Source organism: Subdoligranulum sp. DSM 23681 (genome assembly GCF_057005535.1).
The window spans coordinates 457513-572855 of record NZ_CM168050.1; the positions used below are offsets into that span (position 1 = coordinate 457513).

Consider the following 115343-nt stretch of genomic DNA (forward strand, 5'->3'; position numbering starts at 1 on the left):
CGGTCAGTCTGGCATTGGCACCATACTGCCGGGGCGCAAAAAAGCTGAATTCCACCGGCTTGAGAGAGCCGTCCGCCTGGGGCAGACGCACGGCTGTGGGGTGTCCCCCGGCAGCGTGTTCGGCTTTGAGGGATTCCAGCGCGGCGCACAAAGCCTGCCGCTGTTCTTCGTTCAGGTCACAGGCTGCCAGGGCGGTCTCGCCATCGAAGGCACGCCAGACCGCTTCCCGCAAGACCACCGGACCTACGCCGCCCACCGCTTTGCCCAGAGCCTGGGCCACGGGCAGGTCAGTCCGGCAGGCCGCCTCCACGACAGCCGCCCCACTCACCGCCAGGAAATCCGGCTTGTTGGGTTTGGGAGGCAGGGTGTAGGGCAGCCCGGGAAGGAGCTGGCGGATCTCGCTGTCTTCAAAGTCCACACGCTTGAGGGCATCCACGATCTTGCCGTCCCGGAACAGTACCAGGTTGGAGTACCGGCCCATGAGCTCGGCGGCCAGGGTGTTCACCACCAGGTCCCCCATCTCGTTGGTGCAGCGGAAATCAAAGAACACGATCCGGTCCCCCGGTTCCCGGCGCAGCTCGATGAGACGGCCGCCGGTGAGGTGCTTGCGCAGCAGCATGCAGAACCCCGGCGGGGTGAGCGGATTTTCAAAAGTTTCCTGGGTCAGGCAGACCCGGGCGGACCCGCTGCGGGCCGACAACAGCAGGCGGTGCGTCTCGGTTCGGGTGCGCAGGGTGATGAGCACCTCATCCCGGGTGGGCTCAAAAATCTTGTCGATCTTGGCGTCCAGCAGTTTTTCCCGCAGTTCGGCGGCCACCAGGTCCAGGGTGGCGGCATCCAGTGCCATAGGTTCTCCCCTCTTTCGGATTGACCTTCCCGGCAGACCGGGGCGGATCAATTACAGGTAGGTAAACGGATCGGTATCGGACAAGGCCAGCGTAATGCGCACCTCATCCGGCAGGGCGGCGGCCAGACGTTCAGCCAGCACCCGGGTGACCGGATGTTCGGTGGCCCAGTGTCCGGCCACCACCAGCCCCACCCCCATCTGGTGGGCCAGCAGAGCGATATGGTGGGCGGCTTCCCCGGTGACGAAGCAGTCGGCCCCCAAATCAATGGCCTCCTGCAGGTAGCTGCCGCCGCCACCGCTGACTTCCGCCAGACGGGTAACGGGCCGGTCAGCCTCCACAAACTGGGGATGCGCCCCCAGGCGGTCAGCACACAGCTTGGCCAGGGCCGCGGCGGTGGTGGGGTTCACATTGCCGATGCGGCCGCAGCCTTCGGCGAAGATTTCGGTGTCGGTCATGCCCAGAATGTCGGCCAGGGTATCATTGACACCGCCCGCTGCCGCATCCAGATTGGTGTGCATGCAGATGGCGGAGATGCCGTTTTTGACCAGCAGGGCCGGCACATCCTTCGGGCCAAGATGCTTCAGGGGATTGAAGATGACCGGATGATGGGATACGATCAGGTCACAACCGCTTTCGGCGGCTTCCTGCACCACATCGGCGGTGATATCCAACGCCACCGCCACGGCCCCCACCGGGCGGCCGGTGTCCACCAGCAGACCCACATTGTCCCAGCTGCAGGCCAGTTCCGGGGGTGCGAATTCCTTGAGGATCTGCAAAACTTGCTGTACGGTCACGGCCATTTTCCTGCCTCCACTTCTGCGATCAGGGAATCCACCGCGTCGGCTTCCGGGCCGTCGGTAAGTCCCCTGCGGTATTTTTTCAGCTTGCCGCACTGTTGGGCGCGGTATTCTTCGGCACCGGACTGCCCCTGTACCAGGCCGCACAGGCACCACAGTCCTTCCGGTTCACGGGGGTCGGCGGTGTAGCGGGCATTCATCACGGCGTACCAACGCCCCGCAGCATGGGCCAGGGTCTCCCCCTGCAGAGTGAACCCCCGCTGCGCCAGCCAGCGGCGCAGCAGGCTGTGCTTGGTGGCGGGTACCAGCACCAGATTATAGGCCGGGTCAAACACCCAGGGAGCCGCGTCCAGGATCTCCATGATGGTCTGGGCCCCCATGCCGGCGATGATAATATCGGTGACCTCCCCAGGGCGGAGCACCTCCAGCCCGGGGCCCAGACGGAACTGCACCTTGTCCCCATAGGGAGCGCAGGCGCGGCGGGCCTTGGCCAGGGGGTCCGGGCGCAGATCACATGCAAAAACCAGCGGGCAGCGTCCGCTGCCCGCCAGCCATGCACTCAGTTTGCCGTGATCACACCCGATATCCGCCGCAATGCTACCGGGGCGGACAAAGTCCGCCGCCGCTGCCAGACGGGCATCCAGGTGCGGTACTGCCTTACTGCTTGGCAAAGTATTCATTGAGCTGGTCGATGAGCGCATCGGGGTTCAGGCCATGGACGGCGCAGGCCTGTTCCACAGTCTCGCCGTGGGCAGCCATGCAGCCCAGGCAGTGCATGCCCGCGTTCTGGAAAATGGGCACGCAGCCCTGGGCGGGGTCATTCTTCAGGATGTCGATGATAATGGTATCTCTCTGAACAGTCATGGTAAAGTCCTTTCCTGCAGCCGGACATACCGGCTGAATCTGTGATTTTGATTTATTCAGAACCGGCACCGCCGGAGCGGTTGCCGGGTTCCTGCTTGGTAAAGAATCAGGTCATCTGCCACTGGGCGTACAGTCCGGCGCCCTGCAAAAGCACCAGAGAGGTCAGGCAGACCGTGGCCATAACCACAGGACGGGCAATGCTGCGGCGCACGGCAAAAGTGCGGGTGCTGCCCAGCAGGATCAGCGCCAGCGGCAGCACGGGCAGCCAGTACCGCCCCTGCACCCCGAAGATGGTGGTGTAGTTGATGGGGGTCCAGCTGAGGGCCGCAAAGAAGGTCAGGCCAACCACCAGGGCCACGATGACCCACCCGCCGGCGCGCACACGCCCCGGCAAAGCGGGTTCTTCCGTCCGGGGCAGAGCCGACGCCAGCAGCACCAGCACAAGCCCTACGCCCAGCAGCCAGCTGGCCTGGATGGGGTAAACAATGGGTTCTCCCAGTGCCGTGCCCAGCAGGCCCTGCAGCCAGTCCGCGCCTTCGGCGCTCACCGAACGCAGCAGCAGCTTGATGGTGGCAGGCAGGTTACGGCAGATATACCCGGCGGAGTAGGTGTAGATGGAATCTCCGTTGGGCTGCACGCTGTTTACCAGCTGTTCGGGCGTCAGGCCGCCCCACATATGGGTCAGCCGCCAGAACATTACCGGTACCGCCACACACAGACCGGCCGCCAGTACTCCGAAAAAGATTTTTTTCAGGCGGGGGCTTCTGTGTATTTTCCAGTATACAAAGCCCAGCAGGGCCGCGGCAATGACCACGGCAACGGCAGCACGGGTCAGGCCCACGTTGTCCACATCCCGGGTGGCATAGGTCAATGCCCCCAGGTTCAGGTTCACCCAGCCCAGAACCGCCAGCACCAGGGCCAGCACCTTGACCAGGATACCGGGACGCACCTGCCATTTTGCCAAGGGCACAGTGGCAGATGCCGGATGACGGCGGGGGTCCAGGTTTGCCGCCGGCACCATCAGCACCAGCGCAGGCACCGGCAGATAGATGGCCTTGGCCGGACCGATGAGGAAGGCCAGAATTGCCAGCAGCACCAGTTCGGTGCGGCGGGCGGGGCGCTGCCGCAAGGCAAAGCACAGCGCAGTAAAGCAGAATACCAGCCCCAGCACGGTGGCGTCGGCCGAGAAGCTGGCCGCCAGCTGGAGAGTCTGGGGCAGCAGAGCCACACAGGTCAGAAGGCCCTTCCAGCGTTCCGGCATGAGCGCTGCAGCCAGCGCTGCCAGCACCAGATAGACGATCAGGTTGCCCAGGCGTCCGGCCAGCAGCATGGCGTGGAAGCCGCGGCCCAAGGCACGGGCCAGGGCCACCCCCAGGGTCTGCCCAAGATAAAGCGTCCGGTTGAAGCTGCCGCCCACGGTGAACTCGCTGGGGGTATCGGTCAGGCTGGAATCTGTGGTATCCCCCAGGTGGGAAAAATACTCCTTGTAGGCAAAAATACCGATATCACCGCTCTGGGCCGTGAAGTACGGGGCATCACAGGAGCGCACCAGCAGACGCCAGCCGTCCTCTTCCCCGTTGGTCAGAGGCTGACCCAGCAGTTCGCTGGCGGCCTGATAGCTGTTGGCCATGTGGGTGTATTCATCGGGTCCTACCAGCGGCGGTGTCACGATACTGAACGCACCGCCCAGCAGCGCACCGCAGACCAGGGTCACGGCCCAGAAGGCTTTCCGGCCTGCCAGCAGAACAAAGGCCAGTACCACCGCCGCAAAAAGCAGCAGCCCCAGGATCATGGACAGGTTCCGGGACCATTGGCCGGAGTAATCCACCACATACTGCAACGCCGCGGTGGCGTTCAGGTTGTCCTGGGCAGCATACCGCCGCAGAGCCATGGGATCAGCCGGGTAGCCTTCTTTTGCCAGAAGGACCGTACCCTCACTGGCCCACAGGCCAATGGGGCAGCCGGCGTCGGCATCAGCGGTGCCGTCGTACCAGATATGCAGGTAGAGCATCCGGGATTCAGTGGGCGTATAGGGCTTCTCAAAAATCACCGCGGCAAAGGTGTTGTCCTTCAGGGTGATGCAGTCCAGACTTCCCTGGGCCAGAACCTGACCGGCCTCGTCGGTGAGTTCGGTGTGGAGCTGACCGGTGGCAAAGGCGTGGTCATAGATGGTCATGTTCAGGCGCATCCCGTACAGGGTCTGTCCCCCGTGCACAGGCAGCGCCTGGACAAGACCGCCGTCCGCCGGAATTTCCAGCGTCTGGCTGTAGGTATCGTTGACGATCTGGTAGACCGGCTCACCGTCCACCCGCTGGGACAGATCATATCCGGCCCAGGCAAGAACCAGGGCGGTGACGGCCGCCAGAAGCACCCCTGCCAGAAGCAGGCGCCGGCGCACCAGAAAAGCTTTGAGTTTTTGCAACGGTCTTTTGTCCTTTCCTGTCATGGGTTTCTGCCCGCACAAGGGCACGAAAGGGTGGTCACATACAGATTTTATTATATCCCAAAAACGGGCAACGCGCAACCGTGCCCCGACACAAAAAGCCGCGCCTCACCGGGAAAAGCCCCGGCAGGGCGCGGCTTGGCGCGTGGAGGTTACTTGTTGAAACGATCGCGCAGGTTCTTGAAGAAGCCCTTGCGCTTCTCGTAGTTGTCATCCTTGAGGGATTCGTCAAACGCCTTCAGGGCGTCGCGCTGGGCACGGGTCAGCTTCTTGGGGATCTCCACTTCCACGATGACATACTGGTCACCGCGGCCGCGGCCATTCAGATACTGAATACCCTGACCGCGCAGACGGAACCGGGTACCGCTCTGGGTGCCTTCGGGAATCTTCTGGGAGACCCGACCGTCCACGGTAGGTACTTCGATCTCATCGCCCAGAACCGCCTGACTGAAGGTGATGGGCACACGCACGGTCACGTCGTAGCCGTCCCGCAGGAAGATGGGGTCGGGCTTGACGGTCACATGCACGATCACGTCACCGGCCGGACCACCGTTGGAACCGGCATCGCCCTGGCCGCGCAGCGCGATGTTCTGATCATCGTCGATACCGGCGGGGATGTTGACTTCCAGCGTCTTGCGCTTGCTCACCTTGCCGGTACCGCGGCAGGTCTTGCAGGGGTCCTTGATGACGGTGCCGCGCCCGCCGCAGTGGGGGCAGGGCTGCTGGCTCTGCATCACACCGAAGGGGGTGCGCTGCTGGGTCACCACATACCCGCGGCCATTACACTGGGGACAGGTTTCGGGGCTGGAGCCCTTGGCGGCACCGGTGCCCTGGCAATCGGGGCAGGATTCCTGCCGGTTGATGGTGACTTTCTTGGCGCAGCCGTGGGCCGCTTCCTCAAAGGTCAGGATCACGCTGGCCTGGATGTCATGTCCCTTGCGGGGAGCGTTGGCGCGGGTACGCCCGCTGCCGCCGCCAAAACCGCCGAAGCCGCCGAAACCGCCGCCGAAGATATCGCCGAAGATATCCCCCAGGTCCACGCCGCCAAAGCCGCCCGCGCCGCCGAATCCGGCGCCGCCGTTGGCTGCGGCATAGTTGGGATCGACCCCGGCAAAGCCGAACTGGTCGTAACGCTTGCGCTTTTCCGGGTCGGAAAGGACGTCGTTGGCTTCATTGACCTCTTTGAACTTTTCCTCGGCGGTCTTGTCGCCGGGGTTCAGGTCGGGGTGGTACTTTTTGGCAAGCTTGCGGTAGGCGCTTTTGATCTCTGCCTCGCTGGCATTTTTGCCGACGCCAAGCACCTCGTAATAATCTCTTTTGTCTGCCATAGAATCACACCTTTATTTCTGTACAAGCCCCACAATGGCCGCCGCCGGATGTGCCGGCGGCGGCCCGATGGGAACTTACTGGATTTTGGACAGATCAGACTTCATGGAAGTCGGCGTCAACGGCGCCGTCATCCGCCTGGCCGTTGCCAGTGGCCTGCTGGCCGGGGGTCGGCTGGCCCTGGGCGCCCTGCTGCTGGGCAGCCTGCTGATAGACCTTTTCGCTGATGGCGTAGAAAGCCTTCTGCAGGTCGTCCTGCTTGGCCTTGATGTCGTCGATGGTGCCGGACTTCAGGGCTTCCTTCAGAGCGGACAGCTTGGTCTCGACTTCGCTCTTTTCAGAGGCGGAGACCTTGTCACCCAGCTCGTTCAGAGCCTTCTCGGTCTGGAAGACCATCTGGTCGGCGTTGTTGCGGGTGTCGACCTCTTCGCGGCGCTTCTTGTCCTCGGCGGCATACTGCTCGGCGTCCTTGACGGCCTTGTCGATGTCGTCCTTGCTCATGTTGGTGGAAGCGGTGATGGTGATGCTCTGTTCCTTGCCGGTGCCCAGGTCCTTGGCGCTTACGTGCACAATGCCGTTGGCATCGATATCAAAGGTAACTTCGATCTGAGGCACGCCGCGGGGAGCCGGAGCGATGCCGTCCAGATGGAAGGTACCCAGGCTCTTGTTGTCGCGGGCAAACTCACGCTCGCCCTGCAGAACGTTGACTTCCACGCTGGGCTGGTTGTCGGCGGCAGTGGAGAAGATCTGGCTCTTCTTGGTGGGGATGGTGGTGTTGCGGTCGATGATCTTGGTGCAGACGCCGCCCAGGGTCTCAATGCCCAGGCTCAGCGGGGTGACATCCAGCAGCAGCAGGCCCTTCACATCGCCCTGCAGAACACCGCCCTGGATGGCAGCGCCCACAGCGACACATTCATCGGGGTTGATGCCCTTGAAGGGTTCGCAGCCCAGTTCCTTCTTCACGGCGTCATAGACAGCCGGGATACGGGTGGAACCGCCAACCATCAGGACCTTCTTCAGGTCGCTGGCCTTCAGGCCGGCATCGGCCAGAGCCTTGCGGACGGGGGTCATGGTGCGGTCGACCAGATCGGAGGTCAGCTCGTTGAACTTGGCCCGGGTCAGGGTCATATCCAGGTGCTTGGGGCCGTTGGCATCCGCGGTGATGAAGGGCAGGTTGATGTTGGTGGAAGTGGCGCTGGACAGCTCGATCTTGGCCTTTTCGGCAGCTTCCTTCAGGCGCTGGGCAGCCATCTTGTCCTGACGCAGGTCGATGTTGTTCTCGCGCTTGAAGTCCTCGGCCATCCAGTCGATGATGCGCTGGTCGAAGTCATCGCCGCCCAGGTGGGTATCACCGTTGGTGGCCAGAACTTCGGTCACGCCGTCGCCCATCTCGATGATGGAGACATCGAAGGTACCGCCGCCCAGGTCGTAGACCATGATCTTCTGGTCGGCTTCCTTATCGATGCCGTAAGCCAGAGAAGCGGCGGTGGGCTCGTTGATGATACGGCGCACGTTCAGGCCGGCGATGGTGCCGGCGTTCTTGGTGGCCTGACGCTGGCTGTCGTTGAAGTAGGCAGGCACGGTGATGACGGCCTCCGTGACGGGCTCGCCCAGGTAAGCTTCGGCGTCAGCCTTCAGCTTGCTCAGGATCATAGCGCTGATCTCTTCGGGGGTGTAGTCCTTGCCGCCGGCATGGACCTTTTCGGCAGTGCCCATCTTACGCTTGATGGAAGAAATGGTGTTTTCGGGGTTGGTGATGGCCTGACGCTTGGCGACCTGGCCGACCAGACGCTCGCCGGTCTTGGTGAAGCCGACGACGGAAGGCGTGGTGCGGGCGCCCTCAGAGTTAGCGATGACGACGGGCTCGCCGCCTTCCATAACGGCGACGCAGCTGTTGGTAGTACCAAGGTCAATACCGATGATCTTACTCATAATGAAAAACTCCCTTCGTTTTCCTTTCCCTGTCCCTCTTTCGGGGCGGTTGGGTTGTTGTTGTTTTTATGGTTCGATGATGAAATTGGAAATGTCTTTGTATCTGAAACGGGCATGGGGCCCGGTTCATGCTTTATTCGGCCACGACCACGGTGGCGTGGCGGATGATCTTGTCGCCGATCTTGTAGCCCTTCTGGAAGACCCGGACGACGGTGCCGCTCTCCTGCCCTTCTTCCGGCGGGACCTGCTGCACGGCGTTCATGAACTGGGGGTCAAAAGGCTTGCCCAGGGCTTCGATCTCCACGATGTGCAGAGTATCCAGGGCCTTGGCGGCCTTGTCCAGGGTCATCACGACGCCCTTCTTGTAGTTCTCGTCGGCGCAGTCGGCGTTGGCGGCCATATCCAGGGTGTCCAGAATCGTGAGGATCTGGGTCACGGCGTGGCTGACACCGTCATTGAACTTCATATCCGCTTCCCGGGCGGTACGCTTGCGGTAGTTGTCGTACTCGGCGGCGGTGCGCAGCAGCTGATCTTTCAGCTCCTTGTTCTTGGCTTCCGCTGCTTCCAGCTTGGCCTGGGCCGCTTCCAGTTCCCGGTTCTTCTTGCCGAACCAGTCCTTCTTTTCCTTTTCGGCCTTGGGTTCGGCTTTGGTCTCGGTCTTGTCTGCCTGAGGCGCAGCGGTCTCGGCAGCCTGCTCAGCCTTGGGTGCGGTGTCGGCCGGCGCGCTCTGCGCTTCTGCCGTGGGTTCTGCCGCTCCGTTGGGCTTCTTGGTTTCGTTTGTAGAGCTCATGTCTGCTCCTCCTGCTTTTTTCCGGACATCTGCTGCCCGAGTTTGGTTGCAAAATATTCAAGGATGGGAATCAACTGTTGGAAGTGCATCCGGTTGGAGCCGATCAGCGCCACCGTGCCGGTGAGGCCGCCGCCCGCCAGATACCGTTTGCTGACGACGCAGACACCCGGCATTTCCGGCCGGACATCCTCGCCCAGGGTGGCGGTAAGTTTGTTGCCGTGGGGCTCGATGAGGGTGCGGGCCGCTTCGCTGTCGGAGAAGATCTCCAGCAGCAGGCCCAGGTTCTTGCGCACATCGGTCATCTGGGCCAGATGCTGCGCGCCTTCAAAGTAGACCCGCGGGGTGGTGCGCACCAGCGCTTCGGCGGCGCGGACCACCGGAGCCAGACGCTCGCCGGCCGCCAGCAGCAGCTCGGCGCTCAAGGTCTCGGTCACATCCTCCGGCACCACAAAGGTCAGGTTGCAGTTGAGCAGGGTAGCCAGGGTCTGGGCATCGGCGCGGGTGAATCCATCCGCCACGCGGGCCACGCGGGTCCGCACCCCGCCGGCGCTGGTCACGGCCAGCACGGCTGCGGTGTAGCGCCCTACCTGCACCACCTCGAAATGGGCGATGCAAAGATCGTCCGACTGGGGTGTGCTGACCGCCGCTGCCAGCCCGGTGATCTCGGCCAGAGCGCGGGCTGCGCTCTGGGCCAGCTTTTCCGGCTCGGCATCCATGGCGGCAAAGAGTTCATCAATGTGTTCCCGGTCTTCCTTCGGGAGCTCGGTGATGCCCGGTGCTCCCAACAGATGATCCAGATAATAGCGGTAACCCTGTGCGCTGGGCACCCGGCCCGCACTAGTGTGGGGCTGTTCCAGCAGCCCCAGCTTGGTCAGGGCAGCCATCTCGTTGCGCAATGTGGCGCTGGAGAGGGCCATGTCGAAATAATTGGCCAGCAGGCCGGAACCGACCGGTTCCCCGTCGGCCCCGTACAGGGCGACGACGGCTTCCAGAATGCGCTGCTTGCGCCGGTCCATTGCCATGCCGCCCACTTCCTTTCGCTTCTCGTTTAGCACTCTCTGTTCCCGAGTGCTAAGTCTATTATATCCCTCCTTCCCCGGCTGTCAAGAGTTTTTGCAGAAAAGTTTGAAAGTTTAACAGTTTTGACACAAAGAAGCCCGCAGACCGCCTGCCCGGGCTGGGGCAGACGGTCCGCGGGTCCTTTCATCATTCTTCCATCCACTTTGCCAGGAAGGCGGCCGCAATGGCAAGGCTTGCGACGGTGTGCTCATCCGGCGGCGGGTCTTTGGCAGTTCCCAGTGTCAGCACCCCGCCCTCCACATCTCCGTGGGCTACGATGGGCGACGCACACAGGATCTGGCGGTCACTGCGTTCCAGTGCGCGCAGGCGGCGTTCCGGGTCAGCTGGCGCGGTATAGGTCGTCCGCATGGCCAGCAGCTTCTGCATGGCGTCGGACACCGGACGGCCTTTCAGGTCTGCCTTGTTGGGGCCGGTGGCCGCCACGATGGTGTCCCGGTCGCAGACCAGTACCGGACAGTGCAGGTTTTTGGCCAGCACATCGGCATACACGCCCGAAAGCTGTCCCAGTTCCACCAGGGGGGAATACTTTTTGAACACCACTTCCCCGCCGGCGTCGGTAAAAATTTCCAGTGCGTCGCCCTGGCGGATGCGCTGGGTACGGCGGATCTCCTTGGGAATGACCACCCGGCCCAGCTCATCAATGCGGCGCACGATCCCTGTTGCTTTCATACACATACTCCTTGAACGTCTGCTTTTGGTATTTGCTTCCTTGGCTGTTGGTATTGTCTGCATCTGTATCCAAATTATGCAAAGGCAGGATTTGACCCGCAGCCGGACAGCGTGGTAAGATGAAGGAAATTCATCCGCAGGAGGCATACCATGGAATTGTTGCAGACCACCCTGTGCTATCTGGAACGGGATGGGCAGTACCTGATGCTGCATCGGGTAAAGAAAAAGCAGGACGTAAACAAAGACAAATGGATCGGCGTCGGGGGCAAGTTCGAGCCCGGAGAAGACGCGGTGGCCTGCGCTTTGCGGGAGGTGCAGGAGGAGACCGGTCTGACCATGCACACACCCCTGTACCGGGGCATCGTGGACTTTTTCTGTCCACCATGGCCGGCCGAGCGGATGCACCTGTTTACCTGCACCGATTTTTCCGGAGAGATGCGCGTATGCGACGAGGGCGACCTGGAATGGGTGGACAAGGAAAAGGTGTCCGCCCTGCCCATCTGGGAAGGCGACAAGATTTTTTTTGCCCTGCTGGCCGGGAACGAGCCGTTCTTTCATCTGGAACTGCAGTATGAAAAAGACGTTCTGGTGCGCGCCTGCCTGAACGGTCAGGAACTGCCCCGCTGACCACATCCCGTCCACTTCCTATATTAAAGAAGAAAGCAGCCCCATGCGGAAGAAGGCTTCCGTACGGGGCTGCTGTTTTTATGGAGTCAAATCAGTCTGAGGTGGCCGTGGATGTGGCCGGTTCGTCGGTGGTCGAGTCGGAGGTGTCTCCGGTATCCCCTTCACCGCTGCCGTCCGTGTTTTCCTCCCCCGTGCCGTCTTCAGCAGGGGTGGTCTCGTCGGTGGTGCCGTCCTCGGTGGGCGTATCGCCCTCCGAGGTCTCCTCCTCCGGTGTCAGTTCAGAGGAAGAAGCATCCCCGGCACCGGCGGCGTCGGTCATGGTGGAATCCAGCTGATTCTGCACCAAAGCCTGGGGATCATCAACAGAACTGGTGGGCGCCGGTGTGGCCGAAGCCTGGGTCTCCACCTGCATCTCGCTTTCCTGCAGGGCGGTCAGATACCACTGGCGGTTCTCGCCCCGGCTGAACACGAAGTCCATATACTTGGTGGGCTCGGTGGGGGCGGTCAGGGACAGTTCCCCGCTGGCACTGTTGCTGATGGTGGGAATATACCCCACGGTGACATAGGTCTTGCCGGACTGGGTCCAGATTTTCTCCACTTCCGGCGTATAAAGCCCCACCGCACCGGTGACGGGGACCAGATACCCCTGACGGTCGGAGTCATAATTGTAAATGAACTCTTCGGTCTCGAAGCTGCCTTCTTCCAGGGGATAATCAGGTCCCAGAAGGTTGGTCAGGTAGGTGTCGATCTCCAGCTGCGGCAGAATCAGGGAGCCGGTCTCTGTGTCACGTTCATAGTCATCCAGCGTGCCGTCTTTCTGCGCCTGATACACGGTCCCCCAGATGGCTGCCTGCCGGAAGACGGTGGAATCCACCTGAGAGACATCATCAAAGGGCAGCACATCGAACATGACCAGACCGTACACCCGGTCGGCAAAACGTTCGCGGCGGTCGGAGTCATCCAGAGCGGCGCGCAGAGCGCCCACACACCAGTTCAGCACGGTGAACAAACCGATCACAACCAGGACCAAGGCCACGGCGCCCAGAATCTGTCGGGCCAGACGGCGGCTGTTGCGCAGTTGTTCCTCACGAGAATTTGCCATGAAAGGGTCTCCTTATAGATTGATAAGCCAAAGGGTAAAGCCGGACGGCAGGCCGCCGGCAGCATGTCATACCATGCAGTATACCACAAACGCCGCCGCTTTGCAAAGAGCCGCGGCGGCGTTTTTCTCTCATTTGAAAATTTTACTTGTTCTTGTACATCTGCTCATAGTACTTCTGGTAATCACCGCTGGTGACATGTTCCATCCACTCGGGGTTGGCCAGATACCAGTCAATGGTCAGCACAATGCCCTTCTCGAAGGGAGTCTCGGGATACCAGCCCAGATCATTCTTGATCTTGGTGGGGTCAATGCCGTAACGGCGGTCATGACCCAGGCGGTCGGCCACATGGGTGATCAGATCCTCACTGATGCCCTCATCCTTCAGGCGGTCATGCAGCTGGGCAATGACGGTCTTGACGATGAAGATGTTGGGGCGCTCGTTGTGGCCGCCCACATTGTACACCTCGCCCACCTTGCCGTCGGACGCCACCATGTCGATGGCCTTGCAGTGGTCCATGACATACAGCCAGTCACGAACCTGCATGCCGTCGCCGTAGACGGGCAGGGTCTTGTGATGCTTGGCGTTGTTGATCAGCAGGGGGATCAGCTTTTCGGGGAACTGATAGGGGCCGTAGTTGTTGGAGCAGCGGGTGATGTTCACCGGCATGCCGTAGGTGTCGTGGAAGGCCATGACAAACATGTCGGCGCTGGCCTTGGAGCTGGAATAGGGGCTGTGGGGGCACAGCGGGGTGGTCTCGGTGAAATAGCCTTCAGGGCCCAACGCGCCGTAGACTTCGTCGGTGGAGACCTGCAGGTACTTCTTGCCTTCCTTCCAGGTGCGGGCGTCGGCGTCATACCAGGCGTTCTTGCAGCACTGCAGCAGATTCACGGTGCCCAGGACGTTGCTCTCCACAAAGATCTCGGGGTTCTTGATGCTGCGGTCCACATGGCTCTCGGCCGCGAAGTTGATGACGTAATCGGGATCGTACTCCTCCATCAGGCGGGTGACCAGTTCCCGGTCGCAGATATCGCCCTGCACAAAGATGTGGCGAGGGTCGCCCTCAATGTCCTTGAGGTTTTCCAGGTTGCCGGCGTAGGTCAGCTTGTCCAGGTTGATCAGGCGGATATCCTGGTGCTTCTCCAGCATATAGTGCACAAAGTTGGAACCGATAAAACCGGCGCAGCCGGTGGCAAGATACGTTTTCATAAATTATTCTCCATCCCAGTTTTTGAAAAAGTCATCGATGGCGTCTTTCCAGTCCCGCATTTCATCCCCCACGGTGCAGCGCAGGGCGCAGTTGTCCAGTGCGCTCCAGGCGGGGCGGTTGGCGCTTTCAGGGTGTGCGGCCGCATACTCGGCACTGGTGCAGGGCTTGACGTTGCAGGGAAGGCCCGCCAGACGCATGATCTCGGAAGCGAACTCATACCAGCTGCAGACCCCATTGCAGGTGCAGTGGTAGGTGCCGTAATCATGGCTGACAGCCAGCTTCAGCAGGTGATAAGCCAGGTCCACCGCGTTGGTGGGGTTGCCCAGCTGGTCATTGACCACCGTTACTTCGCTGTGGGTCTTGCCCAGGTTGACCATGGTCTTGACAAAGTTCTTGCCATGATACCCGTACAGCCAAGCGGTGCGCACGATGAAATGGCGGCGGCAGAAGCGCTGCACATACTGTTCGCCCAGAAGTTTGGTCTGGCCATAGGCCGAGACCGGTGCGGGCACACAGCACTCATCCAGCGGGGTGTGGCCATCCGGACCATTGGGAGTGCCGGCGAACACATAGTCGGTGGACACATGAATCAGGCGGGCGTTGATCTTATCGCAGGCAATGGCCAGGTTCCGCGGTCCCAGGGCGTTGACCTTGAAAGCCGCGTCCCGGTTGGTCTCACATCCATTGACGTTGGTAAAGGCCGCACAGTTGATGACGGTATCCGGCTGGTGCCGGCGGATATAGGCCACGGTGGCTTCCCGGTCAGTGATGTCCAGGTCGTCAATGTCCACAGGGATGACCGTTGCCTTGCGCAGACGTTCGGGCAGCGGCCCCAGCACACAACCTTCGGCGCTGAGCTGCCGCTGCAGCTCGGTGCCAAGCTGCCCGCGGCAGCCGGTGATCAGAATCTTCATCCAGTGAATTCTCCCCTGCTCTCAGTATTTGAGCTTGTCCTCAGCCACGTTGCGCAGGTGGGCACCGTACGGGCTCTTGCCGTAGCGTTCGGCGCTTTCCAGCAGTTTGGCGCGGCTGATCCAGCCATATTTATATGCAATTTCTTCCGGTGCCGAAATCTTGATGCCCTGGCGCTGTTCGATCATGCGGACAAAATCGGCAGCCTCCACCAGGCTGTCCATGGTGCCGGTGTCCAGCCAGGCGTACCCGCGGCCCAGCAGCTGCACATCCAGCTGGCCATCCTGCAGGTACATGTCATTCAGCGTGGTGATCTCCAGTTCCCCGCGGGCACTGGGCTTGACCTTCTTGGCGCGCTCCACCACATCCTTGCTGTAGAAATACAGACCGGTCACGGCATAGTTGCTCTTGGGATGCGCCGGCTTTTCCTCAATGGAGGTGGCACGGCCTTCTTCGTCGAAGGCAACGACGCCGAAACGTTCCGGGTCATTGACAAAATAACCGAACACGGTGGCGCGGCCGGCCTCGGCGTTGGCAGCGGCGGCCTTCAGCCGCTTGGAGAAACCGGCCCCGTAGAAGATGTTGTCTCCCAGCACCATGGCGCAGGCATCATCGCCGATGAACTCCTCCCCCAGAATGAAAGCCTGGGCCAGACCGTCCGGGGAAGGCTGGACCTTGTACTGCAGGTGCAGGCCGTACTGGGAACCATCCCCCAGCAGCTGTTCAAAGCGAGGGGTATCGGTGGGAGTGGAGATGATGAGAATGTCCTGAATGCCTGCCAGCATCAGGGTGGACAGCGGATAGTAGATCATGGGCTTGTCATAGACAGGCAGCAGCTGCTTGGAAGTGACCATGGTCAGAGGGTACAAGCGTGTACCGGCGCCGCCGGCAAGGACGATACCTTTCATAGTGTTAGCTCCTGTTTCGCAGTGCGCCCGCCCATCCCAAAGGGGCAGAAAACGGCACAGTATTATTTCTTACGATTATAACGTACTTTTGTGCTGATGACAAGAGGGCCTTACAAAAAACGAAATGCCGAACTGGTAAACATGAATAAAATTCTCCGCATCAAATGTATATGGGTTTGCATATTTCGTACATTTTTGGTAAAATATAGGATATAAAAGATCAATCCTTTTACAAAGGCCAGGGTCTGCCACAGTGAAAAGATCCCGCTTTGTAAAATATTTTCTTACACTTTGCCAACGCAATGGCACAACCAGAGGTTTTTCTTACAAAGGGACTTTCTGTTTTTGTGAATATTCTGCTGTGCGGTACCCGCAGAAGCAGCCCAGCCGCGGCTGCCGCGCACGGGAAGGAAGTGATTGGGAAAATGTTGACCTTCAACATGGACGTGGAACCGTGCAGCCGGTGGCTTCGGACCACGCCCGGTGCCGCGGCGCTTGCCCAGCCATATTTCTGCACCGAAGCCGGTCTGTTCTATGGCCGGGAACGGTTTGCCACCGCCCGCACCGACAAGGAAGCGTATCTGCTGCTGTACACGCTGGAGGGCACCGGCCTGATCGAGCAGAACGAAACCCAGGTAACCCTGGGGCCGGGGTGCGCGCTGCTTCTGGACTGCCGCGCTCCCCAGAACTACGGCACGGCCCCGGGACAAAGCCGCTGGCACCATTACTGGGCCCTGATCGAGGGCACCGGTGTACAGGCGCTGGCATCGGTCCTGTGTCCGGACAAACGCCCCTGCACGGTGGAGCTGCCGGAAGCACCGCCTCTGTTTGATGAGCTTCTGGACCGCCTTGAGACCGAGACAGCCGAAAGCGCCGTGACCAATGCGCTGGTGCTCCATCGTCTTCTGGCTGCCATGGCACAGCATCATCTGGCCGGCGATTCGGCTGCCGCCAACCGCAAAATGATCGAGGATGCCGTGGTCCACATCCGCACCCACTACGCCGAGGCCCTCTGCCTGGATGAGCTGCTGTCCAGCGCCCACATCAGCAAGAGTTATTTTCTGCGGCTGTTCCGCCAGTACATGGGGACCACCCCCTATAACTTCCTGCTGTGTTACCGGATCACCAAGGCAAAGGAACTGCTGGCACAGACCGATCTGCCTGTGGGCGCGGTGGCGCATCAGGTGGGGTTCGGCGATGAGAGCAATTTTTCCACCCGGTTCACTGCCATGGTGGGGCAAAGCCCCCTGCGGTATCGCAAAGGCGCCCTGCGCGCCAGATAGGACAACTGCTATGCATACAGCAAAATACCCCGCAGAGGTCGTGGAGCTTCCACGGACTCTGCGGGGAGTTCTTTTTTACTTCAGACCACGTCGAACTGAACCGGGGTCAGGAACAGACGGGAGACCTCTTCCCTGTCGCCGGACTGTCCCAGGGCCCACATCAGCTTGACGGCGGCGGCTTCAGGGGTCATGTCCCGGGCTTCCAGCACACCGGGAAGCGCCTTGGCGGCACGGCCCACTTCATACACACCCAGGTCGCTGCCTTCATGCGGGACCTGGGTGGTAAACACCACCAGCCGCCCTGCGGCGCACCAGTCCTGCACGGCGGCGAACAGTTCGCCGTCATCCCCGCCGGGCAGGCCGCCCACGCCGAAACTTTCCAGGATCAGCGCCTTGCAGTGGCCGGCCAGCAGCGGAATGATATCCGCCCGCATCCCGGGGATCAGGCGCAGCACAAACACCGCCGGGTCCAGCTTCTCATAAAAACGGACAGGGCCGTAATTCTGGGGACGGGGCAAAAACGGGATCAGCCGCAGGTCCCGGAATTCCGCCGTATTGGGGTAATCGATGCTGGAAAAAGCGTTGAAGCTCTTGGTGCGGGTCTTGCGCGCCCGGGTCCCCAGGATGACCTTGCCGTCAAATACCAGCTGTACCCCCCAGGCCGCATCATCACAGGCATACAGCACCGCCCGATGCAGATTGTTGCGGGCATCGGTATCCCGGTTATAGATAGACTTCTGGCTGCCGGTGAGCACCACGGGTTTGGGGCTCTGCTGAATCATGTAGGAAAGCGCCGCCGCGGTATAGGCCATGGTGTCGGTGCCATGGGTGATGACAAAACCGTCGTACTCATCATACCGGCGGCGGACTTCGGCGGCGATCTGCGCCCACTGCTCCGGGCCCACACTGGTGGAATCCAGGTTGAACAGCTGTACCGCATCCATGTGGCACACCCCCGCCAGTTCCGGCACACAGGCCAGCAGCTCATCGGAGGTGATCATGGGGGCCAGTCCCCCCGCCGCGGTAGGCCGGCTGGCAATGGTGCCGCCGGTGGCAAGAAGCAGTATATGTTTCATGGGTTTGTCTCCTTTTGCTGACTCTTGTCCGATTATAGCACAGGCAGACCCTCCTGCACAGCGATTTTTTGGGATTTCTGCAAAGTTCCGGGGTTGACAGGATTACCCGGCCCGTGCTACAGTGTAAGCAAGCGGAAGTCTATTTGAATAGACCAGCAAAAACGAACCGTCCTTCGCCGGAAAGGCCAAGGCCAAGCCGGTTCATTATCAGGAAACGAGGTCAACTTTGATGGAAAAGATGCTGCGCCTTGCCGAGGGCGAATACCGTTTTGCCTCCCTTGTGTGGGAAAATGAGCCGCTGTCCAGCGGACAGCTGGTCAGGCTGGCGGCCAACGCTCTGGGCTGGAAGAAGAGCACCACCTATACCGTGCTGAAAAAACTTTGCGAGCGCGACATTCTGTGCAATGAGGACGGCACGGTGACCGCCCTGGTCAAGCAGAGTGCCGTACAGCAGCAGGAGAGCACCGCGGTGGTGGACCGCACCTTTGGCGGAAGTCTGCCCCGGTTTGTGGCCGCCTTCCTCAACGAAAAGCCCATCACCAAAGCGGAGGCCGCCGAGATCCGGGCGATTCTGGACGCAGTCCGCACCGAACAGGAGGACGGACAATGACCGGATTCTTTTGGGCTTTGCTCACAGCCGGGGCAAGCGGCGCCGTCGCGGTGCTTCTGGCTCTGGGGGTGTGCGCCCTGCTGCGTCATGCACGGGCCCCCGGCTGGCTGCTGTGCCTGGTCTGGCTGGCAGTCGGGCTGCGCTTTGCCGTGCCGGACGGGCTGGTTCCCATCACTCTGCCCCGGCCCGAAAGCGAAGGGCTGCAGCAGCTGGCCGCCGCAGCCGAGACGGTGCGGGACGCCACCCCCGCCGAGGCCGCGGCCCAGGCGGTGCAGGTACTGGACGCCGCCGGTCTGGCCGTGGACATGCAGCCGGAACAGGTTCCGGCTGTGGACTGGATGCTGCTGGCAGGCGGCTGCTGGGCGGCGGGCACCATTTTCCTGCTGGGGCGGGCCGTCCTTTCCGGCATAAAGCTGCGCCGTCGTGTGGCGCTGGCCTGCAAAACCTCGGACGGCTGTTACACCTGCGCCCAGGTGACCGCGCCCTTCACCCTGGGCCTGCTGCGGCCCAGAATTTATCTGCCGGATGATCTGCAGGGGGACGTGCGCCGCGCTGTACGCCTGCACGAACAGACCCATATCCGCCGGGGAGATTGCCTGACAAAGCCGCTGTACTATCTGGTGGTCTGCCTGCATTGGTGGAACCCGCTGGTCTGGCTGGCCTTCTCCCAGTTTGAGCACGCCATGGAGACAGCCTGCGACGAAGCCGCTGTACGCGGCTGTACCGCAGCCCAGCGCAGCCAGTACTGTGAAAGCCTGCTGCATTACGCCACCCTGCGGACACCGGGCGGCGCCCTGGCTTTCGGCGCCCCCAAGGCGGGGCAGCGCATCCTGCACGCCCTGCGGTACCGGACCCCCGGCAAGGCGGTTCTGGCCCTGTGCATGGCGGTCGCCATGCTGGCCGCCCTGGTGGTGCTGGCGCGGCCGACTCTGGCAGTGGAAGCCGCCCCCACCGATCCGGCGCCGGCCACCGCCGGACAGCAAGAGACACCGGACACCGCCCCGCAAACGGATGAGAGCACTGCCGCAGAAGGCGAACCTCTGACCGATTCTCTCACCCCATCGGAGGATACCGTGGAGGAGAGCGTCTTTGATCCGGCCGGCGGCTTCATTCTGCCTCTGTCCGATTACCGGTACTTCTCCCGCGGGATGGGTCCCTACCACAAAGGAGACGACATCGCCGCCGAGGCGGGCACCCCCGTCCTAGCTGCGGCGGGCGGCACCGTGACCAACGCGCAATTTCATTACAGCTATGGCAATGTTATCGTCATCGACCACGGAGCAGACCGGCAGGGGCGGCACTGGTACACCTTGTACGCCCATTTGCGGGACCTGCTGGTGGAGGCAGGCCAGACCGTGCAGCAGGGAGAAGAGATCGGCACGGTAGGCTCCACCGGGAACGCCACCGGCATGGCCCTGCACGTTGAAGTGCGCTGCGAAGACACCCTGCTGGCGCCCACAATGTATCTGCCCTACACCGAGACCATCCCCGCCCAAGCAGCAAAACAGGGCGTGCTGTTGGAAGCCATGACCGAGGACCCCGCCATTGCCAACGCCATTGCCCAGCGGGCCACCGGCAGTCAGGCACCGGCCACCCTATCCTATCCCCTGCCGGAAACCGGCAAGGTCACCTCTGCATACGAAGCGGGCATCCACGAAGGGCTGGACCTGAAACAGCCGGAGGGCACCGATGTACTGGCTATGGGCGATGGTATTGTGCTCTTTACCGGCCGGGATGACCGCTACGGCTGGACCGTGATCATCGGACACGGCAACAACAGCGATGGGCAGCCTCTGATGACCCTGTACGCCCATTTGCAGGATGAGCCTTCCGTCCTGATGGGGCAGCTGGTGACCGAAGGGCAGGTTATCGGACAGGTGGGCACCACCGGATTTTCCACCGGTCCTCATCTTCACGTTGCCGTTCTGCTGGATGGCACCTTTGTTGATCCGCAGTCCTGGATCCGTTGAGGAAAGCATCTTATGAAACACAATGACCGCAGCGGCACCGCCCCCTTGGCGGCGGTGCTGGTTTTTTGCATACTTTTTTCCCTGTTCGGGGGTCTTTTTGCCCCTCTGGCTGCCACCAAAGAAGAATTGCAGCAACAGTTGAACGATGCCAAAGACGCTTACGATGAAGCCGCCAAGAAACAGGAAGAGATGGAGAACCAGGCCCAGCAGACACAGGAGCAGATCGGTGAACTGAATGACCGGTCGGAAGAGATCTCTGCCCAGCTGAGTCAGGTATACAGCGCCCTGACCGAAGCCCAGACCCGGTTGGATGAAGCGCAGGGAGAGGCGGAGGCAGCCCAGGCAGCCCTGGAACAAAAACAGGCCGAATACGACACCCGCTGGGAGGAATCCAAAGAGCAGCTGGCCGCCATGCAGAAGCTGCACTACAACGGCAGTCTTTCGATTCTGAGTCAGGCCACCAACCTGTTCCAGCTCCTGAACTTTTCCCAGGCGCTGGCGGATATCACCGACAAGAACACCGAGGTCCTTACCCGGCTGGACACCGAGGCCGCCGAGCTGGAGAAAGCACGGGAACAGGCCCAGGCCGCCGCCGACAATGCCAAGGCCGCCCAGGACGAATTGCTGATCCAGGAACAGGCTTTGCAGGATACCGCCAATCAGCTGGCCGATGCCCTGATGGCTGCCAACGCCGACCTGGATGAGCAGCAGGCCCAGGCGGAAGCCCAGGCCCAGATCACCGAGGAGGCGAAAAAAGCCTACCAGCAGGCCACCGCCGAGCTGGATGCCTACGCCAAGAGCCAGAACAGCAAATACACCACCGCCACACTGTACTGCAGTCTGGACTTCGGCTGTGCCCTGACCCCCGGCATGCGTATCAGCTGCAACTACGGGGACCCGGACGGCATTGACGGCTCGCCCCATCACGGCACCGATTTTCCCGCTGCCAAGGGAACGCCTATCTATGCGGTGGCCGACGGGGTAGTGAGCGCCGCCCGGGCCATGCCCAGCTACGGCAACTGTGTGCAGATCAGCCACGGCACCGCCGACGACGGCAACAACTATGCCACTCTGTATGCCCATATGTCTTCCATTGCGGTGAGCGAAGGCCAGACGGTGACCAAGGGACAGGTCATCGGATATGTGGGCAACACCGGGGATGTCAGCGGCAAAAACGGCGGCTACCACCTGCACCTGGAACTGCGCATCAACGGCAGCCGGGTCAACGCCATGAGTTATATTCCTCACTGACAGCCCCCGAAAACTTTATGATATTCGGTTCCCGGCTTTACCTTTCGGCAAGACTGTGATACAATACCGAACATAGTTAAGCTACACCGGGAGGGGTTTGGGAATGGACCATATTGACCGCAAAATCATTGATATTCTGCAAAAGGACGCCCGCGCACCGCTGAAGCAGATTGCCGATCAGGTGTTTTTGTCCTCCCCTGCCGTGTCTGCCCGCATTGCCAGACTGGAAAAAGACGGCTGTCTGACCGGGTACCAGGCCCAGGTGGACGCGGTGAAGATGGGGTATCTGGTCAAGGCCTTCATCAACCTGGATATGGACCCCCAGCGCAAGCCGGAGTTTTATCCCTACATCCAGGCCTGCCCCCAGGTGGTGGAATGCTGCTGCGTCACCGGGGATTACAGCATGCTCATTGAGGTGCTGTTTGCCACCACCCAGGAGCTGGATACCTTCATCAACCAGCTGCAGCAATACGGACGCACCCGCACCCAGATCGTCTTCTCCACCCCGGTGGAACACCGTGGGGTGCCGGTCAGCCGCCCGGAAGATGAAAAAGCGTAACACAAAGGAAAAAGCCCTCTGCCGGTCAATGGCAGAGGGCCTTTTGTTTTGTCAGGGCAGGGCGTCCACTTCCGCGGCGGTCAGCGGGCCCAGGTTGATGTCATTTTCGTATTTTTCCCCGCCGGAATATACCAGATCCACCTGATAGTAGGCAATGTCCAGGCCGGCAGCTTCAAAGGCAGCTTTGGCATTTTTGAGCAAGGCGTTGGCGTCCGCTTCAGTGGGCAGGCGGTCGGTGTAGACCAGGTAGAAACTGGCGGTGAGGGGCGGCAGGTTACCGGGGTCATAGGGCATATCCAGCGTAAGGCCCCAGTCTTCCGGGGTGCCCTCCCAGTTTTTCCCGGGCTGCACATCCAGCCCGTCCGGGTTCATTCCTGCGTTGTTCAGCGCTGTGGTCATGTCCTGCTGGGCGGCTGCGATGATGCGCACCCGGGTGTTGTTCAGGCCCGTCACATCCTCCTCATAGGTAGTGCTGCGCACCACACCCCAGGAAAGGTACACGTCGAAGCTGGTGTCCTGACTGGTCATGGACTGTACCCGCACCCGGTAGCGGTACCCCATCTCGTTATAGGCATAGACGGCGGTAAAGTTGTTGCCGGGCCAGTGTTCGTCGGCGTAGTCCATGGCGTGATGTCGGGCCCAGGCCAGACTGACGGGGTCCCCCAGCACATAACCGGCCGCAAACAGAAGCAGCAGTACGATGAGGATACCGCCCGCCAGGGCAGCGGCACGGCGTCCTTTGGTGCGGGGCCGTTCAGGGGTCCCGGCGGATGTCTTCTTCCAATGCATCACGGGATTCCTCCTTTCTCAGTGCATAGCGGAACAGGGCGGCGGCCAAGGTGCCCAGGGCACACAGGGCGCCAAGCAACAGGCCATACAGAACGCTCAGGCCTAGGATGGCAAAAAAGTTGTACCAATCGCCCTCTGCAAGGCAGCCCAACAGATAGTGGGCATTGGGGCACAGAGTCACAGCCGTGATCAGCCCCCAGACCAGCAGTGGCAGCCAGCGCGCCCGCCGGGGCGAAAGCCACTGCACCGCAGCCCCCAGGACCGGAAGCAGCAGGATGTTGTAGCCCGCCCGCCCGGTGTTGGCCAGAACCATGCCCAGGATCAGTCCGGCGGCGGTCATGGCCCCCTGCCAGGCGTACAGGCGGCGGCGGATACGCCCCAGCACCTGTTCCCGGTGCAGGGGCGGCGGGGCTTCCTCGCCCCAGAGTTGGCGGCAGGCCTCACAGTGGGCTACATGGTCCTCCACCGCCCGACGGGATGCCTCACTGGCCACACCGTCCCGCACCAAAGGCAGCAGGTCACGGCAGATGTCGCAAGGCAGATCGTATTCGTGGGTCACAGCAACCCCTCCTTTCGCAATATTTCCTTGAGCCAGTGGCGGGCCCGACAGTCGATGACCCGGGCCGATCCCGGGCTGATGCCCAGTTCGGCGGCAATGCGGTCGTAGGGAATTCCCTGCACCCGCAGCGCCACCACCCGCCGGGTACGCTCATCCTTCCGGGCCAGCAGTTCCCGGATCCGCCCCAGCAGTTCCCGCTGTACGGCGGTGTCCGGCAGGGTGTCTTCCACATACAGTCCCAGAAGGTCATCATAACAGACGGTGGGACGCTGCCGGCGCAGGTCCTGCAGCCACAGATGGCGGGCAATTCCGAAGAGCCAGGTCTTTTCCCCCGAGCGGGCCTCGAACCGGTCAATGCTCTGTATTGCCTGCAGGAATGTTTCGCTGAGCAGGTCCTCCGCCCGGGCAGGGTCGTGGGTCAGACTGACCAGGTAGCGGTAAACATCGTCGCGGTAGGCGGTGTACAGTTCTTCCATCATCTTCACGGCGGTGTTCTGCCTCCTTCCCTGCTCTTTGCCTATATGTCCCTTTCCGCGGCCGGGTGTTACAGGTTCCGGCAAAAAAATACCGGACCCGCCCCGAAAGGCAGGTCCGGTGAATCATAGAAACAATCACTCGCCGCGCAGGATCTGACGCAGAAGAGACAGAAAAGTGGCCGCCACCGCCGGACCGAACAGCAGCAGGATCCACTGCCCGCCGCTCGGCACAAAACGAAGATACCACGCCGTGGGACGGTTGAGTTCCACCCCTGTCAGGCGGGTGGGAACGCCGCCCACACTGTCCGGGTCGATGCGCAGCCCGCTCACCGTGATACCGCCCAGCTCAAACACATAGCTGCCGTCCGTATCCTGCCAAGCAAAGACCTTCTGGGTTTCCCGGTAGTCGGTCTGGCCCGGTTTCAGGTAATACAGCGTCACACTGCCGGGTGGCAGCAGCTGTTCCACCTGCAGGCGCACCGTTTCCACATAGGCCTGTTCCCCTTCCCACAGGATGTGAGGATCATTGTCGGTGGACAGATACCAGTTGTCCCGGTCATCGGGGGCCGTGCTCCAGGGGTCATCGTCGTAGTTGCGGAAGCTTTCATAGGTCAGTTCATCCGGGGTCAGGGTCTGGTGGCGCATGGTACCGTTCATCTTGTGGTTCAGCATGAGGGCACTGCCCACAAGGGCGTACACCACCCACAGCATCACGCCCAGGGCATAGCACAGCCCCAGCAGCCGGCGGGGCTGAAACACCAGCGACCAACGATCCGAAACAGGTTTCCGTTTCATTGTGTCCCCCCGCTTTCCGCCACGGCCACCGGCACAAAAGCGTACGCGGCATCCCGGCCCATGAATCTGTACAGGGTGGCGGGCTGTCCGGCAGTGATGCCGCCTTCAAACCGATCGCTGAAATCCCGTTCCAGATATTCGTCAGCCCGGTCCAGCACCAGATAATCACAGTTTTTTTCTTCCATATAGGCTGCCAGAGAGTTGACCGAGCAGACGGCCTCGTGTTCATACAGATCCCAGTTCAGGCTTTCCACCAGATTCATGAAATCCGAATCCCACCGGTTGGAGTAATCATCGTCTCCCCACCAGACACCGCCGTAACCGTTGACCACCTTGGCGGTGAGTTCATACTTGTAATAGTACCATCGGGTGGCGTCGTCGCCCTGGCTGATGACCAGGACCCGGTCCCCCCAGTTCAGCACCTCATTCATGACGGAGGCACGGTTTTTCACATCTTGCCGGGTGGAGTAGATGCTGTCTGCCCGGGTCCAGAATCCCGCCGTGGGCACACCGCGCCAGACGAAGATCCCCAGAACGCCGGCGGCGGCCAGCGCCAGGAGCAGGTTGCCCGTACGGCGGCGCCATATCCGCACCGGCGCAGCGCTGACCGCCTGCCCCAGCAGGCAGAACATCGCCAGCACCCAGCCCTGCAGGTAGGGAGTCAGATACCGCTCGTAATCCTTGAGCGCACTGCCTTCCGCTTCGGAGAAATTGTAGAAGTACAGGATCAGGTGGAAACAGTACAGGGCCGTAAAGCAGAAATCCATGGCCAGATAAGAAGCAATGATCCGGCGGCGCACCGGGCCTTTCGGTGCAGTGACTGCCGCTGCCGCCGCCAGCAGCAGGGCCAGCACGGACACCATGAAGGGGGCGCCGATCAGACTGACGCGGCGGGTGAAGTATGCCTGCTCCATAGCCTGCATGATCTGGGCAAAGCGTTCCTCCCGCCCCATGCCCAGCAGCTGACGGATCCCCCCTGCCAGAACGGCACCATAGCCCATCTGGCCGCTGCCCACGGTGGCCGCGCCGGAATCAGGCGACATGGCGGCGGTATAGCGGCTCCAGCTCAGAAATGCCGCCAGCACCGGTACGGCCAGCAGGGCCGTGCGAAGGAACCGTCCGCCCACATGCCGTGCCAGGGCGGTATTTTCCCGGCGGGGCGTGCCGAACAGCTGATCGATGCCGATGATAAACACCGCCATAAGGCCATAGGCCATGCCGATATCCTTGGTCAAGGCCAGCATGGCCAGGGGCAGGGCCGTGGCATAAAAGCCGCCCCGCCGTCCGCCGCCCGCGTAATACAGGCACAGGCTGCCGCCAAACAAGGCGGCCAGGGGCAGGTCTGCCATGGCGTTCTGATACACCGTGCTGGCCGTGCCGATGGCTGCTGTGCTGAAGAAGAAGGGCAGAACCGCCCCCACGGCAAAGATCAGCACCCCCTGTGCCCAGCGGGACCGGGGCAGGACCGTCGCCGGGGCCAGTGCGGCCAGGGCCAGAATGTCAATGGCGGCCAGACACTGCCACTCGGAGAATTGTCCCGGCGTGCGCTGGAACAGATAGGACAGCAGACTGGTGCCCGGATAGGTAAAGGAAGCTGTCAGATTGACCGGGTCGGCCACATACAAGGCAGAACGCTCGGCCACCATCTTGGGAGCCAGACCCCAGGCAGTAAATTCATCCCACTGGGTGAACATGGGCTGCAGGATGCCGAACAGTACCCACAGAAAGGCCGCACCGCCCAGGAACAGCCAGAAGCCGGCGCTGCCCATGGCATCCCGGACGGCGCGGATGCCGGCACGCACACCGCAGTAAACACCGCCCGCCAGCAGGATGGCAATAACAGCAAACAGGCCCACGTGCAGCATACCGGGCAGGGCCGACACATACAGCACCAGCACCGCTCCGCACAGAGTCGGCAGCGGCAGCAGGGCGGCATCATACCGGGTACAGGCGGAAAAACAGACGCAGAACGCCCCCAGAAACGCCAGCGCGATCAGGCCGGTCAGAATGGGTATCAACGGCATAGGGCAGATCCTTTCTCAGACCAGGCGGAAACCCGACCGGGTGTTCCGCCTTACAAGTGGATGGTATAAATGGGACCGACAAAATAGTGCTGGAACAGAAGAACCGCACCGAACAGCGCATGCAGTCCGAACAGCGGCACAGCCAGCTGTTCCCCACGGGCAGCCGGGACGGACGGTGCCAGAACGCGGCGCAGAAGCGGCGCCGTCAGCAGGACCAGAATCAGAAACACCGGCAGGAAGTACCGCGTCTGCAACCCGACCACGCGCACCATGGCCACCGGCGTGTACGTGATGTACATGGCGGCAATGGCACCCAGCGCATAGATTACGGCAAATCCCCCGAGACCGGCGCTGCGGCGGCGGTCCAGCGCCGGCGGCTGCGGTGCGCACAGCAGAGCGGCTGCCAGCAATGCCACCGGTCCCAGCAGGTTCAGTGCCTGGATGGGCATATCCTTCCAGCCAAACAGTCCCAGCTGGCCCACAAAGAACTGGTTTTCACACAGGGTCCCCCAGAAGGTGGCCACACTGCGCAGAGGGTTGGCCAGCACAAAAGCCAGCTGCTGTCCCCCGTTCACGGCCTCGCCGCCCTGGCGGGCAATGACCGGGTAATTGTACCGCAGCACCCGGGCATAGGTCTCGGTGGCCCAGATCACCGCCCAGGCCCCCGCCAGACCGCCCAGGCACCAATGCCACCGGCGGCCCTTTGCCCGCCAGTTTCCGGCCGGCACCAGCAGAAGCAGTACCACCCACAGCAGGTTCAGGTAAGGCTTGGCCACATTCACATACAGGCAGGCCGCCAGATACAGTCCCGCTGTTCCGGTGGTCCAGCGTTCCCGCAGAAGCAGGGCGACCATCAGATAATAACCGGCCAGCAGGGTGGCATCGTAACTCAGGGAAGCCCCCATGAACAGCGACATGGGCAGCAGCATGACCCCCAACAGGGCCGGACGGTATTTCTGTGCCTGACGCAGAGCCAGCCAGCAGATGGCCGTGTACGCCAGCAGATTGCCCAGGCGGCCTCCGTACAGGCAGCTCAGGGCCCCAAAGCCGAACAGCCGTGCCAGGGCCATGCCGATGGCCCCGGGCAGGAAGGGCAGAATGAGGAAACTCACCGGTTCGTGCAGCGGTTCTTCGGCCGGGGTGTCCCGGTTGGCAAAATAATCGGCAAAACTGTCGGCCACGCTCTCGATGCGGCCATCATCCCCGTCTTGCTTGAGGGCATAGCCGGCGGAGTCGTAGGGCTTTTCTTCCCCCGTATCCGGGTCATTGCCCACCCCCACCGACGTGTGGCTGTTGGTCCATGCGCCGGGGAAAGCACTGAGCAGCGCTGCCACATCGTCCGGGTAGGAGCGCTCATAGTCAAAATCCAGATGTCCCGTGGAGATGGCGTAGGTGCGCAGATAATGTTCCGACTCATCGGGGGTCTGCAGGGGCGGGTTGGCAAAGCAGAAAAGCAGACCACACAACAGCAGGCAGGCCGCCCCTTTGGCGGGCAGAGTCCGCAGCCGGCGCAGCAGGGCTGCCGCTGCCACCACCCCCAGGCAGAGCGCCGTGCAGCCCAGGGTGGGCACCAGGGGCGAGACCCGGCTGTCCAGGTAGAAAAACACACGCCAGTAGTATGCCCACAGCACACCGGTCACAACCGCCGCGGCGGCAGCCAGTGCCCAGCGCAGCGGCGGGGAAAGCGGAATGCGGAAAGAGTGATTCGGTTCCTTCATCAGACGGAAACTCCTACTATATAAAATCGGGCCGGCGGAAGCTGCTGCAGCGGGCCGGCAAACACGCCGTGCCCCAGGCCCCGCCGGCCCCTGTGGGCGGACAGTTACAGAATATACTGTCCGATTTTATACGAATCAAGATGACCGCGCAGGAACTCGATGGTTTCGGCAAGGCCCTGCTCAAAGGTGTACTTGGGCGCCCATCCGGTGAGCTGGCGCAGCTGGGTGGAATCGCCCAGCAGACGGTTGACCTCGCTCTTTTCCGGGCGCAGGCGCTCGGCCTCGCAGACGATCCTGGCACTGGGGTTGATCTGGGCAATGAGCTCGTTGGCCAGGTCGCCGATGGAGTGCTCCACCCCGGTGGCAATGTTCAGTTCCCGGCCGATGGCGGCGTCACAGTCCGCGATGGCCATGAAGCCGGCTGCGGTATCCTTGACATAGTTGAAGTCCCGGGTGGGGGTCAGATTGCCCAGACGGATCTCGGTCTGACCGGCCAGAAGCTGGGTGATGATGGTGGGAATGATGGCGCGGCCGGACTGACGCGGGCCGTAGGTGTTGAAGGGACGCACGATGGACACCGGCAGGTTGAAACTGCGGTAGAAGCTCTCCGCCAGACGGTCGGCGCCGATCTTGGTAGCGGAATAGGGGCTCTGGCCCTGGAACGGGTGCTTTTCATCAATGGGCACATACTGGGCGGTGCCGTAGACCTCGCTGGTGGAAGTGACCATGACGCGGGCGGTGTCCAGTTCCCGGGCGGCATTGAGCACGTTCAGGGTGCCCTTGATGTTGGTGTCCACATAGCTGTCCGGGCTATGGTAGGAGAACGGAATGGCAATGAGCGCAGCCAGGTGGAACACCCGCTCCTGCCCGCGCATGGCGGTGCGCACGCCGTTGGGGTCACGGATGTCCCCCATGAAGATCTCCATCTCGTTTTTGATCTCCGGCGGCAGGGTGTCGATCCAGCCCAGGCTGCCGAAGGAGTTGTACAGGCAGAAAGCGCGGACCTTTTCCCCGCGTTTGACCAGCTCTTCGGCCAGATGGCTGCCGATGAACCCGTCGGCACCGGTAACAAGAACAGTGTGAGACATAGAACAGTTCTCCTTTGTAAGCAGGCACGGGCGACAGGCACCCGGCACAGGAATTCCAATATATTACAAAATAGTATACCCGATTGGGCGCTTAATTTCAACCGTGCCCCCGCAAAATGCCTGCGTCTTGACAGCGCATCCGGTTTGCGATATAGTTAGTTATTATAATTTGTCTATGCAGAGGCACACAGTGCCCCTCTTGAATCGGAAAGGAATTTCGTTTTCTATGAACGCCGACGGCGACGGTAACCCCCGACGAAAACTGAATCAGAGAGAATAAAAAGGCAAAGCTTGTGCCCCGCTGCGGCACTGGCTCTGCCTTTTCTTGCTGCATAAACCAGACCATAATCCATACTATGAATGAATTGAAGGAGTGTTTTTTCCGTGGAAAATCTTCCCGCCCAAATATTGCTGCAGGTGGTCTTTATCCTGCTGAACGCCTTTTTTGCCGGGTCTGAGATCGCCTTTCTGTCCCTGTCCCCCATCAAGCTGTCCAAACAGGCGGAGGACGGAGACAAGACGGCGGCCGCCTTGCTGAAGGCGGTGGAAAATCCCAACAGTTTCCTGTCCGGCATCCAGGTGGCCATCACCCTGTCCGGGTTCATGTCTGCCGCGTTCGGCACCGAAAACTTTTCCGGATATCTGGACAGCTTCATGCTGCAGACCCTGGCCCTTCCCCTGCCGGCAGGGGTGGTTTCGGTCATTTCCACCGTCCTGGTGACCATCATCATTTCCTTCTTCTCCATCGCTTTCGGGGAGATGGTCCCCAAGCGGGTGGCCATGCAGAAGCCCATGCTCTTTGCGGTGCCGGCCATCAGGGTGCTGCGGGTGGTCAGCGTGTTGTTTGCCCCCATGACCGCCCTGCTGGACCTGTGCACCAACGGGTCCCTGCGGCTGATGGGGATGAAGACCGAGGCCGAGGACGGCGTGGCCAGTGAGGAGGACCTGCGGCTGATGGTGGAATCCAGCGGTGAACAAGGCACCATCGACCAGGACGAACAGGAATGGATCGAGAATGTTTTCGACTTCGGGGACACCACTGCCAGCAACGCCATGACCCCCGAACCGGATGTGACCGCCTTTTCCCTGGAGGACAGCAGCCAGGAAATCATGGAAACCATCCGCCGCACCGGCCTGAGCCGGTATCCGGTGTATGAGGAGGACATCAACGATATCTGCGGTATCCTGAATGCCCGGGACTTCCTGCTGAACCTGCAGGAGGAACAGCCCCGCCCGCTGAAAGACCTGCTGCGTCCGGCTTATTTTGTGCCGGAGAGCGTGCATGCCGATCAGTTGTTCAAGGATATGCAGGCCCAGAAACAGCATCTGGCCGTGGTGGTGGACGAGTACGGCGGCACCGCCGGCATCATCACCATTGAGGATCTGCTGGAAGAGATCGTGGGGGATATTTTTGATGAGTTTGACCCCGCCGAACCCCAGGACCTGACCCAGGTGGGGGACGGTATCTGGCGGGTAGCCGGCTCCATGCGGGTGGAGGATTTTGCCGAAGAGGTGGACTTCGACCTGCCGGAAGACAGGGACTACGACACGGTGGCCGGCATGATCCTGAGCGTACTGCCCAGCATCCCGGTGGACGGCACCACCCCCACTGTGAAGGTGTGCGGGCTGCAGTTTGATGTGCAGACCATCGAGGACAGGAAAATTTTGTGGTCCATCGTGCGCAAGCTGGCTCCCGAACCCGCTCCCGAGGAGGAGGAATCCCGCCGGCGCCGCCGCAAGCGGGACCGGGACGAAGAAAAGGAAGACCCCACCGACAACGAGTAAGGCATACGGCAGAACAAAAGGACCGGGAAGAATCACTTCCCGGTCCTTTTTTCATGATGGTTGTGCCGCGCTCTTCACTCGGCATCCTGGGACAGAAGCTCGCCTCCATACCAGGGAGCCATGCTCTCTTCGCAGGTCACCCGCAGGTCCTCCCGCCGGATGTCCCGGCCATTGAGGCAGGCAAAGCCGTAGACCTTTGCCGGACGGATGCTCTGCCCGCCGCAGGGGCGCAGGTCCCAGCTGCCTGCCGGCCATTTGCTGGTCTTGCGCAGGGTCACCCGTATCCGGCGGAAGCTCACATCTTCCAGCATGCCCGGTTTTTCGGCATAGAGGAAAATGCCGTTTTCTCCTTCACAGGTGATATTTTCAAAATGGACGTTGCGGATGCGCCCCACTTCAGTGCCGTCGTGCCGGGGCAGCACTGTGATGGTGACCGGCTCCGCCTTGCCCCACCAATGCTCCCCGAACCGGCGGGTCTGGATATGGATGTCCGAAAAAACGGCATCCTCGATGTTTCCCTTGTCCCGCAGCTGCAGGGAAATGCCCCGGTTGGTACCGGTGATGACACAGTGGCTCACCGAGATACGGCGGAAGTCGGATTCGCTTTCGGTGCCGATCTTCAGGGCCGCGCTGGTGGACATAAGTGTGCAGTTGCTGACGACGATGTTCTCGCAGGGGCCCAGATCGGTATACTTGCCGGTGTTTTTCAGCACGATGCAGTCGTCCGCCGATTCGATATGGCAGTTGGTGATGCGCACATTGCGGCAATGGTCGGGATCAATGCCGTCGCAGTTGACCATGCGGGTATTGTTCAGGATCCGGATGCCGTCGATCTGCACATCGCTGCAGCCCACCATATGCACCGTCCAGAAAGCGCTGCGCATGAGGGTGACACCGGTGATGGTCAGGTGCTGCACTTTATACAGCATGAGCAGCGGCACCCGGGGATAGTAGGTGCCCTCAATGAAATCGTGGGTCTGTTCCCCGTAATAATTCTCTTCCGAACCGTCGATGCTGCCGTAACCGGTGATGCGGACATTTTCCGCCTCCTGGGCCACCACAAAGCACCGGGGCGGTTCGCCGTCATAATCACAGTTTTCATAATAGGGGATCTGCTCGGCCGGGGCCTGCCCGTCCGCCCGACGTGAGCAGAAGGCGTCCGGGTCGGCACAGGCCTTGAGCACGGCACCGGATTCCAGGTGCAGCTCCACATGGCTGCGCAGGAAGATGGTCCCTGCGCTGTACACATGCCCGCCGGGAAGAAGGACCCTGCCTCCGCCCGCTGCCGCGCAGGCATCCAGAGCCCGCTGGATGGCCGGCCCATCGTTGGCGGCGCCGTCTCCCCTGGCGCCGTACTCCAACACATTGTATTCCACCGGAATTCCTCCTTTGGTCAAAAAAGTCCCGCACCGCACGCGGGAACCCGTGCCGGGGCAGGGCTTTCCGGCGCCGAATACTCAGCGCTTGATATCGTAGTTCATGTTCATCAGATTGCGGATGCTCTTGACATCATCGGTGATGTTGGCATCGCCGTGGATGGTGTGCTTGATGGCACTGGATGCCACCGCAAAGTTGATCATGTCCATGGGACGGTATTTGTGGATCATGGCGTAGATCAGGCCGCTGGCAAAGGCATCGCCGCCGCCCACGCGGTCCAGGATGGTGAAGGTGAAGAGCTTGCTCTCAAAGGTGTGGCCTTCGTACCACATGAAGGCTTTGAGGCTGTTTTCGGAGCCGGAGTGGGCGTAGCGTACATGACGGGCCAGACACTTGATGTTGGGATACCGCTCGATAAAGTGCTGGAAGACCTCATCCTGCTGCTCATAGCTGGGCTGCAGCGGCACGCCGTCCTTCCAGTCGCCCTGGGAATGGTCGTTTTCGTCCTTCCACAGATGGTAAGGCTCAATACCGAAGAGCACATCCACATAGGGCAGGCACTTGGTGCAGAAGTCCCGGGCTTCCTCCCAGGTCCAGAGGCTGCTGCGGAAGTTGCCGTCAAAGCTGACGGTCAGTCCCTTCTTCTTGGCTGCTTCCAGGCAGCGCAGCACAAAGTAGGCGCAGTTGTCGCACAGGGCCGGGGTGATACCGGACAGATGCAGCCAGTCATAGCCTTCCAGCAGCGCGTCCACATCCACCTTGGTCAGATCATACTCGGTGAAAGCACTGTGCTTGCGGTCATAGGTGACCTTGCTGGGACGGATGCCGTAGCCGGTTTCCAGATAATAAGTACCCAGGCGATGGGTGGGCGTCTCCTCCGGCGTGGAGAGGATCATGGGGGTGCAGTGCACGTCGTTGGAACGCAGCCAGCGCACCGCACTCTTGCCCAAAGAGTTGTTGGGCACTACGCTGAAAAAGGTGCTGTCCACCCCCAGATTGGCCAGAGCCAGCGCGATGTTTGCCTCGCTGCCGCCATAGCTGGCCTCAAAGCTGGTGGCCATGCGGATCTTCTCATAGTTGGGCGGGGTCAGACGAAGCATGACTTCACCGATGGTGATGAACTTGGCCGGACTGTCATTGCCCACCAGCAAGGGGTTGTAATTTTCCATAGCGTTCCCTCGTTTCTGCCGGCTCATGGCGGCCGGCTTGTGTTTGTTACCTTCATTGTATTCGATTTTATCGGAGATTTCAACGGAAATTTGCATTCCAAACTGTAAAAAACGTGCAATATGACTTTGCTTCGCCAAATTGCGCGCCGGGTGGTTTTTCCTTTACACAAGGCGAAAAAAAAGGTATAATGTTTTGATAGTATGTCACTAATTCAGTGGGAAAGGAGCCCCACTTCATGGGCTTGCAAACCATCCAGTATCTCTTCTTCCTGGCCGTGTCGGCCGGGGTCTATCTCCACCTGCCCCGCCGCATCCAGCCGGTGTTCCTGCTGGCGGCATCCTGGGTGTTTTACGCCCTGGCGTCCGGCGGCTATCTGGCCGTCACCCTGGGGGTGGGAGCCTTCTCCTACCTGTGCGGCCTGGGCATTGCCTGGAAAGACGGCGCCCACAAGCAGGCCTTTGTCCGGCTGGGGGTCATCGGCAGCATTGCCATCCTGGCCTTTTTCAAGTATTTCGGATTTCTCAACACGGTCCTGCCGCTGCCTTTTCAGGTGGTCATGCCGCTGGGCATCAGTTTCTATTCCTTTGCGGCCATCTCCTACCTCATCGACGCGGGGCGGGGGGACTGTGAAACCGAACGCAATCCGCTGTACTATTTTCTGTTCCTGACCTTTTTCGGAACCGTGACCCAGGGCCCCATCCCCCGGGCCGGGTCGCTGATCCCCCAGCTGCGGGCGGAGCACCGCTTCGATGCCCAGCGCACCGTGCGGGCCCTGCGGCTGTACGCCCTGGGGCTGTTCAAGATGGTGGCGGTGTCCGACGTGCTGGGCATGGTGGTGGATGAAGTCTTTGGCACCTGGCAGAGCTACGGCGGCGGGATGCTGATCCTGGCGGCGGTCTTTTACACCTTCCAGCTGTACTTCAACTTCAGCGGCTATTCCGAGCTGGCCCGGGCCACCGGCCTGGTTCTGGGCCTGGAACTGGCCGAAAACTTCAAGACGCCCTTCTTTGCCACCAACTTTTCCGGGTTCTGGAGCCGGTGGCACATCAGCTTTTCTTCCTGGCTGCAGGATTACCTTTTCATGCCTCTGGCCTGGGCCGACACCGAACGTCTGACCGGCGGGAAGCTGCGCCGTCTGCCCCCGGAGGTGTGTGTGTTCATCGTCTTCTTTGTGTCCGGTTTCTGGCACGGCAACACCCTTCCCTTTGTGGTGTGGGGCCTGCTGCAGGCGCTGTACCGGGTGGGCGAAGAACTGCTGCACCGCCGCCTGGGCAAGCCCAAAAAGAAAGCCCCCGCCAAAGTGCTGTGGGCCAAGCGGGCCGGGGTATTCGTGCTGTGGACCTTCAGCATGGTGTTCTTCCGTATGGGATCCGGCAACGGTTCGGTGGGGGCCTGCTTCGGGTATCTGGCCGGGATGGTGCAGGGACTCTCCCCCGCCCGCTTTGTCTCCGAAGCTTACACCGCCGCCTACAACGGATTTTACGCCAACAGCCTCATGGTAGGGGCCTACTACGCCTTTGCGGCGGTGGGGCTGGCACTGGCCATTTTCCTTGACTATCGCCGCTGCTTCGGCTTCAAGAACAAGGGATCCGAAGTGATGGTGGCCGCCATCCCCGGCTGGCGGCGGCAGGCGCTGTATCTGGCGCTGGTCACCCTGATCCTCATCGGCTACATCCTGCAGAACGGCGGGTTTGCGGCCGGTCTGGGCATGTACGCGGGGTACTGATGATGACGAACAGAAAGGCGGGTGCCCACGGCATGCTGCATATAATCAAACGCCTTGCCCTGCTGCTGATCCCGGTGTATCTGTGGCTGGCGTTTTTTGTGGCCTTTGAACCCAACAACTATTTCGGGCTCAAGGGCGAGACCGATTCCTCCCAGCCGGTGGCCCGGGTGCGGGCTTACCAGACTGACCCTGGCACCCGGCTGATCATCGGGGACAGCCGTCTGGCCCATTTTGATATGGACCTGGTGAGTGAGGTTTCGGGTCAGGACTGGCAGAACCTGGCTTTCGGCGGGGCCAGCCTGCGGGAGAGCCTGGATCTGGCGGACTTTGTGCTGGATTCCGGCAACCAGGTGGATGCCATCCTGTTTGAGCTTTCCTTTTACACCGTCAACGCCAACTATGACACCGACCGGTTCTCCACCCTGGAAGATACCCTGAACAATCCCCTGGCCTACTGCCTGAATCTGGAATACAACGTCAATGCCCTGACCATGTTCCTGAACAAGGTAAACAACACCCCGGACAGCATCGAGTCCGGGGACTGGGGGCCGGCGGACTACTATGATGCCGACGGAAACGCCATTCCCGTGCACCGCAAACTGTATGAGTATCCCGGGCTGATCGACGAAAAATGCCGCAGCTGGTCGGTGAACGAGGAGGAGCTGGTACGGCTGGGAGACCTGGCCCGCCACTGCAGCGAGGAAGGCGTGGAGCTGACCATCGTGCTGCCCCCCATGGCCGACCTGGTGCGCACCGAGGTGTGCGAGAAATACCGCATTGACCAGCGGATGCAGGCGGATGTGCTTCCCCTGCTGAATGACTGGAGCGACGACTACGGCTGCACCGTGCTGGACTACGAGTGGGGCGGCAGCTGCATCACCGACGACGACACCCAGTTTTTTGACGGATTCCATCTGGACGAAAAATACGGTCTGCCGGACTGGACCCGGCAGCTGTTCACCGAAATGGGCGCCTGATGGCGCCCGGTAAGGAAGCAAACCTATGGCATTGGATTTTCTGATTTTGTACGAGCACACGGTGCGGGAATATGAAAGCGACCTGCTTTTGAAGCTGGAACTGGAACGCCGTGGCTATACCGCCGAGATCCGGCAGCTGCTGGACCCCAAACATCTGCGGCTGTTCGGGCGGGACAAGCCCGAAGTACTGGTGGCCAGCTGCATGTATGACAACGAAGCCATCAACAGCCATGTGTACAACAACATCGGCCGCTGCAACAAGATCGTGAACCTGCACTGGGAACAGATGCTCTCCGACACCCAGGAGGAGGGCGACTGGTTCAACATGAACGGCAACGCCAAGCGCTGCGTACAGACCTGCTGGGGCAAGCGCACTGCCGCCCGGTTGCAGGCCCACGGCATGGAAGCCAGGAACACCCCCGTGACCGGCGCCGTGATGATGGATTTTCTGCGCCCGGAATTCAAGGGCTACTTCAAGGACAAGGCTGCCTTGTGCCGGGAGTTCGGTCTGGACGAGCACAAGCACCTGCATCTGTATATTTCCAGCTTCGGCTATGCCAGCATGTCGGATGAGGAGGTGGCCGAGCTCTCCAGAATGGCGGGCACCGATTTCACCGGCTTTGCCCGCACCAACCGCCTCTCCATGGCCGAGACCCTGGACTGGTTTGACCGGTATCTGGGGGAGCACCCGGAGGTAGAACTGGTCTACCGCCGCCATCCCAGCGAATGGAACAGCCCCGCCCTGGACGAACTGGCCAAGAAGCGTCCCAACTTCCATGTGATCTTTGCGGACAGCGTGAAGCAGTGGATCGTGGCGGCAGATTCCATCTCCATCTGGATGAGCACCTCCATCGCGGAGGTCTACATGGCGGGCAAGAGCTGCCACATCCTGCGCCCCACCCCCATCGAGCACGAATACGACCCGGTGATCTACAAGGGCGCCCGGTATGTGACCGACTACGACAGCTTTGTGGCCGCCATGGCGGAGGAGAATCCTCCCTTCCCCATTGCACGGGAGGTCATTGAGGGATACTTTGACCCCAGTGAGCGCCCGGCCTACCTGCGCATGGCCGACCTGCTGGAGGAGGTCTACCGCAATCCGCCCCGGGACACCCCCATGGGGGAAGGATTCAAGCCCCACTTCAACCTGCTGAAATTCGTAGCCCTGTGGGGCGTCCATCTTTTGTACCGCCACGGCTGGGAACCCCGGAAGGTATTTGCCTTCTGCCCGCCGCTGGCCAACTTTGCCCAGCGCATTTACGGCTATGTGGACAAGGCCCATGTGACCCCCGAACAGGTGGAAGCCATGACAGCCCGCATCCGCCCTTATGTGACCGCACGCTGACCGGTCTCCACTTTTTGCACCAAAGGAGCACACCATGCCCGAAACACCCAAAAAGCAGGAATCCTTTCTCGGCAGCCTGATGAAATATTCGGTGGCCACCTATCTGGGCTTTCTGATCAGCGGCGCCGCCCTGATCGTGAAGGGCGTTCTGCCCCCCGACCGCTACGCCGTCCCTGCCTCCTTCATGGCCTACACCACCTCCCTGATGAATGTGGGCATGCTGGGACTGGACCAGGGACTCCTGCGTTTCTTCCGGGAACCGGTGGAAGGCGCCACTGGCCGGAGCATGTTCGCCGCCACCACCCGCCTGTCCCTGCTGGTCATGGCGGTGGTGGGGCTGGTGGGGTCCGCTTTCTTTGCGGAACCGCTGTCCGCCGCCTTCGGTCTGGGGCAGAACGGGGCTATTCTGGTGCCCTTCCTCTTCCTCAACGCCGCCCTGTATATGCTGGTGCGGTATCTGAACGTGCTGCTGCGGCTGGAAAACAACGTCCGGGCCTACACCGCCGAGACCCTCTGGATGCAGGCCTGCCTGAACCTGCTGTACCTGCTGCCGGGATTTTTCACCAGCAAGACCTGGGTGTTCATTGCGGCAGCGGTGGCCAGCTTCGGCTGCGTGGCCATCGCCTTCTGGTTCAAGGCCAAGGCGCCCATCCGGGCGGGCAAGGTGCCTTACAAGGCCATCTACCGCCAGATGGTGCCCTACAGCATCGCCCTGTCCCCCGCCGCGGTGCTGACCCCTCTGTTCCAGTCGGTGTGTCTGTCCTTTCTGGCCAGCAACACCTTCTCCCAGGGATTGTTCGCCTTTGCCTACCAGCTGTCCATGCTGGTGACCACCGTGCAGGCCGGATTTTCCACCTACTGGGGCCCTTATGTCTTTGCCCATTACCGCACCGAACAGGAACGTATCGGGCGGATCCACGACCTGCTGAACTTCCTGATCTTCGGCTTTTTCTGCCTGCTGGTCATGTTTGAGGATATCATCTTCCTCATCTTCCCCTCCAAGCTGCCCTGCATGCGCTTTTTCCCGCTGATGATGCTGGCGGCGGTGTTCCTGATCCTGATGGAAGGCACCGTCTACGGCAACGCCATCGCCCGCCGTCCCCACCACGATACCATCGGGGTGGCCCTGGGCGTGGGGGTGGAGCTGCTGCTCTGCATCTGGCTGGTGCCGCTGTACTCGGTCACCGGGGCGGCAGCCGCCCTGGTGGCGGGCAATGCGGTGATGTTTGTATACCGCACCCTCACCGGGCAGTACTACTACCGCACCATCCCCAGTTACCCCCGCACCATCTCCGGGTTCCTGCTGGCGCTGGCCGCCGGAGCCGTCGGGGTTGTATTTTACCAGCATTTTGTGGTAAAGTTTGTGCTGGTGGGAGCCATTCTCTTCATCTACTGCACCTTGTACCGTCCCCAGCTGCAGAAACTGTGGCACATGGGCATGACCCTGCTGCGCAAGCTGCTGCACCGGTAAGGAGGAAATACCATGGACCACCTGGGCACCGTTCCCCTGCAGACCCGGCGGCTGATGCTGCGCCGCCTGACCTTTGACGATTGCCGGACTATGTTCGACCACTGGGCCGGAGACCCCCAGGTGACCCGGTATCTGCGCTGGAATGCCCACCGGGACTGGACTGTCACCGCCGAATACCTGTACGAGATGGAAAAGTGTTATGCCGATCCCACCGTGTACAACTGGGGCATCTGCCTCCAGGACGGGACCCTCATCGGGACCATCGGGGTGGTGCGGGCGGAGCGGGCCGCTGCCGAAGGCTGGCAGACGCTGCCCGACGCCTTGCGCGGCACCGAGATCTGGGAGCCAGGGTATGCGCTGGGCCGCCCCTGGTGGGGCCGGGGTTATGCCACCGAGGCCCTGCAGGCGGTACTGGATTTCTGGTTCAACCGGGTAGACGGCCCCTGGCTTTCCATCTGCCATGCTGTGGAGAATCCTGCCAGCGGCAGGGTGATCCAAAAAAATGGCTTTCTCTATGACCACGACGCGGTATACCACAAGTATGACGGCACCCCGGTGCCCTGCCGCGCGTATTATAAAATCAAACCAATCAAGGAGATGTAAATGGACGACTTTACTCTGGATTTCACATCCGACCCTCTGAGTACGCTGGACGATCTGGACCCCTTCCCTTCCGACCAGGAGGAAGAACACAGTGCCATTCCGGTGGTGCTGCTGAGTCTGGATCAGGGAAAATTTGATGCGCAGCGCAGTCTGGACGAACTGGCGGCCCTGGCCGAGGCCAACGGCATGGAGGCGGTGGCCACCGTCTGCCAGAAACGTTCCACCCCGGAAGCGGCCACCATGCTGGGCGAAGGCAAGGTGGCCGAAGCCCGACTGGTGTGCATGAATACCCGGGCGGAAGCCGCCATCTTTGACGGGGAGCTTTCGGGCAGCCAGATCCGCAACCTTTCCGCCGCTTTGCAGGTGGAGGTGCTGGACCGCACCATGCTGATCCTGGAGATCTTCAAGTCCCGGGCTTCCACCAACGAGGGCAAGCTGCAGACCGAACTGGCCATGCTGCGCTATCAGCTGCCCCGCCTGCAGGGGCTGGGCGAAGCGCTGAGCCGCCAGGGCGGCGGCGGTGGCGGCGGCGGCGGTGCCCGCCGCGGTGCCGGCGAGACCAAGCTGGAACTGGACCGGCGGCACCTGCACCACCGCATCGAGCACCTGGAAGGGCGGCTGAAGGAACTGGAAAAACGCCGCGGGGAAACCCGCCGTGCCCGCCAGAAGAACAACGTGCCGGTGGTGGCCCTGGTGGGCTACACCAACGTGGGAAAATCCAGCCTGATGAACGCCCTGTGCGGGGCAGAGATCTTTGAGGCGGACATGCTGTTTGCCACTCTGGACCCCACCGCCCGACGTCTGACCCTGCCCAGCGGCCTGACCGTGGTGCTGGTGGATACCGTCGGCTTTGTGAGCCGCCTGCCCCACCACCTGGTGGACGCTTTCAAGAGCACGCTGGAGGAAGCCGCCTACGCGGATGTGATCCTGAAGGTGGCGGACGCCAGCGACAGCGAAGCGGCCGCCCAGCTGGCCGTGACCGACGAGGTCCTGGAATCCCTGGGCTGTTCGGACATTCCCCAGATCGTGGTGTACAACAAGTGTGACAAGCCCGGGGCCATCTCCTTTGACCCGGCGGTGCTGCTGACCAGCGCCAAAACCGGCCGGGGGCTGGACGAACTGCTGAAGCGGCTGGACGAGGCGTTGTCCCACCGGGTCCGCACCATCGAGGTGCTGCTGCCTTATGACAAACTGTCCCTGGCCGATATCCTGCGCAGCCGGGGCAGCGTTATGGAGGAGGAGTATCGCCCCGACGGCGTGTACTACAAAGGCACCGTCAAAATTGATGATCTGCACCGGTTTGAGGACTATATGGTCTGAGTTTTCCATGACAATAAAGCGGCAGGCCCGCCGTACCGAAATGGTACGGCGGGCCTGCCTTTTGTATCAGGAGACGGGATCTGCTTATTTGCCGGCAGCGGCGGCACCGCTGGTGTCCCCTGCCACTGCCTTGATGGCGGAGACGGTGGCGGCCATGTCCTGCATGTTGCTGGGCACGATGATCTTGGTGGCCTTGCCGTCCGCCACCCGCTCCATGGCTTCCATGCTGCGCAGAGCCAGCATGTTCTGAGAGGGAGCGGCCTCGTTGATCAGGCGGATGGAGTCGGCCTTGGCCTTCTGCACCAGCAGCAGGGCCTGGGCCTGACCTTCGGCCTCCCGGATCTTCTGTTCTTTGACGGCCTCGGCCCGCAGGATGGCGCTTTCCTTTTCGCCTTCGGCGCGGGTGATGGCGGCCTGCTTCTCGCCTTCGGCCAGCAGGATGCTGGCACGCTTTTCACGGTCGGCCTTCATCTGCTTTTCCATGGCGGTTCGGATTTCCTGCGGGGGTTCGATGTTTTTCAGCTCGATGCGGTTGACCTTGATGCCCCAGCGGTCGGTGGCTTCATCCAGGGTGGCGGTGATCTTGGTGTTGATCAGGTCGCGGCTGGTCAGGGTCTCATCCAGGGACATGGAACCGATGATGTCACGCAGGGTGGTGGCGGACAGGTTCTCGATGGCGGCGATGGGCCGGGTCACGCCGTAGGCGTAAGCCTTGGCGTCGAACACCTGGAAGAACACCACCGTGTCGATCATCATGGTGACGTTGTCCCGGGTGATGACCGGCTGCGGGGGGAAGTCGGCCACTTCCTCCTTGAGGGAAACACGGCGGGCGATGCGCTCAATGAAGGGCACCTTGATGTGCAGGCCGGCGTCCCAGGTTTCCTTGTAGACACCCAGCGATTCGATGACGTAGGAATTGGACTGCGGAACAATGACGATGCAGCGCACGATCACGAGCAAGGCCACGATCAGCAGAATGGCGATCAGAATAACTCCCCAGGGCATATGGTTTACCTCCTTCAACGTTCGGAATGGTTTATTTTGGTCCTGCCGGTGCTGAACAGGGATGCACCGCACGGGATCTCTTACACCGTTTCTTCCACAGGGGCAGCGCACACTGTCAGCACATTGCCGTCGGAGGCAGTCACCTGGCAGCGGCTGCCCTGGGGCAGGGCCTCATTGGCCTTGGCCTGCCAGTCCAGACCGTCCACCCGGACACGCCCCAGTTCCCCGGGCAGAATGGCCTGCAGTACCACGCCGCGCTTGCCCACGCTGAGTTCCGGCCCGTTGGTGACCGGCGCCTTTTTGTTGCGGCGGCGGGCAGCCAGGGTGGGAACCATGATGGCCAGGGTCACGGCAGATACCAGGGCAAACACCAGGAACTGCAGCGGCAGCGAGGTGGTGAACAGGCTGACAATCAGTGCCACGGCGGCACCCACCGCAAACCAGATGGAGATCAGGGCGGTGGTAGCGGCTTCCGCGGCCACAAAAACGATGACGGCAATCAACCACAAAATGCTATCCATAAGCTGCAAATCCCTCCTTATGTGATTTGACACAATTCTAACAGGGTGCGTATATAAAGTCAAGATATCCGCCTGTAAAACCCACGGGTTTCCACCTATTTTCTGCAGGCCGGAACGCCCTGTTCTGCCAAGGGTATGCCTTCTCCCCCGCCCGGGATGCAAAAGACCGCTGCCCATTGCGAAGCAGCGGTCTTTTTCTTAGTAGATCTTGAAATAGCCCACGTTTTTGGGCTTGTTGTCCTCCACCAGGATGGTGAAGCCGCCGGGATTGACTTCGGCCGATTTGCCGAACGCCTGGGTGCACAGCAGGTGCGGACCCCGGTTCAGGATGATTTCGGCAGTCTGGGTCTTGCCCACACGGCGGAAATGCAGCACATCCCCTTCGGCCTGGACCAGTTCGATAGAACCGCCGTCGAAGGCATCACAGCTGCGGCGCAGGTTGGCCAGGTTGGCCAGCGGGCCGCGCAGCCGCTTTTCGGTGCTGTTCCAGTCATAGAAAGCCCGGTTGAAGGGGTCGCGGTAGCCCTGCATGGCGATCTCGTCCCCGTAATAGACGCAGGGCACACCAGGCAGGGTATACACCAGGGCATAGGCCAGCAACAGACGGCGGATGGCGTCCTCCATCCGGGCCGCCGGGATGCGCCGGCCGCTCTGCCAGAAGCGGTCCCGCCCGTTGGCGGGTTCATCCGCAATGGCGGTGATGGCCCGCTCGGTGTCGTGGGTGGACAGGAAGTTCATGGCGCAGTCCAGGGCGGGTTTGGGGTAATTCTCACAGATGGAGAGGATACGGTCGGCCACCTCCTCCGTTCTGGCGCCGCAGACATAGTCGATGGCGGCATTGCGGAAGGGATAGTTCATGGTGGTGTCCAGACCATGGCCCCGCAGGTAGGTGCGGCGGCGTCCGAAGCCTTCCTTGGTGGTGGCGTCCTCCCACACTTCCCCGATGAGCAGCTTGTCCTCGCCGTGAGATTTGACGGCAGAACGGATCTTTTCAATGAAATCGTCGGGCAGCTCGTCGGCCACGTCCAGCCGGAAGCCGGAAGCTCCCAGGTTGAGCCAGGTGTCGATGACGCCGCCCTTGCAGCAGACGAACTCGGTGTAGGAGGGGGAATCCTCCTGCACTTCGGGCAGGGTCTCAAACCCCCACCAGCTGCGGTAGCCGCACTTGTAGCCAGAGTCGAAATCATACCAGCTGCGGTACGGCGAATGGCGGTCACGGTAGGCGCCGCCGGGGCCGTAACGGCCTTCCCGGTTGAAGTAGCGGGAATCCGAACCGGTGTGGCTGAACACCCCGTCCAGAATGATGCGGATGCCGTGGCGGCGGGCAGCGGTGCACAGCTCGGCAAAATCCCGGTTGGTGCCCAGCAGCGGGTCCGCCTTGAGGTAGTCGGCGGTGTTGTACCGGTGGTTGGCATGGGCCTCAAAGATGGGATTGAGGTAGATGCAGCTGACACCCAGCCGTTCCAGGTAAGGCAGCTTCTGCTGGATGCCCGCGAAGTCCCCGCCGTAGTAGTCCATGTTCAGGTAGCCTTCGGGCTGTTCGGTGGGCCAGAAATAGGGCTCGCCGGTCTTGTCCGGACGGTAGATGCGGTCGGCAAAAGGCATGGGCTTGTTGGGTACGCCCTCACAGAAGCGGTCAGGGAAGATCTGGTACATGGTGCCGTTCTTGATCCAGTCCGGCGTCTTGAAGTCCGGTTCGTACACCGTCAGCTGCCAGCAGTCCCCTTCCACCCAGGTCAGTTCGCCCTCGGCATTGGCACCGCGGCAGATCTTGCGGAAGTCGGTATACAGATCAAAGTAATAGAAGTACAGCCCCGAGGTGGTGGGCGTCACGGTGACGGAAAAATGGTTGGAGCCCTGATCCTGCCCGTCAAAATCCATACGGTAGTGCACCGGATCTTCCCGGTCCTTGGTCAGAACCAGGTGGGGGTCCACATATCCGTAGTCCTGGGGCACATCCAGGTGCAGGGTGACGGCAGTTCCCGCCGGCACCGCACCGAAGGGGGTCTTGTAGTGGGCCAGGCGGCTGTTGAAAAAGGTGTGCGACATAGATTGATCGTCCGTCCCTTCAGGGTGATTTTACCCGAAAAGACCGCCGCACAAAAACGGCGGCGGTCAGGTTCCGGAAATTCAGTTCACGGGCGGCTCAGCGAACCGGGGTGGCGCCCCAGATATCGCGGGCATAATCCATCACCGAACGGTCGGCGGAGAAGATGCCGGCATTGGCAATGTTCATCAGGCTCATGCGGTTCCAGGTTTCGCGGTCACGATACAGCTGCTGCACGGTGGCCTGGGCACGGCGGTAATCCTTGAAGTCGGCCATGACCATATAGGGGTCGCTGTTGCGCAGGTTGTTGGTGACTTCGCTGAAGTTCTCTCCGTTCCAGCCCTTTTCCAGCAGATCCAGCACCGCCATGGCGATGTTGTCGTCGGAGATATAGGCCTGGGGATGATAGCCCATGCCCTTCAGAGCGTTGACCTCGGGGGTCAGCATGCCGAAGATGATCTCGTTCTCATGACCGGCGGCATCGGCGATCTCCACGTTGGCACCGTCCAGGGTACCCAGGGTGATGGCGCCGTTGAGCATGAACTTCATGTTGCCGGTGCCGGAAGCCTCGGTGCCGGCCAGAGAGATCTGTTCAGACACCTCGGAGGCGGGCATCAGCTGCTCGGACAGGGTGACGCAGTAGTCTTCCAGATAGACGATACGCAGCTTGCCCTGCACGGCGGGGTCGGAGTCGATGAGCTGACCCAGTTTGCAGATCATGCGGATCATCTGCTTGGCCATATAGTAGCCGGGAGCCGCCTTGGCGCCGAAGATATAGGTCTTGGGGATGAAGTCGGCGTTGGGGTTGGCCTTCAGGTACAGGTACTCGGCCGCGATGTTCAGCGCATTCAGGTGCTGGCGCTTGTACTCGTGCATGCGCTTGACCTGGCAGTCGAAGATGGAATCGGGGTCGATGAGCTGGCCGGTGGCGCGCTCCAGGTAGTTGGCGAACTGGACCTTGTTCTCCCGCTTGACGCTTTCCAGCTTCTTCAGGAAGGCCTTGTCGGTGGCGAACTTTTCCAGCTTCTTCAGCTGGGAAGCATCGGTCTTGAAGCCGTCGCCGATGCTCTCGCTGAGCAGGTCGGTCAGGCCGGGGTTGGCGCACAGCAGCCAGCGGCGGTAGGCAATGCCGTTGGTGACGTTCTTGAAGGCCTTGGGCTTATACAGGAAATAATCATGGAAGACGCTGTCCTTGATGATCTCACTGTGCAGCTTGGAAACGCCGTTGATGGAGTGGCAGGTGTAGGCGCAGATGTTGGCCATACGGACCTGGTTGTCGCCCAGGATGGCCATATAGTCGATCTTGCCCTTGTCGCCGGGGAAGACCTTTTCCAGGTCGGCGCGGCAGCGGCGGTCCATCTCGCAGACGATCTGCCAGATGCGGGGCAGGGTGGAACGGAAGATGTCCACATTCCACTTTTCCAGAGCCTCGCTCATAACGGTGTGGTTGGTGTAAGCAAAGACCTTCTGGCAGATGGCAAAGGCATCTTCCCAGCTGTAGGAGCACTCATCCAGCAGGATGCGCATCATTTCGGGGATGGCCAGGGTCGGGTGGGTGTCGTTCAGCTGGATGGCCACCTTGTCGGGCAGGTTGTCCAGGGTACCGTACTGGTTCAGGTGGTTGCCCAGGATATCGGCCACAGAGGCGGCGGAGAAGAAATACTGCTGGCGCAGACGCAGGATCTTGCCCTCGGTGTGGTTATCGTTGGGGTACAGGATCTTGGAGATCAGCTCGGCGGAAGCGCTCTGGCTGATGGCGGTGTTGTAGTTGCCGGCGTTGAAGCTGCTCATATCAAAGCTGGGCGCCTTGGCCTGCCACAGACGCAGCTTGGCCACACCGGACGTGCCGTAACCGGCCACATACATATCGTTGGGCACGGCGATGACACTGTTGTAGTTTTCGTACTTCACATGGTGGAAGCCGCCGTCCCAGGTCTCGATGGCCTGACCGTCAAAGCGGATTTCCTGGGCCTGGTCGGGATGGCTCTTGATCCAGACCTGGCCGCCGGGCAGCCAGTTGTCGGCGGTCTCCTGCTGCCAGCCGTCCACGATCTTCTGCTTGAAGATGCCGTACTCATACAGGATGGAATAGCCAGTGCCGGGGATGCAGTCGGTGGCCATGCCGTCCAGATAGCAGGCTGCCAGACGGCCCAGGCCGCCGTTGCCCAGGCCGGCATCCGGTTCCTGGTTGTAGATGCTGTCGATGTTGACGCCGGCCTTTTCCAGCACGGCTTCGGCGACCTTGTTCAGTCCCAGGTTGAACAGGCTGGTGCGCAGGCTGCGGCCCATCAGGAACTCCATGCAGAGGTAGTAGACCTGCTTTTTGCCTTCGCCCAGGGTGCGGGCCTGGAACTTCTTCTGCTGATCAGACATGATCTGACGGACGATGGCGGCCATGCAACGGTAGATCTGGTCCACCGAGGCCACATCGAGGGTGACGTTGCACTCGCTCATCAGGGTGTCCTTGAGCAGCTTATCAAACTCTTTTTCCGTATATTTCACCAAAACGACTCTCTCCTTTTACAGATTTTCTCGTTTTTGCCAAGCCGCACCTACGGGGCCAAAAGCCAGCCGGCGGGCCGCATTGGGGTACTGAATCCGGGGTTTGACACTTGTTCAGCAAACCACTTGATTTTCATTATAGTAAAATTTTTCCCTTTTAGCAAGGGTTTTTGCCCCCATCGCGTGAATTTTGCATTTTTACACAAAAGGGCTTTTTCTCGGGCCGAAATTATACTATAATAGAGTATATCTGTGGATACTAGCGTAAGAGTTTGCTTTGACGGTAAAAGTTTGTGCATCAAAAATTTATGTTACAAAGGAGTTTCCATATGCCTACTTCGAAAGTACGTTTGAATATCTGCGGTTCCAGCTATGTGATTTCCACCACCGAGAGTGAAGACTATATGCAGAACCTGGCTGACCGCCTGAACCTGGACATGAACGAGCTGATGTCCTCCTCCAACACCGTGTCCATCACCACCGCTGCCGTGATGACCGCCCTGAGCTACCGCGATGAGCTGGAAAAGGCCAGCGGCAGTGCCGACAACATGCGCCGCCAGATCAAGAATTATCTGGAGGACGCGGCTTCCGCCAAGATGGCCGCCGAAGAGCTGCGCCGGGAAAACGATGCCCTGCGCAAGCAGGTGGATGATCTGCGCCGCCGCCTGAACCTGCGGGACGCCGCTCTGAACTGATGAGCCTGCCCATCCAAACGCCGCGGCCGGAGATCCTGGCCCCGGCCGGAAACGCACAGATGCTTAGCGCCGCTGTGTTCAGCGGCGCTGATGCTGTTTATCTGGGCCTGACGGGATACAACGCACGGCGCAGCGCCGGCAATTTCACGCCGGAGGAGCTTTGTGACGCCGTGCGCTTTTGTCATGCCCGTGGGGTGCGGGTCCATGTGACATTGAACACCCTGGTGTTCGGACCGGAACTGCCCGGTCTGGCCGATGCGGTGCGCGCCGTGGCCGAAGCCGGCGCCGACGCGGTGATCTCCGACGATCTGGCGGTGGCGGCCCTGGTGAAACAGATGGCCCCCGAAGTCCATCTGCACGCCTCCACCCAGATGACCATCCACACCCCCGAGGGAGCCCGACAGATGGCCGAAATGGGCTACGACCGGGTCATTCTGGCCCGGGAGCTCTCTTTGGAGGAGATCCGGGCGGTGGTCAAGGCCAGTCCCATCGAGGTGGAGGTGTTCATCCACGGAGCCATGTGCATGGCGGTGAGCGGACAGTGCATGATGAGCGCCTTTCTGGGCGGACGCAGCGGCAACCGCGGCGCCTGCGCCGGCCCCTGCCGCCTGCCCTTTGACGCCACCCCCGGCCTGCGTCCCGGTCAGCCCGGGACGGCCTGCCATCTGAGCCTGAAGGACATGGATCTGGTGCCTTATATGGCACAGCTCATGGACGCCGGCGTGGCCAGCGTAAAAATCGAAGGCCGGCTGCGTACCCCCGAGTATGCCGCCGCGGCCGTGACCGCCTGCCGGTGCGCCCGGGAAGGCAAGGCCTACGATGAAGCCCTGCTGCGGGACATTTTCTCCCGTTCCGGCTTCACCGATGGATATCTGGTGGGCCGCAACGGCAAGAACATGTTCGGCGTGCGCACCCAGGCAGATGCCGACGCCACCCGGGCCGCCACCCCCAAAGCCCGGGAATTGTTCCGGCGGGAACTGTCCCGGATCCCGGTGACCTTCCGTGTGGAAGTATTGCCCGACGGCATTGCCCTAACCGCCGAGGACGGGGAAGGCCGCGCCGCCCGGGCTGTGAGCCGCACCGCGCCCCAGGCCGCCCAGAAGGACCAGAGCGATGCCATCACTCGGGCTTTGTCCAAGACCGGCGGCACTCCCTTCTGTGTGGGCGAAATCAAGCTGCCCGAAGAGGCGCACACCGCCTTTTTGCCCGGAAGCGAGTGGAACGAGCTGCGCCGGGAGGTCCTGGAGCGGCTGCTGGAATTCCGCAGCGCCCCCGCCCCCAAGTCTGTGCAGCCCTGTTCCCTGCCTGTCTGGGCACCCCGCCGCCCCGGTGTACCCACCCTGGCTGCCCGGTTTGAGCGGGCGGAGCAGATCCCTGCAGATCTGACCGACAGGCTGGCTTTTCTGGTGCTGCCGGTGAGTCAGGCCGCCCAGCTGCCTGAAGCTCTGCGTTCCCGCACCCTGCTGGAACTGCCCCGGGTGTGCTTCGGCGCTGCCGAGGAGGCGGCCAAAACCGCCCTGGCCGGCTGCGAGGGACAGGGATTCCGGGGCGTGATCCTGAACAATCCCGCCCACCTGCGGTACGCCACTTCCCTGCCCCGGTACGGCGGCATGGGCCTGAATGTGACCAACCCGGTGGCTGCCAGACGCTGGAGGGAGCTGGGGCTGCAGGGGATGCTGGTCCATCCCGAAACGCCCCTGCCCGCCATGCGGCTCCTGGACCCCGGCGTGCCCACCGCCGCCCTGTGCTACGGGCACATGCCCCTGATGCTGACCCGGGCCTGTCCCCTGCGCAACGTGCGGGACTGCAAGGGCTGTCCCCACAGCGGCAGTCTGCGGGACCGCAAGGGCCGGGATTTCCCGGTGCGGTGCTCGGCGCCGGGTATGGCCGGTATCCGCACCGTCTACAATCCGGTGCCCCTGTACATGGGCGACCGGCTGGGCGAACTGCCCGCCGATTTTGCCCTGGCCGCCTTCACACTGGAAGCCCCCGACCGGGTGCACCAGATTTTGGAGATGCTGCTGGCGGGCCGGGGATTTGACAGCGAGTTCACCCGGGGATTATACTATACTGGTTAAGCCTTTTTGAAAAAAGGAGACAATATGGAACGCAAGACCGTTAAATTCAAGCGGCTGGATCCGGCCGCCAAGGCCCCCGCCTACGCCACCGCCGGTGCGGCGGCCGCCGACCTGTGCGCCCTGCTGGACGCACCTCTGACCGTGGAACCCATGCAGCGGGTACTGGTGCCCACCGGTCTGGCCATTGAACTGCCCGGTCCCGAATGTGTGGCCCTGGTGTATGCCCGCAGCGGGCTTTCCATCAAGCACGGGCTGTGCATGGCCAACGGTGTGGGCGTGGTGGACAGCGACTACCGCGGGGAACTGAAGGTGCCCATGGTGAACCTGGGCACCGAAGCCTACACCATTGCACCCGGAGAACGGGTGGCCCAGCTGTGCATTGCCCCGGTATGGCAGGCGGACTTTGTGGCCGCCGACACCCTGGGCGACACCGCCCGCGGAGAAGGCGGCTTCGGCTCCACCGGCCGGAGCTGAGGGACGGGCCGTTTTTGGTCTGTGCCCTAGATTTCGTCAGAATTTGATCTGACAGCGCTATATAATAGCCAACGAAAGGAAACATCCCATGTCTTTGATCCTTGCCTCCGGCAGCCCCCGCCGCCGGGAACTGCTTGCCCTGATCACCAAGAATTTCACCGTCTGTGCCAGCGATGTGGATGAAAGCAAGATCGCAGCCGACTGCCCCGCTCATCTGGCCCAGGCTCTGGCCGTGGCCAAGGCCCGGGCGGTATCGGTCCAGCACCCGGAGGATATCGTTCTGGGCTGCGACACGGTGGTGGAATGCGAGGGGGAGGTCTTTGGCAAACCCCGGGACGAGGCGGATGCCGCCCGCATGCTGCGGGCCCTGTCCGGCCGCACCCATCTGGTACATACGGGTGTCTGCGTCTGCGGCAGCGGCCATGCCGCCTACTGTGTGGAAACGTCCCGCGTCCACTTTGCCCCTATTGCGGAGGAAGACCTGCTGCGCTATGTGCGCACGCCGGAACCCTATGACAAAGCCGGCGCCTATGCCATTCAGGGACACGCCGCACTGTGGTGCAGCGGCATTGAGGGATGTTATTACAACATTATGGGTCTGCCCGTCCACCGTACGGCACAGCTGCTGAGCCAGTTCATGGCGCTGTGACCGCCCTTTGTGCCGGGAACCCGGCGCAAAGGAGAGTATCATGGCAAATTTTCTGACCCGATTTTTTCACAGCATCAGCGAGGGACTGCACAACATGTTTACCAAAGATATCGGCATCGACCTGGGCACCGCCAACACCCTGGTGTACATGAAAGGCCGCGGCATCATCATGCGGGAACCCAGCGTGGTGGCAGTGGATACCCGCACCGACGAACTGCGGGTGCGCAGCGTGGGCCACGAAGCCAAGGCGGTCATCGGCCGGGCGCCGGGGTCCATTGTGGCGGTGCGCCCCCTGAAGGACGGCGTCATCGCCGACTTTGACATCACCGCCGCCATGCTCCAGAGTTTCATCCGTCAGGCCTGCGGCAAAAGCCTGTTTGCCCGTCCCCGGGTGGTCATCTGCGTGCCTTCCGGCGTGACTGAGGTGGAGCGTCGGGCCGTGCGGCAGGCTGCTGTACGGGCGGGTGCCAAACAGGTCACGGTGATCGAGGAACCCATGGCCGCCGCCATTGGTGCCGGTTTGCCCACCACCGACCCGGTGGGCAGCATGATCGTGGATATCGGCGGCGGCACTGCCGAGGTGGCGGTGATCAGTCTGTCCGGTATTGTGGCCATCCGCAGCGTGCGCTGTGCCGGCGACGCCCTGGACCAGAGCATCATTGCCTTTATCAAGCGGAAATACAATCTGCTGGTGGGCGAACGCACCGCCGAGCAGATCAAGATGGAGATCGGCTCCGCCTGTCCCCAGGACCCCGAGACCTCCATGGAGATCAAAGGACGCAATCTGGTGGACGGTCTGCCCAAGGACATCCTGATCCGCTCCGAGGAGGTGCGGGAGGCCATGAATGAGTGCCTGCTGCGCATTGTGGACGCCATCAAGGATACCCTGGAATGCACCCCGCCGGAACTTTCCAGCGACATCATCGACCGGGGCATCATGCTCTCCGGCGGCGGTGCCCTGCTGCGCGGGCTGGACACCCTGATCCAGAACGAGACCGGCATTGAGGTGCACATTGCCGAGGCGCCCCTGGACTGTGTGGCCCTGGGCGCCGGTGCCGTGCTGGACCGTCCTTCCCTGGCCGGTCAGCGGCGGGAAGAACCCAGCTACCTGTAAAGGGTCCTTTTCCCTCCTCCAACAACAGCAAAAGAGGCTTCCCTTCAGAGGGAAGCCTCTTTTTTTATTTGGTTCTTACTGGGGAGCGGTGCGCTGTTCCGTCTCCCAGGCGCTGAGCAATGAAGCCGCCGCCTGTTCCAGATTTTCCCTGGCAGTGACCACCGCCTGGGTGTCCGCCGGAGACATGGTCTCGGCTTTCTTGCGGCGGGTCTGCTTTTCCAGCGCTTTTTCCGCGTCCTTGATGCGGCCTTTGCTCTCCCTGTCCAGGGCTTTGCCCACCTTGCTGCCCAGCGCCATGTTCACCCGGTACAGGGCGCTTTCGGCGGCATTCAGCGCCTCCACAGCGGCCTTGCGCTCCTTGTCCTGTCCGGCGTACATGGCCGCGTCCCGCATGGCCCGCTGGATCTCCTCCTCGCTCAGGTTGGAGGTGCCGGTGATGGTGATGCTCTGCTGCTTGCCAGTGCCCAGATCCTTGGCACTGACCGTCACGATTCCGTTGGCGTCGATGTCAAAAGTCACTTCGATCTGCGGCACACCGGCCCAGGCTCGCTTGATGCCTTTCAGGGTAAAGGTGCCCAGCAGCTTGTTGTCCCGGGCAAACTCCCGCTCCCCCTGCAGCACCTTGATTTCCACGGTGGACTGGAAGGGGGCGGCGGTGGTGAAGATCTTGGAAAACCGGGTGGGAATGGTGGAGTTGCGCTCGATCAGGTGGGTAGCCACACCGCCCACCGTCTCGATGGAAAGGGTCAGCGGCGTCACATCCATGAGCAGCAGGCTCTCTCCCCCGCTGGCCAGCACCTCGCCCCCCAGCCGTCCCCCCTGTACGGCAGCTCCCAGGGCCACACATTCATCCGGGTTCAGGGTCTTGGAGGGTTCCAGATCCACCATCCGCATTACCTTGGCCTGCACCGCGGGGATGCGGGTGGAACCGCCCACCAGCAGTACCTGGTCCAGATCGTTGGCCGCCAGCCCCGCGTCCCGCAGGGCGTTTTTCACCGGCAATGCGGTCCGCTCCACCAGATCGGAGGTGAGCTCATCGAACTTGGCCCGGGTCAGGGTACGCTGCAGATGCAGGGGGCCGGTGGCGGTGGTGGCAATGAAGGGCAGGTTGATCTCGACCTGTCGGGCGCTGGATAGTTCTTTTTTGGCCTTTTCCGATTCCTCCCGCAGGCGCTGGACCGCCACAGGGTCATTGTGCAGGTCGATGCCGTGCTCGGTGCGGAAATCTTCCATCAGCCAGTTAGCAACGCGCTCATCAAAGTCATCGCCGCCCAGATGGTTGTCGCCGCAGGTGGCCAGCACCTGCACGATGCCGTCCCCGATCTGGATCAGGGAGACATCAAAGGTCCCGCCGCCCAGGTCGTAGACCATGACGGTCTGGGCCTTGCCGTTGTCCAGCCCGTATGCCAGGGCCGCGGCTGTGGGTTCATTGATGATGCGCCGGACATTCAGGCCGGCAATGCGTCCGGCATCTTTGGTGGCCTGCCGCTGGGCATCATTGAAGTAGGCCGGCACGGTGATGACGGCCTCGGTCACCGGTTCGCCCAGATAGGCCTCGGCGTCCGCCCGCAGTTTCTGCAGGATCAGGGCGCTGATCTCCTGGGGTGTATAGCATTTTCCATCAATGGGGATGCGGACATCACTGCCCATCCTTCGCTTGACGCTGCTGACGGTACGGTCCGCATTGGTGACGGCCTGCCTCTTGGCAGGGTCCCCCACCAGGCGTTCCCCCGTTTTGGTAAAGGCCACCACCGAAGGTGTGGTGCGCTGGCCTTCCCTGTTGGGGATGACGACCGGACGGCCGCCTTCCACCACCGCCACACAGCTGTTGGTGGTGCCCAAATCAATTCCGATGATCTTGCCCATTGCGTGTAAGTTCCTTTCCGAAAAAAGCCGGCCCGCAATGCCGGTTCGGTACGGCAGCCCCGCAGACTCCGCACCCTGTTTATCCTTATTTTAGCGCGCAGGCCCTCCGAATGTGTTGCCAAATCGTAAACAGTATGCGAAAATTGCGGGACTGCGCTCTCCTGGCCCTTTGGGTTGACGATGCAGCATGGGAATGGTATATTTTGTACTATACCTTATATGGTGTACATATCAGAACAGGAGTCGTTTTTCGTGACGCAAAATTATACAAGCCGTGATATTTACAAGCAATTATACAGCGAGATCATGTCTCTGCAGCGCAAACCGGGCGCTGTGCTGCGGGAAAATGCCCTGTGCGAGGAGTTCGGCGTTTCCCGCACTCCCATCCGCAGCGTGCTCCAGGAGCTGCGCATTGCCGGCCTGATCGAGGTCACCCCCTACAAATCCACCCATGTGACCCGCCTGGATTTTGATACCATCAGCCAGCAGATCTATCTGCGGGTGGCGGTGGAGACGGCGGTGCTGCTGGACTTCTGCGCCCTGTGTACCCCGGAGCAGATGGAACAGCTGCAGGCACGCAACAACGCCCTGCGGCGGCTGGTGGCCCAGCCGGATCCCGTACCGGAGGCGTTCTATCATCTGGACAGCTGCCTGCACGAATACTGGTTCACCGCCACCGGCAAGGATCAGCTGTGGAAGCTGATCCAGACCAACCAGAACAGCTATTCCCGGTTCCGGATGCTGGATCTGGTGGAAGCCCGCAATTTCGAGGAGATCGTGCGGGAGCATGACGACCTTTTGCAGGCCATCGCCGACAAGGATGCCGACCGGGTTCGGGCGGTGTGTTCCAAGCATCTGTACGGCGGTGTGACCCGCCTTGGCCAGGAGCTGCCCACCAAATTTGCCGACTACTTTGTGCCTGGGACCCGCTGGCCGGACCCGGCACGGAAAAAAGATACGGCCAGCCAATCATAAAGGAGGGATGGATATGGGACGTTCGGCAACGGTGACCCGCCAGACCCGGGAGACCCGTGTGACCGTGACCATCGATCTGGACGGAACGGGGCGCGCCGACCTGCACACCGGCATCGGTTTTTTCGACCACATGCTGGACGGGTTTGCCCGCCACGGGCTGTTCGACCTGACCGTCAAGTGTGAGGGCGATCTGTTTGTGGACAGTCATCACACCATCGAGGACACCGGCATCACCCTGGGCATGGCCATTGCCAAGGCCCTGGGCGACAAGGCGGGGATCGTGCGGTACGGCAGCTGCATGCTGCCCATGGACGAGACCCTGTCCCTGTGCGCCGTGGACCTGGGCGGCCGGCCGTACCTGGTGTACGATGCGGCGTTTGCCGCCCAGAACTGCGGCGGCATGGACACCCAGATGGCCCGGGAGTTTTTCTATGCCGTGTCCTACACGGCAGCCATGAACCTGCACCTGAAGGTGCTGTACGGTGAAAACGACCACCACAAACTGGAGGCGCTGTTCAAGGCCTTTGCCAAGGCCCTGGACGCCGCCACCCGCCAGGATCCCCGCATTGAGGGGGTCCTTTCCACCAAGGGCAGCCTGTGACCGCCCGCCTGATGAAAGGAGCTTGCCATGTACCAGGATATGATGAACACCATCGGCTTTGTGGAAGCCGCCGACCCCGAACTGGGCGCCGCCATGCAGCGCGAACTGGGACGCCAGCGCCAGAACATTGAGCTGATTGCCAGCGAGAACATTGTCTCCCCCGCCGTCATGGCCGCCATGGGCAGTGTGCTCACCAACAAATATGCCGAGGGTTACCCCGGGCACCGCTATTACGGCGGCTGCCAGTATGTGGACGAGGTGGAGAACATCGCCATCCGCCGTGCCTGTGAGCTGTTCGGCGCCAAGTACGCCAACGTACAGCCCCATTCCGGCGCCCAGGCCAACCTGGCCGTCTACTTTGCCCTGCTCAATGTGGGGGATACCGTCATGGGCATGGATCTGTCCCAGGGCGGGCACCTGACCCACGGTTCCCCGGTGAACATGAGCGGCAAGAACTACCACTTCGTCTCCTACGGCGTCAACGAGAACGGATTCATCGACTACGATGCTCTGGCCAAGCAGGTGGCCAAGGTCCGGCCCAAGCTGCTGGTGGCCGGTGCTTCCGCCTATCCCCGGGCCATCGACTTTGAAAAGCTGGGCCAGATCGCCCACGGCTACGGCGCCATGCTTATGGTGGATATGGCCCACATCGCTGGCCTGGTGGCCGGCGGCATGCACCAGAACCCGGTTCCGTACGCCGATGTGGTGACCACCACCACCCACAAGACCCTGCGCGGTCCCCGGGGCGGCCTGATCCTGACCAACAACGAATACATTGCCAAGCGCATCAACTCCGCCATCTTCCCCGGCACCCAGGGCGGCCCGCTGGAACATGTGATCGCCGCCAAGGCGGTCTGCTTCGGGGAAGCCCTCTCCCCCGCCTTCAAGGAGTATGCCCGCAAGATCGTGGAGAACGCCGCGGCCCTGGCTGACGGCCTGACCGCCCGGGGTGTGAAGCTGGTGTCCGGCGGCACCGACAACCACCTGATGCTGGTGGACCTGAGCGAGGAAAACTGCACCGGCAAGGAGCTGGAGCACAATCTGGACGAGGTGCACATCACCGCCAACAAGAACACCGTTCCCGGTGAAAAGCGCAGTCCTTTTGTGACCAGCGGCGTTCGTCTGGGCACCCCCGCCGTGACCACCCGCGGCATGGGACCTGCGGAAATGAAGATCATTGCCGACTGCATTGCCGACTGCATCTTCGACTTCGACAACAAGAAAGAGGACGTGGCGGCACGGGTGGCCGATCTGACCGCGCGGTTCCCCCTGTATGAATAAAATAAAGTGAGGCGTATACCCTTTTATGATCCGTTTTGAATGTGACTACGGCGAGGGTGCGGCCGCCCCGGTACTGGACGCACTCTGCCGCACCAATCTGGAACAGACCCCCGGCTACGGGGAGGACACCTACTGCGAACAGGCCCGGGCGCGCATCCGCACCCTGTGCGACGCTCCCGATGCCGATGTACAGTTCCTGGTGGGCGCCACCCAGGCCAACTTCACGGTGATCGATGCCGCTCTCAAGCCCTGGCAGGGGGTTCTGTGCGCGGACAGCGGGCACATCCATGTGCACGAGACCGGTGCCGTGGAGGCCACCGGTCACAAGTGCCTGACCCTGCCCAACCATAACGGCAAGATCACGGGCGCCCAGGTACGGGCCGCCGTGGATGCCCACTGGGCCAACCCCAGCCATGAACACGAGGTTCAGCCCGGCATGGTGTACATCTCCAACCCCACCGAATGGGGCACCCTGTATTCCAAAAACGAGCTGACCGAGCTTTCTCAGGTCTGCCGTGCCTGCGGACTGTACCTCTTTGTGGACGGTGCCCGCATGGCCTACGGCCTGACCAGCGAGGCCAACGACCTGACCCTGAAGGACTACGCTGCCCTGTGCGACGCCTTCTATCTGGGCGGCACCAAGTGCGGGGCTCTCTTCGGCGAGGCGCTGGTGCTGGTCAATCCCGCTTTACAGAAAGATTTCCGCTACGCCATCAAGCAGCACGGCGGCATGCTGGCCAAGGGCCGGCTGCTGGGGCTGCAGTTCCTGGCCCTGCTGGAGGGCGAAGGCGACGCCATGCCTTATCTGGCATTGGCCAAAAAGGCCGACGCCCAGGCCATGCGCATCCGGGACGCCTTTGCGGCCAAGGGATGCTCCATGCGGTACGAGTCCCCCACCAACCAGCAGTTCCCCATCCTGCCGGACGGCTGGCTGCAGAAGCTGGAAGAGAAGTACAGCGTCAGCGAGATGGGGAGCGTGGAACCCGGCAAGACCCTGGTACGGTTCTGCACCAGCTGGGCCACCCGGGACGAGGACGTGGATGCCCTGCTCCGGGATATTGCCGCCCTGTAACCTGCAAGTAAATCACCAAACACAAACCCCCGCCTTCCGTGGCCACGGAAGGCGGGGGTTTGTGTTGCTTGCCATATGTAAAGGGGGAGTTTATGTAAAGCCGGTTGGGGACCGGCGTTGTTGGTTGTCTGGCCTTTGCCGGATCTTTGACCGCGATTGCGGCCGTTCCTCGCATTGGCAAAGGGCGCAGTAAGTAGGTTTCGGCCTTTGAGCCGTTTGTCTTTTGTTTTTCAGTTCCTTTTGACAGTTATAAGTATACAGGGAGATTGTGGCAAACGTATAAAAGGGGTTTGAAGAAATTGGTAACAAAATTTGAACGAATTGTGACCGACAGAATCTGCCCCATCCGAAGAAAAAGCCCGCCGCCGGCGGTCTGCCGGGGACGGGCGTTGCTGTATGGAAACGATTGCCGGTTACTTGCGCAGGCGCTTGTCACAGCGGACGGCCAGCCAGGTGCCGATGGACTGGAAGATCTGCACCATGACCACCAGCAGCACGGTGGCCACCACCATGATGAGGTACTTGTAACGGTAGTAGCCGTAGTTGATGGCGATCTGGCCCAGACCACCGCCGCCGATGATGCCGGCCATGGCCGAGTAACCCAGGATGGTGGTCATGGCGATGGTGGCGTTGGCGATCAGACTGGGCAGGCTTTCGGGGATCATCACCTTGGTGATGATCTGCATGGGAGTGGCGCCCATACTCTGGGCCGCTTCGATCACGCCGCCGTCCACCTCCCGCAGGCTGGTTTCCACCAGGCGGGAGACGAAGGGGAAGGACGCAATGAACAGCGGGATGATGGAAGCTGGGGTGCCGATGGAAGTGCCCAGCACAAACATGGACAAGGGCAGCACCGCGATCATCAGGATCAAAAAGGGCACACTGCGCAGCAGGTTGATGACCGCATTGAGCAGGGTCATGAGCCAACCGGGCAGCGGCAGGACGCCGTCCTTCTCCCCTGCCACCAGCAGCACGCCCAGGGGCAGGCCCACCACCATGGCCAGCAAGGTGGAGATGGCAGTGGCGTAAAAGCTTTCCCAGGTGGCGAAAGGCAGGTTGGGCAGATTGTCCATCAGGACCTGCCATTCATCCGAAGCAAACAGAAATTCCATTATGCCTGTACCTCCTCATACGTCAGACCGGGATAGGTGCGGATATAGGCGATGGCCTTTTCGGCCTCATCGGCGTTATCGGGCAGAGCCAGGAGCATGCTGCCCAGGGTCTGGCCGTTGACGATGCGGGTGTCCGCCGCCACGATGGAGACCAGGGCCCCGCACTCGATGGCCAGACTGGCCACCAGAGGCTTGTCGGTGGTCTGGGTGCCGTTGAAGGCCACCCGGACCAGACGGTGACCGGCGGGCAGTTCGCCCTGGGGCGCACCGGCCGGGAAGACCAGACGGCGGGCCGCCGGGGTCTTGGGGTTGGAGAAGATCTCCGCCACGGAGCCCTGCTCCACCACCTTGCCGGCGTCCAGGATGGCCACATTCTGGCAGACCTGTTCCACCACGCTCATCTGATGGGTGATGATGACCACCGTGATGCCCAGCTCCTTGTTGATGTTCTGGATCAGCTGCAGGATGGCATGGGTGGTGTTGGGGTCCAGGGCACTGGTGGCTTCGTCGCACAGCAGGACCTTGGGGTCGGTGGCCAGGGCACGGGCGATGGCCACCCGCTGTTTCTGGCCGCCGGAAAGCTGGGCCGGGTAGCTTTCGGCCTTATCGGGCAGGCCCACCAGTTCCAGCAGTTCCCGGGCACGGGCTTCGGCCTTCTCCTTGGGAACACCGGCCAGCTCCATGGGGAAGCAGACGTTTTTCAGGCAGTTGCGCTGCATGAGCAGGTTGAACTGCTGGAAGATCATGGCGATCTCCCGCCGCGCTTCCCGCAGGCCGCGGGCATCCAGGGTCTCCATCCGGCGTCCGTTGACGATGACGCTGCCCTCGTCCGGCTTTTCCAGCATATTGATGCAGCGCACCAGGGTGGACTTGCCTGCACCGGACATACCGATGATGCCGAAGATATCCCCGTCCTGGATGGTCAGGGAGATATCCTGGAGCGCGACCAGCGTGCCCGCCTTGGTGGCAAACCGTTTGGTCAGATGTTGCAGTTCGATCATGGTTGTGATTCCTCCCACAGGGCTTGTGCCAGGGCCCACGCCCTGGGCCGCAGACAGCCGCGTTGTGTTTTCATAAAAAGGGGAACGCCGGGTACCGGGCGTTCCCGCTTTTATGCTATCATGTTTTTCAGAAAATGGCAACCACAGCGCCGTGGTAGGTATCGGTGATGTAGTCCTTGACCTTCTGGCTCTTGAGGGCGGCGATGAGGGCCTTGGTGGCGGGAGTCTCCTCGTTGCCCTCCTTCACCACCAGCACGTTGGCGTAGGTCTGGGCGGCTTCGCTGTCGGCATCCTCGGCGGCAATGGCGTCATCGGCAGAGTAGAAGCCGGCTTCGGTGGCGTAGTTGCCGTTGATGACGGCCATATCCAGAGAGGCCAGCTGACGGGGCAGCTGGGCGGCCTCCATCTCCACGATGTTCAGGTTCTTGGGGTTGTCCACGATATCGTTCTTGGTGGCGGTCAGACCGGCGCCGTCCTTCAGGGTGATCAGGCCCTGGGCAGCCAGCAGCTGCAGGGCGCGGGCTTCGTTAGTGGTGTCGTTGGGCACGCCGATCTGAGCGCCGTCGGCCAGCTCATCCAGGGTCTTGGTCTTGCCCGGGTACAGGCCCAGGGGCTCGTAGTGGATGGCGGCCACACTCACCAGGTGGGTGCCGTTCTCCTCATTGAAGTTTTCCAGGTAGGGGCCGTGCTGGAAGTAGTTGGCATCCACTTCCCCGTTCTCGGTGGCCTTGTTGGGCTGGATGTAATCGGTGAATTCCACCACTTTCAGGTTGATGTCGGCTTCGGCCAGGATCTCACCCGCCACCTTCAGGATCTCGGCGTGGGGAACCGGAGAGGCAGCCACCGTGATGGTGGTGCCCTTGAGGGCCTCATAGTCCACGGTGGAGTCGAATCCATCCCCGGTCAGGGAGGTGGTTTCGGCGGTGGCGGTGTCGGAGGTGGCAGCGGTGCTGTCGGAAGCAGGCGCAGAGGTGCTTTCGGAAGCGGGTGCGCTGCCGCAGGCAGCCAGACTCAGGGTCAGGGCGGCGGCCAGCAGGCCGGACAGAAGTTTCTTCTTTTTCATGATGTGTTCTCCTTTATAATTCTATGGATTTGCACAAAGTGCGGGGACGGGGCGTTTTTTCAGCGGCGGCACATTCGCACACCGGGCTGACGGCACTTGGGGCCGGTCTTCATGAGAGCTCCTCCTTTTTTTTCATACAGGCAGGGACAGACAAACAAAAAAGCGGCAGGGCGCTTTCGGCGCCCTGCCGCTGCTGTTTCCTGCCTCAAGCCCCGAAAAACGGGCAAGGGGAAACATGCGCAGGTTGCCGAAGCCCACTGCACATGCACATCATCATACCATCACGGCGTTCGTTACAAGTCATGACAGCATCCCCTTTCCTGCAATTTCGGTTGGAATGCTGACAGTATACCCCCTTTGTCTGCCTGTGTCAAGCCTTTCGCCGCAAAAAAGAAGCGGGAAGCAAAGTTTTCCTATATTTTTTCTATGTTTTGCTTGCCTGAAGGCCGTAAAGTTGGTATGATAAGGGTGCTATCCTTTTGGAAGGGAGAATCCCCATGAAATTTTCGACCAAAGACCGCTATGCCCTGCGCCTGATGGTGGAACTGGCCAACCGCGGGCCGGAGGAAACCCTTTCCCTGAAAAGTGTGAGTGACAGCCAGGGCATCAGCCAGAAATATCTGGAACAGATCGTTACGCCCCTGTCGCGTGCCGGTCTGGTCAGCAGCAGCCGGGGCAGCCAGGGCGGCTACCGTCTGACCCGTCCGGCATCCGGCATCACGGCCGGGGATATCCTGCGCGCCATCGAGGGCGACCTGGTGCCCATCCCCTGTCTGGCCAGTCAGGCCGAAGCCTGTCCGCGCCGGTCCCAGTGCCATACCATCGGGTTTTGGGATGGGCTGCGTCAGGTCATCGACCAGTATGTGGACGGAATCACCCTGGAGCAGCTGTGCTCCATGAAGGCAGAAGATCTGCCCCTGCCCGATCTGGAATAAGAACCAAAAATGCCACCGGCCGGAATGGTCGGCGGCATTTTTGTATGTTCAGGCCGCGGGGGTCTGGTCAACGTTTTCGGTGGTGGTCTGATCCGCGGGGACCTGGTTTTCGGGAACTGTAGTGTCGGTGTTAGGTACAGGAGTTTCCACGACTTCCGGCGTCGGCATCGCTGTTGCCTCAGGCGTAGGATCCGGAGTCGGGACCGGAGTTGCTGTGGGAGTAGGCGCCGGTGTGGGCGCTTCCGTCGGCGCTTCCGTCGGCGCTTCCGTCGGCGCTGCTGTCGGAGCCACGGTGGGAGCAGCCGTCGGTTCGGCTGTGGGCGCGGCGGTGGGCTGCTCGGTGGGAGTCTCGGTGGCCTGCGCCTCACTGGAAGAGGAGGTGCTGCTGGAAGAGGACGGCGTGGTGGTGGTCACGGTGGAAGCCGTGCTGGCGCTCACATCCTTGTCCTCAATGTGCTTGGGCACGCTGGTCAGGGTCGGGCGGTCGTCCTCGGTGATATAGCTGTGGGTGCGGATGTATTCAAACAGCGCATCCATGGCCGTGCGGGTCAGATGGATGCCGTCGCTGGTTTCCACATAGCCGCTCTTGGCGTATCCGGTGGAAGAATCCTTCAGCACTTCGGCACTGTTGAGGAACTTCCAGTCGTTTTCCTTGCACATCTCCACGATGGCCTTGTTGTATTCGTCCACCTGGGTCTGGGTCAGGCTTTCGTTGGAATGCTGCTTGCCCAGAGGCGGAATGGAGTTGATGATGATGTCCACGCTGGGATAGGCTTCCTGCACCGCCTTGATGCCCTTTTCATAGCTTGCAATAAAATTGTCGGTGCTGTTGGAAGGGCTCAGATCGTTGGTGCCGAAGGTGATGATGACCCGCCGGGGCTGCATGATGGCCACCGCTTCGGGCATGGTCTTGTAGCCGGAAATTCCCTGGAACTTGACGCATTCGTAGGTAGCCAGGGATCTCGCCGACATACCCACAGACCCGATGGCATTGTCATAGGTGCAGTAATCGAACATGCGATACATACGCGCTGTATTGGAATCGCCCAGGAACAAGGTCTCGTCCACATACTCCTGACCGGCATCATCGCTCTGTTCCAGGATGGTGGAAGTATATTGGGCGGTGTCAATGGTATTCTGGTCCTTGTCGTAGCCCTGTTCATCCACCATTGCCTCGGTCCCCTGGCTGTCGGCGGAGTCCCCTGCCGGAAGGCTGAGCCCGTGCACAATGAGGAATGCCACCAGTGAAGTGACAAAAACCACGGCACAGCAGATGCCCAGTACAAAATACATTTTGCCCCTGGCATTGAGCCGGGACCAAAATCCCTGTTTTGTATTTCTCTTTTGTTTGCTTGACATAACGTTTCCTTCCTATGTGGGTTGGCAAAGCGCGTATGCGGCATTTCTTTTGTCGGTAACCGTTTTATTTTACACCTTTTTTCGGCAGGATGCCAGTGGTTTGCGGATTTTTACATAAATTGCACAAAAAAAGAACGTGTCTTCGCCCACAAGTATAAAAAGAGGCCGCCCGTCCGGCCGTTTCTGCGGTTGGGGACGGGCGGCCGGACGGCTGCGGGAAAGAACCGGTTACAGTTCGATCTCCTGCAGGCGCAGCAGCGCCAGGATATAGATCTTCAGCGCTTCGATAAGTTTGTCGAAGTTGGCACCCTCGTTGGCGCCGTGCATGGGGCCGGCAAATTCCGGCAGGGGCAGGTCGGCGTGTTCGGGGCCGAAGCTCACCGCATAGGGGAAGTGACGGGCATAGGTGCCGCCGCCCATGGTGAAAGGCTTCTGGTTTTCCCCGGTGACCTCGTTGTAGGTGTTGATAAGGGTCTGGATGGCCGGACTGCCGGCGTCGATATAGAAGGGTACCCGGCTGGTGAGGTTTTCCAGCTTGGCGGCAGTGCCGCACACCGCCTGCATGGCGGCGGTCAGCTTGTCGGCATCGGTGTTGGTGGGATAGCGGCAGTCAAATGTCTGGCGCAGGCAGCCATCCTTGCATTCGATGGTGCCGCCGATGATGGTCAGCGGGGTGAACAGGCCGTCATCCGCCGCAATGCCCAGGGCACTGCCGTCGGTGGAGGCATGCAGCTTGGCCAGGACCTGCAGATAGGCAGTCTCGGTCTCGGAGCAGACACCGCTTTCCAGCAGACAGCTGACAATGAGGCTGATGGCGTTGATGGTGCCTTCCGGCGTGGCGGCATGGCCGCTCTTGCCCACGGCACGGATGGTGGTCAGGCCGTTCTCCTCGGTGAAGGTCAGGCCGGCGCCTGCCTTCAGGCGGGAAGCCGGTACCGCCACCACGCAGAAAGCCCGGTCGGGCACGGCGTTGTGGGCCACACCGCCTGCAAAATCGCGGATGATGCCGCCTTCCAGCACCGGCGACACAAACTCGCCGTTAAAACCGCCCTTTTCGCCGTTGCACACCGGGAACTCAGCGTCCGGGGTGAAGCAGAAGGCAGGCTGCTCATAGTGTTCGGCGTAGTAGTCCACATCTTCCATGCGGGTCTCCTCGTTCACGCCCAGCAGGGCACGCACGGGATACTTGAGCGCCACGCCGTTGTCCTTGAGGTACTTCAGGGCATACAGGGTCAGAATGGCAGGGCCCTTGTCATCGGCCACACCGCGGCCCAGCAGCCAGCCGTCCCGCACCCGGACGGTGTAGGGGTCGGCATCCCAGCCATTGCCTTCGGGCACCACATCGCAGTGGGTGATGGTGGCCAGGTATTTCTGGCCATCGGCCACGGGGCCGGTCTCGGCCCAGCCGATGTAGCCGTCGGCATTGTGGGTGGCAAGACCCAGTTCAGCGGCAATTTCCAGCGCCTTGTCCAGGGCGGCGCGGGGTCCGGGGCCAAAGGGCGCACCGGGAGCAGGCGTGCCCTCCACGCTGGGCACAGCCACCAGACGGGTGATATCCCGCAGGATGGCGTCCCGGTTCTGTTCGGCAAAAGCATCGATCGATGCAAAACGCGGATCGTTCATGCAATATCCCTCCATGAAGACAAATGGTCCGGCCATGGCCGGGCCTTTGTGATTTATACGGCGCCATTATACCACAATTATGCGCATTTTGCACACATGCCGGGGCACCGGGCGCAATTTTTGCCCCGCGAAGGGAAAAAAGATATCCAAACCGGGAAATATCTGGTATAATAGCAGGGTCAAAAACAAACCGAACATGCTAAAAGAGGTGCTTAACCATGAAAGCTGTCATCACTGTCATCGGGCGGGACACCGTGGGTGTCGTGGCCAAGGTCAGCGCTGTGTGCGCCGAGCTGAACATCAATATTGAGGACGTGACCCAGAGCATCATGCAGAACATGTTCTGCATGATCATGCTGGTCAATCTGAGCGCCTGCACCGTGGAACCCGGTGCGGTGCGCGAGCACTTTGCCGCCCTGGGTGAACAGATGGGCATGCAGGTCACCTTTACGCGTCAGGAAGTGTTTGACGCCATGCACAAGGTGTAAGGGAAAGGCGGCAGACAGATGAAAATTTTGAACAGCGGCGACATTATGGAAACCATCGAGATGCTCACCGCCGAGAATCTTGACGTGCGCACCGTCACCATGGGCATCAGCCTGTTGGACTGCATTGACCCCGACGGCAAGAAAGCCTGCGAAAAGATCTACAACAAGATCACCACCCGGGCCAGGGACCTGGTGAAGGTGGTGGACGGCATTTCGGATGAGTACGGAATTCCCATCGTGAACAAGCGCATCAGCGTGACTCCCATCGCCATGCTGCTGGGAGCTGCCCCCGACGCCGACCCGGTGGACTACGCCAAGGCCCTGGACGCCGCCGCCAAGACGGTGGGCGTCAACTTCATCGGCGGCTACGGTGCCCTGGTGCACAAGGGCTTTTCCGCCGGGGATACCCGCCTGATCAAGAGCATTCCCCGCGCCCTGGCTGAAACCGATCTGGTGTGCTCCAGCATCAATGTGGGTTCCACCAAATCCGGCATCAACATGGACGCGGTGGCCCTGATGGGGCAGGTGGTCCGGGAAACCGCCGAACTGACCAAGGACAACATGTGCATGGGTGACGCCAAGCTGGTGGTCTTCTGCAATGCGCCGGAGGACAACCCCTTCATGGCGGGCGCCTTCCACGGTCCCGGTGAGCCGGACTGTGAAATTCACGTGGGCGTTTCCGGCCCCGGTGCCGTGCGCGCCGCCCTGGCCAAGCTGCCCAAGGACGCCCCCATGGACGAGGTGGCCGAACTGGTCAAGCGCACCGCCTTCAAGATCACCCGTCTGGGCCAGCTGGTGGCCAATCTGGCCAGCGAACGCCTGGGCGTGCCCGCGGGCATCATCGACCTGTCCCTGGCCCCCACCCCGGCCATCGGCGACAGCGTGGCCAACATCCTGGAGGAGATGGGTCTGGAAAGCTGTGGCTGCTGCGGCACCACCGCCTGCCTGGCCCTGCTCAACGACGCCGTCAAGAAGGGCGGCGTAATGGCCTCCAACCATGTGGGCGGGCTGTCCGGCGCCTTTATCCCCGTCTCGGAGGATGACGGCATGATCAAAGCCGCCGAATGCGGCAGTCTGACCCTGGAAAAGCTGGAAGCCATGACCGCCGTCTGCTCGGTGGGCATCGACATGGTGGTGATCCCCGGCGACACCCCCGCCGAGGTCATCAGCGCCCTGATCGCCGACGAGGCCGCCATCGGCATGGTCAACAGCAAGACCACCGCCGTGCGCGTGATTCCCGCCATCGGTCACAAGGCCGGAGATGTGCTGGACTTCGGCGGACTGCTGGGCCACGCCCCCATCATGCCCATCAGCAAGTTCAGCCCCGCGGTGATGATCCATCGCGGCGGACGGATCCCCGCTCCCATGCAGGCTTTGAAAAACTGATGGTATAAAGATCCCCTTTCCGGCAAAGACTAAAACCGGAAAGGGGATTTTATCATGTTTCGTTCTATGTTTTCCAAAGTACTGCTGCTGCTTTTGATCGTCGGCGGCCTGAACTGGGGCGTGTACGGCATTTGGGGCCTGAACGCCATCGGCTGGCTGCTGGGCGGCAGCCTGGGCTGGCTGGCCCGCACCATCTTCATCGTGGTGGGCGTGGCCTCCCTGGCGCTGATCCCGGCCCTGTTCTACCAGGAACCGGAAGCGCGCCGTGCCGGTCCGGAACCCCACGCGCCGTAACTGCGGCCCCACAGAAAAACCGCCCTGCGGGAAGGATCCCCGCGGGGCGGTTGCTTTTTGTCTGTCTGTGGTCACTCGATGGGCACAGCCAGACCGGCGCTGCGGCGGGAAGTGAGGCCCACGCTCATGACCAGGCCCACACTGAGGTAGACCATGACCACGCTGGACCCGCCTGCCGAGAAGAAAGGCAGGGTGACACCGATGACCGGCAGCACCTGCAAGTTCATGCCGATGTTGATAACACACTGCCAGAACAAGGCGGCAAAGACACCGGTACAGATCAGCCGCCCCAGCAGATCCACGCTGCGGTATGCGGCGCGCAGGGTGCGGGCCATGATGCCGAAGAGCAATATCAGCACCAGGATGGCTCCCAGGAAGCCGGCGGCGTTGGCCAGATAGCTGTAGATGAAATCGTTCCAGGCGTTGGGGATGAAGATGCTCTCGTCCCGGAACAGTCCCTGCCCTGTCAGCCCGCCGGTACCGATGGCCATGGCGGCCTTGTTCTGCTGGTAGGCGATATCGGACAAAGCCGGATCCTCCGGGGTGAGAACTGCCAGGATCCGCTGGAACTGATACCCTTTCAGGATGCCCGGGTTGGTGATGAGCAGGGCTGTCCCCCCGGCAATGGCTGCCGCCAGCCCGCCCAGGGCCAGAGGGATACTCAGTCCGCCCGCAAAGAGCATGACCACGCCAATGCCTGCAAAGACCAGGGCGGTGCCGTCGTCCCCCTGGATATGGATGGCCGCCACCGGCAGCACCACATGCAGCAGCAACAGCAGCAGGTTCAGCGGACGGTTGACCTTGCCCCGCACCCGGTCCAGGTGCCAGGCCAGGGTGAGGATAAAGCTGATCTTGGCCAGTTCGGCAGGCTGGAAGGTCATGCCGCCGATCTTGTACCAGCTGTAATTGGAGGTGCCGCCCGCATCATACCCGATGACCACAAATCTGGCCCGCACATTGCGCAGGAACAGGGTGGGCAGCACCATCCCCCAGGTGACCACCGCATGCAGCGGCCAGGCATGGGCCAGAGCACGGTAATCCACCGTGGAACCGATGACGGCCAGCATCACGCCCAGCAGACTGGCGATCACCTGCACCGAAGCCTTGCTGTAAGCCCCGCCAAGCTGGCTGCGTTCCACCGACATCAGCACCAGGACGCTGAGGGCGGAACACACCATGCACATGGCAAGGTACAGGGCATCGGCACGGCGCAGATACCGGCGGGCAAGGGTGAGCATAGGGAGTCTCCTTTCCGGGAAATTCGGGACGCATCCGGCCCCGCCGCCTTTTGTGCAAACGGTTCCGGTTGGGTCTATTATAGCGCAGCGGCGCAAATTGCGCCAGATACCCCCGCACGTGGGGTAAAATTTTACAAATATCCCCAAACGGTGTATAATGAACCCGTCTGAGTTTTCACCACAAGGAGTATGCGCGCCATGCAGGAATATATGACACACAGCCGCGAAGAGACCGTGGCTTTGGGGCGCCGTCTGGCCCCCACCCTGGCTCCCGGCACCCTGATTGCCTTCACCGGCGGACTGGGCGCGGGCAAGACCGCCTTCTGCCAGGGTCTGGCCGAAGGGCTGGGCTGCACTGACCCGGTGTCCAGCCCTACCTTTGCCATTGTGAACTATTACCGCGGGCCCCGGCCGCTGGCTCATTTTGATCTGTACCGCATCCATACCGAGAATGATCTGGCTTCCGCCGGGTTCTACGATTATCTGGACAGCGGGGCCATTGTGGCCGCCGAATGGAGCGAGAACTGCGCCGACATCCTGGCACTGGAACATCCCATGCGCATCCACATCGAGCGCCTGGACGACACCACCCGCCGGATCACCATTGAAGACCCGGCGTAAAGGGAGGAAACCATGAACATTCTGGCCATTGATACCGCCGGACGCACCGCCGCCGTGGCGGTGATGCGGGACGACACCCTTTTGTATGAATGCAACACCAACACCGGTCTGACCCACAGCGAGACGGTGATTCCCATGGTGGACGCCGCCCTGAAAGCCTGCGGCCTGCGCTGCAAGGACATTGACCTGTTCGGCGTGACCGCCGGACCGGGCAGCTTTACCGGGCTGCGCATCGGGCTTTCCGCCGTCAAGGGCATGGCCTTTGTGGGAGATGTGCCCTGTGCCGGGGTTTCCACCCTGGAAGCCCTGGCGTTTGGCATGAGCGGAGCAGGCACCGTGGTGGGCGCTCTGGACGCCCGCCGGGGCCAGGTCTACTGGGCCGGATTCGATCTGGCCACCCATGAGCGGCTGACCCCCGATGCCGCCGCCCCGGTGGACAGCCTGGAAAAATTTGTGGCCGACTGCAAAAAGCCGCTGATTTTTGTTGGCGACGGCGCCGGGTTGTGTTACAATAGGTTTGGAAATACCGACGGCGTGCTGGACTGCCCGGTGCCTCTGCGTGTCTTGCGCGGGGCCGGAGTGGCGCTGACCGCCCGCCGGATGTGGGAAAATGGACTTGCCGTGCCCCCTGCCCAGCTGCTGCCGGAGTATCACCGGCTGAGTCAGGCCGAGCGGGAACGGGCCGAACGGGAAGCCCGGACACACAGCGATGTGTAAAAAAACAGAGGAGCAACAGAAAGTATGAAGGATTTCCGCACCGCCCCCGTGGCGCTGGCTGCCGATCACGGCGGCTTTGCGCTGAAAGAAGCCATCAAAGCCCATCTGGAGAGCCAGGGCATCGCTTACCGCGACTTTGGCACCCACAGCACCGAAAGCTGCGACTATCCCGATCTGGCCGCGCCGGCCTGTGACGCGGTGGTCGCCGGTGAGTGCTCCGCCGCCATCCTGTGCTGCGGCACCGGCGTGGGCATGTCCATGTGCGCCAACAAGATCCACGGTATCCGTGCCTGCTGCTGCAGCGACACCTTCAGCGCCGAATTCACCCGCCGCCACAACGACGCCAACGCCCTGTGCATGGGCGGCCGTGTGGTGGGAGAAGGTCTGGCGCTGGCCATTGTGGACATCTTCCTGAGCACCTCCTTTGAGGGCGGCCGTCACACCCGCCGCGTGGAAAAGGTCATGGCCCTGGAAACGCGCTGAACCCGTACCCCGAACTGCCGGGCAGTTGAACATATCATTCACGAATAAGGAGCTACCACTATGAGCGTTGTTGAAATCGTCGATCATCCCCTGATCCAGCACAAGATCAGCCTGCTGCGTGACCGCAACACCGGCACCAAGGAATTCCGCGACCTGGTCAGCGAAGTGGCCATGCTGCTTTGCTACGAAGCCACCCGCGACCTGCCCACCGAGGAAGTGGAGGTGGAGACCCCCATCGCTCTGGCCCGCACCAAGGTTCTGGCCGGCCGCAAGCTGGCGCTGGTTCCCATTCTGCGCGCCGGTCTGGGCATGGTGGACGGCATGCTGAACCTGATCCCCGCCGCCAAGGTGGGACACATCGGCCTGTACCGCAACGAGGAGACCCTGGAGCCGGTGGAATACTACTGCAAGCTGCCCAAGGACATTGCCGAGCGTGAAGTGCTGGTCCTGGACCCCATGCTGGCCACCGGCGGCAGCGCCAAGGACGCCATCACCCAGATCAAGAAGCGCGGCGCCAAGCACATCAAGTTCATCGGCCTGCTGGCGGCTCCCGAAGGCCTGAATGCCCTGCATGAAGCCCATCCCGACGTGGACATCTATGTGGGTGCGCTGGATGAAAAGCTCAACAGCCAGGGCTATATCGTTCCCGGCCTGGGCGACGCCGGCGACCGTATCTTCGGCACCAAGTAAGAAAACCGAATCCCACGGGCAGAACCCGTACTTTCCCGCGGTGTGCCCCGGCATGCCGCGGGTCTTTTTATCTTGCAGGCGAGGTGCGCCATGATCTATCTTTCCACTTTCCATTTTGCCACCGAAGAAGCGGAATGGCTATTCTTTGCCGGGTTCCAGCGGACCTGCTACGATTCCTTCTACCCCTTCCAGATCTTCCCCCAGCGGGGTCTGCATGCTCTGGACCTGGCAGACATCACCATCCTGTACGGCGGCAACGGGTCGGGCAAGACCACCGCCCTGAACGTGATGGCCGAAACGCTGCACCTGCGCCGGGGCGCCCCTTTCAACGGCACCAGCTTTTTCAAGCCCTACTGTCAGCTGTGCTCCCCGCACCTGCTCCATCCCCTGCCAGACGCCAGCTGCATCCTGACCAGCGACGACGTGTTCGACACCATGCTGGACATGCGGGCCATCAATGAGGGGGTGGACCGGCGCCGGGATGAACTGCTGGCCGAGGCCAAAGAAGCCCGCAATGCCCAATTCCAGATGCACAGCCTGGAGGATTACGACCGGCTGAAACAGGTGGCCGAAGCCCGCCGCACCAGCCAGTCCCGGTATGCCCGACGGCGGGTGATGCCCAACGTGCGCACCCATTCCAACGGGGAGAGTGCCTTTCTCTTCTTCACCCAGAAGATCCGGGACGGGGCCTTGTACCTGCTGGACGAACCGGAAAACAGCCTTTCGCCCCGGCGGCAGATGGAACTGGCCCAATTCCTGCAGGAATCCGCCCGCTTTTACGGCTGCCAGTTCGTGCTGGCCACCCACTCCCCCTTCCTGCTGGCCATGCCGGGAGCGCGGGTGTATGATCTGGACAGCGACCCGGTCCGGCCCCGCCGCTGGACCGAGCTGGAAAATGTGCGGGCCTACTATGACTTTTTCAAGGAACACGAGGAGGAATTCTGATGGCTTCCAAGCTGCGGCGGCAGGGTGAGGTCCTGTCCGCCTTTGACCCCGGTGCCGAACTGCGGGACACCGAATTCATTGACTGTACGTTTGAGGGCTGCCGCTGGAACGGGGTGCGGGTGCAGAACTGCACCTTCTCCGGCTGCCGGTTCCTGCGGTGCCAGTTTTCGGCGGTGGTGTTCAGCTTCTGCCTGATGAAGGATGCGGTCATGGAAGGCTGCGCCTTCCGGGGCATCTCCTGGGGCGGTCTGCAGGGGCGCAGCGCCCTGGTGCAGCCCTTTGCCAGACTGAAAAACTGCGTGTTTCAGTACAACGAATTTTCCGGCATGGCGCTGGCCGGGTTCGATTTTTCCACCTGCCAGTTCCGGGAATGCGTGTTCGACGACTGCAAACTCACCGGGGCGGGATTCCATGGCGTCCCCCTGGGCCGCACCGCTTTTTCTCGGTGCGACCTGCAGAAAGCGGATTTCCGCATGGCGGAGGCTTACGCCATCAACCCCGCCGACAACCGGATGAAGGGGGCCCGGTTCAGCTTTCCCGATGTGGTGGCTTTGCTGGACAGCAGCGGCATTCAGATTGAATAAAAAAACGGCCCGACCGGAACTGGTTATCCGGTCGGGCCATTGTGTTGTCGGAACAAACTTATTTGGAATAATCCCGGGCGCCGTAAATGGCTGTACCGATGCGCACGATGGTAGCACCTTCCTTGATGGCGGCAATGAAGTCGCCGCTCATGCCCATGGACAGGATGGTCAGTCCCACACCGTACTGTTCCCGGGCGTGGTTCAGCAGTTCCCGCATATCGGAGAAAAAGGCGCGGGTCTGGCTTTCGGTGGCATCGGCCGGGGGAATGGCCATCAGGCCCCGCAGTTCCACATGGTCCCGGGCGGTGGCCTGGTCCAGCAGGTCCCACAGCTCCTTCTCCCCTACCACGCCGCTCTTGGACGCTTCGCCGCCGATGTTCACCTCCACCAGGATCTGCTGCTTGACACCGGCAGCCTGGGCGGCATGGTCGATCTTGTCCAGCAGGCGCACACTGTCCACACTCTGGATCAGGGCTGCACGCCCCACCACCTTGTTGACCTTGTTGGTCTGCAGATGGCCGATGAAGTGGGCCAGCTTGTCCCCATAGGCACCGGCATCGTACTTTTCCACCAGTTCCTGGACATGGTTTTCGCCGAACACATCAATGGGCAGGTCGGCACTGGCACGGACTTCCTCCACCGTGCGGGTCTTGCAGGCCGCGCACAGAAGGATGTCATCCGGGTAACGTCCGGCCTCCCGGGCGGCCTGGTTGATCTCTTCCCGGATGCGGGCAACGTTTTCGGCCATACGGGCCACATATTCCTGACTAAGCAACATGATCACCTTTCCTGATAAACCGCACGGCAGCCGCCGATGTAAGGCGGACGGGTGCGTGCACACAAAATATTGGCACAGCCGATCTGGTTCAGGCTGAGCCGCACCGGCACCGCCACGCGGCGCAGGTGCATCCCGATAAGCGTGCCGCCGATATCAATGCCGGCACCGGCGCGGACCTCTTCCACCAGAACGGGGTCACTGAATTTCTGCCAGCAGTTGGTGGCCCAGCTTCCGCCCGCATGAGGCTGCGGGATGGCGTTGACCTCGGTATAGCCGTACTTTTCGGCCGCTGCCCGCTCCAGGACGATGGCCCGATTCAGATGTTCGCAGCACTGGGCCGCCAGATACAGCCCCTGCGCCTGCGCCACCGGCAAAATGCCGGCCAGCACCGCGGCAGCGGCTTCCATACTGCTGTCCTTGCCAATATGGCCGCCCACGATCTCACTGCTGGAACAGCCCACCACAAAGATATCCCCCGGGCGCAGCTTGGCCGCTGCCAGCAGTTCTTCGGCAGCCTGACGGCTTTGTGCCGTGATGACGGCCGGATCAAAAGTTTGTGTCATGGTACGATCCCCCTTTTGACCCATTATACCACATAAAACCCGTATAACACAAAAGCCCGCTGAAAAGCGGGCCTTTGTGCATAGAGGGGTGGGAAAGTATATAAAGGTCAGTGAATGTCTTTGTTATGGTTATAATTATACAGTTTTCGGCTGAATTGTCAAACGAACATCTTGTAATTTTGTTTTCATTTTATTATAATTAGGCCAGAAATGCTTTACTTTATTCAGCGGCAACGGTCGAATGGAGTCGTTTTCCTCTTTTGTTGTTCTGCACAAGCATTATTTTCTTCATTTTATTTTTTTGTGCGCATTGAACAAAAAGTTGCCGTAAGGAGGTCATATATGGACGAACTGGACCGCAAAATCATCCAATTGATGCAGAAAAATGCCCGTATGCCGGTCAAGGAAATCGCCCAGCAGATCAGCCTGACCAGCCCCGCGGTATCCAGCCGTATCCATCGTCTGGAACAGGAGGGCGTCATTGGCGGATACACCGTGCTGCTGCACCGGCCGGACGAACCCAACCGGGTCCAGGCCCTGGTTTCGGTCCAGACAGCCCCTGCTGCCCGGGACGAATTTCTGGCGCTGGTGCAAAGCGAGCCGGAAGTGCTGCAGTGCTACCGGGTGACCGGTGTATATAATTTCACGGTCAAGGTCAGCTGTGCAGGCATTGAGGAGCTGGAGCACCTGCTGACCAAGCTGCAGCAGCTGGGGACCACCAACACCCAGATCATTCTGGCCACCCAGCTGGACCGTCAGCTGAATCCCTGACATCACGGATGTAACAAAAGAGGAAGGAGATCCTGTCCTGTGCTGATTTTCTGCAAGCATTGCGGGCTTTTGCTGCCCGCCAACGAGACGGTCTGTCCCCGGTGCGGCACCCCCGCGCCCCGGCCGTCCGCGCCGCCCGTCCGCACACCCCTTTATGAGAGCGCTGCTCCCCAGCCGCCAAAGGAAGGCCCCCGCTATGATTCCCCTGCTGCGGAGTCCCGGAGCCCCATGGGTCTGGCCGGCTATTTTGGCTCCCTGATTTTGTTTGCGATCCCCCTGGTGGGCCTGATTTTCATGCTCATCTGGTCCATCAGTGACCGGGTGCGTCCCGAACGCCGCCGGCTGGCCCAGGCTTATCTGATCCGCACAGTGATCTTTTCGGCCCTGCTTCTGGTGGCGGCACTGGTTTTTTCGGCCATTATGAGCAGCGTGGCCTACCGGATGGTATATTATCCTTATTATTTCTGAGACAAGAGGTGCTTTGGTGAAAGCGAGTATCATCATTCCCAACATCAATGGAGCCGGATGGCTGCGGGATTCCATTGAGTCTGTCTGGGCACAGACCGAGCAGGACTTTGAGCTCATCATCATTGACAACGGCTCCACTGACGAGAGTCTGGAAATTGCCCGCAGTTATTGCGGCCGCCCCAACTATACCCTGATAGAAAACAAGACCAACACCGGTTTTTCCCACGCCGTGAACCAGGGCATTGCCATCGGGAAAGGCGAATACATGGTTCTGTTCAACAACGACGCTTTTGCGGAACCGGACTGGCTGGCCGAACTGATCCGCACGGCAGACGCCGATCCCCGCATCTTTGCGGTTTCCAGCCTGATGCTGCGCTACTATGAACCGGAACTGACCGACGATGCCGGTGACTATGTGACCCTGCTGGGCTTTGCCTGCAAGCGGGGCGACGGACTGAAGGCCAGCCGGTACCAAAAGCCCTGCCGGATCTTTTCCGCCTGCGGGGGAGCGGCCCTGTACCGCAAATCCATCCTGGACAAGATCGGCGTGTTCGATGAGCTGTTCTTTGCCTATTATGAGGATGTGGATCTGAGCTGGCGCGCCAACAATTTCGGGTACAAGAATGTCTTTTGTCCCACGGCCCGCTGCCGCCACATCTGCGGAGCTTCCACCGGCGCGGTGCGCTACAATCCCTTCAAAAGCATCCAGAGCGGGCGGAACAGCATTCTGCTGCCCTACAAGAACATGCCGGCCCTGATGATCCTGCTGAACATTGTTCCCCTGGTGCTGGGATATCTTCTAAAGGTATTCATGTTCCGGCTTCGCGGCTTCGGGGGCGACTACGCCAAGGGATTTGCCGAGGCCCGGGTGGCCCTGCCCAAACTGAACAAACCGAAATTCCATTGGCGCAACCTGCCCAACTATATCTGGGTGGAGTTCAGCCTGATCTTGGGACTGTTCCGGTACATCGTGTACCGGGTGCAGCGCGCCCTGAAGATCACCTGATTTTTCCATGGAAAAGACCCGTCCCATGCAGTGTCTGCACTGCGTCGGACGGGTCTCTTTTTGTATGTATGAATCGGGCTCAGCGGTCGTTTTTCTCGGTGTTGCCCAGGACCAGGCGGCGGAAGCCTTCGCCCTGGACCTCGTTGGCCTGAAGCATGATGGTAAAGCTATTGGGGTCGATCTTCTTGATCTCGTGCTCGATCTCATACAGCTGCTTGCTGCTGCAGGCGCACAGCACCACATCCCGGGGATCGCCCTTGTAGCCGCCGTAGGCCTTGAGCAGGGTGGAACCGCGGTCCACGGTGCGCACGATGGCATCACTGATGGCAGGGCCGTTGTCGGTCACGATCATGGCCAGCATACAGGAATTGAAGCCGAACATCATCCAGTTGATGATGTAGGAGGTCAGGAAATTGAGGATCAGACCGTAGATGATGGTATCCACATCCCGGAAGACGATCCCGTTGGCCAGGATGACCGTAAGCGCCGCCCCGAAGGTCAGGTTGCCGAAGGGCATGTGGGGATGCTTGACCTTGATGGCCATGGTGATGAAGTCCATGCCGCCGGTGCTGGAGTTCTGCATGTAGATCAGGGCATCTCCGATGCCGCTGACAACACCGCCGCAGATGGCAGCCAGCATGCGGTCCCCGGTGTAGACCGGCAGCATGGGCAGCACCCAGTCGGAAAAGACGGCAAACATGATCATGCACCACACGCTGCGCAGGAAGAAGTCCCGTCCCAGCAATTTATAGCAGAACAGCACGATGGGGATATTGAGCAGGATGTTGGAGATACCGATGGGCATGCCGAACAGGTGGTACAGGATGGCGCCGATACCGGCCACACCGGTGATGGGCACCTGTGCGGCCACGGCAAAGCTGTACATGCCCAGGGCCGAGATAAAGCAGCCCAGTGTTTCAAGGAAGATGTGTTTCAGGCGTTTTTGGGTCATAGGGTCCTCTCTGTCTCTTTACGTTTCGTTTCTGGTCTTATTTTCTGCGGCGGCGATAGGTGCGTCCCCCGTCCTGGGCACGGCTGCGCAGGACCAGGACGGCCGCCGTCACACCGCCGACAAGCACCACACCGATGCCGATATACAGGGGCAGCATGCTGCTGGTCTGGCGCATCTCCTCCTGCTTTTCCAGGGTCTCGGGGTCAGGGGTGGGTTCCGGCGTGGAACTGGGCGTGGGTGTGGGGGCCAGGGTCGGCGCGGGGGTGGTGTCCAGCAGACCGGCGGTGGGGTCCTGTACCGGGGCCGCCGTGGCCCGGGCCGTGGGGGCCGGGTTCGCCGTGGCCGGAGGCGCCGTGGGCGTGGGGACCGGGGTGGGGGTGGGATCATCCGGGCTGGTCACCGTGACCACCTGCGGGGTGGGCGTGGCTGCCGCCGGTGCCGGACTGGCCGTGGGCGTGGCGGCGGGCAGATCCTGCACACAGGCCGCGGGAACGCTGGCCACCGTCACTGCGGTGGAACCGGCATCCGCCGTGCCCACAAAGGTCAGGTTGCTGAGGTAGTAGGCCGGCTCCCCTGCCGCCATGGCAAAGGTATGCGAGCCGGCCGTCAGCCCCGCAATGGTCAGGCTGCCCTGGGCATCGGTGGCCGCAGTGCGGGCCGTACCGTCCAGCAGGAAGCTGATCTGTTTGCCGGCGTAAGCCGCACCCAGCTGCACCACCGCATCATAGGTCCCGGCACCGACCGGCAGCAGGCGTCCCACACTGCCGCCCCGGGTCAGAATGGCCGTCAGGGTCTCGGCATTCACATTCCGGGGCAGGGCGGTGATGGCGTCGGCCAGGGTCAGGGAGGCACTGCTCAGGTAATCGGTATACCCTGCCTCCGCATTCACACCGCATCGATCCAGCATGTCGGCGGGCAGGACCAGCAGCAGCGAACTCTGCTCATCCTGACCGTCCAGGCGGACGCCTTCCGCCTTTCCGGCATCGGTCAGCCAGACTTCCACAAAGCGGGCTTCGTCGTCACTGGTCTGGTACACGCCCCGCAGGCCGCTGACCTGCCAGAATCCGCCGTAGTTTTCGCCGGTGCTGTCGTGCATGTCCTGCAGACCGAGGGTGAGGATCTCATACAGCTTTTTGGGGGAGACCTGCACCATGGCCAGAACGGTATTTTCGTCCACACAGGCAGCGGCCTGGGTGAGGCTTGTTCCCGCCGCCACATTGCCAGTCAGGCTGGCGCCGTCAACCAGCGCTGCCACCGGCAGGCCGCGCAGACCGTCCGCGACCTCGCCGGTCTGCTGCCCCAGCCACGCTGCGGCAGCGTTGGCAGCGGCGTCTGCGGCAAGGTCACCGAAGTTGGTTTCTTCCCGGTTGGCGGGACGCAGGGTTGTCCCCGCCGTCAGATCCACGCTGGCCCACTGCTGCACCGTCACGGTGCTTTCGGCCGGCGTTTCTGCCGAGAGTGCCTGGGCGGTGTCCGGCGGATAGCCCACGCCGGTCTGCACACTTCCCTGCATCCAGGAGGCGGGGAAGGAAGTCCAGGCGGTTTCCGGAGTCACCCGCAGGGGATTGGCGTTCTCCGGGGTGGCCGTTTCCGCGGTGGCGCTCTCCATGGTGGCAGCCTCGTCCGTGCCCTCTTCCTTTTCGGTGCCGGTGATCAGCCGGACAAGATCCCCCAGCACGGGGACCTCCAGCAGGGTTTGGAACCAGCCTCCCTTGCCGCTGTCGGCGGAATCCGCCAGCGCTGGGATCGGGGCCGCACAAAAGACGGTGGCCGCCAGCAGCAGGCTGGTCATACGCAGTTTCCAGTTGGTCATCAGGGTCCCTCCTTTGGATTTGATCTTCCTGCATAATTGAGAACGAATCTTCCCAAAAAAACAAAAAACGGGGCGCGCGCTTTGGCTCGCGCGTGCCCCGCTGTCTTATGCGGTTGTCTTGATTTTCGAGGCCTTGTAGGTGTTCATGGCCGAGGTATCCAGGTTCTGTTCCATGGCCGCACCGTCGGCGTAGATCTGGGCTTCCAGCTCATCTTTCTTGAGCAGGCTGAGCAGGTCGTAGTTGGTCTTGAAGTTTTCCAGGGTATCGGCATCCAGAGGATTCACGTCGCACATGACGCCGATGCTCATGCCCAGGTCCACGGTGGTCCACACGCCCTTGCCGGCTGCATCCAGGGCATCGGTGAGGGTGGTGCCGTAGCTCTTCAGGGTATCGGGGGTGAGCAGCTGGCTGCCCACATAATAAGCGCCCATACCGGATTCCGGCGTGGCGCCCAGGGCTTCGATGGCCTGGGGCACATACTGGTCGGCGGCTTCATACATGGAGGTGAAGCGCTCGCTGCGGCCGCTTTCGGAGGTAGCCCATTCATTCAGGGTGGCGGCGCATTCCTCCGCCAGAGCCTTGATCTGGGTGCTCTGGTCTTCGTCCGCGAAGGCATAGGAGGCGGAATCATACAGCGGCAGCTGCACCACATCCACATACCGGCATTCGTTGTTCAGGAAATCCAGGTAGTCTTCGTCGGTGACCGGGGTCTGGCCGTTCGCACCGTAAAGCAATTCCAGGCAGGCGTCGGCCTTGGCACTGTTCAGCTCATACAGTTCCAGGGTGGCCTGACTGATGCCGTTGGCCTTGTACACATCCCCGTCGGATTCCCACATGGAGGCAGCGGTGTCGGCTGCTTCGGAGGTGGCGGCGTCTTCCAGGGTGGCGCCCAGCTCGGCAAACTTGGTCTCCACCGCCGCATAATACTGCAGGCTGCGCAGGGTCAGGCGCTGGAGGTAATCGGCGCCGTCGGTGGTGACTTCCTCATCCCCGATGGTGCCGGTGCATTCGGCCTTGAGCACCGCCTTCACGTTGTCGGCGGTCTCTCCGGTGGCCAGGTCGGCCAGGTCAGAGACGGTCTGATAAGCGTTGTACTGCGCCAGCAGATAGATGCCGGCGGGGATCTCCACACCGCCGATGGTGCCCACCGTGGCGGGGGTGCTGATGGTGCAGCCGGTCACGCCCAGCAGCATGGCCAGGGCCAGCCCCAGGCTGAGGAATCTTGCATGTAAGGACTTCATATACGATAAACGCTCCTTTATACCTTTCGCTTGCGCTCCGCGGCGCATATATGAAGTGATTATACCGCTTTTTGGACTTCTTTGCAAGCAAAAGGGACTTTGGAACGCCCAGCTTTCACAAAAACGGCATATTCATCCCTTGGCACCGGGCAGAAGAGCTACCCCGTCCCGCAGGATGACCAGAGGGTCCTCCCCTTTCAGCACATGCAGGCTGACGTAAGGCCGGCCCACTGCACTGTACAGGACCCGGTGCGGCATGGCGTCCATCAGCGGGCCCAGCTGCGCCGGTCCCACCACATCGGAGTACAGGATCAGATCGTCGCCCTTTTGTACGATCTCCACAATGCCTGCCCGGGCAGCGGTGACGCGCACCAGCGAGACATCCACCAGGCTCTGCACGCACTTGGGCGGATCGCCGTAGCGGTCGATGAGTTCGTCCAGCACGTCCTCTGCCCCCGCGGCATCCTCGATGGCCGCAATGCGCTTGTACGCTTCGATGCGGCCTGCCGCATCGGGAATGTAGGTTTCGGGCAGGTAGGCATCGGCGGTCACATCCACCAGGCAATCGCTCTTGTCCGGTTCCGGAGGGCGCCCCTTGGCGGCGGCAATGGCCTGGTTCAGCATCTTGACATACAGTTCGTAGCCCACGGCTTCCATATGACCGTGCTGGCTGTGTCCCAGCAGGCTGCCGGCGCCCCGGATCTGCAGGTCACGCATGGCAATGCGGAAGCCGGACCCGAACGCGGTGAATTCCCGGATGGCCGAAAGGCGTTTGGCGGCGATTTCGGTCAGAACCGCATCCCGCCGGAAGGTGAAGTAGGCATACGCCTTGCGGGAGGAACGGCCCACCCGGCCGCGGATCTGGTACAGCTGGGAAAGGCCCATGCGGTCGGCATTCTCGATGACCAGGGTGTTGCAGTTGCGCACGTCCACACCGGTTTCGATGAGGGTGGTGCAGACCAGGATGTCGATCTCGTTGTCCAGCAGCTGGCGCCACACCACCGAGATCTGTTCCTCGGTCATCTTGCCGTGGGCAATGCCGATGCGGGCCCCGGGCGCCATCTTGCCCACCCGGGCGGCACATTGTTCGATGTCGTCCACCCGGTTGTGCAGATAGTAGACCTGCCCGCCCCGGGCCAGCTCCTTGCGGATGGCTTCCGAAAGGATGCCTTCGTCGTATTCCAGCACATAGGTCTCCACCGGCTGGCGCTCAATGGGCGGCTGCTCGATGGTGGACATATCCCGGATCCCGGACAAGGCCATATTCAGGGTGCGGGGAATGGGCGTGGCGGACAGGGTGAGCACGTCCACCCCCACAAAGTTTTCCTTGAGTTTTTCCTTGTGCTTGACGCCGAAACGCTGCTCTTCATCAATGATGAGCAGGCCCAGGTCCTTGAATTTCACGTCGTCGGACAGCAGGCGGTGGGTGCCCACCACAATATCCACGGTGCCGTCCCGGAGCCCCCGCAGAGTCTCCTTCTGTTCCCGGGCGCTGCGGTAGCGGGAGAGCAGGCCGATGCGGATGGGAAACGCCTCCATGCGGGCCATGGCGGTGTTGAAATGCTGCCAGGCCAGGATGGTGGTGGGGGCCAGAATGGCACATTGCTTGCCGCCCATGACGCACTTGAAGGCAGCCCGCAGGGCCACCTCGGTCTTGCCCACGCCCACGTCGCCGCAGAGCAGCCGGTCCATGGGCCAGGGCTGTTCCATATCGTGTTTGATCTCGGCGGTGCTGGTCAGCTGGTCGGGGGTCTCATCGTAGGCAAAGCGCTGCTCAAAGTCTCCCTGCCAGGTGTCGTCACAGGGGAAGGCATAGCCGTGGGCCTGCTTGCGTCGGGCATAGAGCTCGATGAGTTCTTTGGCCATGGCTTCGGTAGCAGCCCGCACCTTTTTGCGGGTCTTGGCCCATTCCCCGCCGCCCAGGCGGTTGAGCTTGACGTTTTCCGCATCGCCAGGGGCCGTATACCGGGAGAGCAGGTCCAGCTGGGTGACCGGCACATACAGGGCATCTCCCTTGGCGTACTCGATGCGCAGATAGTCCTTGATGACCCCCTGCACCTCCATGCGCCGGATGCCCGCATAGCGGCCGATGCCGTGGTTCTGGTGCACCACCAGGTCACCGGGGGTGATATCGGTGAGGCTGTCCAGCGCATCCTTGTTCCGTCGGATTTTCCGTTTTGCGGTGCCGCTCTGGCCGAAGGCACGGGCGGTCAGCAGCGCATATTTGGCAAAAGGCAGTTCACATCCGGCAGACAGCTGACCGGGCAGCACCTGCACCAGGCCGGGAGCGGCCGGGGTGTCCGGGTCGGTGGAGACCGTGCAGCCCCTTCCCCGCAGGTCCTGGGCCAGACCGGCCACGGCGCGGGCGGTGCCAGCCAGAACGGTGACCCCAAACCCGCGGCTGCGCAGGGGTTCCAGCTCCTCCCACAGAGCCGCCACCTCCCCGTTCCAGGAAGGCAGGTTGTGGGCGGGTGCATTGATGATCTCCTTCAGGGGCTGGTCCGGAATGCTGCGGGCAAAGTTTTCGGCCAGCAGGGTGCGGCATTGTCCGGTTCTGCTCCACAGCCAGCCCGCATCGGCATACAGGTGATCCAGGCCTGCACAAAGAACGCCGTCCTCAAACAGGGCGGAAAACTCCTCGCCCCGGCGATAGTTGGCGGCGCGTTCGGCCTCCCGCACCGAGGCGGGTTCCTCCACGCAGAGCAGCGGGTCCTCAAAATAATCCAGCAGCGTGGCGGGCTGGGGATACCGCACATTCAGGTACTTGTCCATGGAGACCGGCAGGATCCCCGCATCCAGTTGGGCCAGATCGGGCGCCATGACCTGTTCCATGGCGGCGCGTTTTTTTCCGCGCTGGCGTTTCCAGTAAGCGCGCAGGGCTTCGGCCGCCTGGGCCGTGGCACCGAAAAGCACCTCCCGGGCGGGGCTGAGGTAGATCTTTTCCACCGGCTCATCCCGGCGCTGGGTGGACAGATCGAAGCTGTTCATGGTATCGATCTCATCCCCCCAGAATTCCACACGCACGGGGGATTTCATCTCGGGCGTGTACAGGTCCAGGATATCCCCGCGGATGGAAAACTGGCCCGGGCCTTCCACCCGGTCCCGGCGCACATAGCCTGCGTCCAGCAGCATGGTGTTCAGTTCCGCCCGGGGAAGGGTGTCCCCGGGGCGCAGGGTGCGGGTATTGCGGCAGAAATCCTCTTTCGGGGTGGTGAACTGGGTCAGCCCCTCAACAGGCACGCAGACGGCCTGCAGGCGGCCGCCCACCAGGTCGCCCAGCACAGCCAGACGGCGGTACTCGTATTCCCGGGCGGTCCCTTCAATAGGGCGCAGCACATAGTCCCGGGCCGGGAACACCGCGGCCGGCACTCCCAGCGTGTTCAGGTCGGCGGCAAAGCGGGTGGCCTCGGCTTCGCCGGGGGTGACCACACACAGCGGGCGGTCCAGTTCCCGGGAAAGGGCCGCGTACACCTGGGCCCTGCCGGCGGCCGGCAGACCGAAAAGCGCACTGGCCCCCTTGCCGGACAGCGCGTTGATGAGTTTTTTATGTTCCTGTGTTTGCTGGAAAAGTTCGTAAAACATAGAAGCAACCCATTTTCAGAAATATGAAATCCATCCTGCGGCAGATGCCGTCGATGGGCGTATACCCAAAAATCCCGGCCACCACGGCGGCGGCCAGGATCAGGAAAACAGAGTTGTATGTGCCCACGGCCCGCCTGTCAATGGTTGCAGCGGTTCTGGGCCTCGCCCAGCTTGCCATCCATGATCAGGCGGCAGGCGGTTTCAATATCAGGATAACGGTCGGTCATGGCCTTGGCCGCTTCCGGGGGAAACTTGCCCAGTACCCAGGCGGCCAGATCATACTCGGGATAGGGCTTGGCACCCACGCCGATGCGCACCCGGGGGAAGTCCTCCCCGCCCAGGCTCTGGATGATGCTCTTCAGGCCGTTATGCCCGCCGGCAGAGCCGCTGGCACGGATGCGCAGGTGACCGGGTTCCTGGGTGATGTCATCGCACAGGACGATCACATGGTCATGGGGGATCTTGTAAAACTGGGCCGCCGGGGCAATGCTCTGGCCGCTCAGGTTCATATACGTCAGAGGTTTGAGCAGCATGACCTTGTGGTCTCCCACCGTGGTCACACCGTACAGCCCCTGCCACTTGGATTTGGCAATATCGCATTTCCACTGTGCGGCCAGATAGTCCAGGGCCGCAAATCCGGCGTTGTGGCGGGTGCCTTCATATTTGGATTCCGGGTTGCCCAGACCGGCAATCAGCCAATCTGCCCCGGAAGTGTTGCTGAAAAATGACATAAAGAAGGGTTCTTCTCCTTTGGATATAATACCGTTTTTTCCGGCTGCGGTTCGCCACCACACCCGGTACGCCCCGGCGAATCCCACCGCACGGCAACATTATAATAAGAACAGGGCGGGTTCAGCCTTTCTTTTCGGCTTCCAGCTTCTGCTTCTTGGCAATGTACTTCTGCAGCTTTCGTTCGCCCCAGGACGGCACATTCGCCTGTTTGGCGCGCTCGATGCCCAGCGCGCCTTCCGGCACGTCCCTGCCGATGGTGGAACCGGCTGCCGTAAAGGCATGGTCCCCCACCGTGACCGGTGCCACCAGGTTGGTGTTGCAGCCAATAAAGCAGTAATCGCCGATGGTGGTGTGGAACTTGTCCTCGCCGTCATAGTTGCAGGTGACGGTGCCGCAGCCGAAGTTGCAGTACTTGCCCACGGTAGCATCGCCGATGTAGGTCAGGTGGCTGACGGTGTTGCCCTCGGCAAAATCGGCATTCTTGGTCTCCACATAGGCCCCCAGGTGGACCCCCTCCCCTGTCCGGGTTCCGGTGCGCACATGGGTGAAGGGACCGATCTTGTTATTGGGTCCCAGGGCGCTGTCATAGCACTGGCTGGCGTTGACGGTGGAGTTCTGTCCTACCGTTGTGTTTTCCAGAAGGGTGTTAGGGCCGATGACGCAGCCAGACTCAATGACCGTGTTGCCCCGCAGGATGCAGCCGGGCAGAATGGTGACCCCGGGAGCAATGATCACCTCCGGGTCGATATATACGTCGTCGCTGATGAACTCGACGCCGTTTTCCAGGTGTTTCTGGAAGGTTTCGGCAAACCGCTGCTTGGCAGCCAGATAGTTTTCTCTTGCAGAAGCCATGACAAAGGCCCTCCTTATAAATGTCGGCCATACAGGCAATCACAAACGAATCCGCCCGCAGGCGGCGCGGCGGCAGCACAATGCTCCGCGGCTTCCATTATAGCAGACGCCGCGGCAAATGAAAAGTAAGACTGACCCTCGCTTGCGGTATGGGAACAGCCCTGCGGAAAACTTTTTTCGAACTTTCCGCCCATTATAATTTACCTCATTTTTGGGCAAATTGCAAGAGAAATACGCAAAAATTTCGTCACTTTTTCAGTCAAAGCATTGCGCATTTTTTTAACAATCTACTGGTAATTCGGAGTTCGGTCTGTTATAATGGACTTTGCAATAAGTCCATGACTTTGCAGGCGTGTGCCATGGGTATGCGCCGGGAAGAAACCGTAGTACATATGGAGGTAAGATATGAGCAAGAAGTTCCTTTACCTGTTCAAAGAAGGTCATGACGCCTTCGGCGGTGACCAGACCACCATGAAGAACATTCTGGGTGGCAAGGGCGCCGGTCTGGCCGAGATGACCCACGCCGGCATGCCGGTTCCCCAGGGCTTCACCATCACCACCGAAGCCTGCACCCAGTATTATGCCGATCACCGCGAGATCAACGAAGAGATCCGCGCCGACATCTTCAAGTACATGGGTATCCTGGAAGAGCAGACCGGCAAGAAGTTCGGCGACATTGAGAACCCCCTGCTGGTTTCCGTCCGTTCCGGCGCCCGTATGTCCATGCCCGGCATGATGGACACCATCCTGAACCTGGGCCTGAACGACCAGGCTGTGGAAGGTCTGGCCAAGAAGACCGACAACCCCCGTTTCGCCTATGACTGCTATCGCCGTTTCATCCAGATGTACTCCGACGTCGTCATGGAACTGGGCAAGAGCTTCTTCGAAGAGCGCATCGACGCCATGAAGGAGAAGAAGGGCGTGACCCAGGACGTGGACCTGACCGCCGACGACCTGAAGGAACTGGTCAAGGAATTCAAGGCCATCTACCTGGAAAAGCAGGGCAGCGAATTCCCGCAGGACCCGAAGGAACAGCTGATCGGCGCCGTCAAGGCCGTCTTCCGTTCCTGGGACAACCCCCGCGCCAACGTCTATCGTAAGATGAACGAGATCCCCTACGAATGGGGCACCGCCGTCAACGTTCAGCAGATGGCGTTCGGCAACTCCGGCATGCGTTCCGGCACCGGCGTTGCGTTCACCCGTAACCCCGCTACCGGCGAGAAGAAGCTGATGGGCGAGTACCTGATCAACGCCCAGGGCGAAGACGTCGTGGCCGGTATCCGTACCCCCTCCCCCATCAGCAAGCTGCATGAGGAGATGCCCGAAGTCTACGACCAGTTCGTGGAGATCGCCACCCGCCTGGAAAACTACTACAAGGATATGCAGGACATGGAGTTCACCATCGAAGATGGTAAGCTGTTCATGCTGCAGACCCGTAACGGCAAGCGTACCGCCCAGGCTGCTCTGCAGATTGCCTGCGACCTGGTGGACGAGGGCGTCATCGATCAGCGCACCGCTGTTCTGCGCGTGGAGCCCAAGCAGCTGGATACCCTGCTGCATCCCCAGTTCGACGCTGCCGCTCTGAAGGCTGCCGAGGCTATCGGCAAGGGTCTGGCCGCTTCTCCGGGATCTGCCTGCGGCCGTGTGGTCTTCAGCGCTGAAGACGCCGAAGAGAAGGTCAAGGACCCCGAATGGAAGCGCGTTGTCCTGGTCCGTCTGGAAACCAGCCCCGAAGACATCGTCGGCATGCAGGTTTCTCAGGGCATCCTGACCGTCCGCGGCGGCATGACCAGCCACGCCGCCGTTGTGGCCCGTGGCATGGGCACCTGCTGTGTCTCCGGCTGCGGCAACGATAACAAGGTTGCCATCGACTATGACGCCAAGACCATCAGCATCAACGATCATGTCTTCCATGAAGGCGACTGGATGAGCATCGACGGCTCCACCGGCAACATCTACGAAGGCCAGATCGCTACCGTGGCTTCCACCGAGAACGCCAACTTCCAGCGCTTCATGGCCTGGGCTGACGCTGCCCGCCAGATGAAGGTCCTGACCAACGCCGACAACCCGCGCGACGCTCAGAACGCTGTGGATATGGGCGCTGAAGGCATCGGCCTGTGCCGTACCGAGCATATGTTCTTCGCCGAGGACCGCATCAAGGCTGTCCGTGAGATGATCTGCGCCCGCACCGTGGAAGAGCGCAAGACCGCTCTGGCCAAGGTTGAGCCGTATCAGGAAGCCGACTTCACCGCTATGTACCGCATCATGGGAGACCGTCCGATGACCATCCGTTATCTGGACCCGCCTCTGCATGAGTTCCTGCCCACCAAGCCCGAAGAGATCGAGGCTCTGGCCAAGGATATGGGCATGAGCACCGAAGAGCTGAACAACGTGGTTGTCAGCCTGCACGAGTTCAACCCCATGATGGGTCACCGTGGCTGCCGTCTGTGCGTCACCTACCCCGAAATCGCCGAGATGCAGACCAACGCCGTCATCAAGGCCGCTCTGAAGGTTTCTGCTGAGACCGGCAAGATGATCACTCCGCACATCATGATTCCTCTGGTGGGCGAAGTCAAGGAACTGAAGTACGTCAAGGATGTCGTCGTCAAGACCGCCGATAAGCTGATTGCTGAAGCCGGTGTTGACATGAAGTATCAGGTCGGTACCATGATCGAAATTCCGCGTGCCGCCCTGACCGCCGGCCAGATTGCCAAGGAAGCTGACTTCTTCAGCTTCGGCACCAACGACCTGACCCAGATGACCTTCGGCTTCAGCCGTGACGACGCTGCCAAGTTCCTGACCGCTTACTACGACAACAAGATCTACGAGAGCGATCCGTTCCAGCATCTCGACCAGGTCGGCGTCGGCAAGCTGGTCAAGATGGCTGCCCATGACGGCCGCGAAACCAACCCCAACCTGGGTCTGGGCATCTGCGGTGAGCACGGCGGCGATCCCAGCAGCGTTGAGTTCTGCCACAATGTGGGCCTGGACTACGTCAGCTGCTCTCCCTTCCGTGTGCCTATCGCTCGTCTGGCTGCTGCTCAGGCCGCTATCAAGAATCCTCGCAAGTAATTACGTTGGACTCTTGGAGCTCACGCTCAGCTTAGAGGATGCGCAAGCATTCCAAAAAACGCATAACAGCGTGATAAAGCCAAGCCGATGGCGTGATATCGACTTGGAGATCTACCTGTAATACGCCAATCCCCCTGCTACTGATTTCAGTTGCAGGGGGATTTTTTATGCCTACTTTTTGTTCAAAAGGCGATTTTGGGCCTGGAAAATCTGGATTTTCTGAAAATGTACCCGGTTTTTCGTATACATTTTTGGGCACAAAACGCCTCTTGCAAGCCTTATTTTTACCAAGAAAGGAAGCGTATTGTCATGGCAGAAAACCAAGCCCAAAACCCACAGGCTGAAAAAGTAATCGCTCTTTCAGCCGGTCTGCTGGAACCATTTCAGGGGCATCCCTTCCGGGTGGCCAGCGGCGAGGAAATGGAACAACTCAAGGAAAGCATCCGGGAGTACGGTGTTCTCTCGCCGCTGCTGGTCCGCCCCCGTGGGGATGGTCGCTACGAGATCGTCAGCGGACACCGCCGCAAGGCCGCCTGCGAGGCCCTGGGCATCACCGAACTGCCGGTACTGGTCCGGGAAATGACCGACGATGAGGCGGTGATCCTGATGGTGGACAGCAACATCCAGCGGGAGCATATCCTGCCCAGCGAGAAGGCGTTTGCCTATAAGATGAAGATGGAAGCGATCAGAAGGCAGGCCGGTCGGCCAAACAAGAATTCCCGACAAGTTGTCGGGAATATTGAGTCGGCAGATATAATTGGTCAAGCTGTAAATGAAAGTGGCCGCACCGTCCAGCGTTACATCCGCCTGACCCACCTGATCCCTTCCATCCTCCAGATGGTGGACGAATACCAAATCGCCTTCAATCCGGCGGTGGAGATTTCCTACCTGACCGAGGAACACCAGAGGATGCTCAAAGAGGAGATGGACGCCTGTCAGGCCACCCCGTCCCTGACCCAGTCCCGTACCCTCAAACAGATGAGCCAGGCGGGAACTCTGACCCGTGAATACCTGCATCACCTGCTCACCGAGAAAAAGCCCAACCAGCGGCAGAAGTTCTTCCTCAATCAGGAGGACGTGCAGCGATATTTTCCCAAGCACTACACCCCGCAGCAGATGCAGCAGGTCATTCTCCATCTGCTCCACACCTGGCAGCACAAACGCGGCTACAACAAGGACACACCGGAACGCTGAAGGAGGCACACCATGAAACTGACTTACACCGAAATCAACGGCTATCTCATTCCCGACCTGATCCTCCCCGAAACCGACACCCGCCCCATCGGCAAATACGGTGAGCTGCGGCGGCAGTTCCTGCAGGAGCATCGTCCTGACCTGTTCGACCTCATGCTTCTGGAAGGAACGCTACACAGCCACCTGGCCGATGCTGACGCCGAAGCCCGACAGATGTTAGAGGACACTATCACCCGGATGGCCCGCCAGCAGGGCGTGGATGAAGCCCTCAAACAGGCCGATCCGCTGGCCTGGGCAGGGCGCATGAATGCAATCAAGAATGCAGCCGAGGAAGCGGTCCTGCCGGACCTTCTGTACGGGGAAGCGCAGGAGTGATTCCTTTTCAGTCTGTACAAAAAGACCTGTCCGCAGGGGTAACGAGCACTGGCTTTGTATAGCTTTTGCAAGCCATACGTCGCCCCAGCTCAGGACGCTGGTAAGGGGCGCAGCCCCTATGACCCCCGAAAATCCAACAACGCAACAATGCAAAGACCGAGCAGCGATGCCCGGTCTTTTGCTATATGGAGGTGAAACTATGTTGACTCGAAACGTACAGATGAACATCCGGGTGACAGCGGAAGAAAAGAAGCTGTTTGAACAGGCAGCCACCCGATGTGGGCTGACACTCTCCCAATACATCCGTATGCGACTTCGCAACCAGGTGCCCCGGCAGCTGCCCACCGCCGACTACCGGCAGGTGCTGGATGCCCTCACCGCTCTCTACCACAAGGACAACACGCCGGAGGTACAGCGGGAGATTCTGGACACGCTGCTGGCCGTCCAGAGGGCAGTTACTGTGCCGCAGAAGGAGGAATGAGAAGATGGCTGTCACCAAGATCTGGCCCGTGAAAGGGCGTCTGGATGCGGTCATACGCTATGCCGGAAATGAAGAAAAGACCCGCCTGCCGGACCTGACCGGCCTGTCTGCGGGCAAGGACGATCTGAGCGATGTGCTGCAGTATGCCGCCAATGATGCCAAGACCACCCGGGAAAGCCAGCTGTTTGTCAGCGGCATCAACTGTGTGCCGGAGATTGCCCGCCAACAGATGGAGCTGACCAAGCAGCAGTTCGGCAAGACCGGCGGCACGGTGGCCTTTCACGCCTACCAAAGTTTCCGCCCCGGTGAAGTCACGCCGGAGCAGTGTCACGCCATCGGGGTGGAACTGGCCAAACGGGTGTGGGGTGACCGGTTTCAGGTGCTGGTGGCCACCCACCTGAACACCGATTGCTGCCACAATCACTTCGTCATCAACTCAGTGTCCTTTGTGGACGGCAAGCGGTACAACGATTGCAAAAAGACCTACCGTACTCTGCAGGACGCCTCGGATGAACTGTGCCGGGAGCAGGGACTTTCGGTGGTAGACAAAAAGGATGCCCACCGGGTGCCTCGTAACCTCTATCTGGCCGAGAAAGCCGGAGAGCCCACCCGGTATAACGTCATGCGTCAGGACATTGATTTGGCCATCCTGCGCAGCGAAACGCCCCGAGATCTGCCCCGCATCCTGCGCAAGATGGGCTACGAGGTGGACTTCAACCCCAACCATAAATACCCGACCATCAAACTGCCCCATGACCGACGCGCCGTGCGCTTCAAGACGCTGGGTGAGGAATACACCCCGCAGGCAATGGCCCAGCGTATCCAGCAGAATCATGAGATAGGAATTTTCAAACGTATGGAGATCTACAACAAGCGTTACCCGCCGGTGCATCCCCATGACCAGAAGCTGCGTCAGGACTTCCGCAAGGCCATTATGGAGGCGTTTGGCATCTACCGCACCTACTTGTACTACTGCTATCTGCTGGGCAAGCTGCCCACCACAACACCCAACTACCGCCCGCCCCATCCGGCTATGCGGGAGGATTACCGCCGCTGGGCAGAAATTGAAAAGCAGCTGCATCTTCTGGAACGGTATTCTCTGAATACCGCAGAGGACGTAGCTGCATTTACATCGGAGCAAGAGCAGAAACTGGCCGTCTTGGAAACCCGGCGCACCAAGTGCCGCAACCGCCTGCGCCGCTGCCGCGACCCGACCGAGTGCGAGGCTCTCCACACGGAAAAGGATGAACTGACCAAACAGATCACCGAAACAAGAAAGAAGCTGCACACAGCCCAACAAATCCCTTCCCGTGTCAAACGTATGCGGGAGAACATCCAAATGTTGAACGACCGGGAGCAGCAGCGCGCCGCCCACCAGAAAGAGCGATAACCACCCCACCACAGAAAGGACAAAGACAATGAATCCCTACGGAATTTTGACTACTTATGAAGAACGCATGAAAGCCAACCTGCAGCAGTACCAGCGCCCCGAGAAGGCGGGGACTTTCCGGCTGCGCCTCGATCACCGCACCTGGGGCAAGCACATGTGCCTGTTCTGCTACTTCACTGATCTGGACACCAGCGAGAAGATCCGCCTGGCCTGCTGGCGCGGCGCCGGGGAACGCTATGCCCCTCGAAAATGCACCATCGACTTTGCCAAGGTTCGTGACCGCACCGTCTGGCGCTGCACTCTGGCGGCAAACGTGTACGGCATCATTGACTGGATTGACGCGGAGCCGCTGTAAGAAAAGCCTGCACTACCACTTTGTAACGTGACATAAGCGACAGCCCCTACCTGTGTATGGATGCACAGGTAGGGGCTGTTTGCTATTTCAGTTCTTGTTCTAGACTATCAAACTCAGGTGTAGAGAAAAACTCCCCCAATGTGATGTCCAAACCATCGCAAATCATCTTTATAGTAATCAGTTTCGGGTTCTGGCTTTTCCCGTACAAAATGTTCTTAATGCTGGACGGCGAAAGCGCAGAAATCGTAGCCAATTTGTTGATGCTGATACCACGTTCTCCGCATAATTCCAAAATACGGTTGCGGACAGCAGTAACGGTATCCATGCGCTTTCGCCTCCCCTGAATTGTTTGTCATATATAGAATAAACAACTCAGTTGCCAAATATAGGCTATGCGTGCTACTATTAGGCTATGTATAGCCTATATTTGAGGTGAAAAGTATGGAAAAGAAAGCATGTACCTTCTTTGGACATCGTGACTGCCCGGAAACTATCAAACCGAAAATCCGGACGGCGGTAATTGATCTGATCGAGAATCACGGAGTAACCATGTTTTATGTTGGAAATCAGGGCAATTTTGACCGTCTGGTGCGTTCTATTCTGAAAGAAGTAACAACGGCGTATCCAGAGGTTGGATACGCCGTTGTTCTTGCTTATATGCCGTCTGCCAAGAAAAGGGCAGATGATTCTTCTGACACATTGCTGCCAGACGGAATCGAAAAAGTTCCAAAACGCTTCGCCATCCCCTGGCGCAATAAGTGGATGATTGAGCATGCAGACTATGTGGTTACCTATGTAACCCGCTTATTTGGGGGTGCTGCACAATTCTCGGCTTTAGCCAAATCGAAAGGAAAGATTATATACGATATAAAAATAGGAGCAGAGTTCATATAAAATGTGAAAAATGTGTTGTGCTTTCTATGATAACAGGTATAATTATATGTGGATAATTATATATTTTTTAGTCAAATGTGATGTAACATTTCAAAATAAAACTACTGTGCCGTAAACCGCTAATGAAACTTAGCAACGCCGGAGCCAAAGAAAAAGGAAGGGGGAAACTGATGTGAGCACAATCCTGCCGAAGCATCAAATGAGTGAGGAGGATATTAAACTCCAGTACATTACCCCTGCCATTTTGTCTAAATGGAGCCGGGAAAAGATCACTATGGAGACCCGCATCACAGACGGTAAGATTAACCTGAAGGGCAACTTTGTATTCCGTGAAAAACCCAAGCGGGCAGATTATATCCTGTACCTCAGTGCAAACAATCCGATTGCGATTGTGGAAGCAAAAGACAATACCCATGCTGTTTCCCATGGTCTGCAGCAAGCAATGACCTATGCTCAAATGCTGGATATTCCCTTTGCCTATAGTTCCAATGGCGACGGTTTTATGGAGCACGATTTCCTGACTGGCCAGGAGCGCGAGATCGGCCTGGACGAATTTCCATCGGAACAGGAGTTGGCTACCCGCTACAAGCAAGAATCTGGCTTGACGCCCCGCCAGGAAACCATCCTGGAACAGCCCTATTATTCCAGCCAGAATACCTATCCTCCGCGCTATTACCAACGTATCGCCATTAACCGGACGGTGGATGCCATTGCGCGCGGACAGCAACGGATTCTCCTTGTCATGGCCACAGGCACCGGTAAGACCTATACTGCCTTCCAGATCGTGTACAGATTGCTTCAAAGTGGCATGAAGCGCAAGATTCTCTATCTGGCTGACCGAAACATTCTGGTCGATCAGTCCATCCAGCAGGATTTTGCACCGCTGGAAAAGGTCATCCATAAAATTAATGTAGCAAAGGATGACAAAAGCACCATCACTTCCCATGAGGTATATTTCTCGTTGTATCAGCAGCTGGTAGGCGAGGATGACGAGGAACATTTCAGCGAACTGTTTACACCGGATTTCTTTGATCTCATCATTGTTGATGAGTGTCACAGAGGTTCTGCGAAAGAGGAAAGCCGCTGGCGCAGAATTCTGGAGTATTTTCAATCCGCTACGCAAATCGGCATGACTGCTACGCCCAAGGAAACCAAGTATATCTCCAACCTCAGCTACTTTGGCGAACCGGTCTATACATACAGCCTGAAAGAAGGGATTGAGGACGGTTTCCTTGCTCCATTTAAAGTCATCAATATCATGACCGACATTGGGGAAGGCTGGCGCCCGCGCAAAGGGCAGAAAGACATCAACGGAGAAGAAATCCCTGACCGGATTTATACCAACAGCGATTACGATTACAATATCATCATCGAGGATCGAATCCAACAGGTGGCCCAGGAAATCACTAACTACCTGAAGAGCACGGACCGCATGGCCAAGACCATCGTGTTTTGTGCAACAGAGGACGCGGCTTTGCGTATGCGGGATGCGCTGGCAAAGCTCAACGCCGATATGATGAAGAAAAATCCCGACTATGTGGTACGCATTACTGGCGGTGATGAATACGGGAAAAAGAAACTGAAATACTTCATCTCTGTTTCGTCACCCTATCCGGTGATTGCAACCACGTCCAAGCTGCTTTCTACCGGGGCCGACTGCAAGATGACCAAGCTGATTGTGCTGGATGAAATGATCGGTTCCATGACCGAATTCAAGCAGATCATTGGCCGTGGTACACGACTGCGGGAAAAAGAAGGTAAGACCCATTTTGTGGTTATGGATTTCCGCAATGTGACGCGCTTGTTTGCTGATCCTGAATGGGATGGGCCCATCGAAATGAATGAAGGCTACACGCCCGGCGGGAAGCAGCCCGACCAGAAAGATCCCCCGGATGGTGACGGAAAAGGAGATGAACCGACGCCACCAGGGCAGAGGAAAAAGCCCATTGTGGATAGAAACGGTTGTCAGGTACAGATCATCCACAAAACAGTATCTGTGTATGATGCCAACGGCAAGCTGCTGCGGCAGGAAAGCATTGTGGACTACACCAAGGAGAATATCCTGGGTGAGTATGCTTCTCTGGATAATTTTATTCGGCAGTGGTCTGCACAGGATAAAAAAGAGCAGATTCGGGACTTGCTCCATGATCGGGGAATTGATTTGGAACTGCTGAAAGCGGACCAGAACATGACCGATGTGGATGACTTTGACTTCATCTGCCATGTGGCTTTTGACAGAAAACCCCTTACCCGTAAGGAACGTGCCAACAATGTGAAAAGGCGTGACTTTTTCAGCAAGTACAGTGGCGTAGCGCGAGAAGTGCTGGAAGCGTTGCTGGATAAGTACATGAATACGGGCATTTATGAGATTGAGAAAACAGAAATTCTAAAGCTTGATCCATTCCTGAAACTGGGCAAGCCTGCAAAAATTGCCGGGTATTTTGGCGGTAAGCAGGGCTATCTGAAAGCAGTACAGGAACTGGAACAGGCAATCTATACAGACGAGGTAGGTTAACCCCCACATGAGCAACTTGACAGGATTTGTAAAACGGCTGAGGGACATCATGCGAAATGATGCCGGTATCAACGGCGATGCACAGCGTATTGAGCAGATTGCCTGGATGCTGTTTTTGAAGGTGTACGACGCCAAGGAACAGGACTGGGAATGGGATGATGAGGAGTATCAATCCATCATTCCCGCCGAGTGCCGCTGGCAAAACTGGGCACATGATGATAAGTCCGGTACCGCCCTCACTGGCGATAAACTTCTGGATTTTGTCAACAACAAGATGTTCCCGACGCTGAAAAAATTGCCGGTGGACGCATCCACTCCCATCAAAAAGGCAATCGTGCAAACCACATTTTCCGATGCCAACAACTACATGAAAGACGGTGTGTTGCTGCGGCAGGTCATCAATGTGATCGATGACATTGATTTCAGCGACTATGAAGAAAGCCATGCCTTCGGGGAAATTTATGAAACCATTCTGAAAGAGCTGCAAAGTGCCGGTTCTGCTGGTGAGTTTTATACACCCCGCGCTGTCACCGACTTTATGGCCAAGGTCATCAAGCCTCAGATTGGAGAAACCATGGCAGATTTTGCCTGCGGTACAGGTGGCTTTATCATTAGCTGGCTGAAAGAACTGCAAAAGAAGATTAAAAGTACCGCGGATGCCGAAAAGTACAGCAATTCCATTTACGGAATCGAGAAAAAGCAGTTCCCGTATATGCTTTGTGTAACCAACCTGCTGCTTCACGGATTGGATGTGCCGCAGGTATACCATGCCAATACACTGCTCCACGATGTGTTGGACTACACCGAAGACGATCAGGTGGATGTAGTGCTGATGAATCCGCCCTACGGCGGCAGCGAAAAGGTGGACGTGAAAAATCATTTTCCTGCCGATCTGGCCAGTAGTGAGACTGCCGACCTGTTTATGTCGGTCATCATGTATCGTTTGAAACAGAATGGTCGGGCAGCGGTGATTTTGCCGGATGGATTTTTGTTCGGTACTGACAACGCCAAAGTCAACATCAAGAAAAAGCTGCTCCGGGAGTTCAATCTGCATACCATTATCCGTCTGCCGGGCAGCGTGTTTTCGCCTTATACCTCTATCACTACCAACATTCTTTTCTTTGATAAGACCCATCCCACCGAGGAAACCTGGTTCTATCGCCTGGACATGCCAGAGGGTTATAAACATTTCTCCAAAACCAAGCCCATGAAGCTGGAGCATTTCCAGCCTGTTCTGGACTGGTGGAATGACCGTAAGGAAATTACCGAGGACGGCTTTGATAAAGCAAAGAAGTTTACAGCTCAGCAGCTTACTGATGAACTGGGCTATAATCTGGATCAATGTGGTTATCCTCACGAGGAAGAAGAAATTCTGGCCCCGCTGGATTTGATTCATCGTTACGAGGAACAGCGTTCGTCCCTCAATGCCGAGATTGATCGGGTGTTGGAACAGATTACCACCATGCTGGGAGGAACTGCAGAATGACCCCACAGGAACTGAAAAATAGCATTTTGCAGCTCGCTATCCAGGGAAAACTGGTGGAGCAGCGCCCTGAGGAAGGCACAGCAGAGGAACTCTTTGCCCAAATTCAGCAGGAAAAGCAGCGTCTGATTGCTGAAAAGAAAATTAAAAAGGAAAAGCCGTTGCCTGAAATTACTGACGATGAAAAGCCCTTTGATATTCCGGAGAATTGGATGTGGGTACGATTTGGAGATATAAGCACATATAATCATCGAAAACCAAAAGTATCTGCAAATGACATTACAGGAGATATGTGGTCATTGGATCTTGAGGATATCGAGAAAGAAAGTGGAAAAATCGTCAATACCTGCAAAGCATCCGAACGAAAGATTTCTGGAGACAAAGTTCAATTCTATAAAGGTCAAGTCCTATACAGCAAACTTCGCCCATACTTAAAAAAGATTCTTGTTGCTCCTAATGCTGGCATCTGTTCGTCGGAGATCGTTCCATTCAATTTGTTTGGAAACATAGATTCGCAATATGTAGTTTATTTCTTGAAATCTCCTCATGTAGATTTTATTATCAATTCTGTCACCTACGGTGTAAAAATGCCGAGAGTCGGAACAGAAACAATGGTTGAATTGCCCTTCCCGCTTCCTCCCCTAGCTGAACAAAAGCGAATTGTTGCCAAAATCGAGGAACTGTTGCCTTATATTGACCGCTACGAGCAGGCATGGAGCAAGCTGGAACAGTTCAACAGCCGCTTCCCGGAAGACATGAAAAAATCCCTCCTGCAGTACGCCATTCAGGGTAAACTGGTGGAACAGCGTCCCGAGGAAGGTACAGCTGAGGAACTCTTTGCCCAAATTCAGCAGGAAAAACAGCGCCTAATTGCCAAGAAGAAAATCAAAAAGGAAAAGCCTCTGCCCGAAATCACCGACGATGAAAAGCCCTTTGATATTCCGGAAGGATGGATGTGGGTAAGATTATCTCAAATTTGGGTGGTACTCAATGGTGATAGAGGCAAAAATTACCCAGCAAAGTCAAAACTCTCAACTACAGGTATTCCATTTATTAGTGCAGTAAATTTAGATGGGAAAACGGTTGTACAAGATGAAAGCTTATTATGCCTCTCACAAGAACAATACAATAAATTAGGTAATGGAAAATTAGAAAAGAACGATGTAGTGGTTTGTATTAGAGGCTCATTAGGTAAGCATGGTGTGTACCCATTTGATAAAGGAGCAATTGCTTCTTCTTTGGTAATCTTGAGAAATTATTATACCGCAATATTCGACAATGATTTTTTGTTGCTATATTTGGATTCACCTCTATTTTTTCAAGAAATTAAAAAGTATGATAATGGAACGGCGCAACCTAATTTGTCTGCAAAAAGTTTGGAACAATTCTTGATTCCTCTCCCGCCACTTGCCGAACAAAAACGTATTGTCCAAAAACTAGATCATCTATTGCCGTTGTGTGATCACCTGATGTGAAGCAAATCCATTTACTATTTTTATTGAGGAAGTGTAAAAATGAAGATAGCGATAGTTCATTTAAGTGATTTCCACATTCATGAAGGTGAACGCCTTTTAGATCAAAAAATAAATGGCATAGTATCAGCACTGAATGTGTTAGGTAATGTTGATGATTATGTTGTGGTTTTTTCTGGAGATTTGTCTTATTCAGGGCAAGTGAATCAATTCAAACAAGCAAGGCCTATTTTTGAAAAGATCCTAAAAGGGATCAAGCAAAAAAACGGAAACAAATTTGTTAACACATTTATGGTTCCAGGCAACCACGATTTGTGTCTTCCTCCAAATGCAAGAGAGCGAAAAGATATCCAAGAGCACTATGATAACAGTACGATTGAAGAGTTGTTAGGTACGGAAAACTCCTATCTCGAAAACTATTATTCGTATTCATTTGTAGATGGTACAGCGCCTCAAGATATTTTTATAAATAAGAAATACTGTAATTTTGATGATTACAAAGTTCAGTTCAATTTGATAAATACTGCTTTTTTCTCAACACTACTCCCCGATGATAAAGAACTACATTATTTTCCAGATGATAGAATCAAGGCCTTAACACGTGATGCGGATACCGATTTATGCGTTACCGTAATGCATCATAGCTGTGAATGGTTTAATTGGAAATGCAAATCGAATTTAGAAAAGGCAGTTATTGATAATTCCGAATTTTTGTTATATGGACATGATCACCGTGAACGTACTGGATCGGTCTCCATTGATAATAGCCTAGATACATGGATTTCTGCGGCAGGCGAAATGAAGTTTGCAGAACTGGACTATGTGGATACATTTAATGCTATTGTTGTAGATACAAGCGATAACTCGTTTGATGGATATGTTTTTAATTGGGACCCGAAAGTCAGAATTTATATTCATAAAGTATTGGCCCAAAAAAAGAATTTACAAAACCACACTACAGCACTGACACCATTACCCAGCTTTATAAAAAGCCTTAAAGAGGATACCTACAATGTATCGGACGATTTCACTGAATATTTCGTTTTTCCAAAATTAATGTCTGATACACATAACAAGGACGAGAAAGAACAGTCTGCAGCAACAATAGAGGATTTCAAAAAAATACTTTCAAAAAACAAAAAAATATTTATATCTGGTGCCACAAACTCAGGTAAAACAACATTGCTAAAGTACTTGTATTGCTCTTTAACAAGTGAAGCGTGCCCCTTGTTTCTTAGCGCTGACAATAAGCAAAGGCTTAAAATCCATAATTTTATCAGACATCTTTTTGAAGATCAATACGGGGAGGAGCAAACGCTTTTTGAGAGATATCAACAGCTTGATTTGGATAAAAAGGTTTTGATTGTTGATGGTTGGGACCAACTGAACGTAAAAGATCAAGAACCGCTACTTGAAAAAATAGAAGAATCTTTTGGTTATATTATTTTAGGCGTCAGTGATATTAAAACCGATTTACTCGAAGCAGTAAAGGCAAGGCTTGGGGAAGAGTCTCAATACATTGAGATGCATATTAAACCTTTTTTCGCTGAAAAAAGAAATGAGTTAGTCCGAAATGTTTGCTTATATAAAAGTATATGCAATGAAGAAGACATCAATAATGTTACTCATATAATCGATAGTTTAGTTCGAAATAATAAGGAGCTATTTTCACTAAACCCCGCATTCATTGTGCGGTATACTAATTATTTTATACAAAATCCATATCAAGATTATACAAAAGGAGAAGCTGTTTTTAGTAGAATTTTTGAGTATGAGCTCACGCAGTCAATTTTAAGAGTTGCTAAGCCTCAAGATGTGGATGAACTTTTTGCCACTTTTGAAGAATTGGCTGGCTATATGTTTAGCAATAAAAAGGACAAACTAGGAATTCAAGAAGTTAATGATGTCATACGCCAGTATAATCAATCGTTTGGCGAAAACGTGGAATCAAAAGATGTCATTTCGGTAGGTATGCAAACTAAAATTCTTCGTTACACAGGGGACATGTCAATTTACTTTGCGAATAAGAATCATTTGTCGTACTTTATTGCCAAGTATTTGATAAGAGTTTCTCAAAATGAGCCGTACGATACAACCGGCATTAACTACGCAATGCAAAATATTTGCTTTGGAATCAATGCAGATATTATATTGTTCGTTTCTTACATTCTAAATAGTACGAGAATGCTTACTTTGATAAAAAAGTACGCAGGAGAGCTGCTGCAGCCTTGGGAGGCGATAAATTTTCAAGAAAAAAATATATCACTTTTCCATAGTACCCGATCAGAGCAAGTGACTCCACCGACAGAAGAAGAAAAGAAAACGTATGATGTTGTAAAAGAAAACATGGAGGAAAAGACCTATTCAGAAGAAATTATCGAGGCAAGAGGACTTTTCGATTATGATGATTCTGATATAGATCAACAGCGGTATAGGTTGATTCGGGCTATAAAGTATACTGAAATGATCTGCAAAGCTCTTCCAGCATTTCATAGTAAATTGATGGTTAATCAGAAAAAAGATTTGATAGAATCGATTTACCTTTACCCGAGAAAGATCGTCTTTGCGATATTACACCCTTTAGATACAAACTTAGAGGAAACGTGCAAACAAATTCTTGACTTTGCAGAGCAAAATAACAAAAGGAAAAAGAACGGCGACCATTATACCGAAGAAGATATTTTAATGATGATAAATGATTCTGCAAGAGCCATCATGCTAGGAATCTTTGACCATTTTGCTGAACTTGCGTCAAGTCAAAAAACAAGCGAATTGTTGATAAATACCCCTGTAAGCGATATGAGTGAACAGTTGGAACGCTTGCTAATGATTGAATTCTCAGGCAACACAAACAATTTAGTAAAGGAAGCCAATTCCCTATTGAAGAGCATTCGTGACCAAGAACATGCAACAATGGTAAAATTGATCGTTCGTAAGCACTTATTAACGAACAGGAGCCTAACATTTAGCAAAAGGCAACAAGTTATAGATAAAATTTTCGGAGATAAATATCGAAAAGATTTTTTGTTAACCACTAAATGAGCACATTGCTGTGTTGGTCCTGCCCCAACTAAGTCGTTTTTGCTTCAGAGATTACGACTCAACTACTGAAGCAATTAATTGGCATGTCATCTTGCCACGCTGACAGCAATATGCCTATAATTATTATATGCGCTCTGCATAGCGGCTAAACACTAAAAATATTTGTGCAAAAAGACAGTTATACTGTTATGAAATATGGCGCAGCATAAGAATGTGGGCCATTTCTTTCAGTTGATGTTTTCAGATTTAAATCAATAGCTAGTTCCGCCCGCAGTTTGCAGTGACATATTTGGCAGCCAATAAGCATTCTACATAGGAAGTGCCCTCTTATGCTTCACCCCGGCCTCTATGAACAAGTCATCAACAACGCCTTAACCAGCGAGCTGTCAGGTATTCCTGATGCCCGTAAATCCATTGCGCCTATTGATAAGGCGGAAGCGGCCAAGGTGTTGGCTCAGTACCTGGCAGACGTGGTGCAAAAAGGCATGGAAAACGTGCTGGATAATGGCGGGGATATCTCTGCCCAAATCGCCCTTGCCAATCAGATTGTCACCCTCATTCAGAACACAACACAAGAAGCTGACTTTGCCACGCTGGGCGTTGACCAGCGGGCAGAGCAGCTTCTTGCTCTTTTGCGGGAACAAGATCCTCGATTGGCAGCAGGAAAAACAGCAGCCGATCTAAGCCGTCCGGAAACCTCTATTGCTCAAAGCAGTCTATTTACAGGGGCTATAAATGAGCCGCAGATGTACACCGAGCTGAAAAAGGAGATCCTTTCCGCTGACCGAATCGATATGCTGGTATCGTTCATCAAGTGGAGCGGCTTGCGTCTTTTGATAGATGAACTGCGAGAGTTCACCCAAAATGGTGGCGAATTGAGGATTATAACCACCTCCTACATGGGTGCTACGGATGTGAAAGCCATCGAGGAGCTGCGAGCGCTGCCGAATACCCGGATAAAGGTAAGCTATGATACCAAGCATACCCGGCTCCACGCCAAAACTTATGTATTCTACCGCAATACCGGGTTTACCACCGCATATGTCGGCTCATCCAACCTGTCCAATGCCGCCATATCCAGCGGCCTGGAATGGAATGTAAAGGTCACCCGCAAAGACCTACCCGAAACCATAACCAAAATTGCAGCTACCTTTGAGAGCTACTGGAATTCCAATGAATTTGAGTATTATTCGGAGGATCAGAAAGAGCGTCTGGCGAGGGCTTTGAAAGCAGAAAAGTATTTTGATACAAACAATACAGCCCTCTATACCATGGACATTACGCCATACTCTTATCAGCAGGAGATTCTGGACAGATTAGAAGCTGAGCGGACCGTCCGCGGTTATACTCGCAACTTGGTAGTGGCTGCCACCGGCACCGGCAAGACGGTGATTTCTGCGTTGGACTATAAACGATTCCGAAAACAAAATCAGAGCAAACCCTGCCGACTTCTCTTTGTGGCCCACCGGGAAGAAATTCTGCGGCAGAGCCTCTATACCTTCCGCGCTGTTTTGAAGGACGCAAACTTTGGAGAACTGTTTGTTGGAAGCTACCGGCCGGAAGCCATCGACTACCTGTTTCTGTCTATCCAAACTTTTAACTCACAGGATTTCACTTCTAAAACCTCCCCGGATTTCTATGATTATATTATTGTGGACGAGTTCCACCATGCTGCTGCGCCTACTTATCAGAAGCTTCTTTCCTATTATAAGCCCAAGATTTTGCTTGGCCTAACCGCCACCCCGGAACGTATGGATGGCAAAAGCATTTTGCCATACTTTAACTATCGCATTGCCGCAGAAATTCGGCTGCCGGAAGCTATTGACCGCAAATTGCTTTGTCCGTTCCAGTATTTCGGAGTTACCGATACGGTGGATCTGAACACGCTCAAGTGGAGCGCTGGCGGCTATGACAAGGGAGAACTGTCTGCGTTATATACCTTCAGCGGAGCAGTGGCGAATCGCCGTGCGGATCTGGTGGTTTCTTCTCTGTTGAAGTATGTGACGGACATAGACGAGGTCAAAGGGTTGGGATTCTGCGTTACGGTTGACCATGCCCAGTTCATGAGCCGGTATTTCAATGACCATGGAATTTCTTCTATCTTCTTGACCGGAAAATCTTCCGATGAAGAAAGAAAATCCGCCAAAGATCGGTTGGTTAGCGGAGATATCCGCTTTATCTTTGTCGTGGATATCTATAACGAAGGTGTAGATATTCCCGAGGTCAATACGGTGCTGTTCTTGCGCCCCACCGAGTCCTTGACCATTTTCCTGCAGCAGCTGGGCCGTGGTTTGCGGCTGGCAGAGAACAAAGAGTGCCTGACGGTGCTGGACTTCATCGGTCAGGCAAACAAGAGGTACAACTTTGAAGATAAGTTTGCAGCGCTATTGTCCAATACTTCCCGCGGCGTGACCCGAGAGATCAAAGACGGATTTGTATCGGCTCCCAAGGGCTGTTATATCCAACTGGAAAAGAAGGCGGCCAAGTATATTCTGGATAATATTCGGGCCTCTTATGGCAACACAGCAGGACTAGTTTCCCGTGTGGCCAGTTTTACGGAGGACAGCGGTCTGGAGCTGACGCTGGCCAATTTTCTGGAGTATTATCATCTGGACCCACGGACAATCTACAAATTTTCTACTTTTTCCCGACTCTGTGCCCGTGCGGATGTAATGGATGATTTTCAGGAGCCTTTAGAAGAAGCCCTTACAAAAGCCATGGGGCGTCTGGCGGTGATCGATTCCCGGCGATGGATTCGCTTTTTACTGGAACTTCTGCCTCGGCTGGACAACGTGAACTTTGCAGCACTGGGTGAGTTGGAGCAAAGGATGCTTCAGATGTTTTATGTCACTGTATGGGGCAAGGCTGCCGAGGACTGGGCTTCTGATGAAGTGCTGGATCACCTGTATGCTCTTTCAGACAGTCCGATCTTGCTGAGAGAACTGCAAGAGCTGCTGCGATACCGGTACGAGCAAATTGACTTTATTGATGAGCCAGTAGATCTGGGATTCGATTGCCCTTTGGACCTGCACTGTACTTATACCCGTGACCAGTTGCTGGTAGCTTTGGATTTTATGAAACCGTCTACTGTGCGTGAAGGTGTGAAATGGCTGCCGGAGAAAAAGCTGGATGTATTCTTTGTAACCCTCAATAAGTCAGATAAAGATTACTCGCCTACGACGATGTACAACGACTACTCCATTAACGAGAGCCTGTTCCACTGGCAGAGCCAGAGTACCACGGCGGCAGATTCTCCTACCGGGCAGCGGTACATCCACCACCGAGAACGTGGGAGTAAAGTGCTACTGTTTGTGCGAGAGTTCAAATCAGACCGAATCAATGGCGGAGCGGCGGCTTACACTTTCCTGGGTACTGCCAACTATGTGAAACATGAAGGCAGTCGTCCCATGAATATCACTTGGAAATTGGATCGGCCTATCCCTGCGAAATTTTTGAAAAAGACAAATAAACTGGTGGTTGGATAAGGAGGCTAGCAATGACAGAAATTGAAAAACTCAGCAGCGCAAAGGCATACGTTGAAAAGCTGGCCAACGGAATTAACCCTTTGACGGGAAAGGCTGTTCCAGACTCCGATACCATTAACGACGTAAAAATTTCACGATGCCTTTTTTATGTTTCGGATGTGCTGCGACAGGTGGTGGAGAATGGTGGAATATCCACATACAAAAGCAAGCGCGTAAAATATTCTTTTGCACTTGACTATGAAGCGCGAAAAAAATTTAAGTATTCCGAGACACCAATTACGATCAGCGAAATTACTAGACGAATCAATGATTTGATTGATCCGGAAAAAATGAAAAAGCTAAGCTATAAGTATATTTTAGATTGGTTAATCGAAATTGAACTTTTGACAGTGTCTACAGATTCTACTGGGAAGAAAGTCCGGCGTCCAACATATAACGGAGCTGACATTGGAATTAGCATAGAAAATCGAGTTAGTGCTAATGGCCCATATCAAGTAGTAGTTTACAACAAGGCTGCTCAAATGTTTATTTTAGACAATTTAGATGCCGTAATAATGCAAAATGGGACAAAGTAAAGCTTATGACAGAAGTAGTAGCAGCCCTTATTTGGGATAGCAACAAATTTATGATTTGTCAACGACCTGCAAATAAGGCTCGTGGGTTACTCTGGGAATTTGTGGGCGGCAAGGTTGAACCAGGTGAAACGAAGGAGCAGGCCCTTGTTCGTGAGTGTCAGGAAGAACTGGCAATCACTTTGGACGTTGGTAAAGCGTTTATGGAAGTAGTCCATGAATACCCGGATTTAAATGTTCATTTGACCCTATTTAATGCATCCATTCGGGAAGGTGTTCCACAAAAGTTGGAGCACAACGATATCCGTTGGATTACAGTGAAAGAGATTGGCGAGTACAAATTCTGTCCGGCAGATGAGGAAATATTAAAGAAAATTTGTGAGACGTTTGGCTAAATTTGCAAAGCGGAGAACAAACCATGGCAACAAACAGGTTGAATCTGGTTTATGCAATAAAAGATGGAGCGGGAATCAGCATAGAAGATGCTGACCGTGGCTTGAAGTGTGGGTGCGTTTGTCCAGCTTGTGGAGAACCCTTGGTTGCCAAAAAAGGGACCAAGGTTATGCACCATTTCGCGCACCATTCGGGAAGTACCTGTGAATATGGCTATGAAACTTCTCTTCATCTCATGGCGAAGGACATTTTATCGCAGACCAAAAAGATTACAATCCCGGCGGTTTATGTGGAATTTCCAGATTCTGATAGAAGCCCGCAGCTATATCGTGCCGCACAAGAGGTAACGATTGACCGCGTTGTTTTAGAACAGCGATATGACAATTTCATCCCGGATGTGGCTTTGCACATTGGTGGCAAAATCTTATTTGTGGAAATCTATGTCACGCATGCTATCGATTCATCAAAACTCGAAAAGCTGAAAAGGGCAGGGATATCAACCATTGAAATCAATCTGAGCAAGAAAGATCGAATGGTTACTGAAACGGAACTTCGAGATATCTTGCTAAAAGTCTCGGATGAGAAAACGTGGAAATGCAATGTGGTTGCCGACAGAATTGCCACAAAAATTTATGCGCTATCAGAAAGAAAAAGTCTTGAGGATTGTGACGAAGGCATTTATGTAGATCATTGTCCTGTAAAATCATGGGTATTTGGCAAAAACGTTAGGGCTGATTTTGTGCAGGATTGCCGGGAGTGCGTGTTTTGTTATAAGTACTTTTTCATTCAAGGAGAAGAAGGAGATATTATTCGATCACTTCTTTGCGCAGGAAAGGAACGCATTACGGAAATAGAGGATGTTAACATTCCCAAAGAAAAGCGTCTCCAAAAGCGCAATGCCGAAATCGTAGCGTGGGAAAATAAACGTATTGATAAAAGGATTTGCCCCCTTTGCGGCGCAAAACTTATAAAGCGGTGCAGCAGATACGGTTGTTTTTTAGGATGTGAGAACTATCCCCGGTGTACGTTTATGACTTATCGGGATGTAAAAACTGGAAAGAGGAAGATGAAGGTATAGGTGAATCCATTATGAACAAGTCCTACCACAAACTGGTCCGAGACCGTATCCCCGAAATCATCGAGGCCGATGGAAAAGCCTGTACATGGGAAACACTTTCCCAAGAGGAATATTTGAGCCTTTTGGATGAAAAGTTGAACGAGGAATTGGCCGAATACCAGGAGAGCAAATCTTTGGAGGAACTGGCCGATCTGCTGGAGGTCATGCAGGCCGTGGTCCGGGCACGGGGCTGGACGCTGGAGCAACTAGAACAGCTGCGGGCCGACAAGGCTGCCCGTCGCGGCGGATTTGAGAAACGCATCCTGCTCACCTCGGTGCGCAAGAAAGAGGATTACCGCTACCTGTTGGTGATGCGAGATTTCTTGCAGGCATCCGGCAAGCTGTACTCTACCACATTTCCCCAGCTGGTCCGCCAGCGGCAACAGGGCAAGGTATTCTCTTTTGAGGAACACTTGCGAGGGCTGATTTATGCACAGTTGAGTGCCCACGCACAGTGGCATCACATTGCCCCCAAACTACCGCAGGTGGATGTACTGTTCTTCCACTATGATGTTCCGGCCGTTCTGGCGCAAGAAGGGAGCTACTTTACTGCCGGACTGAAACAGCTTTCCTGCGCCAGTCAGTGTACCAACCGGCAGATGAACCACCTGAAAGAAAATATAGCTATACTCCAGAAGATAATCTCGGAGTATGGCAGCATGGATGTCTATGTCATTTCCGCACCGCCAGAGGACATCGTGCGTGATCTGTCCGCAGGGGAGCATAAGCTGTATGGCATCGGTCCGGCCCTTGCCTGGGAATATCTGCGCAACGTGGGTATCGATGGGGTCAAACCAGATATTCATGTGTGCCGTTTTCTGGGGGCCTCCCGCATGGGAGAATCTGATCAAGAGCAGGCCACCCCTGCCGAGGCCGTGGCCATCGTCCGAAAGATGAGCGAGCAGCTGCATCTGCCCATGGTGGAGATCGACAGCATCCTTTGGAGTTACTGCGCCAGCCATTATGGAGAGAGCTGCACAGCCACCCCGCGCTGTGATGCCTGTGTTGTGCGCAAATTTTGCACCAGAAAGGAATCGGTATGAGCCGTTATCACGCCGTCTCCGGCAGCGCAGCCGAGGACTTGTTCATCGATCTGTTCAGCGAGACCTTCGGGGCGGAGAAAACCAAGTACCTGTATTCGCAGTATCATTTTTACGATATCTACCAGAACAGCCGCTATGCCGACTTCATGCTGGAAAGCGGTGCGCATCGAATCGCCATCGAGATCGACGACGAAGCCTCCCACAACAAAAGTCTGGTCTCCTCCAACAAGTTCTACGACGACCTGCTCAAGCAGAACAGCATGATCTATCTGGGGTGGGACGTCTACCGCTGGGCGGTGCGCCAGATGCAGATTCAGCCCGAGGCGGTCAAGGATGAACTTCGGGTCTTTCTGGGCAGCCAGCCCCGGTTCAAAGAAATTGAGGACTATCTGCCCACTCAGCGGGGTAAAGAGCTGGACGGTTCCCATCTGGAACTGAAGCAGCACCAGCGGGAAGCCCTGGACGCTCTGCAGGCCATGCGGGACAACCGCGAGACCATCGCCCTGTTGTACCACGCCACCGGCACCGGCAAGACCGTCACCGCCGTGATGGACGCCAAGCGCTGCGGCGGGCGGACGCTCTTTCTGGCCCACACCCAGGAGCTGGTCAACCAGGCCGCCGACACCTTCCGGAATCTCTGGCCGGAGGTCACCGTGGGGCGGTACATGGAAGCCATCAAGGAGCCGGATGCCCATGTGGTGTGCGGCAGCGTCCAGAGCGTGGCGCTTCATCTGGAGGACTTCCGGGAGGATGCCTTTTCCTATCTCATTGTGGATGAGGCCCACCACGCTGCCGCCGACACCTACCAGAAGATTCTGGCCTACTTCCACCCGGCGTTCACCCTGGGCCTGACCGCCACGCCGGAGCGCACCGACGACAACCGGGCAATTCTGGACATCTTCAAAAACACCGCCCACAAACTGGACATCCAAACAGCGGTGGAGATCGGCGAGCTCGTGCCTATCCGCTGCATCCGCATCCACACCAACATCGACCTGACCAAGGTGCGGTTCAACAGCGTGCAATACAACATCCGGGATCTGGAGAGCAAGATCTATGTGCCGGAGCGCAACCGCCTGATCGTGGACACCTGGCTGCAATACGTCCGGGACAAGCGCACGGTGGTATTCTGTGCTTCGGTACGCCACGCTGAGCAGATCGCCGAATTGTTCCGGGAGGCAGGCGTGCCTGCGGCTGCGGTCTCGGGCGGGATGAAGCCCGCCGAGCGACGGGAGTTTCAGGACCGGTTTGTCCGCCGGGAAATTCTGGTGCTCTGTGCCTGCGACCTGCTCAACGAGGGCTGGGACTGTCCCGAAATCGAGGTTCTGTTCATGGCCCGCCCCACCATGTCCCGGGTGCTCTACACCCAGCAGCTGGGCCGCGGTATGCGGCTTTACCCGGGCAAAGAAAGCCTGATGGTCTTTGACTTTGTGGACAACGCTAGCCAGTACAATATGCCCCAGTCGCTGCATCGTCTGTTCAAGCTAAAGGAATATCGCCCAGGGGAAAAGGTCGTTGCCCCCGCCGCGGAAAAGGCTGCCGAAGCCGCCCTGTACGCCAAAGGGGAGAAACCCGAAGCCCTCGTCGACTGGCCGGTGGATGCCACCGATTATGAGCTGGTGGACATCTTCAACTGGCAGGACGAGGCGGAAGGGATGATCTCCCAGATGGAGTTCGTCCGCCGTGTGGACGTGCAGACCGAGACCATCGAGCGGTATGTGCGGGAGGGTAAGCTGGTGCCCGACCTGGTAGTGCCCATGAGTGAGCACAGGACCTTCAAGTATTTCAAGGAGGAAACGCTGGAGAAGTACGCTGCCCAGTATGGCTGGACCCTGATCGACGACTCCAACCGCAAGGAGCTGTTTCTGGACATGATCCGCCAGATGGACATGAGCTATTCCTACAAGCCGGTGCTGATCCAGGCGATTCTCCACCATACCGACGAAAAGGGCCGCATCCAGCTGGCAGACATCGTGACCTACTTCCGCGCCTACTATGAGGGACGCCGGGCCGCCGGACTGGTGGTGGAAAAGAAAAACAGCATCTTCGCCAAGGGCGGCTACACCGACAAAGAGGCAGAGCGGAACATTCTGGCAAATCCCTTCAAACGGTTCGAGGATATGCAGATGCTCCGTCATACCAAGACCTTGGGCATCGTCCAGGTGGATGAATCGGTGTGGAAGAAACTCACCGCCGGGGAGAAGGCGGAAATAGAAAAGATCTGTGAGGAGAAGCTGGAGAAATACTATAGGCACTTAGCCATCAGTAAGGGTGGAAAGGAGAAAAGGTGATCTACACGGATAAGTATCATGAAATATATGATGACCTCATAACCAAAAAAAGCAAAGGGATAATCTTTTCGTATGATCCCCTCCTTCGAAAATTTCAGTATCGTCCATTTAGTCATGGAACCGAAAAAAATAGCTTACAGTTATTATGTGGTTTGATGCGACAGGATTTAGTGTTTTATTGTTACGGAGAAGATGAAGTTATTGATCATTATAAGAGGGGCCGGCTAGTCGATTTAGAACGTGCTGCCCAATATGTTTATGGCCAACGGCTTCCTCATAGGAAGCCGAAGATGGATGGACTTCTCAGTGAAGTTCTATTGGACATGCTTATTCAAATATACGAGCCAAACGCCACTAAATTGGCGATCAGGACACTATTTAGGCAACACGATAATAACGAAATAAAAGGTTATGATCTGACATACCTTACAAAATGCAATGGAAAGTACACCTTGTGGTTGGGACAGGCAAAACTTGGGAAAAGGGGCTATTGCAGAGATAGCATTCATGAGGATCTTGCAAATAAATACACTCCAGAATATTTTTCAGAGCAACTATATTTTGTTAGTGATAAGCCTCAGAACGTTACCCAAGACTCAAAGGACTTGCTTGAATTAATTGATGAACTTAATTTTTGTATGGGCAAAACGTCAACTTCTGAGCGGGCACAAGCGCTGATAAAACTGATGGAAGACACAAATGTATCTTTGAAAATTCCATGCCTGTTAGCGTATGAATACGCCGATCTATATGAAAAACCAGAATTGTTATACCAGCGCTTATGCGAGGAAATAGATAGTCTTAGTTCCTTTTATTCAGAAAAAAATTACGAAAGTTTAGTTCTTCACCCCGAAATTGTCTTCTACATTTTTCCGATTATATCGTTAGATGAAATTCGAAGCGAAAAGGGATTTTATGATGGATTACGTTAATAAACTGGTTCACGCAATTAACCATTACAATGAAACCGATCCTAAAAGTAAAGAGCTTTTGCGTGATCTCATCTGTTATTATTCTGATAACTCTAAAATATCCCAAGATCCCTTAATCAAAGAACTTTTATACCTTGCCGCTCAAAAGATGCGGATGTTTGGATACAATGTGCAAAATCATTTTACGGAAGAACCTTACACAGCTTCTGCAGTGCTTCCCGACTTACAAAATGATGTGATCAAAAATTATTATAGGTCGAACGTTTATGAAAAGAATATATTGGATAAGTCGCAAAAAGAGGTTGTAGATTTTTTTCAAGCGTTGAAGGTAAAAAGATTACTCGTAAGTGCTCCCACATCCTATGGGAAGACATATTTAATGAGAGAAATATTGTATCTTAATCGAGACCGATATTTTAATATTTTACTGGTATTTCCAACCATTGCACTTTTAAGGGAAAATGTATCTGATATGAAAGAATTTGTCCGTAGTAAAGAGCTGGACTATGCCATATTGAATACTGTTTCCGACGACATTGACATTCATGCAAAGAATATCTTTATTTTTACCCCCGAACGTGCACTCCAACTGATTGCATTGTATCCAGATATCAAACTCGACTTTTTCTTCTTTGATGAAATGTATAAAGAAGATGAAGATTTCGCCACCGCAGTTGCCAACGAAGACCGAGAGGATACTATAAGCGAAACGAAAGATGAAACTCCCATGGCGACGGTTTCATTCCTTGATGACGCACGCGCCAAGACATTCCGCATTGCATTATATCTCTTAGCAAAGTCGGTGCCTGAATATTATTTAGCAGGGCCCAATTTAAGCCAAAAAAATTTTAGTTTTGGAATGCGAACATTTCTTTTGACGAATCAAATCTCTATCAAAGAAATATTATTCGAACCTACAATTAGAATTTATATTCAAGCATGGAAGAAAGAAATACAAGAAAAGCACGGAGGATTGCCGGATATAACATCCTCCACACTAACGCTCCCATCTAATGCGAGAGTGCAAGATAAAATCGAAAGGGTAATCCAATACATACAGCAAAACAATTATGGAAAGACCATGCTCTATTGTATGCAGCCATCTAAAACTATTCAGTATGTAAAGCAGTATATTACCAATCATGCAGATAATCATTCCACAAATTCGCGATATATAAAATTTCTAGAGCATATAAGACATACCTACAATATAGCTGACTCAATTAATGATTGGAGTTTGTATAAAGCACTAAAGAAAAATGTTGCCGTTCATCATGGCCGCCTTCCAAGGTATATACAGAATGAAATTTTGCGACAATTTAACCGCGGTCCTATTGATATCCTTTTTTGCACTTCGACAATTGTTGAGGGGGTAAATACAGAAGCACGCAATATGGTCCTGATTAATTCCTCAAAAGGAAGAGCGTCCCTTACCACTTTCGATATTAAAAATATCAGTGGAAGAGCTGGTCGATACTATCATAGCTTTATCGGTCGTGTCTACCTCATGAATAAAGAACAAGAGCATATTCTTGAAGCAGACAATGCGCATCTCGATTTTGTAATATATGGCAAGAAATCAATTTCTAACATCGACTTAGACAATGCTTTTTCGGAGGACTTAAGCGAAAAGAACCTTGAAAGCCAAAGGGCTCGCCGCTGCATACAGAAAAACTACTTAATTAATCGAGAAACCTTTGAAAAGAATCGACTTATTCCCATGGAAATTCAGGAACAACTTGCACAATGTTTGCATACAAAATCGGAATTGTTGGAAATGTTTGATCCGCTATTACATTCAAAATCTTCGACACGGGAAACTTTTCTGCGGGGCTATTACATAAAAAAGTTGCTACAAGTGTACTCTATCGCTGGAATTTTGAAAGAAGCCACGGAAACCTTCTACTCTGGTGTGGCATATAGCTATCAGAAAGAAGGGCTAAAAGGACTGCTTTCTTATCAGTTAAAACAAGCCAAACAAAAAAAGACAAGCGTGGATTCGGCGTATCTTAGTGCATTTAAAATACAGAAGGATATCCTCGAACATAAAATTCCACAATTGATTTCACTGTTCGATAGCGTATATTGCTATGTGGCCAATTTAAACGGACGAAACATTGATGGCTTTTCTTTGTCTTCCGTGGCCAGATTTTATGAAACTGGAGTAAAAAGCAGCTTGGGAGAATATTTATCTGAATTTGGATTCCCCATTGATACCATTCGAAGATTAGAAAAAAATATTCCCGATATTGAATCGAAGAACAAAGATAATGCTAGACAATACTGCCGAAAAATATATCAAAAACACATTATCCCGCTCCTAGATGAGTATGAACAACTCCTATTCGTTGCAGCAATGCAGGAGCTTCCTAATTGAAGTACATAACATTACTGAGAATATAACTCAAACATAACAGCATGGCGAGATTGGTCAAAGTAACCTTCTCCAATCCGGCCATGCTGTTTGTTTTACGCGACTTCTGGATACCGCGTATACACGTATTCATAATCTAATGGATTTTCTATCACTGCCTTTTGAAACTTATAGATTGGTGGGCTTATACGCCCAATACGGCTTGACACGGTATCTTTTCAGCTTGCCCTGATCCACTAGCTTACCCAGAATGCGGTTCGCTGTAGCCGACGACACACCAAGAAGTTCACGGACATCAGCATTCATGATATAATCATGCGTTTTCAAATACTCTTTGATATCATTCCAGCGCATCGAATCTTTATCTGTTTCCCCGGTGTCCGCTTGAATAGCTTCGGTTAATGCCATCTTGATAGCAGAAAGCATGAACTCAATAAATATCGTAGATTCACCCTCATTGTTAGAGGCATTGATGGCATTATAGTATTCCTGCTGACGATCATGGATGATAGATTCCACAGGCAGCCATGCAAAAGCAGAATTCCACTTGGAGAGCAGTAAAGTATGCCAAAGGCGGCCAATACGCCCATTGCCATCGGCAAATGGATGAATGAGTTCCAATTCATAATGGAACACACAACTGCGAACCAGCATATGAACGGGGCTGTTTTTTACCCAGTCCAGCAGTTCCATCACCAAATCAGGGACATACTGTGGTAAGGTGCCGAAATGCAGTACATGGCCTTCGCTATCCACAACGCCAACCGGTCGTGTGCGAAACATACCTGATTCTTCCACCAAGCCTCGCATCATAATTCCATGAGCAGTTAGCAGATCATCCACTGAGTATGGATCAAGATCTTCCAACCGATCATAAATCTCATAGGCATTTTTGACTTCCGCAATATCTTTTGGTGGAGCCAATATATGTTTGCCATTAAGAACAGCTGTTACTTGTTCAAGGGAAAGCGTATTTTGCTCAATAGCCAACGACCCATGTATTGTGCGAATTCGGTTGCTACGACGCAAAGTGGGGTTGGACGTTAGCTGATTTGTTACAGTCAAATGTCCGACCAGTTCAGCAATTTGGGCCACGGAATCAACTATTTCGTTGGTAATTTCAAAGGGAGGCTTTTGGTTTCTCATTGAATACCTCATGATGTCAAATAATTGATTTAAGTATATCATACATCAATCATTCAATCAA

General features: G+C 57.9%; 100 protein-coding genes (1 of these 100 running past the window's edge). 54 read left to right on the top strand and 46 right to left on the bottom strand.

From position 1 onward, the window contains the following. The 10 genes from AC127K_RS02310 to AC127K_RS02355 all read right to left on the bottom strand — a co-directional run. Positions 1-847: the start of an Rqc2 family fibronectin-binding protein gene (locus tag AC127K_RS02310; RefSeq protein WP_483721414.1), read on the bottom strand. 911 nt of this gene lie to the left of the window's left edge; only the first 847 of its 1758 coding nucleotides appear in the window; the start codon lies at positions 845-847; its stop codon lies beyond the left edge, outside the window. Positions 848-898: 51 nt separating this feature from the next. Continuing rightward, the gene (locus AC127K_RS02315) at positions 899-1648 is read right to left on the bottom strand and encodes a Nif3-like dinuclear metal center hexameric protein (RefSeq protein WP_483721415.1); all 750 of its coding nucleotides are present in this window, start codon (positions 1646-1648) and stop codon (positions 899-901) included. Next, positions 1639-2316: a class I SAM-dependent methyltransferase gene (locus tag AC127K_RS02320; RefSeq protein WP_483721416.1), complete on the bottom strand. Its 678-nt coding sequence runs from the start codon at positions 2314-2316 to the stop codon at positions 1639-1641. Before AC127K_RS02320 ends, AC127K_RS02315 begins: the two co-directional genes overlap by 10 nt. Beyond that, entirely contained in the window at positions 2303-2509 is a 207-nt protein-coding gene (locus AC127K_RS02325) for a DUF1858 domain-containing protein (protein WP_294540477.1), read from the bottom strand. The genes AC127K_RS02320 and AC127K_RS02325 overlap by 14 nt, the downstream gene beginning before the upstream one ends. 106 nt (positions 2510-2615) lie before the next feature. After that, positions 2616-4931 carry a DUF2142 domain-containing protein gene (locus tag AC127K_RS02330; protein ID WP_483721417.1) on the bottom strand — a complete coding sequence of 772 codons (2316 nt, stop codon included), beginning with the start codon at positions 4929-4931 and terminating at the stop codon, positions 2616-2618. A gap of 173 nt (positions 4932-5104) precedes the next feature. Continuing rightward, positions 5105-6280 (bottom strand): molecular chaperone DnaJ, encoded by a 1176-nt coding sequence (dnaJ, locus tag AC127K_RS02335; protein ID WP_483721418.1) that lies wholly within the window; start codon positions 6278-6280, stop codon positions 5105-5107. Positions 6281-6374: 94 nt separating this feature from the next. Further along, positions 6375-8210: a molecular chaperone DnaK gene (dnaK, locus tag AC127K_RS02340; protein ID WP_294540471.1), complete on the bottom strand. Its 1836-nt coding sequence runs from the start codon at positions 8208-8210 to the stop codon at positions 6375-6377. Positions 8211-8343: 133 nt separating this feature from the next. Beyond that, on the bottom strand, positions 8344-9000 hold the full coding sequence (locus AC127K_RS02345) for a nucleotide exchange factor GrpE (protein ID WP_483721419.1): 657 nt from the start codon (positions 8998-9000) through the stop codon (positions 8344-8346). After that, entirely contained in the window at positions 8997-10022 is a 1026-nt protein-coding gene (gene hrcA, locus AC127K_RS02350; protein ID WP_483721420.1) for a heat-inducible transcriptional repressor HrcA, read from the bottom strand. The genes AC127K_RS02345 and hrcA overlap by 4 nt, the downstream gene beginning before the upstream one ends. A gap of 184 nt (positions 10023-10206) precedes the next feature. Next, entirely contained in the window at positions 10207-10749 is a 543-nt protein-coding gene (locus AC127K_RS02355) for a stage V sporulation T C-terminal domain-containing protein (protein ID WP_294540465.1), read from the bottom strand. A gap of 150 nt (positions 10750-10899) precedes the next feature. Here AC127K_RS02355 and AC127K_RS02360 point away from each other — a divergent pair, with 150 nt between their 5' ends. Continuing rightward, positions 10900-11376 carry an NUDIX hydrolase gene (locus AC127K_RS02360; RefSeq protein WP_294540463.1) on the top strand — a complete coding sequence of 159 codons (477 nt, stop codon included), beginning with the start codon at positions 10900-10902 and terminating at the stop codon, positions 11374-11376. Between the two features lie 91 nt (positions 11377-11467). Here AC127K_RS02360 and AC127K_RS02365 read toward each other — a convergent pair whose 3' ends face one another. From AC127K_RS02365 to rfbA, 4 genes are all read right to left on the bottom strand, one after another. Then, complete coding sequence (locus AC127K_RS02365) at positions 11468-12478, bottom strand: Ice-structuring protein (RefSeq protein ID WP_483721421.1); 1011 nt, start codon at positions 12476-12478, stop codon at positions 11468-11470. A 142-nt stretch (positions 12479-12620) separates the two neighbouring features. Next, entirely contained in the window at positions 12621-13685 is a 1065-nt protein-coding gene (rfbB, locus tag AC127K_RS02370; protein WP_294540459.1) for a dTDP-glucose 4,6-dehydratase, read from the bottom strand. A 3-nt stretch (positions 13686-13688) separates the two neighbouring features. After that, positions 13689-14600, bottom strand: coding sequence for a dTDP-4-dehydrorhamnose reductase (gene rfbD, locus AC127K_RS02375; RefSeq protein ID WP_483721422.1), 912 nt, complete (start codon positions 14598-14600; stop codon positions 13689-13691). Between the two features lie 21 nt (positions 14601-14621). Continuing rightward, the gene (gene rfbA / locus AC127K_RS02380) at positions 14622-15506 is read right to left on the bottom strand and encodes a glucose-1-phosphate thymidylyltransferase RfbA (RefSeq protein WP_294540455.1); all 885 of its coding nucleotides are present in this window, start codon (positions 15504-15506) and stop codon (positions 14622-14624) included. A 425-nt stretch (positions 15507-15931) separates the two neighbouring features. Here rfbA and AC127K_RS02385 point away from each other — a divergent pair, with 425 nt between their 5' ends. Further along, entirely contained in the window at positions 15932-16789 is an 858-nt protein-coding gene (locus AC127K_RS02385; RefSeq protein WP_483721423.1) for an AraC family transcriptional regulator, read from the top strand. Positions 16790-16869: 80 nt separating this feature from the next. Here AC127K_RS02385 and AC127K_RS02390 read toward each other — a convergent pair whose 3' ends face one another. After that, a complete protein-coding gene (locus AC127K_RS02390; protein ID WP_294540451.1) occupies positions 16870-17865 on the bottom strand; it encodes an asparaginase in 996 nt (331 codons plus the stop codon). 229 nt (positions 17866-18094) lie between these two features. On the opposite strand from AC127K_RS02390, the gene AC127K_RS02395 reads away from it, so the two are divergent. From AC127K_RS02395 to AC127K_RS02410, 4 genes are all read left to right on the top strand, one after another. Then, complete coding sequence (locus tag AC127K_RS02395; RefSeq protein ID WP_483721424.1) at positions 18095-18475, top strand: BlaI/MecI/CopY family transcriptional regulator; 381 nt, start codon at positions 18095-18097, stop codon at positions 18473-18475. After that, on the top strand, positions 18472-20445 hold the full coding sequence (locus AC127K_RS02400; protein ID WP_483721425.1) for a peptidoglycan DD-metalloendopeptidase family protein: 1974 nt from the start codon (positions 18472-18474) through the stop codon (positions 20443-20445). The genes AC127K_RS02395 and AC127K_RS02400 overlap by 4 nt, the downstream gene beginning before the upstream one ends. A gap of 12 nt (positions 20446-20457) precedes the next feature. Continuing rightward, complete coding sequence (locus AC127K_RS02405) at positions 20458-21696, top strand: murein hydrolase activator EnvC family protein (RefSeq protein WP_294540445.1); 1239 nt, start codon at positions 20458-20460, stop codon at positions 21694-21696. 103 nt (positions 21697-21799) lie between these two features. Beyond that, positions 21800-22255, top strand: coding sequence for an Lrp/AsnC family transcriptional regulator (locus AC127K_RS02410; protein WP_483721426.1), 456 nt, complete (start codon positions 21800-21802; stop codon positions 22253-22255). Positions 22256-22306: 51 nt separating this feature from the next. Here AC127K_RS02410 and AC127K_RS02415 read toward each other — a convergent pair whose 3' ends face one another. The 7 genes from AC127K_RS02415 to AC127K_RS02445 all read right to left on the bottom strand — a co-directional run bounded on the left by AC127K_RS02415 (position 22307) and on the right by AC127K_RS02445 (position 29704). Next, positions 22307-23044: a hypothetical protein gene (locus tag AC127K_RS02415; RefSeq protein WP_483721427.1), complete on the bottom strand. Its 738-nt coding sequence runs from the start codon at positions 23042-23044 to the stop codon at positions 22307-22309. Next, positions 23010-23603, bottom strand: a complete 594-nt coding sequence (locus tag AC127K_RS02420; protein ID WP_483721428.1) for a zf-HC2 domain-containing protein — start codon at positions 23601-23603, stop codon at positions 23010-23012. Before AC127K_RS02420 ends, AC127K_RS02415 begins: the two co-directional genes overlap by 35 nt. Further along, positions 23600-24082 carry an RNA polymerase sigma factor gene (locus tag AC127K_RS02425; protein ID WP_294540442.1) on the bottom strand — a complete coding sequence of 161 codons (483 nt, stop codon included), beginning with the start codon at positions 24080-24082 and terminating at the stop codon, positions 23600-23602. The genes AC127K_RS02420 and AC127K_RS02425 overlap by 4 nt, the downstream gene beginning before the upstream one ends. Positions 24083-24214: 132 nt before the next feature. After that, complete coding sequence (locus AC127K_RS02430) at positions 24215-24874, bottom strand: hypothetical protein (protein WP_483721429.1); 660 nt, start codon at positions 24872-24874, stop codon at positions 24215-24217. Continuing rightward, positions 24871-26898, bottom strand: a complete 2028-nt coding sequence (locus AC127K_RS02435; protein ID WP_483721430.1) for a hypothetical protein — start codon at positions 26896-26898, stop codon at positions 24871-24873. The genes AC127K_RS02430 and AC127K_RS02435 overlap by 4 nt, the downstream gene beginning before the upstream one ends. A gap of 50 nt (positions 26899-26948) precedes the next feature. After that, positions 26949-28616, bottom strand: coding sequence for a DUF2142 domain-containing protein (locus tag AC127K_RS02440; protein ID WP_483721431.1), 1668 nt, complete (start codon positions 28614-28616; stop codon positions 26949-26951). A gap of 104 nt (positions 28617-28720) precedes the next feature. Next, positions 28721-29704, bottom strand: coding sequence for an NAD-dependent 4,6-dehydratase LegB (locus AC127K_RS02445; RefSeq protein ID WP_483721432.1), 984 nt, complete (start codon positions 29702-29704; stop codon positions 28721-28723). Positions 29705-30088: 384 nt separating this feature from the next. Here AC127K_RS02445 and AC127K_RS02450 point away from each other — a divergent pair, with 384 nt between their 5' ends. Further along, complete coding sequence (locus tag AC127K_RS02450) at positions 30089-31489, top strand: hemolysin family protein (protein ID WP_483721433.1); 1401 nt, start codon at positions 30089-30091, stop codon at positions 31487-31489. 74 nt (positions 31490-31563) lie between these two features. Here the strand turns inward: AC127K_RS02450 and AC127K_RS02455 are convergent, their stop codons facing one another. Continuing rightward, positions 31564-32865, bottom strand: coding sequence for a glycoside hydrolase family 28 protein (locus tag AC127K_RS02455; protein ID WP_483721434.1), 1302 nt, complete (start codon positions 32863-32865; stop codon positions 31564-31566). An 81-nt stretch (positions 32866-32946) separates the two neighbouring features. Next, positions 32947-34035 (bottom strand): sugar kinase, encoded by a 1089-nt coding sequence (locus AC127K_RS02460; RefSeq protein WP_294540425.1) that lies wholly within the window; start codon positions 34033-34035, stop codon positions 32947-32949. Between the two features lie 236 nt (positions 34036-34271). Here AC127K_RS02460 and AC127K_RS02465 point away from each other — a divergent pair, with 236 nt between their 5' ends. The 6 genes from AC127K_RS02465 to hflX are packed head-to-tail and all read left to right on the top strand — an operon-like array spanning position 34272 to position 41478. Beyond that, positions 34272-35762: an MBOAT family O-acyltransferase gene (locus tag AC127K_RS02465; protein ID WP_483721435.1), complete on the top strand. Its 1491-nt coding sequence runs from the start codon at positions 34272-34274 to the stop codon at positions 35760-35762. Further along, positions 35762-36739: a hypothetical protein gene (locus AC127K_RS02470; RefSeq protein ID WP_483721436.1), complete on the top strand. Its 978-nt coding sequence runs from the start codon at positions 35762-35764 to the stop codon at positions 36737-36739. The genes AC127K_RS02465 and AC127K_RS02470 overlap by 1 nt, the downstream gene beginning before the upstream one ends. 25 nt (positions 36740-36764) lie before the next feature. Continuing rightward, positions 36765-38084: a surface carbohydrate biosynthesis protein gene (locus AC127K_RS02475; RefSeq protein ID WP_483721437.1), complete on the top strand. Its 1320-nt coding sequence runs from the start codon at positions 36765-36767 to the stop codon at positions 38082-38084. Positions 38085-38118: 34 nt separating this feature from the next. Beyond that, the gene (locus AC127K_RS02480) at positions 38119-39555 is read left to right on the top strand and encodes a lipopolysaccharide biosynthesis protein (RefSeq protein WP_483721438.1); all 1437 of its coding nucleotides are present in this window, start codon (positions 38119-38121) and stop codon (positions 39553-39555) included. 12 nt (positions 39556-39567) lie between these two features. Further along, positions 39568-40158, top strand: a complete 591-nt coding sequence (locus AC127K_RS02485; RefSeq protein WP_294540416.1) for a GNAT family N-acetyltransferase — start codon at positions 39568-39570, stop codon at positions 40156-40158. Next, complete coding sequence (gene hflX, locus AC127K_RS02490) at positions 40159-41478, top strand: GTPase HflX (protein WP_294540414.1); 1320 nt, start codon at positions 40159-40161, stop codon at positions 41476-41478. 84 nt (positions 41479-41562) lie between these two features. Here the strand turns inward: hflX and AC127K_RS02495 are convergent, their stop codons facing one another. The 4 genes from AC127K_RS02495 to AC127K_RS02510 all read right to left on the bottom strand — a co-directional run bounded on the left by AC127K_RS02495 (position 41563) and on the right by AC127K_RS02510 (position 47556). Further along, positions 41563-42483 carry an SPFH domain-containing protein gene (locus AC127K_RS02495; RefSeq protein WP_294540412.1) on the bottom strand — a complete coding sequence of 307 codons (921 nt, stop codon included), beginning with the start codon at positions 42481-42483 and terminating at the stop codon, positions 41563-41565. Positions 42484-42563: 80 nt separating this feature from the next. Then, positions 42564-43004 (bottom strand): NfeD family protein, encoded by a 441-nt coding sequence (locus tag AC127K_RS02500; protein WP_483721439.1) that lies wholly within the window; start codon positions 43002-43004, stop codon positions 42564-42566. A gap of 198 nt (positions 43005-43202) precedes the next feature. Then, positions 43203-45053 (bottom strand): glycoside hydrolase family 13 protein, encoded by a 1851-nt coding sequence (locus AC127K_RS02505; protein ID WP_483721440.1) that lies wholly within the window; start codon positions 45051-45053, stop codon positions 43203-43205. Between the two features lie 97 nt (positions 45054-45150). Continuing rightward, positions 45151-47556, bottom strand: a complete 2406-nt coding sequence (locus AC127K_RS02510) for a glycogen/starch/alpha-glucan phosphorylase (protein ID WP_483721441.1) — start codon at positions 47554-47556, stop codon at positions 45151-45153. Between the two features lie 326 nt (positions 47557-47882). Between AC127K_RS02510 and AC127K_RS02515 the strand changes: the two genes are divergently transcribed. The 5 genes from AC127K_RS02515 (at position 47883) to mreB (ending at position 52563) form a co-directional block, all read left to right on the top strand. Further along, positions 47883-48248: a cell division protein ZapA gene (locus AC127K_RS02515; RefSeq protein ID WP_294539711.1), complete on the top strand. Its 366-nt coding sequence runs from the start codon at positions 47883-47885 to the stop codon at positions 48246-48248. 59 nt (positions 48249-48307) lie between these two features. Next, positions 48308-50326, top strand: coding sequence for a U32 family peptidase (locus AC127K_RS02520; RefSeq protein ID WP_483721442.1), 2019 nt, complete (start codon positions 48308-48310; stop codon positions 50324-50326). 24 nt (positions 50327-50350) lie between these two features. Further along, positions 50351-50800: a dUTP diphosphatase gene (gene dut / locus AC127K_RS02525; RefSeq protein WP_483721443.1), complete on the top strand. Its 450-nt coding sequence runs from the start codon at positions 50351-50353 to the stop codon at positions 50798-50800. An 88-nt stretch (positions 50801-50888) separates the two neighbouring features. Then, positions 50889-51449 (top strand): Maf family protein, encoded by a 561-nt coding sequence (locus tag AC127K_RS02530; RefSeq protein ID WP_294539718.1) that lies wholly within the window; start codon positions 50889-50891, stop codon positions 51447-51449. Positions 51450-51543: 94 nt separating this feature from the next. Further along, positions 51544-52563, top strand: coding sequence for a rod shape-determining protein MreB (gene mreB / locus AC127K_RS02535; protein WP_483722167.1), 1020 nt, complete (start codon positions 51544-51546; stop codon positions 52561-52563). 75 nt (positions 52564-52638) lie between these two features. On the opposite strand, the gene dnaK (AC127K_RS02540) is transcribed toward mreB, so the two are convergent. Continuing rightward, complete coding sequence (dnaK, locus tag AC127K_RS02540; RefSeq protein ID WP_483721444.1) at positions 52639-54429, bottom strand: molecular chaperone DnaK; 1791 nt, start codon at positions 54427-54429, stop codon at positions 52639-52641. A gap of 252 nt (positions 54430-54681) precedes the next feature. Between dnaK (AC127K_RS02540) and AC127K_RS02545 the strand changes: the two genes are divergently transcribed. Genes AC127K_RS02545 through AC127K_RS02560 form a run of 4 tightly spaced genes read left to right on the top strand, consistent with a single transcriptional unit; the run spans position 54682 to position 58358 of the window. After that, positions 54682-55404: a GntR family transcriptional regulator gene (locus AC127K_RS02545; RefSeq protein WP_294539724.1), complete on the top strand. Its 723-nt coding sequence runs from the start codon at positions 54682-54684 to the stop codon at positions 55402-55404. Positions 55405-55417: 13 nt separating this feature from the next. Further along, positions 55418-56005: an imidazoleglycerol-phosphate dehydratase HisB gene (gene hisB / locus AC127K_RS02550; RefSeq protein WP_483721445.1), complete on the top strand. Its 588-nt coding sequence runs from the start codon at positions 55418-55420 to the stop codon at positions 56003-56005. Between the two features lie 27 nt (positions 56006-56032). Further along, on the top strand, positions 56033-57286 hold the full coding sequence (gene glyA / locus AC127K_RS02555; RefSeq protein WP_294539730.1) for a serine hydroxymethyltransferase: 1254 nt from the start codon (positions 56033-56035) through the stop codon (positions 57284-57286). 25 nt (positions 57287-57311) lie between these two features. After that, complete coding sequence (locus tag AC127K_RS02560; protein ID WP_483721446.1) at positions 57312-58358, top strand: threonine aldolase family protein; 1047 nt, start codon at positions 57312-57314, stop codon at positions 58356-58358. A 413-nt stretch (positions 58359-58771) separates the two neighbouring features. On the opposite strand, the gene AC127K_RS02565 is transcribed toward AC127K_RS02560, so the two are convergent. The 3 genes from AC127K_RS02565 to AC127K_RS02575 form a co-directional block, all read right to left on the bottom strand. After that, positions 58772-59431, bottom strand: a complete 660-nt coding sequence (locus AC127K_RS02565; RefSeq protein WP_294539817.1) for a methionine ABC transporter permease — start codon at positions 59429-59431, stop codon at positions 58772-58774. A 38-nt stretch (positions 59432-59469) separates the two neighbouring features. Beyond that, positions 59470-60471 carry a methionine ABC transporter ATP-binding protein gene (locus tag AC127K_RS02570; protein WP_294539736.1) on the bottom strand — a complete coding sequence of 334 codons (1002 nt, stop codon included), beginning with the start codon at positions 60469-60471 and terminating at the stop codon, positions 59470-59472. 127 nt (positions 60472-60598) lie between these two features. After that, positions 60599-61534 carry a MetQ/NlpA family ABC transporter substrate-binding protein gene (locus AC127K_RS02575; RefSeq protein WP_483721447.1) on the bottom strand — a complete coding sequence of 312 codons (936 nt, stop codon included), beginning with the start codon at positions 61532-61534 and terminating at the stop codon, positions 60599-60601. 497 nt (positions 61535-62031) lie between these two features. On the opposite strand from AC127K_RS02575, the gene AC127K_RS02580 reads away from it, so the two are divergent. Further along, positions 62032-62469, top strand: a complete 438-nt coding sequence (locus AC127K_RS02580; protein ID WP_483721448.1) for an RrF2 family transcriptional regulator — start codon at positions 62032-62034, stop codon at positions 62467-62469. Positions 62470-62517: 48 nt separating this feature from the next. Here the strand turns inward: AC127K_RS02580 and AC127K_RS02585 are convergent, their stop codons facing one another. Next, the gene (locus AC127K_RS02585; RefSeq protein WP_483721449.1) at positions 62518-63762 is read right to left on the bottom strand and encodes an SGNH/GDSL hydrolase family protein; all 1245 of its coding nucleotides are present in this window, start codon (positions 63760-63762) and stop codon (positions 62518-62520) included. Between the two features lie 294 nt (positions 63763-64056). After that, positions 64057-65451: a Sapep family Mn(2+)-dependent dipeptidase gene (locus AC127K_RS02590; RefSeq protein WP_294539744.1), complete on the bottom strand. Its 1395-nt coding sequence runs from the start codon at positions 65449-65451 to the stop codon at positions 64057-64059. Positions 65452-65669: 218 nt separating this feature from the next. On the opposite strand from AC127K_RS02590, the gene AC127K_RS02595 reads away from it, so the two are divergent. The 3 genes from AC127K_RS02595 to AC127K_RS02605 are packed head-to-tail and all read left to right on the top strand — an operon-like array spanning position 65670 to position 67619. Then, positions 65670-65939 (top strand): ACT domain-containing protein, encoded by a 270-nt coding sequence (locus AC127K_RS02595; protein WP_294539745.1) that lies wholly within the window; start codon positions 65670-65672, stop codon positions 65937-65939. 18 nt (positions 65940-65957) lie between these two features. Further along, positions 65958-67325: a PFL family protein gene (locus tag AC127K_RS02600; RefSeq protein WP_294539748.1), complete on the top strand. Its 1368-nt coding sequence runs from the start codon at positions 65958-65960 to the stop codon at positions 67323-67325. 54 nt (positions 67326-67379) lie between these two features. Then, complete coding sequence (locus AC127K_RS02605) at positions 67380-67619, top strand: DUF378 domain-containing protein (RefSeq protein ID WP_483721450.1); 240 nt, start codon at positions 67380-67382, stop codon at positions 67617-67619. A gap of 71 nt (positions 67620-67690) precedes the next feature. Here AC127K_RS02605 and AC127K_RS02610 read toward each other — a convergent pair whose 3' ends face one another. Then, on the bottom strand, positions 67691-68857 hold the full coding sequence (locus AC127K_RS02610; protein WP_483721451.1) for an FtsW/RodA/SpoVE family cell cycle protein: 1167 nt from the start codon (positions 68855-68857) through the stop codon (positions 67691-67693). Positions 68858-69055: 198 nt separating this feature from the next. On the opposite strand from AC127K_RS02610, the gene tsaE reads away from it, so the two are divergent. From tsaE to AC127K_RS02640, 6 genes are all read left to right on the top strand, one after another. Further along, positions 69056-69478, top strand: a complete 423-nt coding sequence (tsaE, locus tag AC127K_RS02615) for a tRNA (adenosine(37)-N6)-threonylcarbamoyltransferase complex ATPase subunit type 1 TsaE (protein ID WP_204648721.1) — start codon at positions 69056-69058, stop codon at positions 69476-69478. Positions 69479-69490: 12 nt separating this feature from the next. Beyond that, the gene (gene tsaB, locus AC127K_RS02620) at positions 69491-70195 is read left to right on the top strand and encodes a tRNA (adenosine(37)-N6)-threonylcarbamoyltransferase complex dimerization subunit type 1 TsaB (protein WP_483721452.1); all 705 of its coding nucleotides are present in this window, start codon (positions 69491-69493) and stop codon (positions 70193-70195) included. 24 nt (positions 70196-70219) lie between these two features. Continuing rightward, entirely contained in the window at positions 70220-70678 is a 459-nt protein-coding gene (rpiB, locus tag AC127K_RS02625) for a ribose 5-phosphate isomerase B (protein WP_483721453.1), read from the top strand. Between the two features lie 60 nt (positions 70679-70738). Then, on the top strand, positions 70739-71368 hold the full coding sequence (upp, locus tag AC127K_RS02630; protein ID WP_294539767.1) for a uracil phosphoribosyltransferase: 630 nt from the start codon (positions 70739-70741) through the stop codon (positions 71366-71368). A 90-nt stretch (positions 71369-71458) separates the two neighbouring features. Beyond that, positions 71459-72313: an AAA family ATPase gene (locus AC127K_RS02635; protein ID WP_294539769.1), complete on the top strand. Its 855-nt coding sequence runs from the start codon at positions 71459-71461 to the stop codon at positions 72311-72313. Continuing rightward, positions 72313-72897, top strand: a complete 585-nt coding sequence (locus AC127K_RS02640; protein ID WP_483721454.1) for a pentapeptide repeat-containing protein — start codon at positions 72313-72315, stop codon at positions 72895-72897. Before AC127K_RS02635 ends, AC127K_RS02640 begins: the two co-directional genes overlap by 1 nt. Before the next feature lie 58 nt (positions 72898-72955). Here AC127K_RS02640 and AC127K_RS02645 read toward each other — a convergent pair whose 3' ends face one another. Both AC127K_RS02645 and AC127K_RS02650 read right to left on the bottom strand, forming a co-directional pair. Next, on the bottom strand, positions 72956-73675 hold the full coding sequence (locus tag AC127K_RS02645) for a YggS family pyridoxal phosphate-dependent enzyme (RefSeq protein ID WP_294539775.1): 720 nt from the start codon (positions 73673-73675) through the stop codon (positions 72956-72958). A 2-nt stretch (positions 73676-73677) separates the two neighbouring features. Further along, positions 73678-74238, bottom strand: coding sequence for a TIGR01440 family protein (locus AC127K_RS02650; RefSeq protein WP_483721455.1), 561 nt, complete (start codon positions 74236-74238; stop codon positions 73678-73680). Positions 74239-74580: 342 nt separating this feature from the next. On the opposite strand from AC127K_RS02650, the gene AC127K_RS02655 reads away from it, so the two are divergent. The 3 genes from AC127K_RS02655 to AC127K_RS02665 are packed head-to-tail and all read left to right on the top strand — an operon-like array spanning position 74581 to position 76483. After that, entirely contained in the window at positions 74581-75009 is a 429-nt protein-coding gene (locus AC127K_RS02655) for an Lrp/AsnC family transcriptional regulator (RefSeq protein WP_294539782.1), read from the top strand. Positions 75010-75048: 39 nt separating this feature from the next. Further along, a complete protein-coding gene (locus tag AC127K_RS02660; protein WP_483721456.1) occupies positions 75049-75477 on the top strand; it encodes a hypothetical protein in 429 nt (142 codons plus the stop codon). A 16-nt stretch (positions 75478-75493) separates the two neighbouring features. After that, positions 75494-76483: a glycosyltransferase family 2 protein gene (locus tag AC127K_RS02665; protein ID WP_483721457.1), complete on the top strand. Its 990-nt coding sequence runs from the start codon at positions 75494-75496 to the stop codon at positions 76481-76483. Positions 76484-76562: 79 nt separating this feature from the next. On the opposite strand, the gene AC127K_RS02670 is transcribed toward AC127K_RS02665, so the two are convergent. The 6 genes from AC127K_RS02670 to AC127K_RS02695 all read right to left on the bottom strand — a co-directional run bounded on the left by AC127K_RS02670 (position 76563) and on the right by AC127K_RS02695 (position 85656). Beyond that, complete coding sequence (locus AC127K_RS02670) at positions 76563-77435, bottom strand: YitT family protein (RefSeq protein WP_294539791.1); 873 nt, start codon at positions 77433-77435, stop codon at positions 76563-76565. Between the two features lie 37 nt (positions 77436-77472). Further along, positions 77473-79248, bottom strand: coding sequence for a hypothetical protein (locus AC127K_RS02675; RefSeq protein ID WP_483721458.1), 1776 nt, complete (start codon positions 79246-79248; stop codon positions 77473-77475). Between the two features lie 105 nt (positions 79249-79353). After that, positions 79354-80490: a hypothetical protein gene (locus AC127K_RS02680; RefSeq protein ID WP_483721459.1), complete on the bottom strand. Its 1137-nt coding sequence runs from the start codon at positions 80488-80490 to the stop codon at positions 79354-79356. Positions 80491-80622: 132 nt separating this feature from the next. Then, positions 80623-84072 (bottom strand): transcription-repair coupling factor, encoded by a 3450-nt coding sequence (gene mfd, locus AC127K_RS02685; RefSeq protein WP_483721460.1) that lies wholly within the window; start codon positions 84070-84072, stop codon positions 80623-80625. Positions 84073-84209: 137 nt separating this feature from the next. After that, positions 84210-84803: an aminoacyl-tRNA hydrolase gene (pth, locus tag AC127K_RS02690; protein ID WP_483721461.1), complete on the bottom strand. Its 594-nt coding sequence runs from the start codon at positions 84801-84803 to the stop codon at positions 84210-84212. A gap of 121 nt (positions 84804-84924) precedes the next feature. Further along, positions 84925-85656: a UDP-N-acetylglucosamine diphosphorylase gene (locus tag AC127K_RS02695; RefSeq protein WP_483721462.1), complete on the bottom strand. Its 732-nt coding sequence runs from the start codon at positions 85654-85656 to the stop codon at positions 84925-84927. 405 nt (positions 85657-86061) lie between these two features. On the opposite strand from AC127K_RS02695, the gene ppdK reads away from it, so the two are divergent. Next, complete coding sequence (ppdK, locus tag AC127K_RS02700) at positions 86062-88728, top strand: pyruvate, phosphate dikinase (RefSeq protein WP_483721463.1); 2667 nt, start codon at positions 86062-86064, stop codon at positions 88726-88728. Positions 88729-88759: 31 nt separating this feature from the next. Here ppdK and AC127K_RS02705 read toward each other — a convergent pair whose 3' ends face one another. After that, entirely contained in the window at positions 88760-88987 is a 228-nt protein-coding gene (locus AC127K_RS02705; protein ID WP_193502279.1) for a hypothetical protein, read from the bottom strand. A gap of 50 nt (positions 88988-89037) precedes the next feature. Between AC127K_RS02705 and AC127K_RS02710 the strand changes: the two genes are divergently transcribed. The 5 genes from AC127K_RS02710 (at position 89038) to AC127K_RS02730 (ending at position 92523) form a co-directional block, all read left to right on the top strand. Beyond that, complete coding sequence (locus AC127K_RS02710) at positions 89038-89922, top strand: ParB/RepB/Spo0J family partition protein (protein ID WP_483721464.1); 885 nt, start codon at positions 89038-89040, stop codon at positions 89920-89922. A gap of 12 nt (positions 89923-89934) precedes the next feature. Next, positions 89935-90297 carry a TnpV protein gene (locus AC127K_RS02715; protein ID WP_483721465.1) on the top strand — a complete coding sequence of 121 codons (363 nt, stop codon included), beginning with the start codon at positions 89935-89937 and terminating at the stop codon, positions 90295-90297. Between the two features lie 199 nt (positions 90298-90496). Next, the gene (locus AC127K_RS02720; RefSeq protein ID WP_483721466.1) at positions 90497-90778 is read left to right on the top strand and encodes a plasmid mobilization protein; all 282 of its coding nucleotides are present in this window, start codon (positions 90497-90499) and stop codon (positions 90776-90778) included. Positions 90779-90782: 4 nt separating this feature from the next. Continuing rightward, entirely contained in the window at positions 90783-92168 is a 1386-nt protein-coding gene (locus tag AC127K_RS02725; protein ID WP_483721467.1) for a relaxase/mobilization nuclease domain-containing protein, read from the top strand. A 28-nt stretch (positions 92169-92196) separates the two neighbouring features. Continuing rightward, positions 92197-92523, top strand: a complete 327-nt coding sequence (locus tag AC127K_RS02730; RefSeq protein ID WP_483721468.1) for a hypothetical protein — start codon at positions 92197-92199, stop codon at positions 92521-92523. A gap of 82 nt (positions 92524-92605) precedes the next feature. Here AC127K_RS02730 and AC127K_RS02735 read toward each other — a convergent pair whose 3' ends face one another. After that, positions 92606-92848, bottom strand: a complete 243-nt coding sequence (locus tag AC127K_RS02735; protein WP_483721469.1) for a helix-turn-helix domain-containing protein — start codon at positions 92846-92848, stop codon at positions 92606-92608. 116 nt (positions 92849-92964) lie between these two features. Here AC127K_RS02735 and AC127K_RS02740 point away from each other — a divergent pair, with 116 nt between their 5' ends. The 13 genes from AC127K_RS02740 to AC127K_RS02800 all read left to right on the top strand — a co-directional run bounded on the left by AC127K_RS02740 (position 92965) and on the right by AC127K_RS02800 (position 114139). Further along, positions 92965-93417, top strand: a complete 453-nt coding sequence (locus AC127K_RS02740) for a hypothetical protein (RefSeq protein ID WP_483721470.1) — start codon at positions 92965-92967, stop codon at positions 93415-93417. Positions 93418-93616: 199 nt separating this feature from the next. Next, positions 93617-95932 (top strand): EcoAI/FtnUII family type I restriction enzme subunit R, encoded by a 2316-nt coding sequence (gene hsdR, locus AC127K_RS02745; protein WP_483722168.1) that lies wholly within the window; start codon positions 93617-93619, stop codon positions 95930-95932. Positions 95933-95981: 49 nt separating this feature from the next. Continuing rightward, positions 95982-97418: a class I SAM-dependent DNA methyltransferase gene (locus AC127K_RS02750; protein ID WP_483721471.1), complete on the top strand. Its 1437-nt coding sequence runs from the start codon at positions 95982-95984 to the stop codon at positions 97416-97418. Next, positions 97415-98890 (top strand): restriction endonuclease subunit S, encoded by a 1476-nt coding sequence (locus tag AC127K_RS02755; RefSeq protein ID WP_483721472.1) that lies wholly within the window; start codon positions 97415-97417, stop codon positions 98888-98890. Before AC127K_RS02750 ends, AC127K_RS02755 begins: the two co-directional genes overlap by 4 nt. Before the next feature lie 39 nt (positions 98891-98929). Next, positions 98930-101929, top strand: a complete 3000-nt coding sequence (locus AC127K_RS02760) for a metallophosphoesterase (RefSeq protein ID WP_483721473.1) — start codon at positions 98930-98932, stop codon at positions 101927-101929. Positions 101930-102258: 329 nt separating this feature from the next. After that, positions 102259-105414 carry a DEAD/DEAH box helicase gene (locus AC127K_RS02765; protein ID WP_483721474.1) on the top strand — a complete coding sequence of 1052 codons (3156 nt, stop codon included), beginning with the start codon at positions 102259-102261 and terminating at the stop codon, positions 105412-105414. An 11-nt stretch (positions 105415-105425) separates the two neighbouring features. Then, positions 105426-105989, top strand: a complete 564-nt coding sequence (locus AC127K_RS02770) for a hypothetical protein (RefSeq protein ID WP_483721475.1) — start codon at positions 105426-105428, stop codon at positions 105987-105989. A 5-nt stretch (positions 105990-105994) separates the two neighbouring features. After that, on the top strand, positions 105995-106381 hold the full coding sequence (locus tag AC127K_RS02775) for a (deoxy)nucleoside triphosphate pyrophosphohydrolase (protein WP_483721476.1): 387 nt from the start codon (positions 105995-105997) through the stop codon (positions 106379-106381). Positions 106382-106404: 23 nt separating this feature from the next. Continuing rightward, the gene (locus AC127K_RS02780) at positions 106405-107457 is read left to right on the top strand and encodes a topoisomerase DNA-binding C4 zinc finger domain-containing protein (protein WP_483721477.1); all 1053 of its coding nucleotides are present in this window, start codon (positions 106405-106407) and stop codon (positions 107455-107457) included. Between the two features lie 11 nt (positions 107458-107468). Further along, complete coding sequence (locus AC127K_RS02785) at positions 107469-108539, top strand: hypothetical protein (protein ID WP_483721478.1); 1071 nt, start codon at positions 107469-107471, stop codon at positions 108537-108539. Next, the gene (locus AC127K_RS02790) at positions 108536-110830 is read left to right on the top strand and encodes a DEAD/DEAH box helicase (RefSeq protein WP_483721479.1); all 2295 of its coding nucleotides are present in this window, start codon (positions 108536-108538) and stop codon (positions 110828-110830) included. Before AC127K_RS02785 ends, AC127K_RS02790 begins: the two co-directional genes overlap by 4 nt. Next, positions 110827-111762, top strand: a complete 936-nt coding sequence (locus tag AC127K_RS02795) for a Hachiman antiphage defense system protein HamA (RefSeq protein ID WP_483721480.1) — start codon at positions 110827-110829, stop codon at positions 111760-111762. The genes AC127K_RS02790 and AC127K_RS02795 overlap by 4 nt, the downstream gene beginning before the upstream one ends. Beyond that, positions 111746-114139 carry a helicase-related protein gene (locus tag AC127K_RS02800; protein WP_483721481.1) on the top strand — a complete coding sequence of 798 codons (2394 nt, stop codon included), beginning with the start codon at positions 111746-111748 and terminating at the stop codon, positions 114137-114139. The genes AC127K_RS02795 and AC127K_RS02800 overlap by 17 nt, the downstream gene beginning before the upstream one ends. Before the next feature lie 165 nt (positions 114140-114304). On the opposite strand, the gene AC127K_RS02805 is transcribed toward AC127K_RS02800, so the two are convergent. Continuing rightward, complete coding sequence (locus tag AC127K_RS02805; RefSeq protein WP_483721482.1) at positions 114305-115282, bottom strand: Fic family protein; 978 nt, start codon at positions 115280-115282, stop codon at positions 114305-114307. Between the last annotated feature and the right edge of the window lie 61 nt (positions 115283-115343).

Excerpts from the sequence above, each read along its gene's own strand:
- AC127K_RS02800 (WP_483721481.1), top strand. The coding sequence starts at position 111,746 with ATGATGGATTACGTTAATAAACTGGTTCACGCAATTAACCATTACAAT.
- AC127K_RS02325 (WP_294540477.1), bottom strand. The coding sequence starts at position 2,509 with ATGACTGTTCAGAGAGATACCATTATCATCGACATCCTGAAGAATGAC.
- AC127K_RS02650 (WP_483721455.1), bottom strand. The coding sequence starts at position 74,238 with ATGACACAAACTTTTGATCCGGCCGTCATCACGGCACAAAGCCGTCAG.
- AC127K_RS02505 (WP_483721440.1), bottom strand. The coding sequence starts at position 45,053 with ATGTCGCACACCTTTTTCAACAGCCGCCTGGCCCACTACAAGACCCCC.
- hflX (WP_294540414.1), top strand. The coding sequence starts at position 40,159 with ATGGACGACTTTACTCTGGATTTCACATCCGACCCTCTGAGTACGCTG.
- AC127K_RS02775 (WP_483721476.1), top strand. The coding sequence starts at position 105,995 with ATGACAGAAGTAGTAGCAGCCCTTATTTGGGATAGCAACAAATTTATG.
- AC127K_RS02515 (WP_294539711.1), top strand. The coding sequence starts at position 47,883 with ATGCCTACTTCGAAAGTACGTTTGAATATCTGCGGTTCCAGCTATGTG.
- AC127K_RS02360 (WP_294540463.1), top strand. The coding sequence starts at position 10,900 with ATGGAATTGTTGCAGACCACCCTGTGCTATCTGGAACGGGATGGGCAG.
- AC127K_RS02600 (WP_294539748.1), top strand. The coding sequence starts at position 65,958 with ATGAAAATTTTGAACAGCGGCGACATTATGGAAACCATCGAGATGCTC.
- AC127K_RS02470 (WP_483721436.1), top strand. The coding sequence starts at position 35,762 with ATGATGACGAACAGAAAGGCGGGTGCCCACGGCATGCTGCATATAATC.
- AC127K_RS02365 (WP_483721421.1), bottom strand. The coding sequence starts at position 12,478 with ATGGCAAATTCTCGTGAGGAACAACTGCGCAACAGCCGCCGTCTGGCC.
- AC127K_RS02475 (WP_483721437.1), top strand. The coding sequence starts at position 36,765 with ATGGCATTGGATTTTCTGATTTTGTACGAGCACACGGTGCGGGAATAT.
- AC127K_RS02385 (WP_483721423.1), top strand. The coding sequence starts at position 15,932 with ATGTTGACCTTCAACATGGACGTGGAACCGTGCAGCCGGTGGCTTCGG.
- AC127K_RS02355 (WP_294540465.1), bottom strand. The coding sequence starts at position 10,749 with ATGAAAGCAACAGGGATCGTGCGCCGCATTGATGAGCTGGGCCGGGTG.
- AC127K_RS02610 (WP_483721451.1), bottom strand. The coding sequence starts at position 68,857 with ATGCTCACCCTTGCCCGCCGGTATCTGCGCCGTGCCGATGCCCTGTAC.
- AC127K_RS02680 (WP_483721459.1), bottom strand. The coding sequence starts at position 80,490 with ATGAAGTCCTTACATGCAAGATTCCTCAGCCTGGGGCTGGCCCTGGCC.
- glyA (WP_294539730.1), top strand. The coding sequence starts at position 56,033 with ATGTACCAGGATATGATGAACACCATCGGCTTTGTGGAAGCCGCCGAC.
- AC127K_RS02735 (WP_483721469.1), bottom strand. The coding sequence starts at position 92,848 with ATGGATACCGTTACTGCTGTCCGCAACCGTATTTTGGAATTATGCGGA.
- AC127K_RS02415 (WP_483721427.1), bottom strand. The coding sequence starts at position 23,044 with ATGCATTGGAAGAAGACATCCGCCGGGACCCCTGAACGGCCCCGCACC.
- hsdR (WP_483722168.1), top strand. The coding sequence starts at position 93,617 with ATGAGTGAGGAGGATATTAAACTCCAGTACATTACCCCTGCCATTTTG.
- AC127K_RS02460 (WP_294540425.1), bottom strand. The coding sequence starts at position 34,035 with ATGGAAAATTACAACCCCTTGCTGGTGGGCAATGACAGTCCGGCCAAG.
- mfd (WP_483721460.1), bottom strand. The coding sequence starts at position 84,072 with ATGTTTTACGAACTTTTCCAGCAAACACAGGAACATAAAAAACTCATC.
- AC127K_RS02500 (WP_483721439.1), bottom strand. The coding sequence starts at position 43,004 with ATGGATAGCATTTTGTGGTTGATTGCCGTCATCGTTTTTGTGGCCGCG.
- dnaK (WP_483721444.1), bottom strand. The coding sequence starts at position 54,429 with ATGGGCAAGATCATCGGAATTGATTTGGGCACCACCAACAGCTGTGTG.
- AC127K_RS02530 (WP_294539718.1), top strand. The coding sequence starts at position 50,889 with ATGTCTTTGATCCTTGCCTCCGGCAGCCCCCGCCGCCGGGAACTGCTT.
- AC127K_RS02715 (WP_483721465.1), top strand. The coding sequence starts at position 89,935 with ATGAAACTGACTTACACCGAAATCAACGGCTATCTCATTCCCGACCTG.
- AC127K_RS02560 (WP_483721446.1), top strand. The coding sequence starts at position 57,312 with ATGATCCGTTTTGAATGTGACTACGGCGAGGGTGCGGCCGCCCCGGTA.
- tsaE (WP_204648721.1), top strand. The coding sequence starts at position 69,056 with ATGCAGGAATATATGACACACAGCCGCGAAGAGACCGTGGCTTTGGGG.
- AC127K_RS02585 (WP_483721449.1), bottom strand. The coding sequence starts at position 63,762 with ATGTATTTTGTACTGGGCATCTGCTGTGCCGTGGTTTTTGTCACTTCA.
- hrcA (WP_483721420.1), bottom strand. The coding sequence starts at position 10,022 with ATGGCAATGGACCGGCGCAAGCAGCGCATTCTGGAAGCCGTCGTCGCC.
- AC127K_RS02395 (WP_483721424.1), top strand. The coding sequence starts at position 18,095 with ATGGAAAAGATGCTGCGCCTTGCCGAGGGCGAATACCGTTTTGCCTCC.
- AC127K_RS02495 (WP_294540412.1), bottom strand. The coding sequence starts at position 42,483 with ATGCCCTGGGGAGTTATTCTGATCGCCATTCTGCTGATCGTGGCCTTG.
- rfbB (WP_294540459.1), bottom strand. The coding sequence starts at position 13,685 with ATGAAAACGTATCTTGCCACCGGCTGCGCCGGTTTTATCGGTTCCAAC.
- rfbA (WP_294540455.1), bottom strand. The coding sequence starts at position 15,506 with ATGAAAGGTATCGTCCTTGCCGGCGGCGCCGGTACACGCTTGTACCCT.
- AC127K_RS02570 (WP_294539736.1), bottom strand. The coding sequence starts at position 60,471 with ATGATCGAACTGCAACATCTGACCAAACGGTTTGCCACCAAGGCGGGC.
- AC127K_RS02710 (WP_483721464.1), top strand. The coding sequence starts at position 89,038 with ATGGCAGAAAACCAAGCCCAAAACCCACAGGCTGAAAAAGTAATCGCT.
- AC127K_RS02575 (WP_483721447.1), bottom strand. The coding sequence starts at position 61,534 with ATGAAAAAGAAGAAACTTCTGTCCGGCCTGCTGGCCGCCGCCCTGACC.
- AC127K_RS02480 (WP_483721438.1), top strand. The coding sequence starts at position 38,119 with ATGCCCGAAACACCCAAAAAGCAGGAATCCTTTCTCGGCAGCCTGATG.
- AC127K_RS02465 (WP_483721435.1), top strand. The coding sequence starts at position 34,272 with ATGGGCTTGCAAACCATCCAGTATCTCTTCTTCCTGGCCGTGTCGGCC.
- dnaJ (WP_483721418.1), bottom strand. The coding sequence starts at position 6,280 with ATGGCAGACAAAAGAGATTATTACGAGGTGCTTGGCGTCGGCAAAAAT.
- AC127K_RS02405 (WP_294540445.1), top strand. The coding sequence starts at position 20,458 with ATGAAACACAATGACCGCAGCGGCACCGCCCCCTTGGCGGCGGTGCTG.
- AC127K_RS02400 (WP_483721425.1), top strand. The coding sequence starts at position 18,472 with ATGACCGGATTCTTTTGGGCTTTGCTCACAGCCGGGGCAAGCGGCGCC.
- AC127K_RS02750 (WP_483721471.1), top strand. The coding sequence starts at position 95,982 with ATGCGAAATGATGCCGGTATCAACGGCGATGCACAGCGTATTGAGCAG.
- AC127K_RS02445 (WP_483721432.1), bottom strand. The coding sequence starts at position 29,704 with ATGTCTCACACTGTTCTTGTTACCGGTGCCGACGGGTTCATCGGCAGC.
- AC127K_RS02725 (WP_483721467.1), top strand. The coding sequence starts at position 90,783 with ATGGCTGTCACCAAGATCTGGCCCGTGAAAGGGCGTCTGGATGCGGTC.
- AC127K_RS02655 (WP_294539782.1), top strand. The coding sequence starts at position 74,581 with ATGGACGAACTGGACCGCAAAATCATCCAATTGATGCAGAAAAATGCC.
- AC127K_RS02780 (WP_483721477.1), top strand. The coding sequence starts at position 106,405 with ATGGCAACAAACAGGTTGAATCTGGTTTATGCAATAAAAGATGGAGCG.
- AC127K_RS02640 (WP_483721454.1), top strand. The coding sequence starts at position 72,313 with ATGGCTTCCAAGCTGCGGCGGCAGGGTGAGGTCCTGTCCGCCTTTGAC.
- AC127K_RS02770 (WP_483721475.1), top strand. The coding sequence starts at position 105,426 with ATGACAGAAATTGAAAAACTCAGCAGCGCAAAGGCATACGTTGAAAAG.
- AC127K_RS02315 (WP_483721415.1), bottom strand. The coding sequence starts at position 1,648 with ATGGCCGTGACCGTACAGCAAGTTTTGCAGATCCTCAAGGAATTCGCA.
- AC127K_RS02435 (WP_483721430.1), bottom strand. The coding sequence starts at position 26,898 with ATGCCGTTGATACCCATTCTGACCGGCCTGATCGCGCTGGCGTTTCTG.
- AC127K_RS02605 (WP_483721450.1), top strand. The coding sequence starts at position 67,380 with ATGTTTCGTTCTATGTTTTCCAAAGTACTGCTGCTGCTTTTGATCGTC.
- AC127K_RS02595 (WP_294539745.1), top strand. The coding sequence starts at position 65,670 with ATGAAAGCTGTCATCACTGTCATCGGGCGGGACACCGTGGGTGTCGTG.
- AC127K_RS02805 (WP_483721482.1), bottom strand. The coding sequence starts at position 115,282 with ATGAGAAACCAAAAGCCTCCCTTTGAAATTACCAACGAAATAGTTGAT.
- AC127K_RS02645 (WP_294539775.1), bottom strand. The coding sequence starts at position 73,675 with ATGTTGCTTAGTCAGGAATATGTGGCCCGTATGGCCGAAAACGTTGCC.
- tsaB (WP_483721452.1), top strand. The coding sequence starts at position 69,491 with ATGAACATTCTGGCCATTGATACCGCCGGACGCACCGCCGCCGTGGCG.
- AC127K_RS02580 (WP_483721448.1), top strand. The coding sequence starts at position 62,032 with ATGAAATTTTCGACCAAAGACCGCTATGCCCTGCGCCTGATGGTGGAA.
- AC127K_RS02520 (WP_483721442.1), top strand. The coding sequence starts at position 48,308 with ATGCTTAGCGCCGCTGTGTTCAGCGGCGCTGATGCTGTTTATCTGGGC.
- AC127K_RS02760 (WP_483721473.1), top strand. The coding sequence starts at position 98,930 with ATGAAGATAGCGATAGTTCATTTAAGTGATTTCCACATTCATGAAGGT.
- AC127K_RS02390 (WP_294540451.1), bottom strand. The coding sequence starts at position 17,865 with ATGAAACATATACTGCTTCTTGCCACCGGCGGCACCATTGCCAGCCGG.
- hisB (WP_483721445.1), top strand. The coding sequence starts at position 55,418 with ATGGGACGTTCGGCAACGGTGACCCGCCAGACCCGGGAGACCCGTGTG.
- AC127K_RS02785 (WP_483721478.1), top strand. The coding sequence starts at position 107,469 with ATGAACAAGTCCTACCACAAACTGGTCCGAGACCGTATCCCCGAAATC.
- AC127K_RS02765 (WP_483721474.1), top strand. The coding sequence starts at position 102,259 with ATGCTTCACCCCGGCCTCTATGAACAAGTCATCAACAACGCCTTAACC.
- AC127K_RS02440 (WP_483721431.1), bottom strand. The coding sequence starts at position 28,616 with ATGAAGGAACCGAATCACTCTTTCCGCATTCCGCTTTCCCCGCCGCTG.
- rpiB (WP_483721453.1), top strand. The coding sequence starts at position 70,220 with ATGAAGGATTTCCGCACCGCCCCCGTGGCGCTGGCTGCCGATCACGGC.
- AC127K_RS02730 (WP_483721468.1), top strand. The coding sequence starts at position 92,197 with ATGAATCCCTACGGAATTTTGACTACTTATGAAGAACGCATGAAAGCC.
- AC127K_RS02755 (WP_483721472.1), top strand. The coding sequence starts at position 97,415 with ATGACCCCACAGGAACTGAAAAATAGCATTTTGCAGCTCGCTATCCAG.
- AC127K_RS02430 (WP_483721429.1), bottom strand. The coding sequence starts at position 24,874 with ATGAAACGGAAACCTGTTTCGGATCGTTGGTCGCTGGTGTTTCAGCCC.
- AC127K_RS02590 (WP_294539744.1), bottom strand. The coding sequence starts at position 65,451 with ATGAACGATCCGCGTTTTGCATCGATCGATGCTTTTGCCGAACAGAAC.
- AC127K_RS02675 (WP_483721458.1), bottom strand. The coding sequence starts at position 79,248 with ATGACCAACTGGAAACTGCGTATGACCAGCCTGCTGCTGGCGGCCACC.
- upp (WP_294539767.1), top strand. The coding sequence starts at position 70,739 with ATGAGCGTTGTTGAAATCGTCGATCATCCCCTGATCCAGCACAAGATC.
- AC127K_RS02345 (WP_483721419.1), bottom strand. The coding sequence starts at position 9,000 with ATGAGCTCTACAAACGAAACCAAGAAGCCCAACGGAGCGGCAGAACCC.
- AC127K_RS02740 (WP_483721470.1), top strand. The coding sequence starts at position 92,965 with ATGGAAAAGAAAGCATGTACCTTCTTTGGACATCGTGACTGCCCGGAA.
- AC127K_RS02425 (WP_294540442.1), bottom strand. The coding sequence starts at position 24,082 with ATGATGGAAGAACTGTACACCGCCTACCGCGACGATGTTTACCGCTAC.
- AC127K_RS02670 (WP_294539791.1), bottom strand. The coding sequence starts at position 77,435 with ATGACCCAAAAACGCCTGAAACACATCTTCCTTGAAACACTGGGCTGC.
- mreB (WP_483722167.1), top strand. The coding sequence starts at position 51,544 with ATGTTTACCAAAGATATCGGCATCGACCTGGGCACCGCCAACACCCTG.
- AC127K_RS02790 (WP_483721479.1), top strand. The coding sequence starts at position 108,536 with ATGAGCCGTTATCACGCCGTCTCCGGCAGCGCAGCCGAGGACTTGTTC.
- ppdK (WP_483721463.1), top strand. The coding sequence starts at position 86,062 with ATGAGCAAGAAGTTCCTTTACCTGTTCAAAGAAGGTCATGACGCCTTC.
- pth (WP_483721461.1), bottom strand. The coding sequence starts at position 84,803 with ATGTCATTTTTCAGCAACACTTCCGGGGCAGATTGGCTGATTGCCGGT.
- AC127K_RS02695 (WP_483721462.1), bottom strand. The coding sequence starts at position 85,656 with ATGGCTTCTGCAAGAGAAAACTATCTGGCTGCCAAGCAGCGGTTTGCC.
- AC127K_RS02485 (WP_294540416.1), top strand. The coding sequence starts at position 39,568 with ATGGACCACCTGGGCACCGTTCCCCTGCAGACCCGGCGGCTGATGCTG.
- AC127K_RS02635 (WP_294539769.1), top strand. The coding sequence starts at position 71,459 with ATGATCTATCTTTCCACTTTCCATTTTGCCACCGAAGAAGCGGAATGG.
- AC127K_RS02720 (WP_483721466.1), top strand. The coding sequence starts at position 90,497 with ATGTTGACTCGAAACGTACAGATGAACATCCGGGTGACAGCGGAAGAA.
- AC127K_RS02410 (WP_483721426.1), top strand. The coding sequence starts at position 21,800 with ATGGACCATATTGACCGCAAAATCATTGATATTCTGCAAAAGGACGCC.
- rfbD (WP_483721422.1), bottom strand. The coding sequence starts at position 14,600 with ATGAAGATTCTGATCACCGGCTGCCGCGGGCAGCTTGGCACCGAGCTG.
- dnaK (WP_294540471.1), bottom strand. The coding sequence starts at position 8,210 with ATGAGTAAGATCATCGGTATTGACCTTGGTACTACCAACAGCTGCGTC.
- dut (WP_483721443.1), top strand. The coding sequence starts at position 50,351 with ATGGAACGCAAGACCGTTAAATTCAAGCGGCTGGATCCGGCCGCCAAG.
- AC127K_RS02565 (WP_294539817.1), bottom strand. The coding sequence starts at position 59,431 with ATGGACAATCTGCCCAACCTGCCTTTCGCCACCTGGGAAAGCTTTTAC.